Consider the following 115343-nt stretch of genomic DNA (forward strand, 5'->3'; position numbering starts at 1 on the left):
CAACAACTCTCAAGGAATGACGACGTTATTTAATACCTAGCTCATTAGGCGTTAAGTTAAGTGCTACAACTAACACACGCTTTGGCGAGGAACAAACACTTAGATTGCTAAACTTGGACTCTGTACGGGAAATTGCCCCGCACAGAGTTGATGCTTTTTATCTCATCCCTTTAAGAATTTCGACAATTTCTAGGGTGTTTTCAAGTACCCTGATGACCCTGCCTTCAACGCTTATCGTTACTAAATCCCGATCTCTGTCACGATAAATCACTTTGCCATGGTCGTAGATATCTGGATCTAAGCGTTCTCCAACTTGGAGCTTTTTTTGCCAACCTGGTGGAAGTGGCTTGCCCTGCTTCAACTTTTTCTCAAGGCCCGGTGGTAACTTCTCCGGTTTAGCATTCGCCTGATTTAAACCTAAAGTCAGACTAAAGGTAAGTAGGGAAAGTACAATAACTTTATTCATAACAACCTCTCTTTTAGAGCGTGGCATCATGCGCTTTGTGAACACGATGCCATCTATAAAGTATTGTTAATAGTTTGAAATAAAGCTTATTGATATAAACTGAACAACAATCACTAATATTTAGATTGATTTAGCTTTGTTAACGCTTTAACGGAGAAACGTTCAATGGCGAGCCCCAACTGAAGTCCAAACTTCTCAGCAACGCCTTTTTTAGCTTTAAAAGCCACCTTATAAAGCTGGTGACTTTCATTTAGTGACATGAGTAAATCGTCACTGGTTGATATTTCATCAACTAGTTTAAGTTCTAACGCTTGTGTACCAAACCAATGTTCTCCAGTGGCCACTTTCTCAATATCGAGCTCGACACGATTATCAGAGACAAAGTGTTTGAACAGACCATGCGTTTCTTCAATCTCCTCTTTAAACTTTTCTCTGCCTTTATCCGTATTTTCACCAAACAGCGTGAGTGTACGCTTATACTCACCAGCGGTTACCATTTCAAAGTCAACGTTATTCTTTTTCAATAAACGATTGAAGTTGGGGATCTGCGCAATCACACCGATTGAACCAATAATTGCAAACGGCGCTGCAATAATCTTATCTGCAACACAGGCCATCATATATCCGCCACTTGCAGCAACCTTGTCTACACAGACGGTTAGAGGAATACCCGCTTGCTTGATACGCGTAAGCTGCGATGCACCAAGTCCATAACCGTGAACAACCCCACCACCACTTTCTACAGACACAATAACCTGATCCTTTTCTTTATCTGCAATCGTTAAAATAGCGTTGATCTCTTCTCTTAAACCCGAGACTTCGTGAGCGTCCATACTCCCGTTAAATTCAAGATAAAAAACATTTTTCTCTGTTTCTTTATCTTTATTTTTTTGCGCTTTTGATTGCGACTTATTTAGGGCTTTTAGCGCCTTTTTATCAAGCGTTTGCTGCAAAAACTGCTGCTTAGATTGCGCCAAGCTGTCGCTTAAATCGGTAACTTCTATTTCGCCCTTTTTCGATTTTGGTTTTGAGCTTGCTCCCACTATCAAAATAATGACTACTGCAATACCAAAGATAACGGTTACTGTCTTGGCTAGAAATAACCCATATTCAAACAAAAATGCCAAGTCGTTCTCCTCATTTAGCTCATAAAGGGGCCCATTTAACTCAATATTAAATAGACACAAAAAAGGCCGCTAGCTGCGGCCTTTTATAGTCTCGAAAAATGTCTTAGTTTGCAACAACATCCGGGTTAGATACTTGTAAAACCAAACCCTTTGACTTCAAGAAGCTTGCAACTTGTGTTTGCATTTCGAGTGAAGCTGCGGCGTGTCCTGCTGCTGTACCACCGGCTCTTTCATCAAAGCCTGTCGTCAAGATTGAACTATGATGGCCCTGAGAGAACTTCACTACATAACTTCCAGGTGTTCCGTCTTGACTCATTTGCGTTTCGCTTGCAGGCATTAAGCCCATGAAACCAGCAAGTGGTAAGCTACCTGACAAGAAGCTGCGTTCTGTTGTTGGAGGAATAACCAAGTCAGCAGCATTGCCATCAACACCACCCGTAACAACGCTCATATATACTGGCGTTTGTAGCGCTTTCACGGAAGCTGCATAGTTAAGTGGATCGGCACTGCCTAATGCCGTTTGTGCTGCAAAACCAAACTGCGTCACCGTACCATCAATCAGTGCAAGTGTTGCGGTATCTTCAGCCGCCTCTAGCCCTGCTCTAAAGGTTGCATAAGCACACGACACAAACTCACTTTGTACGGCAGCAAACGTACCACAGTCAGCAATTGCGCCTTCTTGCAGATAGGTATTAAACGCTTGCGATGCTAGGTTACCTGCAGAGCTCAACACTGAACCTTGTACAAACGGGCCAAATGATTTTGATTCAATCAAGAAATTAGCAATACCCGAACCACCACTTGCAAGCGCTGCTGACTCAACTTTAAAGAAGCCATCAATTGCTGGATTTAATGGTGTATTGGTTTGTGCAAGGAAGCTTGGGCCTACAATAGAACCAAGTGAGTGACCTAGGTAACTAACTTGTTGAGTATTAAAGTTAACTTGACCGCCAGATGCTAGATTGATGAAGTTTAAGCCTAAACGTAAACCCATTAAATCTGCTGCTGATTGCTTTAAGTTATCACGCGCAACCAACAACGATGTAAGGTTCATGTAGGATAACACGCTACCTGTTGAGGCATTAAAATCATCAGTGCCATCGCCATCGATATCTAAACCACGAGCACCATGCATTGGATGATCAATCGCAACTGTGGCAAATCCTGCTTGTGTTAATGACAACGTCAAACCAAGCATGTCTTCTTTTTTACTCGTGATACCATGTTGCAAGATAACAACAGGCCAGCCGCCTTCTGGGCGCTGAGACTCATCCGCAGGCATTGTGATTTGCACAGGAACATTAGCAAGCCACTGCTCTTTAGGGATTGGATTGTACTTAGTTAAGAACTTAGTACCATCTAAACCTAAATCTCTCAACTTTCCACCCGAAAGTGTATTACAAGCAATATCATTTGGTTCTGTTGGCTCTGGTAAACCACCAGCTTGCGCCGCATATCCAGCGACAGCTACCGCGCTGTCGCAGCGAGCTTGCCAATAGGTATCAGCTAGCGCAGAGATATCTTTATTTTTTGGTTGTGATAAGTACTGAGGTAGTTGTATTTGACCTTGCAATAAACGCACGCTTCTAAAAGCAGGTAAAATAGCATCAGGCACTTTTCCTACAAGGGCATCAGCAACGGTGATCACCGGTTGTGCAGGTACAGCGACAACAGGGTTAGCACCGCCCTGTAGTTTAGCGGCTAACAATTGCTTAGTCGCCGCCAATGCGTGACCAGTCGACTGTGTCGTCATTGCTGCAGTATATATAATCTCTTCTTTACTCACCGAACCCGCTGCAGTTACCGCCCCTTCATAGCTACGAATCACAGCCTGAAGAGACTTCTGAGCATCAGTTACCAATGGCGCGTCTTGGCGCAATAAGGTGTAAGTCGAAGAAGCATCTACACTTTGACCTTTTGAGTCTTTAAGACCTTTGGTCAAAACAGTAATGTACGTAGTTTCAGGTTTGAATGGTTTAACTGGGATAATAACTAAACCGTTACCTGTGCTATTAGCCATGGTAACGAAATCACCATCAGGGCCAAATTGTAATTCAGCAATTGGCTTACAAGCGATACCTGAAGGCACCTGAGCACAGTCTTCGTCGGTTTGTAATGGTCCACCCATTGCAACTTCAAAAATTCGTACAGAGCCCGGGGTCATGACGCTTTGCGCATCGAGTGTCAAACCATTCGGTGTCGTCATGTCGATAACGTAAGGCATTTGCGTCGACCAACCATCTAAGGCGCCAATCACAATACTTGGGTTTGCGTAGCTTGCACGCGTTACCAGAGGGTTACCTTCACCATCTTTCACTCCTAACATTTCGTCAGGTAGGTTTAAGGTACCGTCTTGAGTGCCGGATAAAAGAATATCGTTTGGAACTGAGATCACACCACCTGATGGATCAAATTTAACAGAAATCGTTGGAGAAACGGGTGTAGTATCATTTTTTACATCTTCTAACGTTTCACCGCCTCCACAGCCAGCGAGTGCTGCTGATACTGCGAGTGAGAGTAGCATTTTTTTCATTTTATAGGCTCCGACATAATCTTATTATTATTGTGATAATTCTCGTTAAATCTATGTAATTGCATTTTTAATAAGACATTAGACCAGTTAAACTTAACTCAAACTTTGTTATTTCGCCAGCCATATTTACAATAAATTCGCTAACTTGCTACGGCATTGTGATAAAATAGCCCAAACATCTTAATTGGAGTCCAGAATGCAGACTTATCAAGCTCCTGAAAACGCACTTGCGAATAAAACGATACTAGTAACAGGTGCCGGCGATGGCATCGGCCGTGTTGCGGCGATTAATTACGCCAAATATGGTGCAACGGTTATTCTATTAGGCAAAACCACCAGTAAACTAGAAGCCGTTTATGATGAAATTGTTAACGCCGGTTACCCACAGCCTGCAATTGTACCTTTAGATTTACGTGGTGCAACCAAACAACACTTCCGAGACTTGGCTGCCACCATCGAGCAGCAATTTGGTAAGCTCGATGGCTTGCTAAATAATGCTTCTATTTTAGGCTCTTTAGGTCCAATGGAACACTTTTGCGTTTCAACCTTTGAAAACATAATGAAGGTAAACGTAACAGCCCAAGCGGTGATCACTAAATCGCTATTCCCTGTAATGAGAAAAGCGCCTAATGCTTCTATCGTCTTTACTTCATCGGGTGTAGGACGTAAAGGTCGTGAGTTTTGGGGAGCGTATGCAATTTCTAAATTCGCAACCGAAGGTATGATGCAAACTTGGGCCGAAGAAGTGGGTAAAACCAATATTCGCATCAACTGCATTAATCCTGGTGCAACAAGAACAAGTATGCGTGCATCAGCATTCCCAGGTGAAGATAAAGATAAACTAAAAACACCTGAAGAATTAATGCCAACATACCTGTACTTGATGTCTGATGACTCAATCGGAGTTAATGGCCAATCTTTAGATGCCCAAACCTACTAACTAGCACTTTAAAGGCTGCAGATCCACAATTGCAGCCTTCTATATTAACCTGAGGTTTGGATAAGGAATGTTCCAACTCATTGTTGCTAAAGCACAACTTAGTTTTTTCCTTGCCTAGCCAGAGAGTTTTAGGGAAAACACCGCTTCCGCGTCCTGCTCTCGCTAAGGTACCTACATCCTGTAGGCAAGGCGAATTTACGCACCAATAGCTGGCTATTGGAAGTGAATTCAACGCAGTTAGCGCTAAAACTGGCTGCTAGAAAGGCATTAATTATCCGCAGCTCAGGTTATATTACTTAAGTTAATCTCTCGGCAAGGTTTCAAACGCCAGCACTTGCTCTAATTTTTCATCCCACTTCGCTTTACTCGCGATAAATAGGTGTGCAGTTGGCGTAAGACTCGGCGCATCATCTAAACTACCGGCAGGTACCACTATACCAACAGGCTGCTGGTTTGGTAATGCAGAGCCACAACAAGTACAAAAGGCTTTAACGTGCTTAGTATTCGGTAAAATAAAGCGGGTTATTAACTTTTCGCCCGCAAGCCAAGTTAGCACTGCATTTTGAAAAAATAAATTCGCAGCATGTGCGGAGCCTGTGTCTTTTTGACAATACTCACAATGACATAAATAAAAGCCCTGCGCGTTGCCCTCTACAAGATATTTAACCTGACCACACAGACAACTACCAGCAAACATCTCTTTCATTTGCATCTCCTTATCAAATACAAAAACACCAGCTCACTAGGCTGGTGTTTAATACCAATTAGTCTTAATACTTGATCAATTTGAAGGAGCAAATCTGACGCTAACTACGTTAAAAACTTCTCATTTAGAACAACTAAATAGCAAAATTTTTGCCTTGCCTATATGGATGTAGGTACCTTGGCGATAGCAGGACGCGGTAGCGGTGTTATCGACAAGATTTTCTCGCCTCAAAATAGCTCACTTAAATAAGCTAATTGGTATAAAAAGCTTAAATTACTTTCTTCTTGGGGTTTTGACCCTTTGATTATGCTTTTTCACTGCTTTGCGGATCTTATTAATTTTCGCGCGCTTGTCTTTGCGCTTTTCTGGCATAACCGACAACTTAGTTTGCTGCTCGGCCCTCATGCTTACCGATTTACGTAGGTAGTTAACATCTTCTAATTTTAATTCTTCCCATCCACCTTGTGGTAAACGCTTATTAAGCTCCAATTTACCATAGCGGATACGGATCAAACGCGACACTTCAACATCTTGCGACTGCCAAAGACGTCTAACTTCGCGATTACGCCCTTCGGTCAGTGTTACATTGAACCACTTATTCAGACCTTCACCGCCAAGTGGCTTAATCTTAAGGAATTTTGCAGGACCGTCTTCTAGCTCAACACCTTTGGTTAATGTACGCAACGTTTGGTTTGTTACTTCACCAAATACGCGAGCAGAATATTCACGTTCCACTTCGTATTTTGGGTGCATCAAGCGATTAGCTAGCTCACCATCATTGGTAAAGAGCAACAGGCCTGATGTATTGATATCTAATCGCCCAATAGCTATCCAACGGTCACCATCTAACTTTGGTAGCCTATCGAATACAGTACGACGACCTTGAGGGTCGCGACGAGTACACAGCTCACCTTCAGGTTTATGATACATAAGTACGCGACAGATGCGCTCTTCTTGCTGCTCTATTTTAACAATATGTCCATCTACACGGATCACCGAAGTCTCTTCCACTCGGTCTCCTAGCTTGGCAACTTTTCCATCTACACTTACGCGGTTAGACTCAATATACTTTTCCATTTCGCGTCTTGAGCCAACGCCTGCTCTTGCCAATACTTTTTGTAGTTTTTCACTCATTCAGATGGTTCTCTCACAGAAGGATCGTTTAATAACTGTTCTATTTTCTCATTATGTTGTTCAGGTAATCGAGGTAATTCCCCAAGACCAGATAATGAGAAGTAATCTAAAAATTGTTTTGTCGTTGCATACAATGCAGGCTTACCCGGTACCTCTTTGTAACCCACCACTTTTATCCACTCGCGATCTATCAAGCTTTTGATAATATTAGAACTCACGGTGACCCCGCGCACTTGCTCTATTTCGCCTCGAGTGATTGGTTGTCGGTAAGCAATCAATGCCAAAGTCTCAAGTGTAGCACGTGAGTATTTTGGTGCTTTTTCCTGCCACAGTTTACTTAGCCAAGGGCTCAAGCTCGGGCAAGCTTGAAAACGGTATCCAGTACCAACCTCAACCAGCCTTACACCGCGAGTTTGATAATGATTTACCAGTGTTTCCAGTGCCTGATCAATACGCGGTGATGACACGCTGATATCTTCCAGCACAGTTTCTTTTAAGCGCTTTTTAGATAACGGCTTATCTGAAACGAAAATCGCTGCTTCAACCAATTCAACCAGTTGTTCATCGCTAACGCGTCTTTTCATATTTTATGCTTGAAGATAAAAATGCGGAGTATAGCAGAGGCTGCAGCCATCCCCTAGCCTTTTAAATGCAGGTAAATCGCCGCTGCTGTTGCTGACTGAATATAGTCAACTAATTGCTCCTTAATGAGTTCGAGCATGGCAATAAAAGTAACCACCACACCACTGCGCCCTTCGTCCAAGGTAAAAAATCGCGCAAATTCTACCGGCTTATTCTGTTCTCGTAGCAATTGCAATATAAAGCTCATACGCTCTCGAGTCGAAAGTGCTTCTGCGGATATATGATGGTGCTCAAAGGTCTTGGCTCTAGCCATCACTTCCGACAGCGCCAAAAGTAATTCCCTCAGTTCAATGTCTGGGAATTCTGGCTCAGAGTCGGTACTACTGTCTACCAACGCATGAGCGACAAAGATATCACGCTCAACACGAGGGATATCATCTAAGTTCTCAGCAGCTTGCTTAAATTGCTCGTATTCCTGCAATCGCCTCACTAGCTCCGCTCTGGGATCTTCCTCTTCCTCTAACTCTTCGTGTTTTGGTAGTAGCATTCTTGATTTTATTTGTGCCAGCAAGGCTGCCATCACCAAGTATTCACCCGCAAGTTCGAGCTGCATGTCCTTCATCATTTCAACGTACTGAACATACTGCTGAGTAATACTAAAAATCGGTAATTCTAGAATATCTAATTTATGTCTTTTAATAAGGTAAAGCAGTAAGTCCAACGGGCCTTCAAAGGTCTCTAAGATAACTTCTAGGGCTTCGGGGGGAATATAAAGATCTTCCGGCTTTTCAATTACCGCTTCACCGTGTAAAAAAGCCAGCGGTAATTTCTGTTGGAGTGCTTCTGTCATCTCAACATGCGTTATTCAAAAGGCGACGTATCACCACAGCCACGACGCAAAATTTCAATGGTGTCTTCGGACATATCAATAACGGTGGTTGCTTGCTCGATTAAATAGCCACCATGGATGATTAAGTCTACGTGCTTCTCAAGACGCATGCGGATATCATCAGGGTCAGACTCAGTAAACTGCTCTCCTGGCAAAATCAAAGAGCATGACATCAAAGGTTCCCCCAGCGCTTCCAACAACGCGCAGGTAATTGGGTTATCAGTAACACGGATCCCGATGGTTTTTTTCTTCTCATTGAGCAAACGGCGAGGAACTTCTTTCGTCCCTTTAAAAATAAACGTGTACGGGCCGGGTGTATTATTTTTAATCATCCTAAACATTTGATTATCGACACGGGCATAGGTCGAAAGCTCCGACAGATCACGGCATAAAAGAGTGAAGTTATGGTGCTTTTCGATGCCGCGGATCCGCTCTATCCGCTCCTTAGCTTGCTTATTACCGAGGTTGCAACCAATGGCATAGCCGGAGTCGGTTGGAAACACCACTACGCCACCTTGTTCAATAATATCAGCCGCTTGGCGAATTAAACGCGTTTGCGGGTTATCTGGGTGAATATGAAAAAATTGACTCATAAGCTTATTCCTCTTTGCCTCCCCAATGACGCCAAACTCCCTGACAATCTTTAGGTAAATACAAGTTACGACCAAGGTCGACCCAAGGCATTGGGAAGTGGAAATCTGACCCTTGGCTTGCTAACAATTCAAACTCTTGACTTAGCCGCCCCAAAAATTGGCGCTCAGTAGGCGCTTGCTGCGGCTGTGCAACTTCCATTGCAGCTCCCCCAACCGCTTTAAATTCAGCGATTAACTTTCTTAGCCACTTATTCGACATCTTATATCGAGCAGGATGCGCCAACACACTTACTCCACCCGCAGCATGAATAGCAGCGACAGCCGTTTGTATATCGCACCATTGACTTGGCACATACCCAGTTTTGCCACGTGCTAAAAATTTATTGAAAACGCTTTGCACGTTTTTAGCCACACCTCGCTCAACCAGCACTTGAGCAAAATGCGCTCTGGTGATCTGCGCAGTTTGGGCAAGTGCAAGGGCATCTTCGTAGACATGCTCATAGCCCTTTTTGGCTAATCGCTCGCCGATTTCTTTTGCTCTGGCTTCTCGCTTTTGCTGCTGTTCGTGCAGCAACTTTGTTAATGCTTCATGCTCAGGGTCAAAATTCAATCCAACAATATGGATTTCAAAGCTTTCCCATTTTGTAGAAATTTCAACGCCATTAATAAGTTCTAACGTGAGATTATTTTGGCTAATGTAGTCACGGGCAGGCTGGATCGCATCTATCGTGTCATGATCGGTAATTGCAAGAATATCAACGCCTTTTTCCGTTGCTCGCTCAAGCAATTCAGCAACAGCTAAGCGACCATCGGAAAAAGTAGTATGGCTATGGAGGTCATATTTAATCAAAATGTATTAACTATCTCTATGAATTATCAACGTTTTGATTATATCACAAGTTAACTGATACGACCTTAGGTTATTTTCTGATATTTGCCCTTGACACTTGTAGCAAGAATAGGGTTTACTGTAGCTAATTTAGATTAAACAACGAAATATTCACAAATGAACAAACAAATTCAAAAAAACATTTGGTGGTGGCACTCGAACTAAGCGGGTGTGTTTCGTTATATCTACGATTTATCAACCCGCGCAATGTCGCGGGTTTTTTTATACATTTTAGAGGCTTATATGAACAACAATATCACAGTAAACACAATTTGGTGGTGGTGGATGCCCTAGCGGGACGGTATTGTTGTGTCTGAACAATAACCCCCGCAGAGCTCAGCTTTCGGGGGTTTTTTATTTTCTAAACAGAATATCTAGAAATTAAGAGGAATGAGGTTTGATTTTTAGTCACATAACGACCACACCAGGTGAGGTCACCAGCATAAGACAAAGGCGCGATTATATTGCCAGCCCACTGTCTTTATACGCAGGTTTAAACAAAGCAAACTCGTTACTGCTCGAATCGGCAGAAATAGAGTCTAAAGACAATGTGAAAAGCATCGTGCTTGTGGATAGTGCGATTCGATTCGAATGTAACGGCGCCCAAGTCATTGCCAAAGCCTTGTCTAACAATGGTGCTCAGTTACTACCGTACCTTGCGCAAAAGGTCACAAATTGTAACGTGACCCTCAATGATAATACCTTGACGCTCACGTACAACGCATTGGAAAGTAACATTGATGAGTATACAAAACTAAAAGCGGATAACGCCTTTAGTGCGCTCAGAACCTGTATCAATGAAATTAAACGTAACTCAGATACGCCGTTTTCCGTCTTTTTAGGTGGTGTATTCGCCTATGATATGGTTGCAAACTTTGAGCAACTTTCTGAAGTACCAGATGGGGACAACGACTGTCCCGACTATGTTTTCTATCTCGCTGAAACCCTAGTTGTGATCGATCATCAAGCACGAACTACTGAGCTCATTGGTAATGTTTTCAATGGCCCTGAGGTTCACGCCAATTGTTTTGAAGTAGGCAAACAGCTAGAAGAGCTAAACAGTCAGTGTGACCAAATCACTGAATTTCAGTTTGAGCCACAAAGTGGCGGTGCAGACGTCAAAGTCAATGTGAGTGACGACGAATATTGTCAACACGTTGAAAAGTTGAAAACCAACATTATCAACGGTGACATCTTTCAAGTCGTTCCCTCTCGCACTTTTTCACTTCCTTGCCATAACTCACTCGCCGCCTATAAACAACTCAAACTACAAAACCCTAGTCCCTACATGTTTTATATGAAGGATGAGCGCTTTGTACTATTTGGCGCATCTCCAGAGTCGGCACTCAAATATTGTGAGCAGAGTAACCAAGTTGAAGTCTATCCCATCGCGGGGACGAGACCACGAGGTAAGTTTGCTGATGGCAGTATCAATCCAGATTTAGATAGCCGCATTGAACTTGAGCTGCGCAACGATCAAAAAGAGCGTGCAGAGCACCTTATGCTGGTTGACCTTGCCCGTAACGATGTCGCACGGATCAGTATTGCAGGTACTCGACACGCAAAAGAATTATTGAAAGTGGACCGCTACTCACAAGTCATGCATTTGGTATCACGCGTCGTTGGCCAATTAAAGCCGGATTTAGATGCGCTTCACGCCTATCAGGCTTGTATGAATATGGGCACTCTCGTCGGCGCACCAAAAGTTAAAGCCGCAGAACTGGTTCGCCATACAGAAAAGCAGCGTCGTGGCAGCTACGGCGGAGCGGTAGGTTATTTGATGGGCAATGGCGCCATGGACAGCTGCATCGTAATTCGCTCCGCGTTTGTAAAAGATAACGTTGCTTACGTGCAAGCGGGTGCGGGTGTTGTGTTTGATTCAAATCCACAAAGCGAAGCAAATGAAACTAAAGCTAAAGCCATGGCAGTGATTAAAGCAGTACAGTCCACGTATGAAGGAGCAAACCATGACTAAGGTATACTTTTTAGATAATTTTGATTCTTTCAGTTATAACCTTGTGGATGAGCTGAGTTTGCTAGGACTCGACTTGGTCGTTTATCGTAACAATATCTCTGCCGAAACCATTTTCAATAAAATGTGTGCAGAGGTCGATCCTGTGATCTTAGTTTTATCACCTGGACCTGGCGCGCCATCGGAAGCAGGCTGTTTGCTCGCGTTAATTGAGCTATGCAAAGGTAAATTCCCCATGCTTGGGATTTGCCTCGGTCAACAAGCCCTAACCCAAAGTTATGGTGGTGAAGTTGGCAAAGCGGGTGAGACGGTACATGGTAAATCTTCTATTATAGAAGCGGATGAACATCCGGTATTTGCCGGACTCGGGACGCAATTCCCCGTGGCGCGCTATCACTCTCTAATGGCAACAAGCGTACCACCAGCACTACAAGTGATCGCGAGATATCAGGCCATTCCGATGGCTATCTATCACAGTGAACACAAAGTAATTGGCTATCAATTTCACCCAGAATCAATATTGACCCCCAATGGCGCTCAGCTATTACAACAAAGTATCGCGTACCTTAGCGCTTAGGAGATCAGGATGGAAAAGTTACAACCTCTATTACAGCAACAAGATTTATCGTTCGACGCCGCCAAATCCTTGTTTAGCGATATTATGGCTGGACAACTGAGCGACATCGAACTTACCGCAGCGCTGCTTGCGCTAAAGTTTAAAGGTGAAACAGCGGCGGAAATAGCCGGAGCAGCTCAGGCCATGCGTGATCATGCCACCGCATTTGACAAGCAAAATCTACTCGCAGCAGACAGCTGTGGTACGGGTGGCGATGGCACAAATACCATCAACGTGAGTACCACCGCCGCCATTGTCGCCGCAGCATGTGGTATTAATATGGTCAAACACGGTAATCGCAGCGTGAGCAGTAAATCAGGTTCCGCTGATTTACTAAAAGCACTTGGGATCAACATTGATATGACCCCCGCACTTGCAGAAAAGTGCTTAGCAGAGACCGGCTTTACCTTTTTGTTTGCGCCGCATTACCACGCCGGTGTAAAACATGCCATGCCGGTTCGCACGCAACTAAAAACACGCACGATATTTAATATTCTCGGGCCATTGGCAAACCCTGCTAAGCCTGAGGTGCAATTACTCGGCGTTTACGACCCTGCCCTTGTTTTACCCATGGCTGAAACGTTAAACCGTTTAGGTATGAAACGAGCGATGGTAGTTCACGGTAGTGGCACAGATGAAATTGCCCTACACGGCGAAACGCTAGTCGCAGAAGTAAAGCAGGGTGAAGTGACGCAATACACCGTTACCCCAAGCGATTTTGGACTAGAAAACTATTCACTTGAATCTATTGCTGGTGATACGCCAGAATATAACGCGAAAGCGAGCCTTGCGATTTTAAATGGTGAAGGCGAAGCAGCACACAATGCAGCGATTATTGCAAACGTTGCAGCCTTGTTGGTATTAACCGATAAGGCGTCAGATTTTAAAACCGCAAGCCAACAAGTACGCGAAGTGCTTGCTAGCAAGAAAGCCATGACAACCTTGGCTAACATTGTAGAGGTGAGTAATGGCTAATGTATTAGAAAAAATTGTTGCCGATAAAGTCGAAGAATTAAAAGCGCGTAAGGCGCAGCGTCCGTTAAGTGACTTTATCGACGAAGTAACCCCCACCACGCTTAACTTCACCGCTGCGTTGGCGCAAGCTGGAACACAATTTATTTTAGAGTGCAAAAAGGCGTCACCTTCAAAAGGCCTTATTCGCTCACATTTTGATTTGACTGAAATTACCAGTGTTTATCGTAAGTACGCGACATGTATTAGTGTACTAACCGACGAAAAATACTTTCAAGGCAGTTATGAATACCTTGCCACGGTGAGAAAGCTGGTTGATCAGCCTCTGATCTGTAAAGACTTCTTTATTGATGAATATCAAGTTTATCTCGCCCGCCTACACGGTGGCGATGCCATTCTTTTGATGTTGTCTGTATTAAATGACGAAGAATATTTGGCACTAGCGAGCATGGCCAAATCACTTAATATGTCGATTTTAACGGAAGTAAGCAACGAAGAAGAAGTGACAAGAGCGCTTGCGTTAGATGCTGAACTTATCGGTATTAACAATCGTGATCTCAGAGATTTATCAACGGATTTAGCAACAACAGAGAAGCTAAGAAAGTTAATCCCCGAAGACAAAGTGGTGATTTCAGAGTCTGGCATATACACGCACCGCGATGTGAAACGCTTATCACCGATTTGTGACGGCTTTTTGGTCGGCAGTTCACTGATGGCTGAACAGGACTTAGAACTTGCTTGCAGACGCTTGATTTTGGGCGAAAACAAAGTGTGTGGTCTTACTCGAAGCCAAGATGCGCAAGCAGCTTATAAAGCTGGAGCGGTATACGGCGGTCTTATCTTTTATCCAAAATCGCCTCGTTATGTCGACATTGATTGTGCGAAGGCCGTTGCTGATAGTGCGCCGCTCAAGTACGTTGGTGTGTTCGTTAACGCACCGCTTGAGCAAGTTGCAGAGTATGCGCAAATATTAAAACTGAGTGCAGTGCAATTACATGGCAATGAAGATGAGCTGTACATCGATACCCTGCGAAAACAACTTCCAGTTACCTGTCAAATTTGGAAAGCACAAGGTGTGGACACAGCACTGCCAAGCCCCTTCGCTGGCGTAGACAAGCAATTGTACGATACCAAAACCGACACCGCATTTGGTGGCACGGGACAAGTGTTTGATTGGCAGCTATTAAATCGTAGTTCGAGCAATTATATGTTGGCTGGCGGCCTAAACCCCGAAAACATTCACGGTGCCGTTAATATAGGTGCCGATGGTCTTGACCTAAATTCAGGCGTTGAGCAATCGCCTGGTAAAAAATGCGCTCAAAAAATCGCTAACGCGTTTACACAAATTCGAAAATATTGAGGTGGACATGAGTAATTCAGCTTATTTTGGTGACTTCGGAGGCATGTTTGTGCCCGAGTTACTCGTACCTGCGTTAAAGCAGTTAGAACAGGAGTTTTATAAGTCACAAAAAGACCCAGAATTTCAACAGGAGTTTTATCAACTTTTGAATGAATTTGCGGGTCGCCCGACCCCGCTGACTAAGACACGCAACTTAGTTAAAAACCCTAAGGTCAAACTGTACTTAAAGCGTGAAGATTTACTTCACGGTGGTGCACACAAGACCAACCAAGTGTTGGGTCAAGCGCTCTTAACCAAACGTATGGGTAAAAAAGAAGTCATCGCTGAAACCGGCGCTGGACAACATGGTGTTGCAACCGCCCTAGCCTGCTCATTACTCGGCTTAAAGTGCCGCGTATACATGGGGGCTAAAGATGTTGAGCGTCAGCAACCAAACGTATTTAGAATGCGTTTGATGGGTGCGGAAGTTATCCCTGTTACCGCCGGCTCAGGCACATTAAAAGACGCGGTAAATGAAGCATTACGTGACTGGTCTGCAAACTACAAAACGGCACATTATTTACTCGGCACGGCTGCAGGTCCTCATCCATTCCCGACGATTGTCCGTGAGTTCCAAAAAATGATTGGTGAAGAGGCGAAACAACAAGTACTAAAAGCGGAAGGTCGTTTGCCAGATGCTGTTATCGCTTGTGTGGGCGGCGGCTCAAATGCTATTGGTATGTTCGCAGACTTTATTGATGAAAAAGACGTTAAATTAATCGGGGTGGAACCGGCTGGTAAAGGCTTAGATACCGATGAGCACGGCGCTGCACTATGTAAAGGAAGTAAAGGCATCTTGCACGGCGCCTATACCTATATCATGCAGAACAAAGATGGCCAAATTGAAGAATCTTACTCTGTGTCAGCGGGTCTTGACTACCCAGCGGTTGGTCCACAACACGCCTACCTTCATGAAACAGGCCGCGCGCAGTATGTTGGCATTACTGACACTGAAGCATTAAATGCCTTTCAAGCGCTTGCCAAACACGAAGGTATTATTCCAGCCTTAGAGTCGAGCCATGCTCTGGCATACGCATTAAAATATGCAGAAGCGCAAACCGAAGAAACGGTGATTGTTGTTAACTTAAGTGGTCGCGGAGACAAAGACTTAGCTCACGTCCACCAGGTACTATCTGAGCGAGGTGAACTATGAGACGTTATGACGCGATGTTCGCGCACTTAAATGAAAAAAGCCAAGGTGCATTTGTTCCTTTCGTGACGATTGGTGATCCCGATAAGGCACTCAGTATTGAGATCATCAAAAGCCTGATTGACGGTGGCGCTGATGCATTGGAGCTAGGTATTCCGTTTTCCGATCCCATCGCTGATGGTCCTGTTATCCAAGCGGCTAACATCCGTGCATTAGAGCAAGATGTTAATACGCAAGACTGTCTTGAGATCATCGCTGAAATTCGTCGCTACAACAGTGATATTCCAATTGGTTTGCTGCTTTACTCAAACTTGATTTTTGCTCGTGGTATTGAGCAGTTTTATCAAGACGCCAAAACTGCGGGTGTGGATTCTATCTTAGTTGCTGATGTGCCACTGCACGAAGCCAAACCGTTTAGGCTCACTGCAATGGCAAATGACATCGCGCCCATTTTCATTGCCACACCGAATGCCTGCGATGATACGTTACGAGAATGCGCCACCCGAGGTCGTGGCTATACCTATTTACTTTCGCGTGCAGGCGTGACAGGTACAGAAACGACAGCACAAATGCCGGCAACAGAGATGATCACCAAACTTATTGAATATCATGCTGCGCCGCCACTGCTAGGGTTTGGTATTTCTGAACCGGAGCATGTAAAGCATGCGATTGGCTCAGGTGCAGCAGGTGCGATAAGTGGCTCTGCAGTGGTGAAAATCATCGAAAAACACTTGGATGACCCTAGCACCATGTGCTTTGAGCTAAAAACCTTTGTTGAGCGAATGAAAGCTGCAACGCAGAAGTAATATTACTTTCAAGCCAGTGTTTAACACTGGCTTTTCTTAGAATTAACGCAAGTTATCTTTTAAGGCTTTAGCAGGCTTAAATAATACCTTATTTTGTCCCTCAATGGTGATGGTCTCACCCGTTTGAGGATTACGTCCTTGCTTTGGGGGATGATAACTTAACGCGAATGTCCCAAGTCCATTGATTTGCATCTGATCGCCTTCTGACAAGCGCTTTTTAGTGGCCTGTAAAATGACATTTAACACCGTCTGTGAATCTTTCTTTGTTAATCCACTAATTTCCGCCATTTTTGTAACTAAATCGCTCTTATTCATGCAAATACCTCTGAACCATTGAATGAGCGCAGCAGGCTATGGGTTTCGTCAAAGAAAGTCAATGTTGATGTTCTCGCCGTATCTTGGTAAAACCCCTACAACCAACTTTGTTAGGATAAAAAATGTCATTTTTAATTGAGTACTTACCGCTTATCCTGTTTTTTGCGGTTTATAAGTTTGTCGATATTTTTTGGGCAACGGGTGTGCTAATCATCGCTTCTCTTATACAGGTTGCACACCAATACATCACTAAGCGCGAAGTCGCAAAACGTCATTGGGTATTCTTAGCGATTGCGTTGATCCTCGGTGGAATGACGATTTTCTTCCATGATGAGCAATTTATAAAATGGAAAGCCACTATTATTTATGCAATTTTAGGTGTGGCTTTACTCGTATCGAGGTACTTGTTTAATAAAAACTTGGTAAAAGGCGCACTCGAAGGGGTTTTAAAGTCAGTAGCTGAGAAGGAAAAAAGCGAGATTGATATTGATTTACCAGTAAAAGACTGCGACCAATTAAACCTATTTTGGGCAGTATTACTTTTCTTCATCGCTGGCCTAAACCTTTACGTTGCGTACCACTTCTCTCTTGATTTTTGGGTGAACTTTAAAGTCTTTGGTTTAATTGGGATCACCTTCGTTGCACTCCTCTTTACCATGTTTAAAATTCAAAAATATTTACCTGAAGAGTAACCATTCAAGGTTCATCTACAGCTGCTATAGTTAACGAGTAAGAGCTAACTATAGCGGCTTGTAGCCGCCAAATATTTTGGGGAACCAGCCTTGAACGCAAGCCAATACCGGTGGTGTGAACTCGTATTTGTATTCTTTGTCCTGCCCATTGTCGCTTATCAATTCCGTGATCACCTCAACAATTGGCTTTTTCCAGCACTGATCATTTTAATGGCAGTCTGTACCCATTTACTACTAACCGACCCCCATTTCAAACGATTTAGGTTAACCAGTTTGGGAGAGTTTTCGTCCGTCAAAAAACGTTTATTCACCACGTTTTTCGCAGGTGCGATGTTTTCAGCCATGCTCTATGGTTTAGTTAGTCAAGGAAATTGGTTTTCCCTGCCGCTCAATTCACCTAGCGACTGGTTATTATTATTATTTGCTTACCCTATTCTTTCTGTCTTACCACAAGAGTTAATTTTCAGGAGCTACTTCTTTCATCGCTATAAAAGGATTTTACCAAATAAAAACAACCGAGTTTTGTTAAGTGCATTGGTGTTTGCGCTTGCTCACTGCGTCTATGACAACTGGATAGCCGTGGCGTTATCTTTTGTTGGAGGACTACTATTTTCTTATACTTACGCACACAGCCGTTCCCTTGCCGTGTGTGTGTTAGAGCATAGCCTGTGGGGGCTGTGGATGTTTACAATAGGAGTTGGGCAGTACTTAGATTCGGGCGTAAAATTTTAGTGGCTTAGTGAAGAATAAACATCGGCGCATTAATACGCCGATGTCATCGTGCCCAAACCAAATGTTCCGTTGCTAAAAGCCAAAGATACTAAATGCAAAATATTTAGTTGCAACGGTATTAATGAAAATAGCTAACAGGATCACCGGGATGAATGTAGATAGGGAGAAATTAATATATTTCTCAGTAAAGCTGCCTACGTACCCCTCTGAACCTTGCGCAAGTTCTTCATTCAAACCAGATTTTTTCCAGCGATAAGTAACAAATAGACACAACAGCAGACCATTCAAGGGTAAAATAGTATCGTAAAACACATCGTAGATTAGGTCAAAGAAGCTCTTCTGAGCATCGCCATAACTTACAAAACTTGTAAGCCAATCCACCATTCCAAAAGACATAGTAGATAGCACAGTCAAGATACCTGTGGTCAACGCTAAGATAATCAATGCCTTTTTACGTGAAATACATTTTTCTTCCATCAAAGTCGCTGTAGGCACCTCGACAATTGACACTAGCGATGTTATCGCGGCAAAGAAAACCAGTAAAAAGAAAGTACCTGCAACTATTGAGGCACCGACGTAGCCAATATCATCTTGTAAAGCCAATAACAATTTCGGCAAGTAATCGAAAATCATAGATACAGAAGAGTCAGATAACTTACTTGGATCTGTATTCGGATTGAAACTAAAGATAGCCGGAAGTACCATCAGACCTGCGATAAACGCCACTAATGAATCTGTAATCGCGACCATTTTAGAGCTACCGACGATGTCGTCTTTCTTAGAAATATACGAAGCGTATGTGATCAATATACCCATCCCCAAAGACAGTGAAAAGAACGCTTGTGACAGTGCGCCATTTAGCACACTTGCATTCATCTTTTCGAAGTCAGGAACGATGTAATAGCGTACACCTGCCATCGCGTTATCAAGAGTTAATACGTATGCAACAAGGCCAATTAACATGACAAATAACGCTGGCATGAGTAACTTAGCTGCTTTTTCAATCCCTTCTTTTACACCGCCAACCAAGATAAGATTCACGATCACACCCACTATCAACATATAGATGAAAACATTGGTATCGTTGATAAAAGTGCCAAAGTACTTCGGAGAGGCGAGTACATCTAAGTTACCTAAAGCTGTTTGCGCTAAGAAGCCAAAAATCCAAACGGTAATAACCATATAGAAGACGGCAATCATAAACGGCGTGAGTACAGCCAAGAATCCAGCTATTGACCACTTTTTATCATGATTAGATAGCAGCTTATATGCGCCAAACGGGTCCTTTTGGGCTTTCCTACCCATTGCCATTTCGGCCATCATGACAGGTAAACAGATAAACACTACAAATAGTGCATAGATTAGTAAAAATGCCCCACCACCATTTTTTGCGGCGGAAACAGGAAAGCCGACTAAGTTACCAATACCAACAGCAGAACCTGCAGCGGCAAGGATAAACCCTAATCGGGAGCTAAAATGCTCACGGTTTGCACTCATTGCAATCAACCTTATTATTATTTTCTACAAATATCCGAAGGACTCTACCAGTCAAGCTGAGTGTTTTTCAAGTTTAAATGTCTAATCACTGAAAAACTCTGCGTACATTTACTTTTGCACTGAGGGCGTTTTATCATAGTATTGATAAATGGGCCTGAACAGCCGACAAAATACGTAAAAATAACAATAATAACCTAGAAACCAATCCGGAACTAATACTTATGCTTTACATGATCTATTCAACCGACGCTGAAAACTCATTAGAAAAGCGTCTTGCTGTACGCCCTGCTCATCTAGCTCGTTTAGAAGAATTAAAACAACAAGGTCGATTGTTTGCAGCAGGCCCGTTACCGGCGATTGACTCGGAAGATCCTGGTGAAGCGGGTTTTACGGGTTCTTTGGTTATTGCTGAGTTTGAAAACCTAGAAAGTGCACAGCAATGGGCGAGCGTCGATCCCTATATTGATGCTGGTGTCTATACTGCTAGTATTGTAAAACCGTACAAGCGAGTTCTGCCATAAAAGTTTACTGAACGTTAAGTTCAGCAAAGGTTAATTACAAAAGCACTAAATTTGTTTGAGATTTATGAAGTTTAGACACTTAGTATCTATGAAACTGTGGAGCTTAAAATGCGATTGCAACTCACTCTTTTAGCGTTGATTTTGGCGTTCGCTTCGAGTGTAGCAGACGCCAATAGCCGCAATGATAAGAATGTAAAGACAATTACAAAAAAAGAAGCTGTGTCTCTGGCGCTTGATAAGTACGCTGGGAAGACGCTTAAGATTTCTGAAGAAAATCAGTTTTTTGTGGTAAGAATTCTCCAACCAGATGGTCGAATTGTTGACTTAAAAGTAAACAAGAAGACAGGTGAAGTAAATAAGGACTAAGGATGCGTATTTTAGTTATCGAAGACGATATTCAACTAGCAGAAAACCTGCGAAATGCATTAGAGAAAGAAAAATATAGCGTTGACTTGTGTCATGATGGTGAGTCTGGATTATTTCACCTTGAAGAATATCCGTTAGATATGGCAGTAATCGACCTCGGTTTGCCAAAACTTGACGGTATTGAAATTATCCGTAGAGCACGTGCTAACGGCGTTAAGATCCCTATTTTAATCTTAACGGCACGCGACCGCTGGCAAGACAAGGTGGAAGGCCTTGATGCAGGTGCTGATGACTACCTCACTAAACCGTTTCATGTTGAAGAGCTAATTGCGCGCTGTAATGCACTTATTAGACGTAGCGCTGGACAAGCAAATCCAGAGATTTGCATTGGTCCAATCAAAATCCATACTCGCTCACAGCAAGTCTGGGTTAACGATAACGAGCTATCACTAACAGCCTATGAATATAAAGTTTTAGAATACTTAATGGTTAACCCACAAAAAGTCATTTCTAAATCTGAGCTCACTGAGCACATATACGATCAGGACTTTGACTTAGACTCTAACGTCATTGAAGTGTTTGTCTTAAGGCTGCGTAAGAAACTTGATCCTGATGGCACTCTGAACCCTGTTGAAACCCTTAGAGGACGTGGATATAGGTTCAAAAATCAGTGGTAAACAGCTCTCAAATTTCGCTTAAAATAAGACAAGGATTTATCCTTGTCTTTGTGCTTATTATTGCCCTTCCCGCGCTATTTTTCTCCGTGGGCAGGGCTTATTACTCTTCTTTAGTCGATGCGACTGAAAAAACATTGGAAGCCCACCTCTACTCACTTATCTCTGAAGTCGAATTTGTCTCTAACGGACTCGAAATGCCTCGCAGTATTCTTGCACCTGAGTTAAACAGATTGAATTCTGATACTTATGCTCTGGTCTATCAAGATAACTCCCTCGTTTGGTATTCCGAGTCGGCTGTAAACCTCTCAATTTCACCTGACTTTTCAGAAAACCAGGCTGGAGCATCTGAGTTTAAGCGAGTTGAATATAATGGCGTACTGTTTTGGCAACTTAGCCTGACCGTTATTCTCGGAAATGCAGAGCAATCGCAGCAAGCCCGCTTTGTACTTTTAAAGAAAAATGACGCGCTGATGGAATTAATGTCAGGGTTTAGAAACACCTTGGTCAACTGGATGCTGGTTATGGGTGTAGTGATAGCCGGATTGATGGCATTTGGGTTTGTATGGAACGCAAGGCCGCTGCAACGACTCGATAGAGAAATTAAAGAGATTGAAGCTGGCGAGCGCGATAAGATCACAGGTCTTTACCCCGTCGAACTCCTAACAATCAAATCCGACTTAAACCTACTATTAGAATCTCAAAAGCGTCAAAAAGAGAGATATAGAGCTTCACTTAGCGACCTTGCGCACGCGTTAAAAACTCCCCTTGCGGTGATCAAATCCAGTCCACTGGCAAAAGATGCAGACGCTCAGGAGCAACTAGACAGAATCAATGCAATGATCGAACATCAATTGAAACGTGCTGCAACGGGCGCATCCGATACATGGAAGAAACAAACATCAGTAAAACCCGTACTTGACTCAATACTCAACGCCATGACTAAAGTGTATCACGACAAGCACATTCAATTTTCATCCGAATGTGGTGAGGAGGTTGCATTTTTAGGTGATAAAACGGATTTAATGGAAATTCTTGGTAATATTATAGATAACGCCTGTAAAGCATGTGGTTCCTTGGTCGATATAAAAGTAAGTGCACCTAAAAAGCGCCTACTAATCATAGAAGTAGAAGATGATGGCCCTGGCATTCCAGAGCATCGCCGCTCAGAACTACTAACCAGAGGTGCAAGATTAGACACCTATGAAGCTGGCCACGGCGTAGGAATGGCTATCGTATCTGATTTAGTTAAGTCCTATCATGGCTTGATGCAAATCGGTACTTCCAAACATGGTGGCGCGAAATTTACGATAGAGTTTAACCATGAAAAGAATAATTAGCAGTCTATTGGTATCGGGATTAACCTTTTCTGTGATTGCAGACGACGATGTCACACTACAAGACTGTACGAAGTATGAGTCAACGCATCCGGAAAAGGCAAAAAAATTCCTCATGTGCCTGGATGGCAATATCAACTTACTTGAACGTCATCGTCAAACCTGGATCACTAAGTTATTGCTCGATACTAAAAAGTACCAAGCGGACACTGGTAATACACAGATCTTGCCAATTATGGAACGTGCCCTTCGCAATCAGGAGGAATATATGGAAGATAGCTGCCGGTGGCGATACTTACTAGACATGCCAAACGCGACGCGCTCAGCGACAGCTTATAAAAATTGCAAAATTGCATTTTTAAAAGCGCACATCATCGAGCTAAAGAGCAGTAAAGTATTGAAAGAAGATTTGAATCTCTAGCGACATTTTTGATTGGATTATTAGGTGCTAAGCTTTAATAACCTGAGCTTCAGATAATGACGAGTAAACCTTAGAAAGGAGCTGTTTATAGCTCCTTTTTATTTGCCGGATCTCAGCGTTGTTAAGATGGTCTATTATCGGGTTGTTCTGAACCGAGAAGGATTGCAAGCCATTTACCCTCTTCGCTGGTTTCAAGAGCAATTTTCACAACCATGGTAAGTGGCACAGAAAGCAGCATTCCAACAGTTCCGAGTAACCACCCCCAGAAGATTAACGAGAGAAACACTACCAAGGTCGATAAACCTAATCCTCGACCCATAAACCTTGGCTCAATAATGTTGCCCATCAAGGTATTAATACAAATGTAACCCACAGCAACAATGCCGCTCACCAATGGCCCCTGTGTCACTAAGGCCAGAAAAACAGGCGGCACAGCCGCAATGATTGAACCTATGTTTGGAATATAGTTGAGCAAAAATGCAACTACGCCCCAAAGCACGAAGTAATCAACATCTAACGCCCATAAAAAAACGGCCGCCACGACACCAGTCGCCAGTGAAACAAGCGTTTTAATCGCCAAATAGCTATTGATAGAATCTAAAAATCTATCAATTTGCTGCATTTTCATCTCTGGATCGTCTAGTGCGAGATGCACTTTGTGGCCCAAAGAAGGCGCTTCAAAAAGCATGAAGACGACGATAAGCAGAATTAAAAAACTATTTGCCATCACACCACCAAAGCCAGTCAGCATGTTGGTGGCCACATCGATTAGCTTATTTGGGTCTAGCATGCTAATAAGTTGTTGTTTATCCAATAATATATTGTAGTTCGCTGCAGTATTGACCAACCAAACGAACTTTTCTTGTAAGTCTTCTTTATAAGTTGGCAGCTGCTTAGAGAAATCATTGACTGATTGCCCAACAAGCCCACCAATGCTTGCACCAATTAAAATCACAAGTGCGATAATCACCAGAATGGCCAGACCTTTTGGTATCTTAAAACGGGCCAAAAGCTTGAGCATGGGATTACAGATAATCGCAATGAATGCGGCTAATATAAACGGCACAACAATCTCAGACGCAAGCTTGATCCCACCTAACACTAAAAATAGCGAGGCCAAAACCACCAGCGTTTTGTTAATTCCAGTCAGTGAAGACACAGTTCACTCCTTTTGCTTTTTTACCATTCTAAAACAAACCACCTATAATGAAAATGAGTGATCTAACTCCTTGCTAAAACGTAAGTTTATTTTATTACAATAAAGAGTATTGAGAATGAATATATTCATAACAGGCGCTACAGGATTAATTGGTAAAAAGCTATGCCAATTTTTAGTACACAAACATAATCTGGTTGTACTGACCCGTTCGCCTTCAAAAGCTGTAAGCCTATTACCAGGAGGGGTTAGCTGCGTCACCGATACTGATGATGTCGACTTTAATGAGCTTGATGCGGTCATTAATCTTGCGGGTGAACCAATAGCCAATGGCCGGTGGAGCAAAGAAAAAAAACAAGAGATCTACAATAGCCGGATAAAAATCACTGAGCAAATCGTTACAGCGATAAACACTGCGACGTCACCGCCCAAGGTGTTTATTTCAGGTAGTGCAATAGGTTTTTATGGACGCCAACCGGATAACTTGACCATCACTGAAGATTTCAAGGATTACCATGATGAATTCTCCCATAGGCTGTGCCGAGATTGGGAAGATACCGCCTTTAGAGCCAGCTCCAGCCAAACTAGAATATGTATAATAAGAACAGGCATTGTGCTTTCAAAATCGGGAGGTGCTTTAGATAAAATGTTACCGCCTTTTCGATTTGGCGTTGGCGGCCCGATTGGTTCTGGAAGACAGGTGATGTCTTGGATCCATATCGACGATATGATTCAGGCGATAATGTATCTACTTAAACATGACGAGATCTGCGGTGTTATTAATGCAACAGCCCCAAACCCGGTATCAAATAAGCAATTTTCTCAAGCCTTAGCACGCGCTATCTCACGCCCTTGCCTATTTACCGTACCACCGTTTGTCCTCAAATTGGCATATGGTGAAATGTCAGAATTGCTATTGTACGGCCAATACGTCGTACCAAAAAAACTTCTCGATGCAGGTTATCGATTCCGCCACGATCATATTGAAGATGCCTTGAACGCACTTAACTTATAACTTTGTGCAATACTTTATTCAGATGGTATATAGAGCTTTTCCCGCGTTAAGACTTTGTCCAGGTAATGTTTGGTTTCATCATACGGTAAACTTTTGTCTAGCGCTGCTAGTACGTTTTCTGGCGAGAGTGAATTAATTATCTTTGCTGCTTTTGTAATTGATCTCGAATCATCAGCATTAAAAACGCGAGCAACATTTCCAGCACCGGTGTTATAAGCCGCAATCGTGCAATACTTACGACTAAGTGGGTTATGTATTTTACTCAGGTAGCGCTTATCTAGAATATTCAGGTAAGCCGTCCCCGCTTCAATATTATTATCCGTCACATATAGATAAGGTGCCGACATCGGTTCATCGCGATTGTACAACATACGATTCACATCAACACCCGCACTCGTCGGTACTATCTGCATCAAACCAAACGCAGGAATGTGTGACTTTGCCATTGGGTTAAAGTGGCTTTCGGTGTGCATAACCGCAAAAATTAAACTAGGTTCAATGTCAAAGCGCTTCGCTTGTGCATTCACTTGGCTAACATAACGTTCTGCTCGATGCTTGGAAAGTTCAGTCTGCTTGGGTAGCTTAAGCACGATTTCAGATACGACAGTTGCTTCACTTTTACCAGTATTACTAGCTGTTTCTAATAGCTTTTTAAGGCGTTTTTGCTTTAACAACTCCAGCTTTTTCTGTTGCGCTTGTTGTTGAGCCTCTGCTAATTTTGAATCTTCACCGTCAATGATGGCCTCATCCGTCTGACGTTCTATGTAGCGTTGCTGTTGTTCGAATTGGCTATCTATTTGCTTTTTCGCTGCGATCAACGCTTTTGCACGAGCAGCGTTATCCACTTCACGTTTCGTTGTTTCACTTTGGTTTATCGCGAGCGTATCAACATTAAATACATCAATTACTGCACGGTCTTTCGCGGTAAATTCCTTGTATAGGGCTTGAAGTTGCGCCTGAGATACCTTTTCATCTTCTGCATGCCTAATGCTTACTACCAACTCATTGGCTTCAAAGTCGACAACCATTCTGGATGATAAATCGTCACTGTAGGTGACAAATGCAGCTTGATCAGCAACAGTTATATCTCCCCACTGTTGGATCACATTATCACGAAAGGCATCGTACTCTTCAAAATGCTCTTCGACATAATCAGCAAACTCACTTAATTGTTGGCGTTTATATTGCTCAAACTCGCTCAGCTCTTCATCATTAGTAGGCTCGGAGGTTTGCCAACGTGACATTTTCTCTGATAGCTCTTCAAAAAGCTGGGCTTGACTCGCCACCGCACTTGGAATGGCACTTAACGCCATGACTAAAAATGAGTATATCGATTTGCGCATAGAGCGTTCCTTTCAAAAAATTAAAGCGTGAAACTCACGCTTTAATTAGTTAGCCTTGCAATTTCCTTCTCCAGATCTTTTTCTGCTTTGTAAGCTTTAAATTCTTGATATAAAAACTTTTCATCTTGAGGGTTTACACTGCGCTTACTTTCTTTGATCAAATCTTTGAAAAGTTCTTTAGTCTGATCAGGTGATAACGTCGTCAATGCACAGAAATAATCTTTACCAGAAATATCGATAACATCGGCCTTAACGATACGAGAGCCATTTAATGTTTGTTTAGTCAATTGTTTGGATACAGAGCTAAAGGTTGCGCCTACCGTTGTGTCATCGTTTGCATCTGTACGGTTCGCGAATGTCTTATCAAGGCCTTCAACACGGGTTTCAATTTGCTGAGCTAACGCAAGACGTGCATTTGCAACCGCCATTTTTTGATCGATTGAAATGTTGCCCGAGTATTTCACACAATCTGCTGCAGCTATACCATCTTCGATTGTTGGATTGAGAACCCATTCTGGAATATTAACTCTTGGGCTTGAAGCCGCATCATCTTTACTTGAACTACAAGCCGATAGCATCCCTATAACGGCCACTGATATAAGTAGTTGTCTTGCTTTCATGTTGGGTTCCTTAATTGCCCTGATTACGGAATAAAATTTATCAAAAAAATTATTGATTAACAGTAATAAATTGTAAAAACGATTTTTAACAATTTAGCACTTTCAATTCAATTTTTTACTATTTAATTTATTGTTATATGATTGAACACCACAACACTGCCATTATAAGAACAAGTATGCAAGGAATGCGATTCCAAATTGATTTATATAACTTCATGATAAAGCTCTTTATCTTTACAGGTTGCTTGATGCTGAGCGGCTGTAACTTGACCCCTAAAGCCAACAAGCAGGCCATAGAATACGCGGAGCAAGGAGATTTTATCTCAGCCCAACAGCGTATTGACGATGCCTATAAAAATTCATCTAGTGACGAATTATTGTATTACCTAGAATCAGGCATGTTAGCTCACTTACAACATCATTATGAGTTAAGTAATCAACATCTTTCTCACGCAAAAGAAATTATTGAAGCCGCTTACACTGTCAGCATCAGCGACCAGCTTTTTTCTGCTTTTACTGGTGCGAGTTACAAAAAATATACTGGCCGTGCTTTTCATAAACCTATGATCCATACATTAATGGCGCTTAATTATGTATCGTTAGCAAACGCATCAAAAGTGAATCGTGTTGCTATGTATGACTCTGCACTGACAGAAATGCGTCAACTGGATTTATATCTCTCTCAATTACAGCAAAAAACCGGAGGCTACGTAAATCAGCAAAAGGCAGGAAATGATATTGAGCAAATTTTTAAAGCGATTTTTAATCAACCATTTATCAGCGGTGAACTTGAGTATAAAGACGATGCATTTGCACAGTATTTAAGCGGCGTTCTATATGAGCAACAAGGCGAGCTAGATAGTGCTCGGATCCAATATGAGCGAGCGGTGAGCGCATACAAAAATGGCTTTAGTAAACAATACAAACTAGGTCAATATGCAGGCCAACAAGCACAGCAAGACCTCAACAGAATGGTTGCAGACAAGGAAGAAAACTACTTCACATTAGTTCAAAGCTTAGGTGTATCACCGCAACGCAAAGAGTTTAACCTTTACCTTAGACCTGATGAAGAGGCACAAGCATTAGTGATTACGCCAATTTATTGGGGAACAAAAGAAGAACGCCAAGCCCAGTTCGCATGGTTTAATTTAATGTTTGCTGATACCAGTCTGTTTGATCTCATTCAAAACTATGCAACAGGCGACTTTAGCGATGTTGTATTAGGCACTGTCACAAAACGCTTACCTCTCGGTGATAAATTATGGCAAAAAGCGGTAGACGAAGGGGTGATTGATGCACTCAAGTATGGCAGTAGAATCTCGGTTACTTACTTACAACCTCATAAAAATGATATTCAACATGTTGCGCTTTTCGCCAACGGACAAAAACTTACAGAATTACACCCCTTTTATTCGGTAAACTTACTCACACTGTACGACGCGCTAGGTAATGCCAATATGGAAATTTACACCGCTATTTCACGAGAAGTGTTAAAAGCAGTCACAGCAAGTAAAGCGATAAAGCAAGTTGGCATCCAACAGAACTCGCTGTTGGCAGGGCTTGCTCAGCTAACATCATCTGTAACCAACGCCATTACAGCAGCGGCAGACACAAGGCAATGGCAATCTTTACCGGGTGAGATTAGAGTGGCTCGAGTGAAATTACCCGAAAATACCACTCACCTGCAATTGCAAACCCAATTAAGGACTGGCAGAGTAATTAAACAGGATATACCGCTGACTCAAACAGCACCATTGCTCAGCCACATTCGCACCTTCACCGGTGTAGCTGAACCAGAAAAACAAAATTATTTATCATCTCTAACTAACATGGACTGAATACATGAAGCCTAAATTTGCAGTTAAATTAGTTGTCCCAATGCTCATCGCGTCTTGCGCAGCGATGACGGGTTGTTCTTCAACAACCAAAGTGAGTCGCGTGGACGCCAATGAAGAAATAGCGCTTTCAGATAAATGGAATGCCAAAGACTCTCAGTTAGTTGCTGAAGCAATGATAAGCGATATGCTCGGCTTCCCTTGGGTACGTGAACACCGTGCCAAAGAAGGCACTCGACCCGCAATCATTATTCAATCTGTTCGTAACAAGTCGCATCAGCATATTGCAGTTGACACTTTTTTGAATGACCTCAAGCGCGCCATATTGCGAAGCGGGCAAGCTGACTTCGTCGCAAACCGCTATGTACGAGATGAAATTCGTGAGGAAAGGCGAGACCAAGAGCTTAATTCAAGCCTCGAAACTCGTAATGAGATCGGCCAAGAGCAAGGTGCTGATTATGCACTATCCGGCACGATTAACTCATTTGTTGATGAACAAGGTGGTAGTCGAGTCACTTTCTACCAAGTAGATCTTCGATTAATAGACATGACGACTAACCGAGAGGTGTGGAATGGACAGAAGAAAATTCAAAAACTTCAAGAGCGCAGCGGGTATGGTTTCTAAACGTCTAGCGTTACCTCTGTGTATTCTACTTAGTTTATCTGCCTGTCAGTCTACCAAGCAGGCTGTTGCAAAGGAAGAAAGCTTACCCACTTGGGCTACACAGCAACCGAGCTCCGATTATCTAGTGTATGGCGTTGGTTCAGCGAGTCATATTGTAGATAGGACGGAAGCCAAACTTGCCGCCCAAGAAGCAGCTAGATTGGCGATTGCCAAACAGTTAAATGTGGAAATTGAAGGAACAACACAAGTTGCTCAAAGTCAAGCTAATGGCGATTTTTCGTATCGAGTGGATGAGATTTTATATTCTCGAGTCCCAAGTATACAATTACAGGGGATCAATATTGAGCAGGAGTTTTACTCCACAGAGCAAAAAACGGCCTATGCCCTTGCCTCATTTAACAAGATTGAGTCAAGAATGCACGCTGAGCTTGATATTAGACAACTTGACGAAGAGATCAGTAACGCGACTATTTCGGCACTAACCAATTCAGAAAAATTAAAAGAAGCGATGGCAATTAAGCGACTAATTGCTAAAAGACGCAAAGCAAACGAATATCACAAGCAATTAGGTGGAGGCAGCATTGCCATACCAGCCTCAGTGAGCAACAAAAACAAAATGCTGAATGATTTTATTCAGTCATTAACTTTTAGTATTTCATCAAAGTTTTGGGGACAGGAGTCTATCCGTAACCAGTTAGCCGAAAGCTTGACTAAGCAAGGTCTTACTGTTGTGGGTGAAAAACAAAGTGCAGACTTTCAAATTGATTTTAGCGTTGATTTCGAAGACGTGAAGAAAAACAGCACTTATTATGTTTTTGCCAACTCAAGTTTAAAACTCATGGAAAACGATAAAGAAAAGGCGCATGTTTCTGCACAAATAAAAGCAGCGTCTAGTTTTGAGAACATGGCTAAGTCTAATGCTGAAGAAAAGTCAGCAAAAATGCTAAGCAAAAAGCTGACGATGTTAATCATTGATAGCAAAATCTAAAGTAAGGCCCTTTTATAGGGCCTTACTTATCCCTTCCTAGAATGACTTCACCACTTTAACGCTGCTATCTGCAGCTCCCGAAGATACAAACCCAATTAGGTTAGGGTTACTCGCAACGAGTTTAAGTACCTCAGCATCATCGGCGGCTTCTTTTGGTGGCGTCCCTTTTCCAGTAAATACTAATTTTGACCAATAAGCTTTAAGTTGACTTGATGACTTATTAAGTACCTTTTCATTAAACTCATCGGTTACCGTCGAACCATCAGCCTGTGTTATCGGAAGTGCTTTAGAGCCATCGGAGAATGACTTTGATTTACCAATAAAAATTTGCTTAATTTCGTTTTCATCAAGTGTAGAGGTATTGGCAGGATTGACAATGACATCCACGGCTAGGCAACTAAAAGCGCTGCAAAGTAGAGTAAGTAAAAATAATTTTTTCATGCTTCTCTCCTTAAAATACCATGTCGATGCCAATTGTAATGGCTTTACTATCACCTGCGACCGCTAAACCAACGGAGTTATCCTCTACCTCATCGTACTGAATCTTGAAAGCGGCGGAGGAATGAAAATCCCAACGTACTCCAAACGAAGTGGTTTCATGGCTTTCGGCATCGTCGCCCTCGCCTTCAAAATCTGCGTAAGATACGAATGGCGTGATATTGTCAAAGCGATAGCCCAGTGTCAGCATCTTAGTGTCTAGATTGCCGTCTAAGTCCAACCGATTTAGCTCAGATAAAATAAAGAAATTTCCCCAGTCTGCATTTACTGCTAAACCATAAAACTTACCATCTCGCTCATCACTCCCCTCCCATAAAACAGGCTCTCCAGAGCGATACCGCTGGTTGGTGTAACGCATATGGGTTAAACGCACTTCAAGCCAATCATTACTGGTTTGAATTACGCCGCCTAGGATGTCTTTCCAGATTTCTCTAGTTGGCTCTTGAAAGAAAAACTCGCTCAACAGCTTATTGTCATCATCGTCTTCTTTACCGGCGTAAATATTCCCGCTTAATGACCAGTCGCCTATACTGCCGCTGTAGAGCATATTGATGCCATTATAATTAAAGATTTGCCAGGTGTAGTTGTCCGCGGGTGCCCGCATCCAAATATAGGCGTAACCCACATCATAAAAGTCGGAGTAATAGAATAGTGGTAAGCGCTTTTTACCTGCTTGGAACGTCCAATTCTCATTAATCTCATAAGACAAGTAAGCCCATTCGAACTTTGCATCAAAATCGTCTGCGCCGCGCGCAACAATTTGACCAGTAACACTTAAACCTTCTGTTAGATCAGCACTAAATTGAAGGCCCATCAGTGTTTCAGGTTCAAATGAGATATCCTCGTCGTAAACACTGACGATAGGATAATCGGCGAGAAATATTGGATCGTTTATTCCGAATTGTGGAACACCACTTCCGCTCAGCACCTTACCAGCATTGATACTTGCGAATCCGGAAAAGTTAACCTCTGCATGCCCTGAAAAACAGGCAAGGCAAAGGGTACAACCTAAAGCTAGTTTCATCTTCATTGTGATTCATCCCAATTGCTTGTTCTACAAGTACTACATTGCAAGTATAGTTAAATTTAAGAAAATGCTAGCAAAAGCAGAAAATTGATATAAATATTTGCAGAAAAAGGGATGAAATAGGAACAAAAAGCAGCATACGCTGCTTTTTAACAATTAAGATTCGTCGTTATAATAACGTTCTATTTGGTCCTTTAAGTTAGGCGGCACACCTTTAATCGTAAGTGTATCAGTCGCAGCATCATAAATAACCCGCTCACCCAAATGCTTACGTTCAAAGCCAACGCTTACTCCACCGCCGAGCCCAGAAAATTTCACCATACTCGTTACTGTCTTTTTATCGACAGGAAAGCTTTCTTCCAGCTCATAGCCCTGCTCTTTATAAAAGTCTTCAAACTTTACGTCTGAAGACTTAGAAAGCGTCTCGGACAGTGTATTAACATCTGCGTCCTCGCCGCTTGAAACACAGTCGTTACAGTAATCAAAAATTTCCTTGCGGATGTCGTCTTTTTCTGACTTTTCAAATTGCTGTGTAGACAAATAATCCTCAACCGCGTGTAACATAGTTTGTGATTGCTGCTTTGGATCGATCCCCTCTTCACAACCAAGAAAATCTAAAAAGAAATCAGCAACTTTTCGACCAGCACGCCCCTTAATGAAGGAAATATAACGGTTTTCTTCTGCGGCTGTATCCCAAGCATCTAAATCGATTCTAGCAGCCAATTGCATACGTGAAATATCTAAGTGTTTTGCTGCGGATAAGTCTAAGTCTGAGGTAATCGTGTAATGCTCTTTAATATTAATCAGTGCAATCATAATAAAATTGCTGGCAACATACTGATAATGACAAAACACTAAATACCCAGTTTCATGAAATGCATATTTATTAAGCTCTTCTTTAAGCACATTGGTTGCTTCTTGGGTTAAATTCCAAAAGTTAAGCTCATTATTTCTATAACTCTGCATCGCAGACGCGACCACACTGCTTTTTTCGCCGCTAAAAGCACAGAACCCTTTACCCGGTTTGCCATTGTAGGCATGGTGCAATTGTTCAATGAAAACATTAACTTTGTCATTGATTTGCATTTCATCGTCACGTAGATGTATTTCGGTATCTTCGTCTTGTTTGTCTACATAGTGAACAACTAGTTTTTTTACCTCAACGCTCATCTTTGTTTTTCACGCCTCTAATGTTAAAATGTAAAAATTATTGCTTTTATAAATTGAACCAACTGATGCCTATCCAATCAAAGTATTCCAATAAACAAGTAGAAGAAATTGTTGACCAATTAGTTAATGTATTAAGCTCGCAAAACGCACCAGTTGATCTCAGCTTAATGTGTTTGGGTAATTCTATCACGCACATTCTAAAAGAACATGTTCCAGAGAGTAAGAGACTATCTGTTGCCGAAAATTTTGCCAAAGCACTTACACAATCAGTAAAGTAACGGAATGAATCTTACACCGCACAGCCCTTTTTCATCAAAAGCAAGTCAATTACTCAGCTGGGGACACTGGTTTACCTTTGCTAACATTGGCTTGGTTTTATTGATTAGCTCAGTTTATTTGTTCGCCGACAAAGCGCCAAGTACCTTTGTCGGTTGGTTTTATATGCTGATCACGTGGATAAGCCATACCAGTTTTATCACTTTTTGTGCGTTTGTATTAACTATCTTTCCGCTTAGTTTAATATTCCCTTACCCGCGACATATTCGCGGGATGGCTGCAATTATTGCCTCGGTTGGTATTGTTGTACTAACAGTGGATGCCTTTGTTTACCTACAACTTGGCTACCATATAAACCCAGCTTCGCTTTCCGATATTTTTGTTTTATTGTGGGAAACCTTAGTCGGATCATCCCTCATTAATCTCATTATTACCATTGCAATGCTTGGACTGGTGCTCACTTTTGAACTACTCGCAGGTAATTATGCTTGGCGTCATTTGGCCGAGCTTAAATCCTATAAATTCCCTCGCTATGCAACGGGGACCATTGTTACCTGCTTTGCGCTCAGTCACAGCCTGCATATTTGGGCCGATGCGAATGCCTTTTTCGATATCACTAAGCAAGATAATGTATTACCTCTCTCATATCCTACAACCGCAAAGAGCTTACTCGCCAGACACGATTTACTTGATATCGAGCAGTATGAAGAAGCGCACTCATTGAGCATTGGTGATACGCATTCAAAATACAAAGCCCCTGTAATTTCGGCGGTATGCAAAGAAAAGAAAGATACCACAGAGCAACCTATCAACGTTTATGCTTACACAGATGAGGCGCTGTTCCAAAAAACAGCAACAGCACTTCAGAGCAACGGTAAAAATAACGTGTTCCGAATGGATTCTGTTTTACGCGCAGGAAATAGCAGCGATGCGCTATTCAGCCTGATATACGGTCTACCGAGTTATTATAAAGAGTCTGTCCTGCTACAGCAGCAAGTTCCGGTATGGTCAATTAATAATGACTTAATGAGTGTTAATGCTAATGGCGAGTTCTCTTTTGTTCCTTCTCATCAAGCAAGTAAATTAACAATCATTGAAGTAAGTGACGAAATTGACATTGATAGTTCAAAGCCGTTCGTGGCAATTGATATTAGTGCACAGCAAGCGACGGTGTTAACCAGTTCTGCAGTAACGAACATTGAGCTGTTTGCTCAGGCTTCCGGTCTTGTGCAGCCCAATGACATCACCTACACCCTGTTAAGCTCTTATCTAGGCTGCGACCCCCTTGCTCAACAAAGTATGCTGGCATCGAACATTAAAACTCGCTCTCATGCAGAAGGCGTTAACTTTACGCAAGGTGTCTTAGTTGCCTTCAAAAAAGACAAAATCACCTTAGTCAATCAAGATGGTAGCTTCAAGCAGATGTCAGCAAAGGAAGGCTTTGTGTTAAACGGTAATTTAGATATTCCATTTTTAATACAAAGTATTAAGACATTAAAAAAATTCACGGCCCCTGAAGCGCAATAACCTTGAACAAAGTGGGATGTCATCTATGGTTAAGTAGATATTAACTGTTACAGCAAGGATGCCATATGCAATTATATCTAAAACTACTTGTACTGATTTTTGTTTCTACTCATTGTTTCGCCACAACAACGGTAAAATACTTTAAATGCACGACCGACAGAGGCATCGTTTTTAGCCAATTTCCCTGTTCGGCCAATGCGACCCAGCATACGATAACCACATCCGATCCTAAAGCCTCGGCTCCCTCAGAGCAGCACTATAAAACGTTAAACAATTTGGAACGTAACCAAATTGCGAAAAGGACAAAGCGTGCACTCAGAGCCAAACACCATGAAAAAGCCGTGCTCAATCGCAAAAGAGATACCGCAGTTAGAGAGCAACAAGATCAATTAACTAAACTGATGAATGAAGACAGGCGCAAAAAGGTCGTCAGACAAGTTAAAAAGGAAATAAAGGCCATTAATAAGGCACATGCTAAAGCGATTAAAAGCCTAGAGAAAGAGATTTCAAAATTAGAAAAGCAACTCAAAGAATATGAGTGATATAACCGCTCAATTACATTGGTTGTTTTTTGAGAATCACACTTGGTCTATGCGCATTCGCTATAGTTATGCAAATACCTTAACTGGTATTACCAGATGACTTTTCGCACATTACCTTGTAAAGTGAAACCACTCCGCGTGGATAATTTATGAGGGATGTAGATGCAAGCACAGCAGTTAGCAGAGCGAATTTTATCAGGTTTTCAAAACCACTATCACGCATTTGTAAAAATTACCAAACTGGCACCCATCGCTTTTGCTGCTCAAAATTGGGGAGAGATAGAGCGGATAAGTAAAGCGAGGATCAGCCAATACGATAGTAAAGTTGATGAAACCGCACAGAAGTTAATACAACTCTATGGCTCTACGCAACTGGATGAATCGCTATGGTATCAAGTAAAACAGGCTTACCTTGAGCGTCTTACCTTTCACCCTCAACCAGAGCTTGCTGAAACTTTCTATAATTCAGTTTTTTGTCGCCTCTTTCACCGCCGATATTACAATAGCGATTTCATTTTTGTTGAAACCCAGCTTGCTAACGCCACATCACTCCCTGTAGAAGCAGAGTATCGAAGCTATTTTCCAGTCGTCAGTGGCCTCAAACCCACCATCAAAAGAATCATTGAACACATTGACTTTCATTGTGAATTTGAAGATTTAGATAGAGATATTCGACTACTCGTTAAGGCGTTTCTTAAACAAGCACCTAACACCCATCATCAGGCGCACTTAATGCGCTTCGACATCCTCAGCGCACCTTTCTATCGTAATAAAGGCGCCTATATTGTCGGCCGAGTGGTATCTAAATCTGGTGTACAGCCGTTTATCATTTCGGTATTACACGCACAAACTGGGGGCTTACTGATCGATGCGCTGCTTACCAACAGCTCACAAATGCGGGTGATTTTTGGTTTTGCGCGGGCTTACTTTTTAGTAGAGACCCACGCCCCATCTGCGCTAGTTAAGTTTTTAAATCAACTCATGCCAAATAAAACAAAGGCTGAGCTTTATAACGCCATCGGCTTTCATAAACAGGGGAAAACCGAATTTTATCGTGAGTTTTTACACCACTTAGCTAATTCCGAAGAACAATTTGAAGTCGCTCCAGGTACACCGGGTATGGTGATGATGGTATTCACTCTGCCAAGCTTTCCCTATGTTTTTAAAGTGATCCGTGACCAATTTCCAGAAAGTAAGCCATTTACAAAAACAACCGTTTTAGAGCGCTATCAACTTGTAAAACGCCACGATCGCGTAGGTAGAATGGCAGATACAATTGAATATTCCGATGTGGTGATCCCACTTGCACGTATTTCACCAGCCCTTTATCAGCTATTGCTGGACTCTATCTCTCAAAGTATACGTATTGAGGGGGATAATATGGTGATAAAGCACTTGTATATTGAACGCCGTATGACACCGCTCAACCTCTTTGTACAGCAAGCCGATGAAGAAACGTGTGAGCAAGTCATTAGAGATTACGGCTATGCGCTCAAAGAAATGCTCGCTGTAAACATTTTTCCAGGTGACATGCTGTTAAAAAACTTTGGCGTGAGTAAACACCATAGAGTTATCTTCTACGACTATGATGAGGTGCAATATCTCACGGAAATGAACTTTAGAGCGCTGCCAAAACAAGGGCTAGATAATATGTACGACTCTGGCGATATTTCCAGTGCACCACAAGACGTCTTTCCTGAACAGTTGTGTACATTTGTTCTGACAAATCCTACACTAAAGGAAATGTTTCTGCGCCATCATGCTGATTTGGCTGAGGTGTTGTTTTGGCAGCAAGCACAACGAGATATTCGTGAGAAAGTCGTAAGACATATTTACCCTTATCCACATGACAATCGCTTTCTCCAAAATGCCAAAAAAGAAGAATAATACAAAGGAAAACTGAGTGAACATTAGTAAAATTGACCTTAACCTGCTGGTTTACCTCGATACCTTACTTCGAGAATGCAATGTAACACGTGCCGCAAATCAATTAAGTATTACCCAACCGGCAATGAGTAACGGTCTTAAGCGTCTCAGAAACCTCTTTAATGACCCTATTTTAGTACGTACCAGCGAAGGCATGGTGCCAACAGAGCGCGCGCTTGAGCTGCAGCCTGTGATCCGTGGCATACTCATGACTTTGGAAGAAACCTTAGCCCCTAACAGGGAGTTTGAAGCAGCGAGTAGTAATCGAGTGTTTAGGATTATGGCCAGCGACTATGCTGCAAGTACGCTTGCGCCGAAACTTCTAACTAAACTTCATGAGGAAGCCCCAGATACGACCCTTGATATTCTCACGCCGAGTGATGTTACTTTTCATGATGTAGAAAATGGCAAGGTAGACATGGCAATTAACCGCTTCGAAAATCTACCGCAATCGTTTCACCACAAACGAATTTGGAAGGATAGTTTTTGCTGTCTGGTGAAGTCCGATAACCCCGTTATTACCAACTTTACGCTTGATGCCTATTTAAAATCTCGCCATATTTGGGTAAGTAAAACCGGATTTGGTGTTGGGGTCGGAATGGATCCCGCCGATGTACAGAAACTTGGCTGGGTTGACGAGGCACTCGCACACTTTGGAAAACACAGAAACATCGCAACTTTTACACGTAATTACCACGTTGCAATTCACTTAGCAAAAGAGCAGAACTTAATCGCAACATTACCGTCAAAAGCCGCGAATATCTATCGTGATGATCCGACCTTAACAGTTTTGGAGCCGCCATTCCCTATTCCGCCGTTTGAGTTAGATATGATTTGGAGCCCGCTATTACACCGTGATGCAAGCCACATTTGGCTGAGACAAAAAATCGCTGAGGTAGCTGAAGAGCTAGCATAGCGATATAACTAAGCTTTGCTTTGGTGCGCTTTTTGAAATTGGTATCGCCAGCTAATTGAACTATCCTTTTATCTATATGCATAAAAGGTGCAATAGAGCATGGCGAAATTCTCTTATAGAGCAACGGTTGATAGTAAAGAGAAACTTATCCACGCAGCCGCATACGGGGAATGCGTGGAAGCCAATATCATCGAGATGTACAAAAATTTAGGGCTTGCACTTAAATCGAATCAGCTAAAAAGTTTAGTTATCGACGTCTCTCAATTACATATCACCTACGACTATCCAAGCGTGCTAACCGTTTTACAAAAACTCAATCAATTTGTCGATGGGGTTACTCTTGCCCGAGTTATCTCCCCCTCAGACACCAAAAGTGGATTAATTGAAGCATTTGCTGACAAGCACGGCTTAGCGATTAAAAACTTCGAGAACTACAACGACGCAGTAGCTTGGGTACATGCTGTGAATACATAAAATAATTAAGGAAATTCAGAATAAAGTCATGAAATTAGTGATATTATTTACCGTTGGTCAATAGCAGATGGCCAACCATAAGCAATTTTTGAACAACCTTTATTTCATAATAGGGAACTATGGAACATTATATCTCAACGTTCATTTTTTTCTTTGCGGTCATCGACCCCATTGGCACCATCCCAGTATTTATCGCAACCACTACTGGCTTTGATATTGCGACGAAACGAAAAATAGCGGTAAAAGCTACACTGGTTGCAGCCATTGTGTTGCTGTTTTTTATTATTGCGGGCGAAATCATTTTAAACGCGATTGGTATTCCCCTACCTGCATTCGCGATTGCCGGAGGCATCGTACTGTTCATCTTTGCCATGACAATGATTTTTGGCGAGGGTAAGCCAAGTGAAGAGATTAAGTTAGACAGTAAAGCATCCGATACCGCTATTTTCCCTTTAGCAATGCCTTCTATCGCAAGCCCAGGGGCAATGCTAGCAGCCGTTTTGCTTACTAAAAACAGCGAAAACAATGTATTTGAACAACTCCAAACGTCGATTATTATGCTCAGCGTATTGGCTATCGTGTTGATATTTCTACTAGTTGCGACAAAAATTCACCAATGGATTGGTGATAGTGGCGCAAGTATCGTCAGCCGAGTAATGGGACTTATTTTAGCTTCAGTTGCAGTATCTAGTGTATTGGCGGGTATTAAAGAATATTTTATGTTGTAATAGAGAGTAACGAGAGGGTTAGCCCTCTCTTTCGATGTCATTGTTTCAAAATAAATTTCTTCACCGCTTTATTGTGTTCAGTCAGTGTTTTCGAAAAGTGATGCCCACCATCTCCTGACGCAACAAAGTAAAAGTATTCGGTTGTTGCTGGATTAAGTGCCGCATGGATAGCAGCACGAGACGGCATTGCAATGGGTGTCGGTGGCAAACCATCAATTCGATAAGTGTTATATGGCGTCTTTTCACGGATATCTTCACGTTTAATGTCACCATCAAAGTGCTCACCAATACCATAAATAATGGTTGGATCTGTCTGTAAACGCATACCTTTACGTAAGCGATTGATAAAAACGGAGGCTACTTTATTTCTTTCTGCAACTACGCCCGTTTCTTTCTCAATAATCGAAGCCAAGATCAAGGCTTCATAAGGCGTGTTTAAAGGAAGATCTGGCATTCTATTTTGCCATTCCTTTTCAAGCACACTCTGCATTTTGGTATGAGCACGTTTAAGTAAGCGCAGCGCTGAGTCATTTCCATGATAGTGATATGTGTCGGGGTACAACCACCCTTCCGCTGAACTTTGCGATATATTCAGTTGTGCTGTCAGCTTATCAATGTCTTGCGTTAAGTGGGGGGCGCTGAGTAGCTTGTTTTTGACTTCCCAAATGGGCATCCCTTCAATGATTGTAAAGCTAAAGTTGTGTTGATCTCCGCGACTAATTTTGCTGATGGCATCTAGCACAGTTAGCCCTTTAAGATCGTAAAAGCCCGCTTGTAACGCGAATAACTTAGGCTCTAACTTACTATAAAGTTGATAAGGAAAGCAGTTAGATAATGCCCCGCTACGCTGCCATAGATGACATAGCTGATTAAATGTTTGCCCAGCCTTTATCTCAACTAATGGCTCAGAGATATTAAGTGGTTCAAATTTAACCTTATTTATTTGCTGAGATAACCACCATGACGCTGCTGCTATCAAAAATGCGACGATGATAAACAGTTTTTTCATTTATATTACTTCCCTAAAAATCGCCTTTTCAATTCATGTAAGTCGGCGATATCGAAATGTTTATTCTCAATTCTTACTACAGGTACTAACTGCATTAAACTATTACAAATAAATACACCATCAGCTGCTTTTAACTCGTCAAAAGCAATATTTTTGACTCTAATATCGTGTTTACTTTCAAGTGCGCTTAAAAACACCCCTTTAATGCCTGAGCCACTAAGATCTGGTGTATACAGCGTGTTGTCTTTAATCATGATGATATTTGCCGCTGACGCTTCAATCACTCTATCATTGATGTCCGTCACAATGACATCGTCGCAAACCAATGTCAGTGCATCTTGTTTAATAAGTACTTGTTCTAATCGATTCAGTGTCTTTAATCCAGCGAGTAACGGCTGAATACCCAGTTTAACTCGGCTTAATGCGACCTCAATCCCATTCTGCTGCCAAGTTGTATAGTGTGAAGGAAAAGGTAAGACCTGAATACTCACACTCGGCTGAGGTGTCTCAGGAGCTTGGTAACCACGGCCTCCTTCCCCTCGGGTGATAAGGATCTTTAGCACCGCTTCCGCTTTATCTTTAACTTGCTCTTGAACCAAAAACTCGATTTTGCTTAGTCGTAGCTCAGGAAAGCCCAAGCGCTGCTGACATTCCACCAGTCGATTTCTATGAAGTGGCCACAAATCAACATTTCCATCACGGACTAACGCGGTGGTAAAGAAGCCATCGCCATAGGCCAATCCTCTGTCAGTGTTAGAAAAAAGCTGTTGATTATCCACATCACTTTCCTTTTTAAGGGTATCCAAAACATAAAAAAACCCGGCAATGCCGAGCTTTTTTATCATAACCTACTTTGCTATCAAATTACTAAGGCTGATCTACACCTTTTTAAATAGCAACGAACCGTTTGTTCCACCGAAACCAAACGAGTTACACAAAGTGTAGTCTAGTTTCGCATCACGGGCAGTATGAGGCACATAATCTAAATCACAGCCTTCATCTGGGTTATCCAAGTTAATGGTCGGTGTTACTTTTTGGTCTTGCAGCGCAAGAATCGAAATAATTGATTCAACTGAGCCCGCAGCACCAAGTAAGTGACCCATCATTGATTTAGACGAGCTCACCATCACATTTTTTGCCGCAGAACCAAATACCGACTTAACAGCATGCGTCTCTGCAACGTCACCCGCTGGAGTAGAAGTGCCGTGTGCGTTGATATAGCCAACCTGCTCTGCATTGATCCCTGCATCATTCAATGCATTAACCATGGCCTGTGCAGCACCTGCACCGTCTTCAGGTGGTGATGTCATGTGATATGCATCGCCACTCATACCAAAGCCAACCAGTTCAGCATAGATCTTCGCACCACGAGCTTTCGCATGCTCATATTCTTCCAGTACGATCACACCGGCTCCATCAGCTAGCACAAAACCATCACGGTCTTTATCCCAAGGGCGAGAAGCCGCTTGCGGATCATCGTTACGCGTAGAAAGCGCACGAGCCGCGCTAAAACCACCCATACCAATTGGGGTTGACGCTTTTTCAGCACCGCCTGCTACCATCGCATCCGCATCGCCGTACGCAATCATACGTGCCGCATGACCAATATTATGAAGGCCAGTTGTACATGCAGTCACAATCGAAATATTTGGACCTCTCAAGCCATGCATGATGGACAAGTGGCCAGAGATCATATTGATAATGGTAGACGGAACGTAAAACGGAGAAAGCTTGCGTGGACCGCTATTTAATAGCTTAACGTGGTTTTCTTCAATTAGCGTCAAGCCACCGATACCAGAGCCGATGGCCACACCAACTCTAGCGGCATTCTCTTCGTTAACTTCAAGACCTGAGTCTTTTAAAGCCTGTACACCTGCAGCGATACCATACTGGATGAAGACATCCATTTTTTTAGCATCTTTAGGGGAAATGTACTCAGTGACATCAAAGTCGTTCACTAAACCAGCAAACTTAGTCCCGAAACCTTCTGTGTCAAAATGCGTGATATTGCGAATGCCACTACGGCCTTCTAATAAGCCCTGCCAGGTAGATGCAACATCATTACCCAGCGGCGTCAACATACCTAAGCCAGTTACTACGACTCGACGTTTAGCCACGGTGTCCTCCAAAAAGGGATTATTATAATAATTGGGGGGTCTAGAAAGAGTTAGGGCAGCGAGTGCTGCCCTAATAGAAAAGCTAGTTACTCAGCGTGAGCAGTAACGTAGTCGATAGCTGCCTGAACAGTAGTGATTTTCTCAGCTTCTTCATCAGGGATCTCTGTATCGAACTCTTCTTCTAGCGCCATTACAAGCTCAACAGTGTCTAGAGAGTCAGCACCTAAATCATCAACGAAAGACGCTTCTGATTTAACTTCTTCTTCTTTAACACCTAGTTGTTCAACAATAATTTTCTTTACGCGTTCTTGGATGTCGCTCATTCTTCTTTCCTTTATTTAAACGCTACTGCGTTAATTTTCAGATTGCGGCGCAGTTTACGACGCATCATTCTGGGATTCAAGGATTGACCCGTACTTTTTTTTCTGGTCAAACCTGTTACAAAGCTTTGGATCTTTTTATCGCCTATTTTCGTGACGATTTCAAGTACGTTGTCGACAAGATCACAAAAATTTCAATTGATTTGTGATCTTAGCGGGTTAAACCATGTACATCGCACCATTTACGTGCAAAGTTTCACCAGAAACATACGCTGCCGCATCTGATGCTAAATAAACCACAGCTGCTGCGATTTCTTCTGGCTGACCTAAACGACCTGCTGGTACATTAGCCAAAGTTGCAGCTTTTTGCTCATCAGTTAGCTCATCCGTCATATCTGTCTGAATGAAGCCCGGTGCTACAGTATTTACCGTAATACCACGAGATGCAACCTCACGTGCCAATGATTTTGTAAAACCAATTACACCTGCTTTTGCAGCAGCATAGTTAGCTTGACCCGCATTACCCATAGTGCCCACTACTGAACCAATGTTAATGATACGGCCATTTTTCTTCTTCATCATTGGGCGAAGTACCGCTTTTGATAAGCGGAAGATAGATGACAAGTTAGTATCGATGATATCATCCCACTCTTGATCTTTCATGCGCATCAGCAAGTTATCACGAGTGATACCAGCATTGTTTACCAACACATCAATATCACCTAAGTCTGCTTTGATTGCATCCAAAGTTGCTGCGATTGAGTCGGCATCTGTCACGTTTAGCGCATAACCTTTACCATTGTCGCCTAGATACTCAGAGATACGCTCTGCTCCAGACTCACTCGTTGCAGTACCCGCAACTTTTGCACCTTGTGCCACTAAGGCGTTAGCGATTGCTTTACCAATACCTCGGCTAGCACCCGTTACTAGTACTACTTTTCCTTCTAAAGAAAATAAATTACTCATAATACTCTCGTTATTATTCTGCTGCTGCAATGGCAGCTAAATCATTTACCGACACACACGACACTGAGCGGTCGATGCGTTTGACAAGACCCGAAATCACTTTACCAGGGCCGAACTCAAAAGTTGTTGTAACACCCTCTTTCGCAACCGCTTGTACAGTTTCAGTCCATCTTACAGGACTATAGAGCTGGCGAATAAGCGCATCTTTTATTGCTGCAGCATCTTTTGCAACAGCAACGTCAACATTGTTAATCACGTCAAACTTTGGCTCTGAAAAAGCGAGTATCTCAAGATCTTTAGCTAATTTATCAGCTGCTGGTTTCATTAATGCGCAATGAGATGGAACGCTAACTGCAAGTGGTAATGCGCGTTTAGCTCCTGCTTCTTTACACGCTTCAGAGGCTCGATTTACTGCTTCAACATGACCCGCAATCACCACTTGACCTGGTGAGTTGTAGTTTACCGGCGAAACAACATCCCCCTGTGCAGATTCGGCACACACCTTAGCAATCACGTCATCATCTAAACCAATAATTGCCGCCATTGACCCGGTGCCAGCAGGAACTGCTTCTTGCATGTATAAACCACGTTTTTCAACTAACTTAACGGCATCTGCAAGGGTTAATACTTCTGCACATACTAATGCAGAGTATTCGCCTAGACTATGGCCTGCTAACGTCAGTTCAGCTTCAACACCTTTCTCTTGCCATGCTCTAAAGATAGCGACACTTGCGGTCAATAATGCTGGTTGAGTACGGTGCGTTTGGTTTAATTCTTCTTCAGGACCATTTAGCACAAGTTCGGCTAAATCGTAGCCTAGTGCTTCTGACGCTTCAGCAAACGTCGCTTTAACGATGTCAGAAGATGCTAATAATTCAGATAACATGCCCACGCTTTGTGAGCCCTGCCCTGGGAAAAATAATGCGATTTTTTGTGACATATTGTGCTCTTATTTTCTCTGTTGTCGCCACGTCCTCATGTCACTTAGAAGTGTTAGGGATGCGGACCTGACGGTTGTTTTTCTGTGTCGACCTGAGCAAACACCGTTTGGATCTTTTCAGGGATCTTACGTTGTACTTCTTGCGCAGCTTCTTCAATCGCGGCTAAAAATGCCTTAGTTGTGGCATTTCCGTGACTTTTCACAACAATACCGCGCAATCCTACCAGACTTGCACCGTTATACTGGTCGGGGTTCACCCTTCTATACAATTTTTTTATAACGGGTCGAAGTAAAAAGGCCAACGCTTTATAAAAAAAGTGCTTTTTTAACGCTTTGCTAAACTTATGCATGATGAGTTTGGCAATCCCTTCACAGGTTTTCAAGGCAACGTTGCCGACAAATCCCTCACACACAATAACATCGGCTTTGCCAGAGAACATATCGCTCCCCTCACAATAGCCTTGATAATTAATAACAGATGAGGATTTCATTAATTTTGCAGCTTGCTTGATACCATCATGACCTTTGATTTCTTCAGAGCCAATGTTTAGCAAGCACACTTTAGGTGAAGGAATATTTAATGCCTCTCCAGCCACGATTGAGCCCATAATACCAAACTGATAGAGGGTCTCAGGGTCACAATGCACATTCGCACCAAGATCAAGCAGATAAACGGGCTGTTTTTTCTCTGTTGGAACGGCTGAAATTAACGCGGGACGCTTGATGCCAGGCAACATTTTTAGCACATAGTGGGCCATAAAAAAGAGCGCACCTGTATTGCCTGAACTTACACAAGCCTGCGCTTCGCCAGATTTCACCAAATCAAGCGCAATACGCATTGAAGACTGCTTTTTATTTCTAAGTGCAGAGGCAGGTTCACAACCGTTAGTGACGACTTCTTTACAGTGTTTAATTTTGAGTCTTGGATGATCCAGCATATTTGCTTTAGTCAAAGCACTTTCAATAACTTGCTGATTACCACAGAGGATTAGATTTAAATTTGGGTGCTTAAGCACAGCAGCGATGGCTGCGGGGATAGATGAACGGGGGCCGTAATCGCCCCCCATCATATCTAACGCAATGGTTAGATCAGTCAGCATAAAGTAATCTCTTACTTAGAAATTACTTTAACGCCTTTGTAGTAACCGTCAGCAGTCACGTGGTGACGACGATGAGTCTCGCCAGAAACCTGATCTACAGTTAGAGCTGGTCCACTGATCGCATCGTGTGAACGACGCATACCACGACGTGCGCGTGACTTCTTGCTTTTTTGTACCGCCATTAGCCTTCTCCTAAGAATCTTTCTTAAGTTGTTTCAAAATTTCAAATGGATTTGGTTTGCTATCTTCTGCTTCAATTTCACCAAAGCTCTTTGGCTTATCAGAATAAGAGCATAGTGCTTCATCATGCGTCGGGACTATCGGAATCGCGAGTAGCAGTTCATCTTCGACGATTTGTCTTAGATTAACTTCACCCTCTTCATCCAGTTCCAACACATCATAACGCTCGGGAAGATCATCCGACTCTGCACCTAATCCGACTGGCGAATACGCAAAGTCTTGTTCCAAATCCAACCCTAATTCATCATTACAACGCTGACATACAACAGTTAGATGGGCTCGGACTTTGCCTTGCACAACAACCAAACCTTGTTCGTCGATGTTGAAATGAATGTCTACCGCTATTTCACTATTTTGATCACGCACAACTTGCTGCAATCGAGAAAGTTCTTCAAGCATTACAACACCGTCATAAGATGCTCGACGTTGCGCTGCTCTGCATGGATCAATAGTGATGGGAATTTTCACCTTTTGCATAGGGGCTGCATCATATAGATAGTTACTGTGTTAGTCAAAGTAAAAATACACTTTCCCTTTGTTTTTCGCGTTATTGCGCATTATCCTGTTGGCAATGTTGTCACAAAGATAAAAATCTCATGAAAACGCCCCTTATTCTAGCCTCAAGTTCGCCATTTAGGCAGTCAATTTTGAAAAAATTAATGCTTCCTTTTGCATCTTTTTCACCGGATGTAGATGAGCAAACACTCGAAGGTGAATCAGCGCAGCAACTTGTTGCACGGTTGAGCGAATCAAAAGCCAAAGCAGCAATAGCAAAATATCAACAAGGTGTGGTGATTGGTTCAGACCAAGTCGCGCTGTTCAACGGTGAGATCCTAGGAAAGCCGCATAATAAAGAGAACGCGATTAAGCAACTAAGCCTATTTAGTAATAATCGCGTGACTTTTTTGACTGGTTTAACCGTTTTCGACATTGAAAGCGGCAAAACGGTCACTGAAGTAGTACCGTTCTACGTTTACTTTCGCCAACTTACCCAAGTACAGATCAGTAACTATTGTGATGCGGAAACACCTTACAACTGTGCTGGAAGCTTTAAAAGCGAAGGATTAGGGATCTGTCTGTTTGATAAACTTGAAGGAGAAGACCCCAATACCCTGATTGGCCTTCCCCTTATTCAACTCACTAAAACACTGCTCACATTTGGTATTGATGTGCTCGCTGAGCAATCAGGCCAACAATAGGTTAGACAAGTCATGATAGTTATCGCAAATATGGGCAGCCGATGTTTGCGATAACAGCTCTCTTGTTGCAACACCCATAGTGACGCCGATCGCGTCAATGCCTGCATTCTTCGCTAAATTCATATCAATTATCGTATCGCCTATCATGACAGCCTCTGTAGCTTCCACATTTAGTTCAGCCAAAATCTGAAGCAACATATCGGGATGCGGTTTAGACTCCGCCTCACATGCTGTCCGTGTCGTAACGAAAACATCACTCAACCCGCTTTCTGTCATCAGACGGTCAAGCCCGACTCGGCTTTTTCCTGTTGCAACCGCAACTTTGACTCCATTGCCATGTAATTGCTTTAAAAGTGTTTCAGCGCCTTCAAATAGAGGCGCTGGAGTTTTATCTTGATGTTTATAGATATACTTATAAGCCGCTATTAAAGACGCTAATTTGTCTTCATGATTTGGAAAAAGTGTCAGTATCGCTTTATCGAGAGACAGGCCGATAATACTTTTCGCCGCTTCGTTACTGACGGGTGCAATTCCACAAGATTCAGCAGCTTGATGAATGGTATTTATGATTTTTGGCACAGAGTCCATGACGGTGCCATCCCAGTCGAAAATTACACACTTATAACGCATGTTACTTCCTTAATTTAACTAAGCATGCTTCCAAAGCCCCATCCAATGGCGCCTCTACATGGTGTGTCGTTTCTGTTTTTGGGTGCATAAATCTGAGTTCTTTGGCATGCAAAAACAGCCTATTTAATCCCACTTCACGCATTTTGGCATCAAACACCTGATCGCCATACTTATCATCACACGCAATTGGATGTCCTTTGCATTGAGTATGCACTCGGATCTGGTGCGTTCTGCCTGTTACTGGTGACGCTTGCACTAAAGTTGCAGACTCAAAACGCTCGACGACTCTAAAACGAGTATGAGAAGGCTTGCCTTGCTCATGATCCACTCGCACCACTCGCTCACCTGACTTTAAGGTATTTTTACGTAGCGGTTCGGTGACATTTTTATGTTTGGCATCCCATTGCCCTGAAACCAGCGCAAGGTAATTCTTCTCCATGGTCTTTTCTCTTAACTGTTCATGAAGTCCTTTAAGCACAGCGCGGCGCTTTGAAATCAACAAACAACCCGATGTGTCGCGGTCCAAACGGTGCACCAACTCCAAACTTTGCTCTTGTGGGCGTAATGCTCTTAATGCTTCAATTAAGCCATAGCTTAAGCCGCTGCCACCATGTACCGCCATACCGGCTGGTTTATTTATAACTATCAGATACTTATCTTCATAAAGAATGGCATCTTCTAAGTTTGCGACTTTATCTAGATTTTTAGGCACAAACTCTGTTTTCTCCGCAACACGCACAGGTGGAATACGGATTTCATCATTGATTTGTAGTTTATATACAGGCTTCACCCGCTTTTTGTTTACGCGCACTTCCCCTTTACGAAGAATTTTATATACGGCGCTTTTTGGCACCCCTTTCAAATGCGTAACTAAAAAGTTATCGATCCTTTGACCTTCTTGGTCTTCCGTCACGGTAACGAAGCTAACTTGTAATGCGGGTTTCTCTGACATTGCCTAATCACTGATTTGAGTAATAATTTAGTTGCTATCTCGACATTATTAGTGGGATAATCAGGCCGCAAATTTTTGCGAGGTGCTTTTTATCGCAAAAACAATATCGTGATGCACATCTTGGATGGCAGATCATACAGATTAGAGCTAATATTTCCAAAGCTTTTATCATGCATCTAAGATAAACACGTGCGAACAGTCAGTGCGAAGCGCGTAATATTTCGTTTAATGACTGGACACGATGAACAAACCAAAAAGCAAGAAATTAAAATTTGTCTGATACGTTTACCACAGTTGCAGTAATACCCGTGCATAGCAGGCCGCAACTCGTGAATAATCACAAAGCAATCAAGTCAAAAGATGGTGATAGCCAAGCTTGGCAAACCAAGCTCAACTTACCCCGTGCATGACTACTTTGTGAAACGAATAAACGTGCAAAAAGCGAACGATGGATCAGTGATTTTACCCTGATTTAAAGTGGAAACTGTGAATATGTTCCCTTTCCCCCAGTCGTGAGACTGCATCATTTAATAGGAACATCCAAGGCATAGCACGCTGTCGCTGGCAAGACGTATCAGGCGCTGTAAATAATTAAGTAGAGAATTACAATATGAAACGTATGCTGATCAATGCAACGCAGCAAGAAGAAATGCGCGTGGCACTGGTTGACGGCCAGCGTCTATACGATCTAGATATAGAAAGCCCTGGTCACGAACAGAAAAAAGCCAATATCTATAAGGGTAAAATTACCCGTATCGAACCATCCCTAGAAGCCGCATTTGTTGATTATGGCGCTGAGCGTCACGGATTCCTTCCTTTAAAAGAAATCGCTAAAACGTATTTCCCAGATGGCTACACATTCAATGGTCGTCCTAACATCAAAGACGTGATCAAAGAAGGTCAAGAAGTCATCGTTCAGGTTGATAAAGAAGAACGTGGTCAAAAAGGTGCGGCACTTACAACGTTTATCAGCGTCGCTGGTAGCTACTTGGTATTAATGCCAAATAACCCAAGAGCTGGCGGTATTTCACGTCGTATCGAAGGTGATGAGCGCATTGAGCTTAAAGAAGCATTGAGTCGCTTAAACGTACCTAAAGGTATGGGTCTTATCGTACGCACCGCGGGCGTAGGTAAATCTTTCGAAGAACTAGAGTACGACCTTAAGGCGCTACTTGTTCATTGGGACGCAATCCAAAACGCAGCAAATAGCGGTAAAGCACCTTTCTTAATACACCAAGAAAGTAACGTGATCTTCCGTGCTATTCGCGATTATTTACGTCGTGATATCGGTGAGATCCTAATTGATAAACCGCGTGTTTTTGAAGAAGCGAAAGCGCATATCGAGCGTTTCCGTCCAGATTTCATCAATCGTGTTAAGCTTTATCAAAACGATGTGCCGTTATTCACGCATTATCAAATTGAGAGTCAGATTGAGTCAGCTTTCCAGCGTGAAGTGCGTTTGCCTTCAGGTGGTTCTATCGTTATTGATCCAACAGAAGCACTCACTTCTATCGATATCAACTCGTCAAAAGCGACGAAAGGTGGCGATATCGAAGAGACTGCGCTGAATACTAACCTAGAAGCGGCTGACGAGATTGCACGCCAGTTACGTTTACGTGATTTAGGTGGATTAATCGTTATCGACTTTATCGATATGACTCCGCCTCGCCATCAACGTGAAGTAGAAAACCGCTTGAAAGAAGCCGTTCGTACTGACCGTGCTCGCGTGCAAATCGGTAAGATTTCTCGTTTCGGCTTATTAGAAATGTCGCGTCAACGTTTGCGTCCGTCTTTAGGTGAAGCGAGCCAACATACGTGTCCACGCTGTGACGGCCAAGGCACCATTCGCTCAAACGAATCCATTGCTTTGTCTATCTTGCGTCTAATCGAAGAAGAAGCGATCAAAGATAATACCGCTCAGGTCAACGCCCAAGTGCCTGTCGCTGTTGGTGCTTATCTATTAAATGAAAAGCGTCGTTCTGTGCAACGCATCGAAAAGCGCCACGAGTGCCACGTTGTTATCATCCCTAATCAACACCTAGAAACACCTCACTATGAAGTGGTTAGGTTGCGTAAAGATGAAACAACAGAAGCTGCAAGCTATGAGCAGATCACCGCGCCAGAGCCTGAAGTCGTTGAAATTGCTCGAGCTCAAGCGATTGTGAAAGAGGAGCCTGTGTTAAAAGGTGTCGTTATGCCTGATGCACCGGCGCCTGCGCCAGCCCCTACTCCAGCTCAAACAGCAAAACCACAAACGCGTAAGCCACAAGCACAACCTGCTCAAAACGGCACCAGCCTGTTTGCAAAGATTGGTCAATGGTTCAAGAGCCTATTTGCTAGTGACAGCGATAACCAAGAAGAAAACAAGCCTTCTGAAGAAAAATCATCACGCGATAACAACCGTGATAATCGCCGTCGCAATAATAACAATCGTCGTCGTAACAATAACCGCCGTCGTAACGATCAACAAAAAGACACAACGGTTGAATCGAAAGACGAAAACAACAGTAACGAGCAACGTGGTGATAACCGCAAACGCCGTCGTCCAAATAACAGAAAGCGCCAAGATCAGGACAAAGCAAACCGTCCAGCTAAGGAGCCTGTAAACGATAACGTTGAAACGGTTGAGGCTAAAGACGCGCCAGTTAAAGAAGCGACAGTAAAACCACGCAGACAAAGACGTAATCTTCGCAAGAAGGTACGTGTGGAAGAAACCAATGCGCAGGATACTAACACGTCAGAGCAAGTTAGCACTGAAGAAGTGAAAGTAGAAGCAAAGCCGCTTGAACAACCAGCGAAAACGGCAGCTGAGTCTAAAGCTGAACAAAAGCCAAGGCAAAGAAAAGCGAAACCCGTCGCTGACAAATCAGAACAAGAGTCTGCAACTAACGAACATGTAGCAGCACCTTCTGAACAAGCTGACGTACACGCTCAAGCAAAGCAGCAAGAAACTGCTAACACTGAGCGCCACGAACAAAACGATGTTACCGAGGTGGTATCTACCGAACTTTCAGAATCGCAAAATGATGACGAAAATAAAGAAGGCCGCACTCGCTCTAGACGTTCTCCGCGTCATCTGAGAGCGGCAGGTCAACGTCGCCGTCGTCAGGATACGCCTGAAAAAGGTCAAGCTGCTGCATTTGTGCCCGTTGCAGATCAAGCAGCTGCAGAATACGAAGCAGAGCTAAAAGCAAAATCTTCTTCTGACATTGACGTTCAAGAAGGTGTACAGCAAGAAGCAAATACAGTTGAGACTCAATTGTCACCTGAAGCGGTAACTGAAGATAATGCGCCAGCGGCAGAAGTGACAGTTTCTGAGACACACACTGATGCAGAGCAGCATGTCGAAACTAAGCCAGCCGAAGCACAGGTTGACGAAAATGCAGCGCAAGAAGCGGAGCCTGTAAAAGAAGTTGAGGCAAGTACTGCTGAAGCACCATTGCAACAAGCTGCACAGCCCGAAACATCCGCAAGCGCTGACGAAGTAGTCGCAGAAGCAGTAGAAGCTATGCCGCCAGAAGCAGCAAAAGAGGTGAAAGCTGAGCCAATCGCTGACACAGTAGAGGCTGAACAAGTTGAATCGACAGAGGAAAAAGTTGAGGCTGAAACTGCAGTTGTAGAAGAAACTCAGGCTTCTGACACTGAGGCAACACCTGAAGTTCAGGAGCCAGCAGCCGAGGCACCGGCAACAGAAGCGGTTGTGGAAACAACAGCTGCTGAAACAGTTACTGAATCTTCAACTGAAGATACACCAGTCGCTGAAACAGTTGAAGCACCTACTCAACAAGTAGTAAACGGCAATTCAGTACAAAGCCGTATACGCTTCAATCAAACGGCTGCCGCGCCAATGACAAAGGCACAAAGTGTGATTGAGGATGTCGTGGTAGAAACACCATCTGCGATGCCACATGAACAGCGTCAGACTGTGGCGAATAGCGGATTAGGTGTTGGCTCTAAGTCACCAACAGGCAGAGCAAGCGCCGACATGGCCTCTCCTGCTCAGGTTGACTAAGCAGTAATTGAAAAGCCAGTCTTTTTAGACTGGCTTTTTTGTGTCCGAATTTTACTGAGCAGACAAATGGTAATACCAGTCCTTCGTAGCACTCCGTGTTATTTATCAGTAGAATGCCGTCAATTCTTTGATCGTTAAAGTCAAAAGTATGATCACACTTAAGAGATTTAAAAACGCCTCTTTAAAAGGTGACCTATTCGGTGGTGTAACCACTGCAATTATTTCTTTACCACTCGCACTCGCTTTTGGTGTTGCTTCTGGTGCTGGCGCAGAAGCTGGGATGTGGGGCGCAATTTTAGTTGGCTTATTTGCCGCGCTGTTCGGTGGTTCAACCTCCCTCATTTCTGAACCAACCGGCCCAATGACTGTTATCATGACAGCAGTACTCACCGCCATGATGAGCAAGTACCCCGAAAATGGTCTTGCGATGGGCTTTACTGTTGTCATGATGGCAGGTGCTTTTCAGGTTTTACTCGGTACGCTCAAGTTAGGTAAATACGTTACCTTGATGCCTTACAGCGTCATCTCCGGATTTATGTCTGGTATTGGTGTTATCCTCATTATTTTGCAGCTTGCTCCTTTACTTGGACACCAAGCGCCTGCAGGTGGTGTTGTTGGCACTTTGTCTAATTTGCCCAGCCTGCTAATGGATTTACACTTTTCTGAGTTGTTCCTCGGGGTGATCACACTTGCAATCTTATTCAAAATGCCAAGTAAGTGGCGCCAGTACGTCCCCGCTCAACTGGTCGCACTCGTCGCCGTTACACTGCTTTCAATTATTATTTTTGATACCGATAGTATTCGCCGCATCGGAGAAATTCCAAGTGGCTTGCCAAGTATTGTGTTGCCAGTATTATCACCAGAGCTATTCGTTGAAATGCTTATCGACGCATTGGTACTGGGCACTTTGGGCTGTATAGATACGTTACTAACAGCAGTAATAGCCGACAGTTTAACGCGAACCGAACATGATTCTGATAAGGAGCTCAGAGGCCAAGGTATTGCCAATATGATAGCTGGCCTTTTTGGTGCATTGCCAGGTGCTGGTGCAACGATGGGAACTGTGGTCAATATTCAAGTGGGCGCTCGCTCGCCCATTGCTGGCATATTCAGGGCACTAATTTTGATGGCCGTAGTCTTTATCGCGGGCAGCCTGACCGAGCCAATCCCAATGGCGGTGCTTGCTGGTATTGCAGTGTATGTTGGTTTTAATATTCTGGATTGGAGTTTTATCCAGCGTGCTCATAAGCTTAGTGTCAGTCAAATGGCGATTATGTATGGCGTAATGCTACTTACCGTTTTTGTTGACCTGATTGTTGCCGTGGGCCTTGGCGTATTTATCTCTAATGTGATGATCATAGAGAGATTAAGCCGAGTGCAAGCTAATCATGTTAAAGCAATTAGCGACAGTGATAGCGACGAAGATGTGCCACTAACAAAAAAGGAAAGCGAGCTGTTAGATAAAGCCAACGGTAAACTATTATTCTTTTATCTTTCCGGGCCAATGATTTTTAGCGTCTCAAAAGCAATCGCAAGACAACACCGCAAGATTAGTGAATACAAAGCCATGGTATTAGATTTAAGCGACGTAGCTATGATTGATGTCACCGTGGGCTTAGCCATTGAAAATGCGATTACAGATGCGCTTGATGCTGACTGTAGCGTGTTTATCTATTCACCGAATTTGGAGACCACCGATAAGCTCAAGCGCTTAAACATTCATGACCGTCTAGGCGACCGTGCATTTTGTGATAGTCGCGAGATAGCGCTCAGTCAAGCCATTGATACTATGGCTAAAACTTATTAAAGTGCGCACTTAAGTGATCCAGTAATAACCGTAAGCTGGTCGCGACAAATTGTCTGGGTGGATACAGCGCCCAGACCCCCTCTTCTTCAGGTCTAAAGTTGGTTAGTACCTCTGTTAACTCACCACTCTCTAGCGACTCTTGCACGTAATAATGTGGTAACTGTACCAAACCTAAGCCTTGCTTTGCTGCTTCCAAGAGCCCCCAACCACTGTTGCAACGCAGTGGCCCCGCCACTTTAATTTGTCGCGTTTTACCGTGCTCAACAAAGCGCCATTCGCTGCTATTGCCAATCAAACATTTATGATTGCCAAGCTCAGCGAGCGTATGCGGTTGGCCAAATTGATTTAAATAGATATTCGCGCCACACACCATGGTTTTACGTGTGGTTAGCCGTTTGGCGCGCAGTGATGAATCCTGTAACTTACCGAGTCGAATTGCCAAGTCAAAGCCCTTATCGAGCAAGTCGACTTGATTGTTCGTCAAATGCATTTCAACCTCAACTTTTGGATACAAACGCATAAAGTCAACCACGGCAGGCATGACATAAGATTCGCCGTACATTACCGGTGCGGTAAGCTTAAGTTTGCCTGTTGGCTGTCTATCACGTTGACGGATTGCAGCAGTGGCGTCATCTAATCCATGCTGCAAATGCTTTGCGTGAGATAAAAACACTTCACCTTCCTGAGTCAGCGCTAATTTTCGGGTAGTGCGCGTCAAAAGTTGTATGTTGAGCCGCTCCTCTAACATTTTCACACGGCGACTAATTTGCGCAACCGAAGTATTTAACTGAGTTGCAGCCCCACTAAATGAGCCATTACTCGCGACCGCTACAAACTCATCAATGCCAATCCATCTATCCATTATTACATATACGTAAAAGTCTTTATGATTTTTATAGATTATCAAAAATCATAATGTAGTTATACTGATATCAACTTTTAAGAAAGGAACAAACCATGTCTGAATTTATTAAATCTAAAGCAGCAATCGCTTGGGGCCCAGGTCAACCGCTTAGTATTGAAGAAGTTGATGTTATGCCACCGAAAAAAGGCGAAGTCTTAGTTAAAATCACCGCAACAGGCGTATGTCATACCGATGCTTTCACTTTGTCTGGCGACGATCCTGAAGGCGTATTCCCAGCAATCTTAGGTCATGAAGGTGCAGGTATTGTTGAAGCGATTGGTGAAGGCGTTACTAGCGTTGCCGTTGGCGACCATGTGATCCCATTGTACACACCGGAATGTGGCGAATGTAAGTTCTGTAAGTCTGGTAAAACGAACCTTTGTCAGCAGATCCGTGAAACCCAAGGTAAAGGCTTGATGCCTGATGGCACAACCCGCTTTTATAAAGACGGCCAACCAATTTATCACTACATGGGCACGTCAACGTTCTCTGAGTACACTGTGCTGCCAGAAATCTCTTTGGCTAAAGTAAACAAAGCAGCGCCTCTTGAGGAGATCTGTTTGCTTGGCTGTGGTGTCACCACAGGAATGGGCGCAGTAATGAATACCGCTAAAGTGCAAAAAGGCGATACCGTCGCCATTTTCGGCCTAGGTGGTATCGGCTTGTCCGCTATCATTGGCGCGGCAATGGCTGGCGCGAGTCGGATCATCGGTATCGACATCAATGAAGATAAGTTTGAGCTGGCGACAAAGCTTGGGGCAACCGATCTTATCAACCCGAAAAACTTCGACAAACCTATCCAAGAAGTGATCGTTGAAATGACCGATGGCGGTGTGGATTTCTCGTTCGAATGTATCGGTAACGTAGATGTTATGAGAAGTGCCCTTGAGTGCTGTCACAAAGGTTGGGGTGAGTCTGTCATCATCGGTGTTGCAGGCGCTGGACAAGAGATTTCAACACGCCCATTCCAATTGGTTACCGGTCGCGTATGGCGCGGCAGTGCTTTTGGTGGCGTAAAAGGTCGCTCAGAGCTTCCTGAGATTGTTGAACGCTATATGGCTGGTGAATTCAAACTCAATGACTTTATCACTCATACCATGAAGCTCGAAGATATTAATGAAGCCTTTGATTTAATGCATGAAGGCAAGAGTATCCGCTCAGTGATCCATTACTAGTACCCGCTCAAGGACGCACAGGTTGCGTCCTATTTCGCTTAATTAAGGAGCACTTGATGGAACTGATTTCCAGCAACAAAGTATCCGGCGGTTGGCATAAGCGCTACACACATACCAGCCAGTCGACACAGTGTGAAATGACCTTCGCCATTTTTTTACCTGAAATTGTCAACGAGGGACAACAAGCCCCGGTTTTATATTGGCTCTCAGGGTTAACCTGCAGCGATGAAAACTTCATGCAAAAAGCAGGCGCGTTTAAAAAAGCCAACGAGCTTGGTATCGCTATTGTCGCGCCAGATACAAGCCCGCGTGGAGAAGGCGTTGCAGATGATGAAAATGGCGCTTATGACTTTGGTCTAGGTGCGGGGTTTTACGTCAATGCGACACAGGCACCGTATAGTCAACATTATCAAATGTATGACTACGTGACCGAAGAGCTGCCCCAGTTAATCGAAGCGCACTTCCCTGTTAGTCCGCAAAAAGCCATTAGTGGTCACTCCATGGGGGGGCATGGTGCGTTAATTATTGGGCTTAGAAACCCTGATGCCTATACGAGTATCTCAGCATTTAGCCCAATCGTGAACCCAAGTAACTGCCCCTGGGGTCAAAAAGCGCTAACAGGATATTTAGGGGACGACAAACAGCGCTGGCTACAATATGACGCGACCGAATTATTGTCGCACTATGTTAGTCCAACGAAACGTCCGATACTCATTGAGCAAGGTTCAAGTGACCAGTTTTTAGACGAGCAGTTAAAGCCTTGGTTATTCGAACAAGCTGCAGAAAAAGCAGGCTACCCTATCACGCTAAACATGCATGAAGGTTACGATCATAGCTATTTCTTTATCTCGAGCTTTATTGAAAATCATCTTGAGTTTCATGCTAACTATATGAGATGAGCCTGACTGCCGCTTGCGCTTTGAGCACTAAGCTAAAAATAAAAAAGGCGTACTCCCTGTACGCCTTGCTTGCTTAACATTATTCTTTATATCAAATCATCAGATTAAATCGCCGTATGGATTCGTTGGACAAAGCTGTATACTTTGCTCGAACCCAGGAATGGCTAACTCTTGCTGGCTTAAATTTAATTCAGACTCATCAATCATGCCATTGCCAAAACGGTAAATGAGTTCGTACTGACCATAATCGGCCCCTTGCTGATATGCAATTTGCCTTTGTGTTGTAATGGCAAGTTGTTGCTCATAATTTGCAAACTCAGCTTGGCTATAGCGCTTGCTTAGTAGCTGCTTCGTGAGCTTTGGAGAAAGTACAGTTGCCGTTGCATTGTTGCCGCCAAAGCCCTTGGAGTTTATAAAGGCGATATCCATTGGCTCGCACTCATAGTGCTCGGTACGAATATCTAAATGCTCGGCGTGAACATCTTCTGCTACTGCATTGATTGTGGTGATCCCGGGCATAATATTGTATTCGAACACCCCAAGTGCCATCGCAAGCTGGTCGCCAGACGCCGGCGCGATGGTATGACCAACATAGGCTTTTGGCGCCGCCACTTTCCAACCATTAATCGCAAAGGTTTCTGCGATTTTGTGGTAGATAAGCGACTCAGTGACCCGGTTTTGTGGTGTGCTTGAGCCATGTGCCAAAATAAAGCTGCGTTTTATTAAAGCCTCTGTGCCTGCGATTTGCTGAGCCAGCGCGACCGATTTTGCCATGGTAATATAGTTACCAGGTCCAGGTGCCGTAATCGACTTTTTCACGCCGTCTGCATTGACATATACGTCAGCAACCGAGCCCATGATCTGCGCGCCTAGTTCAATTGCTAAGGCGTCATCCATCAAAATCGCCACTTGTGCCCCTTCACCAATTGTAAAGCCACAGTTTTCACCAAAAGGACGACTTGTTTTGCGATAATCTACATGCTCAGTACCATCAAGTTTACGCAAACCTTCTTCATTTGCGAGTGCGCCCATATTACCGAAGCCTTCGATGATCTCTGGTGTAATGGCACACTCAACACTGGCTACAATCGCCACCCGAGTACGGCCAGCCTGAATATCATTCACTGCAGCGCGGAGGTTATATAGAAACGTCGCACAGGCACCTGATGTCGTAAATGTTGTGCCAACGCTACCAGTAACATAAGCATTGATAAAGTCAGTGGACATGGTGTTGAGTCCTAGCGCTAACTGCTTAGTGCTTACTCGGTCGCCACGCAAACGACTACGTACTAATCCACCTAAGCCCTCATCATTCATTTGCCCTGCCACAGAGGCGGAGTAAGTGCCGATTTGGTCCGGTCGCACGCTGTTCATTACCTTGTCCCACTCAAGACCCGTTGAGCGGATAGCGTCGGTTGCAGCAAAAATCGTCGCCTGAAGACCGCGTGGTTGGTAACGGCTGTTATACATGAGTGACGGCTCAAAGCCTGTTGGTAATTGACCTGCGGCTTTAATTGGATTGTCTCTATAGCTATCGTGCTTAACTTCAATCTGGTCCGCAATGGTTACTTCAACCGTTTTTGGATCGAGCTCAATCACTTGCCAAGCTGCAGGAACAGGCTCTGGTAAGTCACGTTTACGACAACTGAATACTATCTTGCTATCATCATTTGCTTTCATTGTGAGCTTTTGCTGCCAAGGGGTCGCATCTACATCAAAATGGTTTTTTTCGATTTTACGGATCAACGTTCCCGCTAAGATCTGCTCACCAAAACGCGACTCAATCTCCATCTCTTGAACGACTTGGTCGTTTTGGTCAATCAGCTGGCCATCTTCATAACGCACTAAGTTCATTAAACTCGCAAGCCCCAAATAGGTCTCTTGTCGGTCTTTAGCATTTAGCTTATCAAGTACAATACGTTTGTAGCCTTGATGGAAAGAGGTGCGCCCCGCGGCGTTAATTCCCCCCATTCCTATAATAATTGGCAATGCTGTCATGTCGTTCCTACTTCTGAACTAAGATAATGACTTGATTTTAATTGCATTCGAATTTAAGTTTTTACAAAATACGCCACATATAAATCATTTTTCGCCAAAATTAAGAGGTCGGAGCAGATGAAATCCTATACTAAGGTCGCCATTGTGCTTTACAAGCATATGCTCGTTACCAGTGTCACCTTACCGCTGGAAATGCTCAAAGCCGGACAAGCCTTTGCTAAAGTACATCTAAAAGAGGCTTATGTTCCTTTAGAAGTTCTCCTTTGCAGCAGCCAAGGCGAGGCGGTCAACGCCGATAATTACCTGACACTTGAGGCACAAAGTGACTTTAGCTCATTGCCTTTATATGACTACATTATTGTGCCAAGTATATGGCGAAATCCAAGACCTATTGTAAGACAAAACCAAGCGCTGAGTGAGTCACTTGCGGATGCATGGGGAGCAGGAAGCACACTGATAGGTGTTGGTACAGGTGTTTGCTTTTTAGCAAGTTCAGGCCTGCTTGACGGGCATTCAGCAACGACCCACTGGCATTTTGCCAAACAATTTTCTCAGCTATACCCCAATGTTGAATTAAAACCGGATTACTTTATCACTCAATCAGAGCGGATCTACACTGTAGCCAGCTTAAATGCGCTGGCTGATGTTATTGTACATATTATTGAACTACTGTACGGGATAGATGCCGCACACCATGTGCAGCAAAACTTTTCTCATGAAATTCGTAAACCATACGAAGAACAGCGCTATTTAGAAGGGGCTGTGGACCGTCATGCTGACGAGCAAATTGCCGCAATTCTATTTTGGCTGAAAAATAACGCCGCATCGGAAATCTCTTTACCCGCTGTCGCGGCGCAATTTGATTTGAGTTATCGCACCTTTAACCGCCGCTTTAAACAAGCAACAGGACAAACCGCCGTTGCCTACTTGCAACAGGTGCGTATAGAAATGTGTAAAGAGCTACTCGCGAGCAGTAACCTCTCCATTCAAGATATTGCCCTTGCTTCTGGATTTAATTCACAAGGGCAATTAAGTAGAGTATTTAGGCAATTAATGGGAAAGTCACCAAGCACATACCGGGCAATAGTAAGAAAGAAATTGTTCTCGTAGCAACTCGTAGCAAAACGAGAGTAAACTACTCTACAGTATTTGCATCACGGTTAACGTTTGCTGTTGGCCGTTGAAGAAAAACGAAATATCTTCGTCTACCGTTAACCCCTTTAGTCGCTTGCCAAGAGGCGCATCAAACGTTAACACCAACACTGGTGTTTCTTTATATTGGATTTTTAGCCCGCCTTCGCAAGGCGCAAAATAGAACCAATGACAGTTGCCCTGCTCGTCTTCAATTTCAACTAGTGCGTTATGTGCAATTGTATTGCTTACAGCTAGAGCCAACTGATTCAATATTGTTTGTTTTGCCAAATGCATGGCATCAACGCGCTCACTTTGTCCTTCTGCCAAATACCCATATTCGATACTCAACGAGTCATATTGTGTTTCAGCAGCACTTTGTTCATGGGTAGCATCAGCACGTGCACTGTTTGCCGCTTCAGTGGCTTCAATCAGCTTTTGTTCAAGTGCAAACTTGAGATATTCGATAAAAACAGATTTATTCATTGGTAGTTTACAGCTATTGGATGACTGGTAGTAACAGACTGGCCGTTAACGGTTAGCGCCAAACGTAAAATCCAACGCATAGATTTATCCGTGCAAACACCGACCATGGTTTTTGCTATCAGTGTGTTTTTGTCAAAGAACACGGGAATTCTCCCCATGTTCATATTTTCTCCCTCAAGCCATGCCGAAACGACCTCTACTTTAGTCGCACTTTTTAGCCCAATGGTAAATTCTGTTTCCGGTTGAACCTGCTCTGAGCCCAGATAAATCTGCACTTGTGGAGTCAAATCACAGGGCGTTGAAAAATTACAGACATTTCTTGTTACTGAACTTTCACTTTTTTCTGAACTTTCATGTATAATAATAGTCGGGTCTGAACAGGCCACGAGGAAAACACCTAGCAACCCGATTGTTAATTGCTTTGCAATCATGAGGGATTTACCGTCACTTCTGAATCCTGCGCAGTGTACGCAAGTTTCAGGGCAAATGCTAGGTTGCTTAAGAAGCGAACAAAAAGCGCCTGAAAACTTGATTGATGTCATAATTTTAGGCGTTTTAGGTATCTTTTCATAAGCAAAAAAATTATCATTTCCTCGCAAAAATAAAGGTTTCTCGGGCTGGTTAGGTTTTCACTCATCTTTTGAGTTAAAACATGACGGGCTTGAAGAAATATAACTAGGGCCTGTAATTCAGGTAATTCATTTCTAATCGCAATAAATTGCAGCGGAATCCAGAAAATGAGCCAAACAGTAGCATCACAAACTGAGTACAATTATAAAGTTGTACGCCAATTCGCTATCATGACAGTGATTTGGGGCATTGTTGGCATGGGTGTAGGTGTATTTATCGCAGCGCAACTTGCGTGGCCTGCGTTAAACTTCGACATTCCATGGTTAACTTACTCTAGACTTCGTCCGTTACACACGAACGCAGTAATCTTTGCATTTGGTACAAGTGCACTATTTGCAACCTCTTACTATGTTGTTCAGCGCACGTGTCAAACGCGCCTGTTCTCTGACAAACTTGCCGCATTTACCTTCTGGGGTTGGCAAGCCATTATCGTATCTGCGGCTATCACGCTTCCTCTGGGCATTACTTCTTCAAAAGAATACGCTGAACTAGAGTGGCCGATTGATATCGCAATCGCGGTAGTATGGGTTACTTATGCTGTAGTATTCTTTGGTACTCTTATCAAGCGTAAAGTGTCACACATCTATGTAGCAAACTGGTTCTACGCTGGTTTCATTATCACTGTTGCAGTGCTTCACATTGTAAACAGTATGGCTATCCCTGTATCACTTACTAAATCTTATTCAATCTACGCAGGTGCAGTAGATGCGATGGTTCAGTGGTGGTATGGTCACAACGCAGTAGGCTTCCTACTTACCGCTGGTTTCTTAGGTATGATGTACTACTTCGTACCAAAACAAGCAGGTCGTCCAGTGTACTCTTACCGTCTATCGGTTGTTCACTTCTGGGCTCTTGTTTCTCTATATATTTGGGCAGGTCCTCACCACCTTCACTACACCGCACTACCTGACTGGACACAGTCTCTAGGTATGGTGATGTCAGTTATCCTATTCGTTCCTTCTTGGGGCGGTATGATCAACGGTATCATGACGCTGTCTGGCGCTTGGCACAAACTACGTACTGACCCAGTACTGCGTTTCTTAGTTGTGTCTCTATCGTTTTACGGTATGTCTACGTTCGAAGGCCCAATGATGGCTATTAAGTCTGTAAATGCGCTTTCACATTACACAGACTGGACAGTAGGTCACGTACACTCTGGTGCACTAGGTTGGGTTGCGATGATTTCTATCGGTGCAATTTACCACCTAATCCCTGCCCTATTTGGTCACGGTAACATGTACAGCATCAAGCTAGTTAACACGCATTTCTGGCTACACACTGTTGGTGTTGTGCTTTATATCGTTGCAATGTGGATCTCTGGTGTTATGCAAGGCCTAATGTGGCGCGCAGTAAATGCTGACGGTACATTAATGTACAGCTTTGTTCAGTCACTAGAAGCTTCTAAGCCTTTCTATATCATGCGATTCCTAGGCGGTGTATTCATCGTAGTTGGTATGCTGGTAATGGCTTACAACGTATTCCGTACGGTTACTGCAAAAAGTGGTCAACTTGCCACTGATGCAAACCCGCAAGTGGCTTAAGGGGTATTGAGTATGAGCAACAATAACTCAACAAACAAACACGAAATCGTTGAAAAGAACGTTGGCCTGATGGCTATCCTAACGGTATTCGCGATTAGCTTCGGTGCACTAGTTGAAATTACTCCACTAATGTTCCAAAAAGATACCACTCAGCCAGTAGAAGGCTTACGCCCGCTTACCGCGCTTGAAATGGAAGGTCGTGACATCTTCGTACGTGAAGGTTGTTACAACTGTCACTCACAGATGGTTCGTCCATTCCGTGATGAAGTTGAGCGCTACGGTCACTACTCTGTAGCCGGTGAGTCAGTATGGGATCACCCATTCCAGTGGGGCTCTAAACGTACAGGTCCAGATTTGGCACGTGTTGGTCAGCGTTATTCTGACGACTGGCACTATGCGCACTTAATGGATCCTCGCTCGGTGGTACCTGAGTCAAACATGCCAGGCTACCCTTGGCTTGATAGCACTAAAGTAGATACCACTTATACTCTGAAAAAATTACAAGTGTTCCGTGATGCATTTGGTATTGATAAGTCGTCAGACCGCTACAATGGCAAAGGCTACGGTGATGATGCTGAACTACAAGCGCAAGTGGATGAAATCCACGCGATGAACGGTGGTGAAGGTGCGACAGAAATGCAAGCACTTATCGCTTACTTACAACAACTTGGCACACATTTGAAGTAATTGTTATGGATTACGGCACATACAGAGGCATTTTGACTCTGGTAATTTTGGTACTGTTTATAGTGATTGTTGTGTGGGCATATAGCAAGCGCTCTAAGCGCCGTTTCGACGACGCTGCTAATGCCATTTTTGAAGATGAGAAAAAACATAACAACACTATCTCTAACGAGGAAAAGGAGTCTGAAAAATGACTAGCTTTTGGAGTATTTGGGTTATTGTACTAACCCTAGCGTGTCTAGCTCTGATTTTCGGCCTGCTAATTTGGAACCTGAAAAACTACACAGGTGTCAAAGAAGGCGAAAGCTGTGGTCACGAGTTCGACGGAATTGAGGAATTAAATAATCCACTACCAAAGTGGTGGACTTACATGTTCTTCGCGACTTTTGTTTGGTCAGTATATTATCTTGCTGCTTACCCAGGTCTTGGTAACTTTAAAGGTTTCTTAAACTGGACGAGCTCTAACCAAGGTATTACTACCTTGGCAGAGTCTAAGAAAGCAGTCGCTGAAGCAAATGAAAATGGCCAGTGGGTACAACTTGATAAAGAAGTTGAAGCAGCACAAGACCGTTTTGGCCCTATCTTCCAAGAATTTGCAAAGCAAGACGTACTTGCGCTTGCAAAGAATGAAGAAGCACTTGAAATCGGTCAACGTTTATTCTCGCAAAACTGTGCTCAGTGTCATGGCTCTGATGCTCGTGGTGGCGCAGGCTTCCCTAACCTAACTGATAAAGACTGGTTATATGGTGGCACGCCTGACAAGATCAAAGAAACACTGCTTAACGGTCGTGTTGCAGCGATGCCAGCTTGGCAAGATGCACTTGGTGATCAAGGCGTAAAAGAAATGACTGCTTATGTACTAAGCCTTTCTGGACGTACTGTTAACCAAAAAGATGCTGAAGCAGGTAAAGCTAAGTTTGCAATGTGTGCAGCTTGTCATGGTATGGATGGTAAAGGTTCTGTTGCACATAACCTGCCGTTCGGTGCACCAAACTTAACCGATAATATCTGGCTATACGGTGGTTCTCAACGCGCAGTTGAAGACACACTTCGCCACGGTCGTGCGGGTGTTATGCCAGCATGGAAAGATATCTTAGGTGAAGATAAAGTACACCTTCTAACAGCGTATGTTTATAGCTTGTCACAAGACCAATAAGCTTAGCTTTTAGAACATTATTTGAGATCAAAAAAGCCTCCATTTGGAGGCTTTTTTTTAGGTATTTACCGCAACTTACGATAGAATACGAGCAAGTTTTATAGCCATGTGAGCAACTATGAACCCTACCCCTTGGTATAAGAATTTTTGGCCTTGGTTTTTAATTTTTTTCCCACTCGTTACTGTCGTTGCCTGTGTTTTTCTCATCACGTTTGCAGTCGGTAATGGTCCTGATATGGTCGTTGATGACTACTACAAAAAAGGTAAAGCAATCAATCTAGAGCTGAGTAAGTTTGATAAAGCAAAAGCGCTCTATTTACATGGTGACCTGCAAGTAGCAGAGCAAAAAGTCACCTTTAAATTTACCAAGGGCGACGCTTCTAAAGTTCATGCATTAAAGCTTTCGTTTTACCACCGCACTATTGAGAAATACGATTTTGCAGTCACGCTGACTAAAAACGCCAGCGGCGAGTTTACTGGCTTATTTGATGAACCACATAGCGGTGTATTCACGGTATTTATAGAGCCTATGGACAACAGTTGGAAAATGAAAGAAAAAATCCAACTGCCACATGATGGTATTATCGCGGTCACTCCACAGTATAAGTAAGCTGCCATGGCAAATTCGTGTTTTCATTGTTTGGAGCCTATTCCTAAAGGGTTTGTAGGCTCGGTTACCTTTGAGGGTAGCGCACAACCGGTTTGCTGTATTGGCTGCCAGGCCGTTGCCGAAACCATTATTTCTCAAGGTATGAGTGACTACTATACTTACCGCACAGAAAGTGCAGGTAAAGTTGAAGAGCTTGTACCTGAACAACTCAAAATGCTACTCAGCTATGATAACGACGAGATCCAAGAGGACTTCGTCGAAATTAGCGGAGAACATAAAGAGGTACTGCTCAGTGTTGAAGGAATAAGCTGCGCCGCTTGTGCTTGGCTTATCGAAAAGCAACTGCTGGCGCTCGGTGGTATCGTTCGTGTTGATGTTAACACCTCCACTCACCGCGCCATGATTGTATGGCAAGATAAACACGTTAAGCTTAGCGATATCATTAAATCTTTGATGGAAATCGGCTATAAGGCCTACCCATTTCAAGCCGATGAAGAAGCTGCACAGAAACAAGCCGTAGCGAAAGCATACATCCGTCGTTTAGGCGTTGCTGGCCTCATGACTATGCAAGTGATGATGTTTGCATTTGCCATGTACTTTGGCATGTTTTCAGGCATGGAAGAGAACTTTGAACAGTACTTTCGTTGGATAAGTCTCGTGCTTGCCTCTCCTGTTATTCTGTATTCAGCGATGCCATTTTTAACGAATGCGGTTAAAGGGCTGAAAGCTAAACAACTGAATATGGATCTCCCTGTTTCACTTGCTATATTCGGAGCTTACGGCGCCAGTACTTACGCGACTTTTATGGAAGTCGGCGAAGTCTATTTTGAATCCATCTGTATGTTTACCTTCTTGCTGTTGTTAGGTAAATACCTTGAGTTCAGGGCCAGATTAAAAGCCAGTGAGTTTACTGCAAACCTGCAAAAGCTGCTGCCATTGACCGCCAGAAAGGTTGATGAGAATAACAATGAGCAACATATTGCCGCCAAAAAGCTAAAACTGAACGATCTGATATTAGTTAAGGCTGGAGAAACTATCCCTGCGGATGGCTTAGTGATCAAAGGCCATACCACAGTTGATGAGTCGATGATGACAGGCGAACATTTGCCAGTTAAGAAATATCAAGGCCATCAAGTGTATGCTGGAACCGTGAATCACGACGGTATAATTACGTTAGAGATCAATAAAATTGGGCAAAATACCTTGCTCAACCAAATTATTCGACTGCAACATAACGCACTTACCAAACGCCCTAAGTTGGTGGAAATCACCGATAAAGTCGCGCAGTGGTTTGTTGCCTGTCTATTAGTTTTTGCCTCAATTACCGCCATCGGCTGGTATCCCATTTCACCAGATAAGGCTTTTTGGATCACGATTTCGGTGCTAGTAGCAACCTGTCCTTGTGCATTGAGCCTAGCTATACCCACCGCGCTGACTTGCGCCGTGGCGTCACTTACAAAGAAAGGGATCTTGATTAAAGAGGCCCATGTATTAGAAACGGCAACCAAATTAACGCGTGTTGCCTTTGACAAAACAGGCACACTGACCGAAGGCCGTTTCTCAATCAAACATATCGAATTGCTACAAACTGACTATAACGAGCAACAAGTCTTGGATTTTGCAGCAGCGTTAGAGCGGTTTTCTGAACACCCTATCGCTCGCGCATTTGCACATATCACCCCAACCGAAAACCTAGTCCAAGATGTTGAAGTTGTGGCTGGTTCAGGTATCCGTGGTCACTGGCAAGGAATCACTATTGCCCTTGGGAAAAGCCATTGGTTTGATAACCACGCGTCATTTGCTCAAGCAACCTTGTTCATTGATAACAACGCAGTCGCTGACTTTTACTTCAATGACAAAGTAAAAAGCAATGCAGAAACAGTTGTTGAACAGTTACAACAAGCGGGCCTTACATGCCATATGCTAACTGGGGATAGCTCCAATGCGGGTAAAGAGTTATCGCAGCAGTTAGCATTAGATAGCTACCAAAGCGCTTGCACACCAGAGATTAAGCAACAAGCCGTTGAGGCTTGGTCCAAACAAGGCGAGATTGTCGCTATGGTAGGTGATGGCATCAACGATAGCCCAGTATTCAATAGCGCTCACTTGTCAGTTGCGATGGATACCGGCGCTGATATCTCAAAAAATACCGCTGATGTGGTGTTGTTAAATAGCGATTTGAATGCCATTCTAGCCCTTCAGCAAGTAGCGAAACAAACGCGCAGAATAGTAAAGCAAAACTTAACCATATCACTTTTGTATAACGGCTCCATTTTGCCACTCGCTGCACTTGGCCTTATTCCACCTTGGATAGCAGTTATTGGCATGTCAGCCAGCTCGATCATCGTGATCGGTAATTCATTAAGGTTATTAAAGCTATGAGTATCATCTACGTATTAATACCTATCGCCATTTTATTCGTCATTATTGCTATTGGTATTTTCTTTTGGGCAGTAAAAAGCGAACAATTTTCAGATTTGAATAAACAGGGCCACAGCATCTTATTCGATGATGATAAAGCGCAAACGGGTGATAAGTCCGTAAAACCATCAAATGACAAAAGTAATAACGACAACTAGCATGAATGAGATAAGCTTGCTGAGTGCATTTGTGATGGGGCTTGCGGGAAGTGGCCACTGCTTGGTGATGTGTGGCGGTATTGCCAGCTCGCTACAACTGGCGAGCAAGCAACTTTCTGCGGTGGTTGTTACCCTGTTGTATAATATCGGACGTATCTCCAGCTATGCGCTTGCTGGCAGCCTTGTTGCCCTACTCGGGGCAAGTCTCGCCAAGCAAAACACATCTCTCGCCATTATATTACAATTGATGAGTGGTATTTTTATGGTGCTTGTCGCTATCTACGTAATGCGCTTAGCCAGTACCTTAAAATGGCTAGAGTCGTTTGCTAAAAGCTTAATTTGGCAACATATTGTTAAGCTCAATCGCTACTTAGTCCCGGTCAACACAAAAACCAAAGCATTTTGCTACGGCGCCTTATGGGGCTGGCTACCCTGTGGCCTAGTTTATTCGGCTTTAACATGGACATTACAAGCGAGATCAGCAACTGAAGGCGCACTCATTATGCTCGCCTTTGGTGTCGGCACAATGCCTGCAATGATTGTAATAGGACAATCGGCTCAGCTGCTACAAAAGTTTATAAATCATTTAGTTACACGTATTATTATGGGTAATTTATTGATTTGGTATGGTGTTTATTTAATTATTATTGCAACTGATAAGTTAGTACATTAACCTATCCTTATCTAAGCAAACTCATCATTTAAGATTATTGGTTAGCGCTTTGAGATTAGGAGCTCCAATTGATAACCAAATTTTCTTTTGCGTGTCATATGAGTTTGTGGCGATCTGTAGTACCAAAGCCGTTATGCTTTGTACTAGGTTGCCTTCACGTGCGTCATAGACTTATGGAAATTTTATGGACTTAAGTAATCAAAACCGCTCAAAGAGCCAATGCACAATCAGCTGCAATAATTGCAGTATCAGTCAACTTTGTCTCCCATTTTCGCTCAATGGCAGTGAAATGGACAAGCTAGATGAGATCATTGAACGTAAAAAGCCGCTTCATAAAGGAGATTTTCTTTTCGAGTCAGGTGCGCCATTAAATGCTATCTTTGCCGTTCGTTCCGGCTCATTTAAAAGCTACACACTGTCTGAACAAGGTGATGAGCAGATCACAGGATTTCACCTTGCGGGCGATCTTGTGGGTTTTGATGCCATTAATAAAATGCAGCACCAAAGCTTCGCACAAGCTTTAGAAACCTCTATGGTATGCGAAATCCCTTTTGACACCCTTGATGAGTTAGCTGGTAAGCTGCCAAAACTGCGCCAACAGATCATGCGATTAATGAGCAGTGAAATCAATTACGACCAAGAAATGTTGTTATTACTGAATAAAAAGACTGCTGAAGAACGCTTAGCAACTTTTATCTATAACCTTTCAAATCGCTTTGGCGAGCGTGGTTTTTCTCGTAAAGAATTCCGCTTTACGATGACGCGCGGTGAAATTGGTAACTACTTGGGTCTTACTGTAGAAACCATTAGTCGTTTACTCAGCCGCTTCCAAAAAGCTGGAACAATAAAGGTCGAAGGCAAGTTCATCACCATTATTGATGCTGCAGCCCTAGCTGAAACAGCCGCGATTGCATCTTGATTTAGAACAAACTATTTATCGTTAAGACTTTATCCTTAGATAGGATCGGTTACACTCAATAAGGTCAGAGGTGAAAAGCTTCTGACCTTATTTGTATACCGTTTTAAGGAGATAGTCGTGGATAAAATCAAAAGTATACTCACCGTAATTGATCCAACTAAAGAGCGCCAAAATAGCTTAGAACGCTCTATCAATCTTGCCAAACGTACCGGTGCAGCCATCACTGCATTTATGTCTATTTATGACTTCTCCTATGAAATGACCACGATGTTGTCTAAAGACGAGCGTGAAGCAATGCGTGAAGCGGTGATCAAAGACAGAGAAGCATGGCTTGCCGATATGGTTAAGGACTTTTCTGATGTGAGTATCCAAACTAAAGTGTTGTGGCACAATCGCCCCTACGAAGCGATCATCAAAACCGTGCTTGCGCATGATTATGATTTGGTCATTAAATCTACGCATCAACACGACACCCTGAAATCAGTGATCTTCACCCCAACCGATTGGCATTTAATTCGCAAATGCCCTGCACCTCTATTACTGGTTAAAGATCACGCTTGGCCAGATCAAGGCAACATTATTGCAGCGGTAAACTCTGTCAGCGATAACGAGCAACATCAAGAACTCAATAAACGTATCATTACGGATGCTCAGTTTTTATGTGAATTAGCCAATGCCAAATTGAGCCTGGTAAACACCTATCCAGCAACGCCTGTTAATATTGCCATTGAAATTCCCGAGTTTAACCCATCGCAATACAATGAAGCCGTAAAAAAACACCATGAAGACGAAACATTTGCACTCGCAGAAACTTATTCAATAGATAAAAGCGATTGCATCATCAAAGAAGGGCTACCAGAGGACGTTATTCCCTACGTTGCTAAAGAAAAAGACGCTGAGTTAGTGGTCATTGGAACTGTCGGTCGCACTGGACTGAGTGCAGCGCTGGTTGGCAATACTGCTGAACATGTGATTGATAGCTTAGATTGTGATGTCTTAGCACTAAAGCCTGATGGCTATAAATCCCCATTAGAAGACTAATGCGTAGACTCGGGATAACAGCTGCTAGAAAAAGAGGTGATCCCAAGTTTAGATTGGAATGTGCGGCAAATACACAGCCACACATTCCGTTTACTTGAGCTGTGCAAGCCAAAAAGTAAAATAGTTAAGAAGTATAAGACTATTTAGGCTAGTCTGGGTAAATCACTATTGAGAATTAAATATTGGTTACATCAATGAACAATGATTCATCAATGTTTGTCGAGGAAACCACCGCTTCGTTAAAATCATAAGCTTCTCGCTCACCGTCTCTATCTAGAGGCAAACTTTCGAAATCAAAGAGTTCAGTGTCAGCCAGTTGGCTTGGACTAACATTCTGAATTGATTTGAAAATATTCTCTACTCGACCAGGCGTCTTCTTGTCCCACTCAACCAACATAGATTTAATATTTTGACGTTGCAGGTTTTCTTGCGAACCACATAGGTTGCACGGAATAATAGGAAAATCCTTGTGTTCAGCGTATTGAATAAGATCTTTTTCACGTGCATAAGTGAGTGGGCGGATCACCACATTACGACCATCATCAGAACGTAGTTTGGGTGGCATCGCTTTCATTCTCGCGCCGTAGAACATGTTTAAAAACAGCGTTTCAACAATATCATCTAAGTGATGACCCAGTGCGATTTTTGTCGCGCCAATCTTTTCAGCAAATGAATACAAAGTACCACGGCGCAAGCGTGAACAAAGGCCACAAGTCGTTTTGCCCTCTGGTACTTTTTCTTTTACGACTGAGTAGGTATCTTTATCAATGATATAATAAGGAATGTCTAACGTTTCGAAGTACTCAGGCAAAATATGCTCTGGGAACCCAGGCTGCTTTTGATCCAGATTGACCGCGACCACATCAAAGTGAATTGGTGCCGCTTTTTTTAGGCTAAGTAAAATATCCAGCATGGCGAATGAATCCTTACCACCGCTGATACAAGCCATCACCACATCGCCTTCTTCGATCATATTGTAATCTTTGATGGCGTTGCCGACATTACGGCGCAGACGCTTTTGCAGCTTATTAAACTCTAAAACTTCTTTGCGATTATCTTGCTCTGTCATGGTGTTAGGTGCCGTATTCATACTTACTCAACTGCGTACTGTGCGCGTTATCGCGCTAGTACATTACTACATCAATTATGGGGCGCCGATTATACGTGAAATTAAGATGAGGTAAAATACAAAAATGGCGCCGCTTTGGGCGCCATAGTTGGGAACAAATAAATTAAAGGCCGAACACTACCTTTTCACTTTTTAGCATACGACTGCTTAGGTAGGTGAAAATAGCAAACAACCCCAGTGTGACCGCGCTCGACAATAATAGTTGTGGTACCGGTATCGCGTTGCCTTTAATGATTTCAATCATTGCATTTTGCTGCGCTGCGATCGGCATCCACTGCATAATGTCAGTGGCAATATCATAGGTCGTTGCCATACTCATCATTACCGGAATGAACAGCGCCATCGCCACATAAGATTGCGCTTCTTTAAATGATTTAGCTAAGAAAGAGATAAATATCAATAAACTGGCAGACATTAATGCAATAGGCAGGCCAATTATAATTGCTGAAATAATAAATTTAGGACCAATGACCACTGTAAAGCCCATCATTTCCCATGGCACCATATTATAAGCAAACTTAGATACTATGGTGGTTAACACTAAAGCAATGATAGAAAAACCTGCGATTGCCCCCACTTTAGCTAACACAATATGCATGGTGCTGATCGGATGGCTAAGTAATAGCTGTAATGAGTTACGTTCACGCTCCCCTGCACTACTGTCAATCGCCATACCCATCGCCGCATAAAATAGCGAAATAATAATAGATAATGTTGCAATACCTAATACGAAGCCTCCTTTAGAGGTCGGTGTCGCTTGGTCATGAGTTTGGACATCAATCGCACGTGCAATAGTCGGATCGATACCACGCGCGACTAATCGCAAGGAAGCAACTTCGCTGTTGTATAACATGAGGTTACGCTCTAGTCGGTTAATTGATGAACGTAACTTTTGCTCCGATTTATCAGCAATGATAAATACCGTCGCACTCTTACCTTGCATCATATTTTCTTGGTAATCTTCGCTGATCTCCAAGGTAATAGCTTTAACTTCTTCGCCTTCACCATGTTCAATTTCTTTACTCGCTAAAAATTGCACTAAGTTTGGCGCATTTTCTGCGTTATTAATGGTGATTTTGAGTGCTTCAGGCGAAGCCATTTGCTTAAACATGACGGTAAACAATACACACATTAGAATAGGTGCACCGATACAATAGTAAAGGCCAGCCATCACTGAACGTTTGTCGCGGCTTGCGTCTAACACTTCTTTTTTAAATAAAACTGAGATTAATTTCATCATGCTGCAATTCCTTCATCTGTACCTATCAGGGTAATGAAAGCTTCCTCAAGCGACGCTTTACCTGTTTGTTCACATAGGGCCTCTGGAGAACCTTCCGCGACCACTTTGCCTTTCGCCATGACCACCACATGATCACAAAGTGCTGCAACTTCTTGCATCACGTGGCTAGAAAATAAGACACAGTGACCTTGCGCCTTAAGCATCATCAACAAATCCCGTAACACTCTGGTACTCATTACATCTAAACCACGTGTTGGCTCATCAAGTACAATATTCGTTGGTTTATGCACGATTGCCTGTGCCAACGCCGTTTTCATTCTTTGGCCTTGTGAAAAGCCTTTACAGCGTCTATCCGCGATATCCAACATTTGTAGCTTTTCTAATACTTCTTGCGTCGCTGTAGCGGCCGATTTTGCGTCCATGCCACTTAGTTCAGCGTAAAATTGGGTATATTCACGCGGCGTCATGCGCTCGTAGAGCCCACATGGGTCTGGGAACAATCCTAATTGTTGTTTTGCCCTGGTTGGCTCTTTGGCAACATCAATACTATCGATAGACGCCATACCTTGATCAGCTTGAAGCAGGCCAAATACGGTCCGTAAGCAAGTCGTTTTACCAGCTCCGTTGGGTCCCAATAGTCCCGTAATTTGACCATCACGAGCGGTAAATGACAGCCCGTCTAGCGCGTTCACTTCACCAATCTTTTTATGTAAGTTATCTACTTGGATCATGAGTTACTCCTTATCAGCTGTTGCAGGGCCATTGATGTTCATAAAGAATTGTTTGCGTGTGTCTTCTTCAAGACAACTGGTATCAAAGTCTCCCACTGTCTTTTCATCGTAAAACTTAGCAATAAGCTTATTAGCACAGCTTTGCCCTGCGACAATATGCGTTGCCGTTGGTGCAACTAAGTGTGTGGCATTTTTTAGTTTTTCCATCGCAACTTCGGCCCACTGAGCAGGCGTTGCTGGGTCTAATCCGCCAGAAAGTAGTAAGGTTGGAATATCGGACGCAACGGGTTCATAGTAACTACTCGACACCGGACTCACATTCCAAATTGGGCACGTCGCATCCAATCCTGTAATCATCATCTTACCCATATAGTTTTCACTATATTTCGCTTTGTCCGCAGCCGTTAATCGTGGCCAATCTTCCCCACATACAATTGCCTGATGCATCCCCATGGCCAATCCAAGGCCGTCTTCACTTGGTGCCATCATGCCAACTAGAGGAGCAAGGTTGCCTTTAGTCGCTTCACTAATCGCAAGCGGCACCAATGCTCGGGAGGTATGAGAGTAAAGCGCCATCCTAATCGCGCTAAATAGCTTCATTTTGGTCATCGTCATTGCGAGCGGTTTACTGGTTCTGGGGTGAAGCACAGAAACCTCTATCGGCGTTTGCCCAACTTGCTCCAGCAAGCTTTGCCATTGCTGCTTTAGATTAGGATAATTATTTGCACACTTTTTATCGGCTTCACATTGTGCAAATAGGGCGTTCAATGACTCTTCTATCGCACCACCAATCGCCATTAAACTTTGGTTATTGGGTGCAAGACCATCTAACACGGCCGATGCAACACTATCAGGGAACTGTCTCATATACTCAAGTGCGATGCGTGTTCCATATGAGCCACCGTATAAGTGTAACTTGCTATAACCGAGTGCGGTTCTTACCGCGTCAAAATCTTTTGCTGCCGCAACAGTTGTGTAATCGGAAAGATCTGTGTCTAATTTTTCTTTGCACTTTAGGGCGTCTTCTTTGTAAAAATCGAGACCCAGCAAAGTATCATTTAGCGCAAATTGTTGTTCAAGGTTATCCATATCACATTGCAATAGATTGGATTTTCCAGTTCCCCGTTGATCAACAAGTATAATGTCTCTATTTTCTCTCGCGTATTTCAGAATTCTTTCAAAGTTTGCTGCGATTTCGGTGGCTGATTGTCCAGGTCCCCCTGCAAACGCAATAATTGCTTCTTGTGGGTAAAGTTGTTTTATTGCAGGAATAACCATAAAGTGAATATCAATTTTTTGTTCTGTTTTGGTTTCACTTAATGGTTGTGAGATTTTTCCGCATTGTGCTCTATCATCGAGTCCCTTTGCATAGCAAGCGGATAATTCTGCTGTTGATGCTGCTGCTTGTAATGGCAGCACAGCTCCTAAAACGAGAGGAAGCAGCGCTAGCTTTACTAAGCTTTTCTTAAACTTAAATGGCTTTTTCATAGTTATTTCCTTGTTGACTCACGGTCAGTATGCTAACTTTAAGTGAGTGTATCAGTGTATTATTGTATTAATACAGTAGAATTAGAGTAATGCTAGATCTTATTCATGTCAACCCCAACAGCGCAGAGCCGATTTATAAGCAGCTATTTGATCAGGTAGTGCGTTTAATTGTGTCAGGTAAAGCACAAGCCGGAGAAGAGCTACCTTCTGTAAGAAAGCTAGCTGAACATTTCTCGGTAAATCCGATGACTGTCTCTCGAGCAATCGGGCAACTTGTCGATCAAGGTTGGCTTGAACGAAGACGCGGTCAGCCGACACGAGTAGCACAACAGCCAACCACACAACAGACCGATAGTCTGCTCAACAAAAACCTAGATATTTTAATTAATGATGCGAAACAACTTGGGATCACCAAGGTTGAGTTGATATCATTGATAGATAAAAACTGGGGACAAGAATAATGACAAGCCCACTACTACAATTCACCAAAATCCATAAACAATTTTCCGACAAGTCTGTTCTTGAAAACATAAACCTTACTATTGAACCTGGTATGGTTATGGGTCTACTGGGACGAAACGGTGCAGGTAAAACTACGCTACTGCGAATTGCACTTGGACTAATCGAACAAAATAGTGGTGAAGTTAGCTGCCTCAACAGCAGCAATCTAGAGCTGAGTCCTACATGCAAGAGCCAAATTGGCTATGTGCCACAGCAACCCTGTGGTTATCAAGGTTTTAAAGTCAAAGACGCCCTCGCACTGCACCGCAGCTTTTATCAAAATTGGGATAACACGCTAGAACAAGAGTGGCTTTCTCGCTTCGAGTTAGATGAAAACAAGCTAGTAAGTAACCTTTCAGTTGGTCAGCAACAAAGCTTAGCGCTGATAATGGCGATGTCGTATCGACCTAAGTTACTGATCCTTGACGAGCCTGTTTCAAATCTCGACCCCATCGCACGCCGAGAATTTATGTCGGACTTATTTGAGCTAGCGCTTGAGTCCGGCTCTGGTGTACTTTTCTCCTCGCATATTACATCTGACGTTGAGCGCGTCGCGAGTCATATTGCTATAATTAAAGATGGTAAGGTATTGGTTACTGGCGAACTAGATACACTGAAGGAACAGATTAGACTTGTTCCGCATCACCTTACAAACAACCTTCCATCAGCAGAGCTGCTTCACCAATCTGAACGTTTTAGTATTTACCAAGCTCAAGACGGCTCAAATTGGCCAACGGGCCTACAGCAAAGCCATAGCAACCTTGAACAACTTTTTGTGGAGCTACACACATGAGCACGTTAACTCGGCGCAATTGGTGGACAGGGTTTTCCGGCTTTTGGTTACGAGAGTGTGGCTCTGCAAATTTTTTCATTCCGGGGATCTTAGCTTCTATTGCTACACCATTATTAACCTTAATAGAAGAGCAAAACATACAAACATTTAGCTTGGTCTTTGCTATCAGCGCCTTATGGATGGCTTTTTGCTGGCAGTTAGTGAAATTACAAGCACAGGAAAGCGCATTACTATTCTCTGCAATTAAACGGCACGTATACTTACAAGGACTTGTAATACTAGTCGTTGGCTACATGTTCAATGCACTCGCTCTTTTCAACCGCCCCGCGCCAGAAGTTGCCTATGCCATGTTGTTTACAACGAGTTTTGGTGGTAGTTTCTTTTTATTATGTATTCGAAATAGCTTTTATTTCAAACATAATAGCTACGTTTTCATGCTCGTACTCATGCTCGCTATGTTTTTTGGCGATACTCCACAAGTTTTAGCACTACTCGCCATTCCCTTCATATTAGTGGCAGTTTATCTGCTGATTACACGAAATAATAACTGTCAATGGCATCATTTGGCATATCAAACCTACATAAATAATATACAGACTGGCTGGCTCCCGAGTAATACCTTTACCCCTGATTTCCTCACTCAGCGGTTTAGGCAATTTTTTATGCCGATGAGCTATTTTTCAGGCAACCTGTTGATACAAACTTGTCAAATATTTTTTCTCTCAGGGCTTTTAGCCATTGTGGCAGTCGGCTTTTTTGGAGTCACAATTCAATTTATCACTGGCTTTACCGATATGCTTGTTTTGATGGTCGCTATTTTTGTCTGTTGGTCCAAACTACAAACAAAAATGACATGGGACCAGCTCTATCTATTACCTGTCTATTCAAGCCTAAAATCAATTAAACAGGCCTATCACGTTGCAGCAGTTAAGCTTGGCTTTTGCTTATCTTTGTTTCAACTTACAGTACTGCTGGTTTGCAGCTTCCTTACCACATTTGAGACTGTGGTTTTCTACCTTATGATATTTATCGGCTCGGTTGCAGGATTTATTCTTTGCGTTGCACTAGGGAGCATCATAACGAGCGCCCTTACGTTGTCACTTTCGTGCATGTTCGTAATCATTTTACATAGTGCGTTTAAATCTTACCTGTTAAATCACGAACACTCAGTTGCCACTCTATATCTGTTATTGGGCTATGTTGTGGTAGCCACTTCATTGCTCCTTTACAGTAATAGAAAGTTTGACTAAGACGTGCTCGGATCCAAGATGTTGCTCATATAGGCGTAGCACGAACCAAAGACTGTGCTAATAAGAATAAAAGAGTGATAGTGAGCATAAGTCGATTATCACTCTTTTTATCCGCTATATTTAATGGGAGTGGGTTCGACTATTAATAAAGTCGGTAACCGAAAACAACACCCCAGAGATCACGAAAGTAATATGTATGCCTACTTTCCAAGCAAGCTGCTCACTGGTTAAGTCTTGAGAATGGATAAAGACTTTGAGTAGTTCTACCGCAGATATTGCTACGATGGCACTGATCAATTTGATTTTAAGGCCCGAGAAGCCAACCTTTCCCATCCAAGTCGGCTTATCTTCTTGGGGCTCAACATTGAGCTTAGAAACGAAATTCTCGTAGCCACTAAAAATAATAATGATCAACAACCCGGCCAGTAAAGCCGTATCAACCAATGTTAAGATACCAATGAGTAACTCTTGGTTTGTCGCCGTAAGCGCACTGATGGTCATCACATAAAGCTGTTTAAAGAACTTAAGTAACAACAACACAATCGCGAGCAGTAGGCCAACAAAGAAAGGCGCTAACAGCCATCTTCCTTTAAATAAGGTTCTTTCTAAGAGATATTCATAACGATTAAATTGCTCATTCGCCGACTTAGTTTCTTGCTCCATGTTTTTGATTTTCACCATGTTTAGTTAGTTTTACTTAACCTTTGAATGTAGCATCAACGCTTGTATTTCTCACCATTTATTAATGTAAATTTGAATCAATTTTCTGCTCTTAAGGAGAAAATTAATTCGTTTTCCTTATTTTAAATTTTGCTTTAAAACATGCTTGTTCTTTCAACTAACAGGTAACACGAATGAAAACCTTAGTTTCATCATTAATCATCGCTCTATCTCTTTTTGCTTGTGTACAAGTACAAGCGGATGAAGAGCTACCAGTCGCGCCTGCAGATTTGGTTCAAGAGTTAACTCAAATGTGCCTTGATTGGGCAAAAGATGATGATGTACAAGCATCTGAGATGAAAAAATATGTTTTGAATTGCGTTAACGACGAGCTAGAGGCAACTGGCTATCAAAAAGTCAAAGACGTAAACATTAAATAACACCATTTGTTTTAAGTAAATGAGTTATTTCACCCTTCAAATTGCTTGGAGAATTAGTGTAATTGGTATAATACCAGTTCGCTTAATTAAGTGATGGCATTCATGATGAAAAGGCCGCTCAATACGTTGAACGGCCTTTTGTTTTTAATAACATTTTGGACAAAATATCCATAGCATCCGAAGACGCTTATCGATGTTTGGCTAGCTGTTAAGCTTTCTTTTTCTTGGTAGTTTTCTCTTCTTCTACCCATTTACCATTACTATACGTCGCTTTCCAACCCGTCGCTTTACCATCCACTTCTGTCATCACATATTGTGTCTTGGTTTTTCTAGAGTAACGAACAATCGCAGGATTACCATCCGAGTCTTGCTCAGGCGCATCAGCCAGATAATAGAATTTAGGTGAAATTCTATCTCTAAAGCGTTTTAGCTCAGATACCTTAGGAGCACGTGTTTCACGTGACTTCGGGAATGTGTGCGCCGCTAAGAAAATACCTGAAGCGCCATCTCGAAGCACAAAATGCGCGTCCGATTTTTCGCATTCTAGTTCCGGTAGCGGAACTGGATCTTCTTTCGGTGGCGCAGCTTCACCGTTTTTCAATAGTTTACGTGTATTTTTACAATCTTCATTCGTACAACCAAAATACTTACCAAAACGGCCGGATTTAAGCTGCATATCCGAGCCACACTTGTCACACTCAATCAGTGGTCCATCGTAGCCCTTGATCTTAAATGCACCTGTCTCAATGACATAGCCCTTACATGCAGGATTATTACCGCATACATGGAGTTTTTTCGTTTCATCAATAAGATATGAATCCATTGCTGTTTCGCAAATTGGGCAACGTTTCATATGACGAAGTGATTCAGCTTCCGCCTCTTCATCCGCATCCGCGGCAACTGCTTCATCACCTGACACGAGATTAATTGTCGTAGTACAGCGCTCTTTTGGCGGTAAGTTATAGCCTGTACAGCCAAGGAATACCCCAGTAGAAGCAGTACGAATACCCATCTTACGTGAACATGTAGGACAATCTATGTCTGTTTCGACCATCACATTTTGTCGCATGCCGCCTTCACTTTCATCACCAGCTGCAATTTCTAGCTGGTTAGAAAAGTCGGCGTAAAACTTATCAAGTACCTGCGTCCATAAGCGTTCACCTTCTGCGATATCATCAAGGCGACCTTCCATTTTGGCGGTAAAGTCAAAGTCCATTAAATCGTTAAAATTCTCAACGAGTCTGTCAGTAACGATCTCGCCCATTTTTTCAGCGTAAAAACGGCGGTTTTCAACTCGGACATAACCACGGTCCTGAATCGTCGAAATGATAGCAGCATAGGTAGATGGACGACCAATACCACGCTTTTCTAATTCCTTAACTAAGCTTGCTTCGCTGAAACGTGCTGGTGGTTTAGTAAAGTGCTGTTTAGGATCAATCGCAATAAGATCAAGCTTATCGCCAACTGAAACACTTGGAAGCGCCTGCTCTTCTTCATTCTTCTTACGGACTGCCGGTTGTACACGTGTCCAACCATCAAAACGTAGCACACGCCCTTTCGCTTTTAATGTGTAATCTTCCGCGGCGACGGTCAGCGTCGTTAGGTCGTACTCTGCTGGCATCATTTGACACGCCACAAACTGACGCCAAATAAGCTCATAGAGCTTCTTAGCATCTGCCTCTACGCCGTCTAAATGACCGGATAAGATTGTCACATCAGAAGGACGAATTGCCTCGTGCGCTTCTTGTGCGTTGCCTTTTGCGGAATAACGCAGCGGTGCTTCTGGTAAATACTTACTACCAAATTCACTATCGATATAGCCACGACACATTTCTAACGCGTCATTTGATAAATTCGTCGAGTCTGTACGCATATAGGTGATGTAACCCGCCTCGTATAGACGCTGCGCTAACATCATGGTTTTCTTTACGCCATAGCCTAAACGAGTACTTGCCGCTTGCTGCATTGTCGAGGTAATAAATGGTGCACTTGGCTTACTCTTACTTGGCTTTTCTTCAACCTTGACTACTTCGTAAGCACTGTTTTCAAGCACTTGTACGGCTGTATCAGCTTGCGCTTTATTTACTGGCTTAAATGCTTCGCCTTTAAACTTAGTAACCGCTAGGCGAATATCATCTTTTGTTGCTTTAACATCAGCGTGAATATCCCAAAACTCTTCTGGAATAAACGCTTTAATCTCACGCTCTCGTTCAACAAGTAATCTCACAGCAACAGATTGTACACGACCTGCCGATAACCCTCTTGCTACTTTTTGCCAAAGCAGCGGGGACACCATAAAGCCAACAACACGGTCAAGGAATCGTCTTGCCTGCTGCGCATATACCATGTCGGTGTTAAGGTCGCCAGGTGCCTCAAACGCTTGAGTTATCGCGTTTTTGGTGATCTCGTTAAAGACCACACGCTTATACTTGCTCTCATCGCCACCGATAATCTGCTCAAGGTGCCAAGCAATGGCCTCCCCTTCTCTATCCAAATCGGTTGCGAGATAGATATGGTCAGCATCTTCAGCAAGCTTTTGTAGTTCTTGAACTACTTTTTCTTTACCCGGCAAAATTTCGTAATGCGGTTCCCAACCCTTCTCAGGATCAATCCCCATCCTCGCAACTAAATTTGCATAATCTTTTTGCTTTTTATATTGCGCTTTTTCTTCAGGTGACATTTTACGTACTTCAGCTGGCGACTTAGTTGCCAAGCCTTTCGTTTTACCTGCCCCTGAGGTAGGAAGATCTCGAACATGACCTACACTGGATTTAACAATGTAATCCTTGCCGAGGTATTTATTGATTGTTTTTGCCTTCGCGGGAGACTCTACAATTACTAGCGATTTGCCCATAGCTGCCTATTTTTGACCGATTCTGTCTGATGTTTTGCCCTTACTTGGGCGTTAAATTACTTATAGGTATATCTACAAACACCTATTGTTACAAGCTAAAAATACTAACTTTTCCCTGATCACCGAATTATTATCCAATTTGTGTACAATATTCAGCCAATTTAGGGACGCATTCATATATATAAGGTTAAGGCACGGGAATATAAAGGAATAGAAACAAAAATGCCAACCCGAAAGTTGGCATTTATCATTTTATCCAGCGTCAATGACGGTTAATGGTACACTTTGAACCAAACCATCATCGTCATCACCTAATCCTTTAAAAGTAAACTTAATCGTCAACTCACCCAAAGTTTTATTATTAGGCTCGGTTTCACGAGTCAGAAATGCAGAATAGACCAATGGTTTATCGGTTCCTGTATTTCCTAATACTTCGGTTTGAGTTCCAGATGCAAGTTCACCATTGGTGGTTGCTATTTCTACTTCTGTTTTCGCAGGTAAGGGATTACCGTTAATATCCGTGACGAAGATAGAAACTCTAACGTTACTTATTTGATCGTCAATTGTATCGTCATCTATCTCAGGAGCAGATAAATTGATTGTTTGAACATCACAATATTGAGCGTCATCGGATTCTTCAAGGTCTAAGATAACTACAGTATTTCCATTGTCAACGCGAGTAACGTCTTGGCATTGATCAAGTTGATTTGCTGCCAGTCCCATACTTTGTGCATCCGATTTTCTAACTGCGAATCGTACATAAGCAGTGTCGTCAGACATAATTAGTTCAAAATTTCTAAAGACGTTAACCAACTCACGGTTACACTGATTTTGCGCTAAAGCAGCCTCAGAGCAAAGTAAGCCGTTATATTTACCATCTCCTGGAACACCATCACCATTAGCGTCATAATCAAAGATGCCATTGTTATTTGCGTCTATCCACCAATCATCATGGCCACCATTTTTCGTATTCACCGGTGTGCAAGGACCGGTAGTTGGTGACGCGTCACAATCTTCTTTGTCAAACCGTCCGTTTTCATTGGTATCCAAAATAGCTTCTGTGAGATCAAACTCCTGGCGATATTCACCAACATCAAACAAACCATTTCTACGCTGAACACCATCACTGGACTCTTCGTCTCTATAGCTTTCTTGACCTTTAACAAATGCAAGTACGCCTACCCTGCCACCCATTACGACTCGCTCATCAGCATAGGGATCAGTTCCTGTGCTAGGCGCATTTTTTTGACGCTTTAATCCATTGATACAAGGTGCTGGTCTATTAAAATAAGGATCACAATTCCAGTTTTCAGGAATGTTCGCAACCGTACCTTTTTTTCTTGGCGCAATATCATTGATCCTATTGCCCCATTTAGGGTCAGAAAATGGACGCTCACCTTGGCTACGCCACACCACCGAACAGGTTGCCTTATTTGTTCTGCAATCATAGGTATCAGGTGATTCTAAACTACCGATAGCTCCAGCTTCTGCGATGACGGTTGCCGCTACACCATCGGCATTGAAGTGATTGAATTGATCACCAAAGAACAACGTGATATTTGTTGTGACTCCGCTGTAACTGTATGAATTTGAATTAATTATATCTGGAGCCGCGTCAAAGGTATCTTGATCAGTAACGCCAGAACTCAAAATAAGCTGTGATGAGACGCTAAAAATTTGCTCACTTAATGGGATTGTGTGCATAACTCCCGTAGGACAGCGAGCGTCGTCGTTTGATGCATCTGCATCATTACATGCTTTGGCGATATCCGTCCAACAAGTAATCGCATCACCCTCAGGTAAATTCACGTAAGATTCTTCTGGGATATAACATGCACTAACAACAAGCGGGCCAGGTACAATGCCAGACTTAACCGTTGTTCTTACAATACCATTTGCATTGGTGTTTCCCGTAATTTGCGTAATTGAGGCAAGGCCTTGCTCATCAGACAATCTAAAGTCGACTCGTGCTCGTGGAATTGCAAGGTTGTCTTCATCTACCAGTTTAAAGCTCACAACAGATTGGGTTGGTAAACCGCCTTCGCCAGGGGGTAAAGCAATAAACTGATTAAACCCATCTTCCTCAGGTAAAAATTGTACCGCTTGTGCAAGTGCACTATCCACTTCAATAATCGTTTCTTGATTTATTGGAGAGCTGCCGTTTTGGATAGTAACAGAAATCCTATCTTCACCTTGACAACCTTTAGCACGGTATGTCGAGCGGGCAATACCATTGGAGGTATTTACCGTTTCATCTAATTCCGCCAACGCGGGAGTTGCCGAGGCACATGCCGAGCTAAATGCAACAGCAACTGCACTGTTGATTAATACCCCATTCTGATCTCTTAGTGTCACGGTGATAACCGTACTGCCACCAGCTGAAAGTTTTTGCTGTACACCACTGCTATCAACTAAACCATTATCAACCGTGACATTTAGCTGAGCAACACCAACACTAAAGTTGATTGACTTAGTTACATCCACATAATTAGGCGAATTTACTGTGACAGTACCTGCACCACCTTGGTTTCCAGGTTTAAGATTCAAAATTGCGATACCAAAAGTATCCGTCAATGCTGTGTCTGGAGAGATTGTCCCTAGCGTTGTTTCTGCACCAATAAGCACATTTGCAATGCCATCACCAGTCTGGCTGGATGTCATTTTAATGAAGATCTCAGCTGTCTCGTTTGACGACACTCGATTAACACGACTACATCCAGCAGCTATAGGATCTATCATAGCCTGATCGCGGTTATCATCCCAGCCCGCTGGGCACTTACTTAACAACATAACCTCAAGTTTCGCTGACGCGGTTACATTACCGTCATCACCACCACCTTGAGAGGTAAAATCAAACGTTTGTGAGACTGTATTGCTGCCATTTGTATAAGTAGCGGTAAGACGACCCGCACCAACAACGTTGGTCGCTTGTAACGTAATTGTTGCTTCACCCGCGTCATTAGTTAAAACTGAACCAGAACTCGGCTCCATGGTTGCAAAATCATCGCTTTCAAAAACCACTCGACTGTTTGCTAACGCACTACCATTTTTCGTCAACGTAGCGGTTACTTTCAAAGGAGTATCGGATGACACGCTATTAGCGCCACCTTCTCCAGCGAGCGTAATCGCATAGGTACCATCGCTACCATCACCATTATCTGTATCTTTTTGAATACTGCCGCCGCCACCGCACGCGGTCAGTAAGAATGCTAGCATCAGTATGCTAAAATAGCGCATCAAGGGCATTTACCTATCTCCCTAGCTAAGTTAATTTTATTATTGTTCAATAGTAACCCAATTTTATCGATAAAATCACAATTTTTTATTAGATTAGGTAGATTTTCTGTCGTGAAATGCTGTTCATCTGCGCCAAGCCTGTTAAGCTTTAGCAGTTTTAAGATACATAGTGTTAGGGCAATGTCAGAAAATAAAAAAATGGGCCTAACGGCGCGCATTATGATAGGCATGGTGTTGGGGGTTGTACTAGGCCTCACCCTTCAAGCCATCCTAGGTAAGAATAAAGAAATACTTATTCCTTTAGGTCTCTTTGACCTCCCCATTAAGGGTTTCTTCGTTGACGGTTTATTCCACATCGGTGGGCAGATCTTCATTGCAAGCTTAAAAATGCTTGTTGTTCCTTTAGTGTTTATTTCCCTTGTATGTGGCACATGTAGCCTTAGTGACCCAAAAAAATTGGGCCGCTTGGGTGGTAAGTCCATTGGTTTGTATCTCATTACAACAGCAATCGCAATCACGGTAGCGATTACGCTCGCACTACTTATTGCACCGGGTGGTGGCGTTGAAATTCCAAACAGCGCGTCATTTGACGCAAAGCAAGCGCCGACACTTGTGCAAGTCATAATCAACATGTTCCCGACCAATCCAATTGACGCGATGGCCAACGGTAACATGCTTCAAATCATCGTCTTTGCGCTACTATTTGGCATCGCTATGGCGCTCAGCGGCGATGCTGGTGCTCGCCTAGCAACTGTATTTGAAGACCTAAATACAGTGGTGCTTAAGCTAGTCACTTTATTGATGAATGTCGCTCCATATGGCGTATTTTGTTTAATGGCTAAGTTGTTTACAACGATCGACATGGGGTTAATCGCCGAGCTCGGCAAATACTTTATGGTAGTGTTGGCAGCTCTGCTAATTCATGCATTCATTAACTATTCAATTTTATTCAAGCTGTTAACAGGCTTGAGCCCTATTATCTTCCTAAAGAAGATGAAAGACGCATGTATGTTTGCCTTTAGTACGTCAAGCTCAAGTGCAACTATGCCCGTAACACTAGAGACCGCTACTAAGAAACTAGGTGCGCATAACTCAGTTGCCTCTTTTACGATCCCTCTGGGTGCAACCATTAATATGGATGGCACGGCTATCATGCAAGGTGTTGCAACGGTCTTCATCGCTCAGGTATTTGGCGTAGACCTCACCATCAATGACTATCTCATGGTTATCTTGACTGCGACTCTTGCCTCAGTTGGTACGGCAGGCGTGCCTGGTGTTGGCTTGATCATGCTTGCAATGGTGCTTAACCAAGTTGGATTGCCTGTTGAAGGTATCGCGCTTATCATTGGTGTAGACAGACTATTAGATATGACAAGAACAGCAGTTAACGTAACAGGTGACTGTATGGTAACTTGTGCTGTGGCCAAATCTGAAAACGAATTTGATATCGATGTTTTCAACGACCCTGATGCAGCAAAAGAACTAGAAGAAACCACTTCTAAAGCAAAAGCGTAAATATCAATAACGCAGCTAACTATAAATAGCTGCGTTATTCTCCTCAACTAGTCAACTCAATACTCCTCTCTGCGACATATCAGCTATCCATACCCTTTTCTTCATTGTCACTTTTCCTAGGTACAGAATAAGATTAAGCAGAAGGTTCTCCATGCCTATGCATGTGAGTGCTTTAGTTATAGCAGGATTTGGACGTGAAGTTATCGGTAATCCTCTCTCATCTCAAAGATAGAACACTTATCTAGACATTTGCTCAGGCTAAGTCCTGTGCAACAAATACACTGTTGTGGATAATACCAATTAGTCTTAATACTTGCTCAATTTGAAGGAGCAAATCTGACGCTAACGGCGTTAAAAATTTCTCATTTAGAACAACTAAATAGCAAAATTTTCGCCTTGCCTACACGGATGTAGGTACCTTGGCGATAGCAGGACGCGGTAGCGGGGTTATTGACAAAATTTCCTCACCTCAAAATAGACCACTTAATTAAGCGAATTGGTATAAGAAAAAACCGCGCTATAAAGCGCGGCTGTCATCTTAATAAACGTTAACGTATTAGAATTGGTATGCAAACTTCACATATGCTTGACGACCAAGGATACTGTGCGTTTTATTGTCAATCCCCATTGACTCTGAAGGCGCTAGAGGCGCTTCTTCATTGAACAAGTTAGATGCACCTAGTGTTACTGTCAGCTTTTCTACGCCAATATAACTGACACTTGTATCTACAGTAGTCCATGAATCAATCTCATATTTATTGCCATCACTGTCAGCAAGATCTTTATAAGAATCAACATAGTTTACGCTGATATTTGCAAGCCAATCGTTTTTAGCCCAGTCCATACCCGCTGTCCAGCGGAACTGTGGATGCTGATACTCTCCATTGAGATCTTCAGCAACATTGAATGTGTTACCTTGTTCATCACTTTCAAACGACTGTTCTTCAAAGTTAAGCGCGTAAGTTAAGTTGTAATTGAACTTAAACTCACCCATTTCACGAGTAGTTAATGCATAGGCTAAGTTAACATCGAAACCGTCTGTTTCACGACCACCAATGTTAACAAAGGTGTCGTTAATGGTGAGAATACGACCAAGTGTGCTACCTTGATTAGGCGCACGAACTACCAGATTAGGATCGGTACCACAACAATCAACTAGCTTCTGTGCTCCAATTTTCTTGATGAGATCTTCCTGATCATAATTCCAGTAATCTACACCGATACTAAAGTCATCAGTTGCTTGCCACACTACACCTAAATTGTAGTTTTCTGACTCTTCTGGTTGTAGGTTTTTGTTACCGGACACAATCGCAGTGTATTCATACGGGCTACAATCATCATCAGCACCTGTTTGGCGACAACGTTCACGGTCTATCACGCTTGGTGATTCGTCTGTTCTACCAAGATGTAGCTGAACAAGAGAAGGCGCTCTGAATGCTGTCCCCCAAGAACCACGAACCACTAAACTATCAAGCGGTGACCAACGGAATGCTACTTTTGGATCTGTTGTAGTTCCAAAGTCGCTATAGTCTTCATAACGCAAAGCTAATTGTAGCTCTAGTGTATCTAGCACTGGTACGCTAAATTCTGCGAATATCGCAGTATTATCGCGATCTCCGTTAGCTTGCGTTGCTTCTGTACCAAAGATTTCGCCTCTGATGTATTGACTATCCGGGTTATCTTCAATTTTCTCGTAGCGATGTTCAAAACCAAACGCTGCGGCAACGTAGCCGGCTTCCAATTCAAATAATTCGCCCGAGATAGTACCATCTAGTGACTGCATGGTTGATGCACCATAACGCGTAGTGGTAGTTTCAAAAAACGCCAAACCGGCTTCTGTATTAGTGCTTGGTTCAAATGGGTTCCATAAACCTTCATCAATCGCTTGCTGCGCTCTTAGCTTGTTAGGGAAACCATCAAAGCCTTTTTCAACTGCACTTGAACGAATAGCAGAGTACGCAACTTCCCAAGACCACGCGTTCCACTCACCACGTGCTCCAAGGACAGCACGATAGTATTCTGAATCGACATCTTTTTTACGGTTGCCGATATCAACCGTTCGACGACGCATTGAAATATCTACACCATGTAAGAAGTGGTCTGGATCGTTAAATAATGGGTGGTTTGGGTTATCACCATCCATAAATAGTTCTGTAAAGCTCGGGCTACCTGCACCTTGAATGAAGGTTGAAGAGTGCTGCGCCGAGATTTCGGCAAAACCTTCAATACCATCGATGATTTCTTGTACGCCATTGTAGTTAAAGCTAATACGTTCCGTCGACGGAATAGCAGTCATGTACGGTGCATAATCGTAGCGACAGATATCACCAATATCTAAAGCAGGGTCGCATTTGTCATTCCCCCATACGTCCGTAAAGATAGTCTGCCTTACCTGAGTGCCATCATCTTCAACACGAACGACTGGTAATCCTGCCCACTGTTCGTCTGTTAGCATGCTTCTCATCACCTCAACGCTGCCGGGAATACCTGCAGAGCTTAATGAATTGTTACCACCGCGAAAACGTTGATCAGCAGAAGCTGTGTAGTCACGATCGGCATAAGTTAGGTGACCGCGTTTGAAATAATCGAGTGAGAAATTATGATGGCCATTTTGCGTTGACGATCCCCAAAGAAGAGTAAAGTTCTGTTCTTCAGCCCCACCATCGGCGGTGTTAGATAATTTACCGGCGACCTCGAAACCGTCTATATCGTCACGTAAAATAATATTAATAACCCCTGCGACCGCATCAGAACCATAAGTTGCAGAAGCACCGTCTTTTAAAATATCAATACGTTTAACTGATGAAACAGGAATGGTATTTAAGTCCACAAATGATGTTTCTATATCTTTTGCAAACGGGCTCACGGCAACACGACGACCATTAATAAGAACAAGCGTAGATGATGCTCCTAATCCCCTTAATGCAACACTTGAACCGCCATTTGCGGTGTCATCGCTGGAGTTACCTTGTGTACTAAAAGTACCAGTACCCGACACAGGCAGCTTTTGTAACGCCCCAATAAGGTCGGTAGATCCCGTTGAAGCTAGGTCAGCAGCTGACAAGCTTTGAATTGGTGACGGACCTTCTAAGTCTGTTCTTTTAATGTGAGAGCCTGTCACTTCAATACGTTCAACTTGCGTCGTCTCTTCCGCCTTAACTTGTTGATTCATGCCGATTAATACGGCAATTGAGAGCGCACTGAGTGGTAATTTATAGGTCATCCTGTTTCCCCTTAAGTTAATAATTACACTGTAGTTTTTTTAATAATCCAGCCATTATTAGCATACCAAAGCAACTTTAACAATGCATTTATTTAACATTAAGTTTCCATTTTGGGGGTCTAATAGCAGAAATTCGCGACGAAAGAATATCGTTATTTATCAGTATGAATTATTGTTTAAATTGGGATTAGAGGGAGGAGAAGCGTTTTACAAACAGCTTCAAAAAGTTGATAAGACGCCTAAAATCTTTACTGAATAAGAGCGGTTTCTTAGCCTAAAGTTTAAAGACGTCAATGATCATGTTGTAACTACTTAACTATAATGCCAACCAAGGTTGCACTGACTTCACATTTGCAGAGTCGGCAAAGTGAGTATTGTCGTTTGACCACGCCTTCGGGACACTGATTCGACAGACTTGCGACTCACACTTCACTGTAGCATCTGTGACGTTTTGACTTCTGCCAAAGGTCACGATGACTCCCTGTTGCTCAGGCAGCAAAAATGACAACAAGTTTTTAATAAAGAAACCTGATAGATCAGCCAGCAACTCTTCAAACTCCTGTTGCATTTTATAAAGGTCAGACTTGCTTAGAGATCTCGTATTAAATAACTCGGCCTCAATCTGCATTTTTAGCTGGCAGTCCGAGCTTTCGCCCTTCGTTTCAATTACCACTTTAGCTTTGTCTTTGTCCAATTCTTTGTCAAATGGTAGCAATAATTGCGCTTCATCGGTGTACGACAATGGAAAGCTCGCTTCCTCGGTCACAATATTACCCGCCGTGATTTTACACGCCTGCATGCTAAGTGTATCGACAAGGTAAAATCCCACACGTGCAAACTCAAACTCGCCTTTATTTACCACTTTCAGTCTGTCGTAAAAGCTGTCGTATGCAAAGGTGACCGTTTTAGCGGACGCTATCGCACTCCAAAGTGTCATTATCAGGACAAGTACAATCTTATTCTTCATCAAAATACGCTCGGTTATGCCTTATCATATCGTTAAGTTCATTTACGTAGTCTTCACCACGCTCTGAATAACTCAAAAGGCCACTTGTTAATACTGTAGCGTCAATCGGTGCTTTTTGAGCTCGCAGCTCTGCTCGTACCGCGCGCAAGTCTTTGTATGCATCATTAGTATTGATATTCCTAAAGTACGATTTGACCGCGCCTCTTACCGACTGAAAGGCTCTAACTTCGTGATCGGCCGCATCTTCTCGCCGTTTCGGCACCATACCGCAGCCTTTGGTGTAACACCATTGACCAAAAAAGTTTAACCCAATTCGCGCAAATCGTGACGTACCCCAAGCAGATTCATTAGCGGCCTGCATCAACGCCAGCTCTTTAGGAATAATATCCACGCGGCGTAATGCACGTTTAAGCGAAGATTCATTGATGGCTTCACCTTTTAAATCATACTTTGTGAAAATCAATGCAACCTTTTCTATTTGTTTGCGTGTCAGGGTTTCATCAAATTGCAGCATCATTAGGGCGATTTCAAGTGTTGCCCGCTGCTCTAAGATCTGTTTATTTTCGGCTTCTACGTGCGGTTTAATAAAGTCGAAAAATGCCGTTTTCTTCTCCTTGATATCACGAATGGCTGCAAAATTAGGTAGTTTTACGCTATGGAGTGGCTTTTCGGGCACCTTAGGTACAACCTCTGCACCCGTACCCTCTTGATCTAAAGTAGAATCTTGAGAACTTTCATCTTGGATAAAAGGATAAATTAACGCCCAAATGGTCACTAGGGCAACAATGAGTTTAATCAGTTTAGCTTGCATACTTCTCCTCGCAGTGGCGTTGTTCTGGAAACGGAGTCTCTTTCCCTAAGTCTCTAAGAACTTTTCTCAAGCCCGCTCAATAACAGTTTTATTCTGTTACTATAGTTTGATAGAGCGTTGATAAATTGCGCCAAAATAACAGTATTCAAAAATAGCGGCTGATAATATCAAAAGCCGCAATTAAACGCGAATTTTCGTTCAGTTATCGTACATAGTTTAGACGAATTTAAGGTATAAAGAAAAAGGAACAGAAGTATGACGTCTAACGCTTGGCAGCAGCGTCTGCTATCGCAGCAAAAAAACCGCCCTAACGACAATCGCTCAGCATGGCAAATAGATCGTTCTAGGATCATACATGCCGCGGCTTTTAGGCGCTTGCAAGCCAAAACCCAAATTATGGCAATCGGCGTCAACGACTTTTATCGGACTCGCCTAACACACTCTTTGGAAGTATCGCAAATAGGCAGCGGTCTACTACGCCATTTAAGAAAACAACACCCTGAATTTGAACACTTTCCTTCGACAAGTCTTATTGAAACTTTGTGCCTAGCGCATGATATCGGTCACCCGCCTTTTGGCCATGGCGGAGAAATCGCGCTTAATTACCTTATGCGTGATCACGGAGGGTTTGAAGGAAACGCCCAAACCTTGCGCATTGTCACCAAATTGGAACCGTACACTAAAGGTTATGGCATGAATTTAACACGCCGTACCTTACTAGGTTTTATTAAATATCCTGCATTAATCGACACACTTTGGTATCACCAACCAACGCAAACACAAAGTCGAAAATACATATTGTCCAGTGATTGGCTGCCTGCAAAAGGCATTTATCAATGCGACCAATCGGTATTTGATTGGATCCTCTCGCCATTTTCTCAAAACGACCAAATAAAGCTGCAAGAAACCGAGGTAAAAGACACCTTCCGTCGCAAGACAAAGTTTAAATCGTTAGATTGCGCCATTATGGAATATGCCGATGATATCGCCTATGCAGTTCATGATTTAGAAGATGCGATAGCTACCGAGACCCTTAACGAGGCAGCATGGCATGATTTTGCTCTGCCTGAATTGCAAAAGTTAGACTCACCTTGGTTAAAGCAAAACTTACCGCGCGTAAGCGAGAGTTTATTTTCAGAAGATGAATCTAATCGAAAAGATACCATAGGTGAACTCGTCAACCTGTTTATTGTGCATTGTAAACTCAGCGTTCAAGACTCAGATTTTGACTCCGCCCTACTTCATTTTACCGTTGAGATGGCACCCGAATTTCAGGAAATCCTGCAAGTATTAAAAGTGTTCGTATATCAAAGATTAATTCGTGAACCTAAAATGCAGCAAATTGAGTTTAGTGGTCAAAACCTGCTTATTGATTTATTTGAAGTTTTTGCCAGTGACCCGATGCGATTGTTGCCGTATACAACCCAAACATTGTACCAGCAAGCAACCGATGAAACGCAGCAAATGCGCGTGTTAGCGGACTATCTTGGTGGCATGTCTGATGAGTATGCACGAAAAACGCATCGACGCTTATTTACCGGGGAACTGTAAACTCTGCTCGAAGAGGTAAAAATTAATCATGAAAAATTCGCATACATTGGCGATTAACTCATTCTTTAATTTTTCTTAAGCCTTTCTTAAGTATTGGCATATATGTTTTCAACGTAGCTTGATATTTTTCAGTTGGAGCATATATGCCAGCCAAAACCGTTGCGGTATTCGTGTTAGTCACTTCAATCACTCCTGCGTTTGCTGGTGACCCATTTAGCATCGACTCCCTTTGCAATAATAACGCTGAACATAGTAACAAAATGGCGCGACAGACGGATAAAGCAAGTCAAGAGAAAAACATCAAGATTGAGTCTATCGAAATAAACTCAAACCCTATTTTTAATCCGGACGACCCAGAAACGACCTCTTTCCATGACTTCGTAAACTGGCTGCATATAGAAACCCGAGATGCGACTATCGCTTCTCAACTCCCTTTTCAGGCTGGTGACCTAGTCAGCGAGGCCGATATTTTAGAGGCTGAGCGGATCTTGCGTGCTAAAAAATACATCAGAGAGGCGAAAATTAACTATGCCAACCCATGCAGCAGTGCCGAGCCACAGAAAATATCAGTGCAAACGTGGGACACCTGGAGTTTGCTGCCCAGTGTAAACTTTGGCCGAAGTAGTGGAAACAATAAGTTAAGTTTGGGGTTTAAAGAGGAAAACTTGTTAGGGTATGGCGTTAGGGCATCCGTAAAATACAAATCTGACCATGAACGTTCCGGTTACCATACCGTGTTGCAAATGCCTGCGCCATGGCAACCACATGCCATGATAACGGTGCAAGCAGATGATTATGATGACGGTCAAATATTTATGACTGACATTTATCAACCTTTCTATCAGCGCTCCAGCTCTTTGTTATATAGAGCTTATATTAATGCACAAGACCAAACGACTTCTATCTATCATAACGGTCAAACAGAAAGTCAGTTTCGATATAATGGTACATCTGCGCAGTTTGCTTATGGCCGTTTAGGGCAGCAAACCAACACCACCACACTTAGGTGGATAGCTGGTTTCGATTACCAAGATGTCAGCTATGACGAGCCAAACTTAGCCATAAGGGATAACCTTTATGACTTCAAATTGTTAGCGCCTTGGATAAGTCTTCAATATATCGAAGATAATTATATCGTGCTGCAGGACGTAGACTTAATCAATCACAGTGAAGATTTCAACCTCGGATGGTCACTTGCGGCCAAAACAGGTATTGATACCGAAGCGGATGGAGTTGGCTCAATTTGGGAGTTTTCAGCCAATAAAGCATGGCTATTTAATGATGATGTCTTATACCGATTTAAAGCATCAACCAATGCCCAAATCGGCACGCAGCAAGGTGATAGAGTATGGTCTACTCTCGCTGCAAAGGTAAATTATCGCTGGAGCGATAGTTTTGCTTTTTATGCTGATGCCATTGCTGCGTGGCAAAACAAGGAATTTGCCGAGCGTCCTCTTGCACTCGGTGGAGAAGAAGGGATCCGTGGCTTCCCACAAAGCTATCAACAAGGTACGCAAACGGTCAAATCTTCATTCGAGCTCCGTATGTACCCTAACATTAATATTTATCAGCTTGTTGATTTAGGATTCGTTGGCTTTGTTGATCTGGGAAAAGCATCCGGGAATATACAACATCCTAATATAAGCAATAAAATGCTAGGTAGTGTAGGGCTCGGAGTTCGTTTATATTCCGCCCGTTCAAGTAATGAAAACGTAGTGCATATAGACTTTACTAAACCATTAAGTAACTACCCTGAAGTTGACAGCTGGGAACTTGGTTTATCAGTGGAAACTCGCTTTTAAATAGCGCTTCAAAGGGTAAATGTAAAGGTGATGGTGCTCGCTTCCAACGCAACAGTGAGTTCCGCGTCAATGGCTTCAGCAAAGGCCCTAGCAATAGGCAAGCCCAAGCCAAAGCAATCATTCGCGCTTCTCGATTGGTCGCTTTGCCATAGTGGTTCAAATAATTGTGCTAAATTCACGTTTTCGAGCTCGCCGGAAACCTGATTGCTCACTCGAACATTTATCCCATTTGTCGCCCCCTTTTCAACAACGATAAGTGCTTCAGAACCCAGTACTCGGTGGCGCTTGGCATTTTTCAGTAAGTTACCAATGATGCTCTCGACTGCCATTAAGTTGGTCTGAATTGGACATTCGGAGCAAGTTGTCTGAATCTCAACATTATCAAATGCTATCTCACCAATCGAACGGTTGATGACTTGCAATACATCAACAACATCGTCTTTAGGTAGCTTTATCTGCTCGTATTTATGTAACAACATGACGTTGGTGACGATGTTTTTCATCCGCTGACTTATTCTTAATACTTCTGGCACAAAGTCATCCGCCAGTTCATTGTCTTCCGGGAAGCGTGAAATAACTTCCGCCAAATTAATAAGCTCCGTAATGGGCGTTTTTAATTCATGCGAAATATCTGAGGTTAGGCGCTTTTCTCGCAAGTACAATTGTCTGTTTTCAACAATAAAACGGTTTAGGCTTTGCTCAACGGGTAATAGCTCAGAGACAGGCTTTTCTAATATTATGGTGTCTGAATCTTTAGAGAAATTTAGTTTGGCTATCTGAGCGTTCATGCTATTCAACGGCGCGAGACCAACATCGACCGTTTTGCGCACAAATACACGAATAAACACCACAACACATACAATAGTCACGATAAAAACGATATCAATGAGCCAAAGAATAAAGTCCAATCCCTCCGACGAGGCCGCATAGGCAATAACAAGTTCGTCGTCAAAAGATTTTTTTTCCCCTTTTAGGGTATGGATCTGCGGAATAAAACGGGTATATATGATCCGTCCCGCACGACCATCTGGCAGGGTTTCATTTACCACTTTGCTCTCGCCAAGTGATAACGACAAATAAGGTAACTCGTGTTGCGAAAAAAGATCTAAGCTGTCAGAGCGTGCAAAAACTCGGTCGTTCAACCAGATTTGATAATATTCGGGCTCGATATTGCCAGTAAATTCAGGTAAAAACTCACCGGAAAAGTGCAGTTCAAGATGATCTTCATCTTCAGAGACTAACGTCATCAGCATGCCAACTTTTGTATGCATCGCTTTGTCGAATTGTGAGTCAATCCAAGAGTCCACAGCCAAATCTGTAGCGAGTAAAATGGCGACTACAACACCTGTGATGGTAATTGATAATGTGCTAACTAAGTTCCCTCGGATCGACTTCATGGTAGTTGCTCAACATAATATCCAAACCCGCGTTTAGTTTTAACTGGCAAGCATTGACCCAGCGCTTTGACCTTTTTACGTAGCGAAGAAAGGTGAGCTTCGATGGCATTTTTCGACACGCTATCGAAATTGCCGGTAATATAAGTGCTTAATTTTTCTGGTGTAATAATCTTATTTTGATTAGTAAACAAACATTCCAAAATTTTATACTCATTGGGTGTTAAGTCTATTTGCTGCCCTGCAATTAACGCCGACTTTAGCTGCAAGTCAATGGTCAAAAAGCCATGCACGATTTCATCACCATCTTGTTTAAATGCCCCTCTTCTCATTAGCGTTAATAGCCGTGCATGCAGCTCATCAAACGAAAAGGGCTTGGCGAGATAGTCGTCTGCACCACTTAATAAACCCAGCACTCGGTCTTCAGGTTGTGACTTTGCTGACAACACCAACACTCGAGTGTCATTCTTCTGCTGTCTTAGCGCTTTAAGCACACTTATGCCATCCAAACTGGGCAACATAATATCTAAAATAATTACATCATAGTGATCCATCAGCGCCATACTCAAACCGCTAGAACCATCCGCCGAATCATCTACCGTAAAACCCAGTTTAGAGAGCCCTAAGGTTAAGCTGCGACGCAAGGACTCAGAATCTTCAATCAGTAACACATTCATAAATAAACCTTTGGCTAGTGCTTAATATCACATAGCTTAGTTGCTCAAACTTAAGATTCGCTAAAGAGAACTTCAACTTTCATCAATTCCGAAGGATTTCCTAAGCTTTTCTTAAGTTTCGTCGGATAGTCTTGTGATAAATGCAACTATTCTTAACATTCTATGAACAAAGTACACTTTTCAACTCCTTATGCACAACCTTTCATGGTGTTTTTCCTTTCCTTGTTGATGATTTTGACGCTTAGCCGTTTAGGGCTATCGACTTGGATGTTAGAGAGAATGGCAGGCTCTGATCCTTTAACCTTTGTGATATCAGGCCTACGAGTTGATTTGAGTACTATCGCATATCTCGCGATACCACTCTTATTGTTAATGGTCACGCACTATTTTATGCCCAAGCCACTGAAGCCTTTACTTACTGCGCTAGTAACGGGGTATATTGCGTTGGGTATTGTATTTGTCCTACTACTCGAAGCTGCAACTCCTGCATTTATTTTGCAATACGACATCAGACCAAACCGTTTATTTATTGAATATCTGATTTACCCCAAAGAAGTCATTTCAATGTTGTTGAGTGGTCACTTGGGCACAGTGATATTGACCCTACTTTTATGTACGTTGGCTTTAATAACCACCTTGAGATATTTTCCTCGCATTAGCAACGATGCGCCATCAAAGCGGAATATGGCTATCTCTACTTTTTGTAGTCTTATCTGTTTAGCGCTATTAGCAAGAGGCACTCTGGGTCATAGACCACTTAACCCTGCTACCGTCTATTTCTCACAAGATGCATTGGTTAATTCGCTGACCATCAACTCAGCTTATAGTGTTGCGTTCGCAGCAAAAAATATGGGCAGCGAAAGAAGTGCCAGTGCGCTTTATGGTTCGCTATCCAAAGAAAAGGTTTTTGATACAGTAAGAAAAGCAAGTTACAAACAAGGTTTTATCTCAAATACACTTCCTACCCTAGCCACTAATCCGGCATATCATCAGGGCAAAAAGAAAAACTTAGTGATTATCTTAGAGGAAAGCTTAGGCGCACGTTTTGTAAGCTCGCTAGGGGGAGCAAACCTAACCCCAGAGTTAGATAAACTGTATCAAGAAGGCTGGGGGCTGGAGAACCTCTACGCAACGGGCACCCGTTCGGTTCGCGGAATTGAAGCCGTGATCACCGGCTTTATACCCTCACCATCACGCTCCGTCGTTAAGCTTTCAAAGTCTCAGCAACAGTTTTGTACGTTGGCGGATATTTTAGCCAAAGAAAACTATACCACACAGTTTATTTACGGTGGCGAAAGCCACTTCGATAACATGAAAAGCTTCTTCTTAGGAAATGGCTTTCAACGTATCGTTGACTTTGATGATATTGAAAACCCAGAATTTGTTGCGTCTTGGGGCGCCAGCGACGAAGATCTGTTTAATCAAGCGGATAAAGAACTAACTCAGCTGAGTGAAGAAGAAAAGCCATTTTTTAGTTTGATCTTTACATCTAGCAATCACGACCCGTTTGAAATTCCTGACGGAAAAGTAATGTTACCAACAAATCATAAAAGTGATAAACCTGCGCGAGATCTCGCTATCAAGTACGCCGACTATGCACTCGGAAAGTTTATTGATAAGGCCAAGCAAAGTCGTTATTGGCAAGATACTATCTTTTTAGTCGTTGCAGATCATGATGTCAGGGTGTATGGATCCGAGCCCGTCCCTATTAAGTCTTTTCATATTCCAGCCGTTATTTTGAATTCAGACTTTAATCAGAAACAAGATAAAAGATTGGTCAGTCAAATTGATTTACCTGTCACTTTGCTTTCTTTAATAGGGGTTGAACGCCCAACGCCTATGCTTGGTTTTGACTTAACCAAACAATATCCAGTGCAAAGAGCGATGATGCAATATTACGATAATTTTGCCTACATTGAAGATGACAAAGCCGCCATTTTGATGCCAGGCAACAAAGTGAGTTATTGGCAATATGACACGGCGACTAAGATGCAAAAACCATTGCTGAATACAGTGCACACCATTGATTTTAAAGAAAAAGCACTATCTCATGTATTATTTAGTAATTTGGCCTATCAGGAGCAAATTTATCGATTAAAAGAGTAAAGCATAAGGTTCTCTTAAGTATTTCTATAGAAAATAAAGATAACTTAGTTTTTATTTTCTCGTCAGGAGTTGGATATGTTTAAATTTTTAAAACATATCTCCCCATCAGGCTATACCAGCCTGATGGTTCTCGCCACACTTTATTGTACCATTGCTTTTAATAGCCTATTTATTATCAAAGTCTTTAATGTTTCTACAATACAGGAGTGGTCCGATTGGCTATTTTTAGCGTCTGTCCCTATTCTTTTGTTTTTCCTGACACTGTTACTATTTAGTTGGTTTTCTTTAATCACCTTTGTACGGCCTTTTTTATTTATCACCATTGTGCTATCCAGTGTGTTGCTATACGCATCAATAAACTACGGCGTCATATTTGATAAAAGCATGATGCAAAACGTTATTGAAACAGACACGGGGGAAGCATTTTCATATTTAAATATAAACCTAGTTATTTTCGTACTAACCCTGGGTTTAACCCCTGCTTATTTAATGACAAAAAACAAAATAAAACAGCCACTAAAGCAAAGGCTAAAATCCTTTATACTCATTAATTTTGTTTCAATTACCTTCATCTCTTTGATAGCCTTTAGCTTTTATCAAAACTATGCCTCCGTTGGTAGAAACAATAAAGAAGTCGCAAGCTATATCACGCCATTTTCATTTTATATTGCAGGATATAAATACCTGAGAGATAACTATTTTTATCCTCCATTACCATTTCGATTACTAGATAAAACACCTGCTTTAGCTTCCAAGTCAGGTGCTAATATTACCGTTGTCGTTGTTGGTGAAACTGCACGTGCAAGCAACTTTTCACATGGAGGCTATAAAATAGATACTAACGAATACACTAAACAGGACGGCATCAAATATTTCAGTAACATGTCATCTTGTGGCACAGCGACAGCAATTTCAGTACCCTGTATGTTTTCACGGCTAGATAGAGCACATTACAATAGCCGTCTTGCTCAGAGCCAAGATAACGTGCTTGATGTGATCCACAGGGCTGGCGCCGAAGTGTTTTGGATAGACAATAATAGTAGTTGTAAAGGTGTATGTAATCGGGTTGAGAATTATCGGATTGATACTAACAAGGATAACCCGCTGTGCGACGGTAAGTATTGCTTTGATGAGGTACTAATCCCATCACTTATGACTACCATAAACAACGCGCAAACAAGCAATATTGTTGTTGTCTTACATATGATTGGCTCGCATGGCCCAACTTATTACCGCCGCTACCCTAAAACGCAGCAAAAATTCCTCCCAGATTGCCAGCGTAGCGATATCCAAAATTGTACGCCTCAAGAATTAGTGAACACCTATGACAATACCATCGCTTACACAGATTTAGTGTTGCACAAAATCATTACACAACTGTCTTCGTTAGACGCAGAAACAGTCAACATGCTCTATGTTTCCGATCATGGCGAATCACTTGGTGAAACCGGATTATATTTACATGGCTTTCCATATCGTCTAGCACCTAAAGAGCAAACCCAGATCCCGATGATTTATTGGAGTAATCGCCTAACAAATAAAAGCTACAGTGGTTGCATTGACGCTGTAAAACAGCAACCCCTTTCTCATGACAATATCTACGATACGTTAATTGGCTTAACCCAAGTTAATTCGAAAACCTATCAGTCCAAAAATGACATATTCGCAACCTGTCGAACTCAATTACTCGCAACTAATGGAGAAACTAATGCATTTTGATAACACCAATAAGCCAACTGGAGCAAAACGACTATTGCTGGCGCTTGGACACTCATTTAGAGCGTTTAATTGGCTCACAAAAAATGAATCCGCCTTTCGGCAAGAGCTTATTCTACTGCTGGTTACTATCATTTTGCTGTTTACACTTGAACTTTCACTCTATGAGCGCGTTATGTTGTTTTGTGCAACGCTGTTTGTGATGTTTGCTGAGATAGTGAATACCGCTATTGAAGCAACAATTGATAGAGTCGGTTTAGAAATCCATCCACTGTCGGGGCTTGCCAAGGACTTGGGCTCTGCAGGCGTATTGATCGCACTTATCGTTTTTATCTGCATCTGGGGCAGCTGTTTATATCAAAACCTCTACTAGCAATTAATGGCCAATGATGCTTATGTTTGGATGAGAGAAGCCAAACATAAGCTTTAGCGCTAAGCCATTACTTCCTTTTACGCTTGGTTCTTGTTCCTAGAATACGCTTTTTGTCTCTTTGCTTCTTAGATTTACCAGAATTACGGCGAGTGTCTTTAGGCTCTTTGGTTAAATCAGGTTCATAGCCTGGCAGCCATTGCGGCGCAAATCGCTCATCTAAGAAAATTTCTATTTCTTCTAGTAGCCACTGTTCATCAATACTCACAAGCGAAATGGCTTGGCCGTTTTGTCCAGCACGACCACTACGGCCGATACGGTGCACATAGTCTTCAGCAACATAGGGTAACTCAGCATTGAAGACATAGTTTAGCGAGTCAATGTCAATGCCACGAGCTGCTACATCCGTTGCGACCAAGACGCGAATTTCACCTGATTTGAATTGAGATAGCGCTTTGTCACGCGCGCCTTGAGACTTATCACCGTGGATCGCTGCGGTTTTAAGGCCATCCTTATTCAATTCTTTTGCGTAGCTATCAGCACTATTTTTTGTGCGAGTAAACACCAGTACCTGATGCCAATTATTTTTGCCAATCAAGTGGGCGATCAATTCACGTTTGCGATCTTCGTCTACCGAATAGAACGTTTGCGTAACTGTACTTGCGGTGCTGTTCTGGGATTCAACACCTACTCGCTTAGGGTCGTTCAACCAAGGCTTTACTTGGGATAACACAGCATCGTCAACCGTAGCTGAAAATAGCAACGTTTGACGCTTAAGCGGCATAGTGCGCATGATCCGCTTAATTTCCCCCATAAACCCCATATCTAACATGCGATCTGCTTCATCGAAGACCAAGTGTTGAATATTTTTGAGTGTTAATGTGCCTTTGATTAGGTGGTCAAGTAAACGCCCAGGTGTCGCAACCACTACGTCTACACCCGCTCTTAAGCGCTTTTCTTGCGGGCCAATATTTGCACCGCCATATAAGCACACGACATTTAAACTGGTGTTCACCACTAACTTTTCAGTGTGCTCTGCAACCTGCTGTGCCAGCTCACGAGTCGGCGTTAATATCAATGCCTTAACCGATTTCTCACCTTGCGTGGCGCCTATCAGCATGGAGTGCAAAATCGGCAGCATGAAGGCGGCAGTCTTACCGGTTCCAGTTTGGGCACTTGCAATTAAATCACAACCACTGAGCAGAAGTGGAATACTCTTTTCTTGAATTGGTGTGGGTGACTCAAACCCAAGCTCAGTAATTGCGCTTAGTAGTTCAGGGTGAAGTTGTAACTCGCTAAATGTCATTGGAGATCAGTGTCTATTACCAAAATTGTGCAGATTATAGCAAAGGATTGTAAGGAAAAAACTGGGAGATAGTTTTATTAAGCTAAATAAGTAAAGGTAATTAACTGATACTATTTTAAGAATCTAATTAAAGCAAACAACTCATTATTAGATAAAAAAGAACAAAACTATTTATAGCTCAGACTTGACAAACACCCAAATTGAAACAAAATTGTAAACCAGGTTAACCAAAGGTTCTCCTGCTTAAATATTACGATTATTAATTTAAAAAAGGATTTAATATGAAATATCTGTTTTCAACTGTCATTATGGCAGCATTTTTGTTCTCTAGTTTTACCTTTGCTATGAATGATAATACTACAATTTATCTCACTGAAAACGGGATTAAAGGAGTTATCCAGGCTCAACATAGCGTTAAAACAGAGTCGTTTGATCAGAAAGGCATGCATTCTCCAATCGAGTTTTCAGTATCCAATGACTTGCTTGATACTATTTCCGCATCTATCAAATATCAGGGCAATCACTATGCTTTGTTACTCAATCAAGTTAAAAAACAAGTTAAGATAACTGGTACTGATATCAATAATAAACCTCTTATTAATACCCCAGCACTTCGTGCCGACATAAAGAATATGCTACACGACGTAGAGCTTAATAGTGGTTTGATTATGAAAAGCCAATCAACTCTAGATAAGGAGTCGAAACTTGCACTCTTAAAATTCTTCGAATTTTTATCTACCTATCCATTAGGTGAAGCAATTGATCAGCAAATAGAGAGCAAAATCAGTGCACAAGATTGGACTGATCTCTGTGCGTATATGGGTAAATCAAAGACTGCTGTTTGGGATATTACCAACTCGTCTGTAAAGACAAGAAATTATATCGTCGGTGGTCATGGCTTTTGTGCAGCTAGATGTGGTGCGGGTTGTCCAATGTTTGGTGATGGTCAATATACCCAAGATTGCTTGAATCACGATGCCTGTGCCGATGTTGAAGGTGAGCAACTAGGTGTATGTGGTGACGAATGGACTTCAGCCTCAGACGACTTTTGGTTTTCTCCTGACTGTACAACTCCACCACCATCATTACGTTAAAATAATAATTTTTGGCTGGTATGCTGTTTTGCAAGCGAGATCACTACATCCATATAGGCATTGAGCATGACTAAGTGAAATCGGTATTATCAGCCTAGGTTAATCTATCGGGGGCACAATCACCTGAAATGACTAATAAGGAAATGTTCATGTCACGACAAAGATTGAAGCTATTAACGATAGGTCTTTGCTTAATAGCCTTTACACCTTTGCTTGGTTTACTTCTTGCGGAGCTTATCGCTGAAATTCTTCACTGCCATGTTGCAGAAAGTGCTAGCTCAGATTGTATTGTCGCCGGCTATGATTTTGGTATGCCACTAGCAATTTTATACACAGGTGGTTGGGTAAGTATGATTACGGTCCCTGTTGCGGGCTTGGCAGCTTTAGTTTGTTACATCAAATACCGTGATGCAAAACTAAATAACAACCAATAAAAAAGGGGCTTAACGCCCCTTCTATTCACATCAACTTGATTAAATTGCTGCGTTTCTGAATTCTCTAACAAATTGCTTAACAGGCATATCGTTACAACGTAAGTTGCGAACCTGTTGGTTATTCAAACGTAGGTGATTAACGCCGTGACGTACTGCATCTAAGCATAACTCAGTTGCTGTATCTGACTTTTCAGCAATTAGCTCCACTTTCTTTTCTTGCTTTTGCGAGCGCTTCGCTGCTTTTGCAAACTCACGAATATCTTCACCATTACAGTGGATGCTTGGTGAGAAGCGAGAAATAAATAGGCCTAGTGATGCAGCTTCTTTACGTGCTGCACTGAAACCTTGCTCTGCTGCAACAGCACATACTTTTGTCGCTGGTGATGCGTCAGCTTGAGTGAACTCAACCTGTGAAGCGAAAGCTGTTGTAGAAACCAAAGAAACAAGACCAAAGAAAGAGAGAGATTTAAGCATAATATACCCCAATTGAACGATTCGGCGCGGATTATAATTACAACGACGAATAAGTAAACAGCTAAATCATGCAATTTTGGTTATTTAATGATCTATTTACACTAAGCTAAAATCCTCGTTATCCTCTCGCTAAACTTGTGCAAAATTTAACAACTGCCAACATGCTTGTCAGCTGACTAAATAAGTAATTTCACCCAAGCGCTGACCCTCTCGTTTTTAAGTGATAAACTTTGCCAAATAACAGCAAGAATCTAAAGAGAGCGCTATGAAAATTGTTTCGTTTAATATAAACGGCCTCAGAGCTAGACTACATCAATTACAGGCATTGATTGAAAAACACCAACCTGATGTCATTGGACTGCAAGAAATTAAAGTCCATGACGAAGCTTTTCCTATCGACGATGTAGAAGCACTTGGCTACCATGTTTACTTCCATGGTCAAAAGGCGCATTACGGTGTGGCACTACTCTCCAAGAAACCTGCAAAAGCTATCCAAAAAGGCTTCGCTACGGATACTGATGAATCACAACGTCGCATGATCAGCGGTACGTTTGAAAGTGATTCAGGTAACGAAGTTACCGTTATGAATGGTTACTTCCCTCAAGGTGATAACATCAGCCATGAAACAAAATTTCCGTATAAAAGACAATTTTATGCAGATCTCATGACCCACTTAAATGATTTTGCCGATCCTCAATCTAACCTTGTAGTCATGGGCGATATTAATATTTCTCCATTGGATGCGGATATTGGTATTGGTGAGCAAAACCGCAAGCGTTGGTTAAAGACGGGTAAGTGCTCGTTCCAACCAGAAGAGCGCGAGTGGTTAAAAACACTGCTAGATTGGGGCTTTAAAGATACATTTAGAGTGCTGACACCTGATGCAACCGAAAAGTATTCGTGGTTTGACTACCGCTCAAAAGGGTTTGATGATAACCGAGGTCTGCGCATAGATGTGGTTTTAGCAACCGCTCCATTAACTGCGAAATGTATTGAAAGTGACATAGATTACGAATTGAGAGGAATTGATAAGCCCTCTGATCACGCACCAATTTGGGCAACTTTCGACATTTAATCATCTGCTTTTTCCGCCGAGACTGTAAATACAGTGCTCGGCATAGAGCAAAATCACCAATTTTAAAAACTGGATAGAAACGTGACGTTTATCGCTGCCCTTGGGTTATTTTTACTCAGTTTTCATCGCAAAGAATACCTGCAATTACTACAAGTACCAGCCAGACAAACCGGCGTATTAAGTTGTGCGGTTATCCTCACGTTACTGTGGCAAATAAAAGCAGGCATTTTACCTGAGCTGAACATTCATATTCTTGGAATAACAGCAGTAACGTTAATTTTAGGTTGGCGACTGGGTGCGTTGAGTGCAACTTTGGCCTGCCTCGTCCATAGTTACTTTAGTGCTTTTACCTTGGTGGAGTTTGGTAATTTTTGGCTGTTTACTGCACTGATACCTGTCTACTTAAGCTATGGACTTTTTGCCCTTTGCTATCATCATTTACCGCGGCACTTTTTCGTTTATATTTTTGTTTGTGCATTTATTTTCGCAGGTACGGTGGGCTGTTTAAAGATACTTCTAAGCGCATTCTATTATTATGCAATCGATGCCTATACTTGGTATCAGTTGGCAGACAATTATCTCCATTTTGCCGTCATAATGTGGTTCCCTGAAGCCATGTTAAACGGCATGGCCATCACCTTACTCATTACATATCGCCCACATTGGGTAAAAACTTTTTTTGATAGGGAATACTTAGACAAATGATCTCCCACTACCGCTGTCCACTGTGTAAACTGCCTTTATATCAAGGTGGTGCGAGCTACAGCTGCAATAATAATCATCAATTTGATATTGCCAAAGAAGGCTATGTCAACTTACTACCCGTGCAAAATAAAAAATCAAAACAGCCGGGCGACAACCAAGAAATGGTTGCGGCGCGTCGGGCATTCTTCGAAACCGATCATTATCATTTTCTACGTGATAGGCTTGCACAAATCATCTCTGAAAAAGCGCCGGCTACCCTGCTGGACTTAGGGTGTGGTGAAGGCTTTTACACCCATGAAATCGCAAATCGCTGCGAGAATGCCAAAGTATACGGGGTCGATATCGCAAAACCTGCTGTCCGCTATGCCGCTAAACGCTATCCTCAAGTTGAATTTAGCGTAGCCTCCATCAAAGAGGCTCCTTTTGAAAATGAATTTGCAGATGTGATTGTGAGCATTTTTGCGCCAGTGTTCGCCGAAGAACTCGCCCGTCTATGCAAACCATCAGGCAGTTTGTATGTCGTCTCACCCGGCGAGCACCATCTATTCGAACTCAAGTCTCTGATTTATGACAATGTAAAGCTACACAAGGCACCAGAAACACCACAAGGGTTTGAGTTGGTTGAACGGACTAAATTACAACAAACACACAGAATGGAATTTGAGTGTGTTGAACACTTAATCATGATGACGCCATTTGCATGGAAATTTAAGCAACAACACATGGACAGATTACAAAAGATGGACCATATCGAAATCACGCTCTCGTTTTTGATAAACCAATATCAGCGCATGTAACCCTACATCAGCTCACCCATTATGAGCAAATCGCTGCCTACTTGCTTGGTAGGCAGGCAAACAGAAACTACAGATTTTCTTGCGTAAACGCTTTGTCCATTTTATCGAACATATCTTTTAGCAATCGCGCTAAGTCTCTATATCTAGGCTTTCTTGAGGACAGGGGTGCATCGTAGCCATTGGCAACCATCTTTTGATGCAGTTCTGTATACCAAGAATACAAAGCCGGATTTAACGGCGTTTCAGCTCTTTTACCAAGCCATAATAACCCTTGGACAGGAAGCGATAAAAAGAATAAAGCAATCGCAATGGCTTGCGGCAGATATTGAAAACCCAATTGGCTGGTCTGCAAAAACAGAGTAAACACCGCCAGCATAGGCATTGTATTTAAAGCAAGTTCTGTCGCCTTGATCACCCTAAATTCGGGGAACAACGGTGCTAACTCCTTGCGCATAGGCCACTCTTTCGAGTATTGACGTCCAAGTTGCACTTGCGAAATAAGACTTTTTTGCATCATAACTCCTAGGTGCTAACTTTTATATAAAAAATGAGGTAAAATCGACGTCTTTACTGTCAACTATACCTTAGTCTAAATGCGTAGCTTATATGCGCTATAGCTTTAAGCTTAATACGCAATAACTGTTATTGTCAAAACGGAAAGTCATTATGTCATCTCAGCATGTTTTGGTTCTTAATTGTGGAAGCTCCAGTCTTAAGTTTGCAATCATCGATAACGCAACGGGAGAGGAGATATTATCAGGTCTGGCTGAACGCCTAGCTGAACAATCACCACAAATTAAATATAAGTTCCAAGGCAACAAGGAAATCGTGCCCCTCAATAGTGGTGATGCGCACCAAGTTGCGATCACAACGCTTGTAAAACTCATCAAAGATCTCACGTTAGACGCAAATCTTGTCGCTGTCGGCCACCGCGTGGTACACGGCGGTGAGCGCTTTACACAATCTGTCATTATCGATGACTCCGTTATAAATGCTATCCAAGAAACGGCTAGTCTGGCACCTTTACATAATCCAGCTAACCTACTAGGTATCCGCGCAGCTCAAGCCGCATTTGCGCATCTACCGCAAATTGCTGTCTTTGATACGGCTTTCCATCAAAGTATGGATCAAACAGCGTACCTTTATGCTCTACCCTATTCACTATATCGTGAGCATGGTGTTAGACGTTACGGTTTCCACGGCACCAGCCATGCTTATGTATCGGCGCAGGCCATCGAGATTTTAGGCTTAAAAGATAAGCCATCTCGTATTATTACCGCACACTTAGGCAATGGTTGTTCCGTTACCGCAATTAAAGACGGTAAATCGGTGGACACCAGCATGGGCTTAACTCCATTAGAAGGTCTAGTGATGGGCACCCGAAGTGGTGATATTGATCCGGGCTTATTCTCGTTTTTAGTTAATCACCTTAACTATTCAACACAGCAAATTGACACCTTGTTGAATAAACAAAGTGGCCTTTTAGGTATTAGTGAGCTTTCTAACGATTGCCGAACGATTGAAGAAGCAGCGCAGGAAAGCCACCCTCAAGCAACACTGGCGCTTGATATTTTCTGTTATCGTTTAGCCAAACAAATTGCTAGCTTCTTGGTACCACTAAACGGTTTAGATGCACTTGTATTTACCGGTGGAATTGGCGAAAACTCTGATGTTATCCGTGAAAAAGTAGTAAACCAGCTTAACTTCCTTGGCATGCATATCAATAAAGAGTGTAACCTCAACGCACGCTTTGGTAATCAAGGTGTGATCACTGATGAGTCTCACTCTCCTGTCGCTATGGTCATCCCAACCAATGAAGAGTGGGTGATTGCCAACGATGCAGCCACGCTTGCTAAAGGAGTGTAATGATGGGTCGTCGTATTATGCTTATTCCCATTTCTACGGGCGTTGGTTTGACGTCGGTGTCTGTAGGAATCGTCCGAGCACTGGAACAAAAAGCGGTAAAAGTAAATTTCTTTAAGCCAATTGCACAACCTCGCAAAGATGAAGTCGGCCCTGAAAAGTCAACACTCATCGTTCAGCAAGGTTCTACTATTGCCCCACCCACGCCGTTTGGGCTGAGCTACGCTGAGCAAATGATAGGTGATGGTAAAGGCGATGATTTGTTGGAAGAAATTGTGGAGCGCTTTGAAGGCACAGTACAAGACGATGAAGTTGCCATCATTGAAGGAATGGTTCCTACCCGTCGTCAACCTTACGCTGGCCGTGTAAACCGCGAGATTGCGCAAACACTAGGTGCAGATATCGTGTTTGTCTTAACGCCGGGTAATGACTCTATCGACGAGCTTGAAGACCGCTTAGAGATTGCTGCTGGCAATTATGGCGGTGTAAACCACCCTCGCGTATTGGGGTGTATTTTCAATAAAGTGAATGCACCGCTGGATGAAGATGGCAGAGCGCGCGCCGATCTGGTTGATCAATACAAACCAGAAGAACTTGAAAACGAGATGAATCGTTTGGCATCGCTACCTATTTTCAGAAAACACCCATTTCAACTTTTAGGTGCCATACCATGGGACTTTGACTTAGTAGCGCCGCGAGTTATCGACTTAAGCAATTATTTAAAAGCCGAAATCATCAATGCGGGTGATATGGAGCACCGTCGTCTGCGCCGTGTTACTTTTTGTGCAAGAACGGTATCGAACATTCTTAACCACTTTACGCCAGGTGCCCTGTTAGTTACTCCTGGCGATCGTTCAGATATCTTAGTCGCTGCGTGTTTATCGGCCATGAATGGCACCAAGATTGGCGCTATCTTGTTAACTGGTGGATTCAAACCAGAAGAGAAGATCATGACCTTATGCGAGCAAGCGATGGATACAGGTCTACCTATCCTTGCTACTGAGGCTGATACTTGGCGCACTTCTTTGCTATTACACAATTTCAATATGGAAGTACCCAGCGATGACGAGCAGCGCATCGAGCGCGTAAAGCAGCACAACGCCCGTCACATCGATAGCGAGTGGCTGGAAAGTTTGGCCAAAGGGGTCGCAAAAACCCGCAAACTCTCCCCTCCTGCGTTTCGTTACCTGCTGACTGATTTAGCTAGGCGTGCGAGCAAAACCATTGTGCTGCCTGAAGGTAATGAGCCGAGAACAATTAAAGCGGCTGCTATCTGTGGTGCGCGAAATATCGCTAAAACCGTACTGCTTGGAGATAGAGAAGAGATTGAACGTATCGCACAGCAACAAGGTGTTGAGCTTAATGAAAACGTGACTATCTTATCTCCTGAAGAAGAGCTGCAAAAGTACATTGCGCCTATGGTTGAGCTACGTAAAAACAAAGGCCTAACCGAGGTCGTTGCGGCAGAGCAACTGCAAGATAACGTCGTGCTCGGCACCATGATGTTAGCCGAAGGCCAAGTTGATGGCTTAGTATCTGGTGCGGTAAATACCACCGCCAATACTATTCGCCCACCCCTGCAGTTAATCAAAACGGCACCAGGCGCGTCGTTGGTAAGCTCAGTATTTTTCATGCTGCTACCGGACCAAGTGCTAGTATACGGTGACTGTGCAATTAACCCTGATCCAACGGCAGAACAGTTAGCCGATATTGCAATTCAATCTGCAGATTCCGCTGCAGCATTCGGCATTGAACCTCGCGTTGCCATGATCAGCTACAGCACAGGAACATCTGGACAAGGTGCAGATGTAGAAAAAGTGCGTGAAGCCACCGAGATCGCACAAAAGAAACGCCCTGATCTCGATATTGACGGGCCGCTGCAATATGATGCCGCCATTATGGAAAATGTCGCACGTAAAAAAGCGCCAAACAGCAAAGTCGCTGGTAAAGCAACGGTATTTGTCTTCCCAGATTTAAATACAGGTAACACCACATACAAGGCGGTGCAGCGAAGTGCTGAACTTGTTAGCATCGGACCTATGTTACAAGGTATGCGTAAGCCTGTTAACGACCTAAGCCGCGGGGCTTTGGTTGATGACATAGTATACACCATTGCCTTGACTGCTATTCAGGCAACACAAATCGAAGAATAATCTTTATACCAAGGGCTCAATGCATGAGCCCTTTTCTTTTTCATCTCACTAATCCTTTCTTTTGCCTAGAATTCAGGCGAACGCTCTGGTCTTTAAATTGACTTCGCTATACTATGAATTATACCAATTGGTATTTTTCCAAAAACAAGGGTTGGTAATGTCAAAGCAAACGCTGCAATTGCTCAAACAAGAATTTACGATACATAGCTTGGATTGCGATGACGCTGTTCCACAAGCAGTGTTAAACAGTGAAATCTTTTTTATTGCCAAAACTGAGGATGAACTCTCTATAGTTTGCGCGTCAGATATCGCAGTCAGTAGCCTCGCGGCTGAAAGTCATTGGAGAGCATTGGAAGTCGTGGGCCCGCTGGGGTTTTCGCTTACGGGAATTATGGCCAATATTTCTGGTGTGCTAGCAAAGTCCAACGTCTCTATTTTTACGTTATCAACGTACGATACCGATTACATTCTGGTAAAAGAAAGCCAAATCCAGCAAGCGATGCAAGCACTTAAAAAAGATGGATATTTATTACTTTGATTGAACTCTCACCACCAATCCAATATCGGCCAATATCCCAAATCGCAAACCCTATTGCCCATATTCCAAGTCCCTTTTCTGGCAAAGTCTTACCGCTAAGTACATATCCAAACGCGGCGATTGCGTCAGGTATGTTAGGGATTGGTGTTTGTGTACAAATGCGCGTGCCTTTGCTGCTATCTCCTTGTAACGGAAAACTAATCCAGATCAGAAAAAATAACTGCGAATACATTTTACACGCCAATAACGGCTTAAAAATGTTACTGAGCTTAGAAATCGGCAATGAATTTGCCAAACCCGAATATCTCAAAGCAAACAGCTTTGGCAAAACCACGGTAAAGCTTGGAGAGCCGCTATGCTTTTTTGATATTCCACTCAGTGAAGCAAAAACCATGGCCGCCATTGTGCTACTCAATGCACAAAAGCTTGGTGCGTGTTATTATCCTTTAAAACAAGTATCTGCGGCCAAAGAGCCGATAATCACAATTGCAAGGGCGTGTGCTTTATGACAATCACAATGTATGGGATCAGCAACTGCGATACCATTAAAAAAGCCAAAAAATATCTTCAAGACAACAATATCGAATTCACCTTTCACGACTACCGCAAAGATGGATTAGACGAAGCTCTACTCACCGCTTTTATTGACCAACTTGGCTGGGAAAACGTGTTAAACAAACGCGGGACCACATACCGAGCTCTTAGTGAAGAACAAAAACAAAATCTCGATGCGCAGTCAGCGAAACAACACCTTTTGGCGACACCAGCCATGATAAAACGTCCTATTTTGCAGTACCAAGGTCAATATCACTTGGGTTTTAAAGCTGCACAGTATGATGAGATTTTTGCCTAATGAGCGAAGTAGTTAAGCTCGCTCAAGCTCTGATCCAAAGGGCTTCTGTTACACCTGATGATGCTGGTTGCCAACAATTAATAAATGAACGCTTGGCAAAGCTTGGCTTTACCATCGAAGAACACTTCTTTGTTGATACGCTCAACACGTGGGCACGAAAAGGCGACAGCGGACCACATTTTTGCTTTGCTGGACACACAGATGTAGTACCGGTTGGTGACGAGAGCCAATGGCAGCACCCGCCATTTGCTGCAGTGATTGAAAATGACATGTTACATGGCCGCGGAGCTGCTGACATGAAAGGCTCACTTGCAGCTATGGTCGTGGCAACGGAAAGGTTTATCGAAAAACACCCCAACCACAAAGGGTCATTGTCTTTTTTGATAACCTCTGATGAAGAAGGTCCTTTCGTGAACGGCACAACTCGAGTTGTAGATTTATTAGAAGCCCGAAACGAAAAAATTGATATGTGCTTGGTTGGTGAACCTTCATCACGTCATGAGCTTGGCGACGTAGTAAAAAATGGTCGTCGCGGTTCACTCACCGGACACCTAAAAGTGATTGGAAAACAAGGTCACGTAGCCTACCCTCATCTCGCTAAAAACCCCATTCACTTGTCTGCGGCGGCGATTGCTGAACTCAGTCAAACCGAGTGGGATCAAGGGAATGCATTTTTCCCCGCAACAAGCTTCCAAGTTTCCAATATCAATGGCGGAACTGGAGCTGGCAATGTGATACCGGGCTCTTTGCAAGTACAGTTTAACTTTCGCTTTAGCACTGAAGTTACAGCCGATGAGCTCAAACAACGTGTTATTGCAATTTTAGACAAGCATCAACTTGATTATGAGCTTAATTGGATACTGAATGGGCTACCGTTTTTAACAGAGCCAGGCCCATTGCTCGATGTGACGATTGCAGCCATCAAAGAAGTGACGGGAATGCAAACCACACCGGAAACTTCAGGTGGCACATCTGATGGCCGATTTATTGCCCAAACGGGATGTAAAGTAATTGAGCTTGGTCCAATTAATGCCACAATCCATCAAGTCGATGAATGCGTGAGTTGCAAAGACTTAGATCAATTGGCCTTAGTCTATGAAAAGATCTTGGAGAAGTTACTTGCCTAGCCGCTATATGCTTACAAGCGCTGAATGCAGCGCTTGTGGCGTTAATGAATCACATCTGGTTTTTTACCATGGCCGCCATGTGCATAGCGCAATCGTTTCCGATCTCAACGCCCTCTCACAAGCTGCAAAAAAGGCAGGTTTTGAATTCTACATGGCGTCCGCATATCGAGGGTTTGAAAGGCAAAAAGCGATTTGGAATAGCAAGTTTGCGATGCGCCGTCCTGTTTTTGATATCTCTAACCAAGAGGTAGAACTGAGCAACCTCTCAGACATCGACAAAGTAAAAGCAATTATGTTGTTCTCCGCCCTACCTAGTGCTAGCCGCCACCATTTGGGTACTGATCTGGATGTGTTCGCCAAAAACCTTGTACCGACAGGACAATCACTACAACTAGAACCATGGGAATACCAGCAAGATGGACATCAGCACGAATTTTCGCTGTGGCTTGATGCGCATTTAGCAACTTTTGGTTTCTACCGGCCTTATGATTGCTATCGAGGGGGAGTTGCCGCGGAGCCTTGGCATATTAGCCACCAGCTAACGGCATCAAAACTTGCCACGTTGCAGTCCGTTGATGCGATTGATGCCGTGCTGAAACGCAGCGATATCAAAGGTAAAGGCGCAATATTGGCGAATCTCAGCGCACTACATCAGCAATTTATCACCAATGTAGCGCAGCCATAACGACTGATCCGAGCTTAAGTTACTTAGACTAGAAACGAAAGGTTATTTGTTTTTGTCGTGGATAGCGTCAA

At 42.9% G+C, this 115343-nt stretch carries 112 protein-coding genes (2 of these 112 cut by a window edge); 64 read left to right on the top strand and 48 right to left on the bottom strand.

Features of this window, described 5'->3' with window-relative positions; all coding sequences use genetic code 11:
* Positions 1–20, top strand: the final stretch of a protein-coding gene (locus ABMY45_RS00270) for an NAD-dependent epimerase/dehydratase family protein (protein ID WP_206470949.1). 901 nt of this gene lie to the left of the window's left edge; the window shows 20 of its 921 coding nt (coding positions 902–921); its start codon lies off the left edge, out of view; the stop codon is at positions 18–20.
* Between the two features lie 137 nt (positions 21–157).
* On the opposite strand, the gene ABMY45_RS00275 is transcribed toward ABMY45_RS00270, so the two are convergent.
* From ABMY45_RS00275 to ABMY45_RS00285, 3 genes are all read right to left on the bottom strand, one after another.
* Positions 158–466: a hypothetical protein gene (locus ABMY45_RS00275; RefSeq protein ID WP_045988126.1), complete on the bottom strand. Its 309-nt coding sequence runs from the start codon at positions 464–466 to the stop codon at positions 158–160.
* Positions 467–579: 113 nt separating this feature from the next.
* Positions 580–1593 (bottom strand): protease SohB, encoded by a 1014-nt coding sequence (sohB, locus tag ABMY45_RS00280; protein ID WP_349288264.1) that lies wholly within the window; start codon positions 1591–1593, stop codon positions 580–582.
* Between the two features lie 103 nt (positions 1594–1696).
* Positions 1697–4126 carry a VolA/Pla-1 family phospholipase gene (locus ABMY45_RS00285; protein ID WP_211866219.1) on the bottom strand — a complete coding sequence of 810 codons (2430 nt, stop codon included), beginning with the start codon at positions 4124–4126 and terminating at the stop codon, positions 1697–1699.
* Positions 4127–4322: 196 nt separating this feature from the next.
* Here ABMY45_RS00285 and ABMY45_RS00290 point away from each other — a divergent pair, with 196 nt between their 5' ends.
* Entirely contained in the window at positions 4323–5066 is a 744-nt protein-coding gene (locus ABMY45_RS00290; RefSeq protein WP_010604961.1) for a YciK family oxidoreductase, read from the top strand.
* Positions 5067–5367: 301 nt separating this feature from the next.
* Here ABMY45_RS00290 and ABMY45_RS00295 read toward each other — a convergent pair whose 3' ends face one another.
* The 6 genes from ABMY45_RS00295 to ABMY45_RS00320 all read right to left on the bottom strand — a co-directional run bounded on the left by ABMY45_RS00295 (position 5368) and on the right by ABMY45_RS00320 (position 9820).
* A complete protein-coding gene (locus ABMY45_RS00295) occupies positions 5368–5772 on the bottom strand; it encodes a GFA family protein (protein WP_206470951.1) in 405 nt (134 codons plus the stop codon).
* A 273-nt stretch (positions 5773–6045) separates the two neighbouring features.
* Positions 6046–6906 (bottom strand): 23S rRNA pseudouridine(2605) synthase RluB, encoded by an 861-nt coding sequence (rluB, locus tag ABMY45_RS00300; protein WP_010604963.1) that lies wholly within the window; start codon positions 6904–6906, stop codon positions 6046–6048.
* Positions 6903–7490, bottom strand: a complete 588-nt coding sequence (gene scpB, locus ABMY45_RS00305) for an SMC-Scp complex subunit ScpB (protein WP_010378581.1) — start codon at positions 7488–7490, stop codon at positions 6903–6905. Before scpB ends, rluB begins: the two co-directional genes overlap by 4 nt.
* A 53-nt stretch (positions 7491–7543) precedes the next feature.
* Complete coding sequence (locus tag ABMY45_RS00310) at positions 7544–8338, bottom strand: segregation/condensation protein A (RefSeq protein ID WP_349288265.1); 795 nt, start codon at positions 8336–8338, stop codon at positions 7544–7546.
* 11 nt (positions 8339–8349) lie between these two features.
* On the bottom strand, positions 8350–8970 hold the full coding sequence (locus ABMY45_RS00315; protein ID WP_010378577.1) for an L-threonylcarbamoyladenylate synthase: 621 nt from the start codon (positions 8968–8970) through the stop codon (positions 8350–8352).
* 4 nt (positions 8971–8974) lie between these two features.
* Positions 8975–9820: a PHP domain-containing protein gene (locus ABMY45_RS00320; protein ID WP_349288266.1), complete on the bottom strand. Its 846-nt coding sequence runs from the start codon at positions 9818–9820 to the stop codon at positions 8975–8977.
* Between the two features lie 436 nt (positions 9821–10256).
* On the opposite strand from ABMY45_RS00320, the gene ABMY45_RS00325 reads away from it, so the two are divergent.
* Genes ABMY45_RS00325 through trpA form a run of 6 tightly spaced genes read left to right on the top strand, consistent with a single transcriptional unit; the run spans position 10257 to position 16774 of the window.
* Positions 10257–11834, top strand: coding sequence for an anthranilate synthase component 1 (locus ABMY45_RS00325; RefSeq protein WP_349288267.1), 1578 nt, complete (start codon positions 10257–10259; stop codon positions 11832–11834).
* Positions 11827–12408: an aminodeoxychorismate/anthranilate synthase component II gene (locus ABMY45_RS00330; RefSeq protein WP_010378569.1), complete on the top strand. Its 582-nt coding sequence runs from the start codon at positions 11827–11829 to the stop codon at positions 12406–12408. Before ABMY45_RS00325 ends, ABMY45_RS00330 begins: the two co-directional genes overlap by 8 nt.
* A gap of 9 nt (positions 12409–12417) precedes the next feature.
* Positions 12418–13422, top strand: a complete 1005-nt coding sequence (gene trpD, locus ABMY45_RS00335; RefSeq protein ID WP_349288268.1) for an anthranilate phosphoribosyltransferase — start codon at positions 12418–12420, stop codon at positions 13420–13422.
* Positions 13415–14779, top strand: coding sequence for a bifunctional indole-3-glycerol-phosphate synthase TrpC/phosphoribosylanthranilate isomerase TrpF (gene trpCF, locus ABMY45_RS00340; protein ID WP_349288269.1), 1365 nt, complete (start codon positions 13415–13417; stop codon positions 14777–14779). The genes trpD and trpCF overlap by 8 nt, the downstream gene beginning before the upstream one ends.
* Before the next feature lie 7 nt (positions 14780–14786).
* Complete coding sequence (gene trpB / locus ABMY45_RS00345; RefSeq protein ID WP_017219145.1) at positions 14787–15971, top strand: tryptophan synthase subunit beta; 1185 nt, start codon at positions 14787–14789, stop codon at positions 15969–15971.
* A complete protein-coding gene (trpA, locus tag ABMY45_RS00350; protein WP_349288270.1) occupies positions 15968–16774 on the top strand; it encodes a tryptophan synthase subunit alpha in 807 nt (268 codons plus the stop codon). Before trpB ends, trpA begins: the two co-directional genes overlap by 4 nt.
* A 42-nt stretch (positions 16775–16816) precedes the next feature.
* On the opposite strand, the gene ABMY45_RS00355 is transcribed toward trpA, so the two are convergent.
* Positions 16817–17089, bottom strand: a complete 273-nt coding sequence (locus tag ABMY45_RS00355; protein ID WP_010604971.1) for an HU family DNA-binding protein — start codon at positions 17087–17089, stop codon at positions 16817–16819.
* 122 nt (positions 17090–17211) lie between these two features.
* On the opposite strand from ABMY45_RS00355, the gene ABMY45_RS00360 reads away from it, so the two are divergent.
* Both ABMY45_RS00360 and ABMY45_RS00365 read left to right on the top strand, forming a co-directional pair.
* Complete coding sequence (locus ABMY45_RS00360; RefSeq protein ID WP_010604972.1) at positions 17212–17781, top strand: inner membrane-spanning protein YciB; 570 nt, start codon at positions 17212–17214, stop codon at positions 17779–17781.
* Between the two features lie 90 nt (positions 17782–17871).
* Positions 17872–18513 (top strand): CPBP family intramembrane glutamic endopeptidase, encoded by a 642-nt coding sequence (locus ABMY45_RS00365; protein WP_102056944.1) that lies wholly within the window; start codon positions 17872–17874, stop codon positions 18511–18513.
* Between the two features lie 72 nt (positions 18514–18585).
* On the opposite strand, the gene ABMY45_RS00370 is transcribed toward ABMY45_RS00365, so the two are convergent.
* Positions 18586–20010, bottom strand: a complete 1425-nt coding sequence (locus ABMY45_RS00370; protein WP_010374065.1) for a sodium-dependent transporter — start codon at positions 20008–20010, stop codon at positions 18586–18588.
* A gap of 221 nt (positions 20011–20231) precedes the next feature.
* Between ABMY45_RS00370 and ABMY45_RS00375 the strand changes: the two genes are divergently transcribed.
* The 5 genes from ABMY45_RS00375 (at position 20232) to ABMY45_RS00395 (ending at position 23329) form a co-directional block, all read left to right on the top strand.
* The gene (locus ABMY45_RS00375; protein WP_138583523.1) at positions 20232–20531 is read left to right on the top strand and encodes a YciI family protein; all 300 of its coding nucleotides are present in this window, start codon (positions 20232–20234) and stop codon (positions 20529–20531) included.
* A gap of 108 nt (positions 20532–20639) precedes the next feature.
* The gene (locus tag ABMY45_RS00380) at positions 20640–20897 is read left to right on the top strand and encodes a PepSY domain-containing protein (protein WP_010374059.1); all 258 of its coding nucleotides are present in this window, start codon (positions 20640–20642) and stop codon (positions 20895–20897) included.
* A gap of 2 nt (positions 20898–20899) precedes the next feature.
* On the top strand, positions 20900–21574 hold the full coding sequence (locus ABMY45_RS00385) for a response regulator transcription factor (RefSeq protein ID WP_010374057.1): 675 nt from the start codon (positions 20900–20902) through the stop codon (positions 21572–21574).
* A complete protein-coding gene (locus tag ABMY45_RS00390; protein WP_102056947.1) occupies positions 21568–22911 on the top strand; it encodes an ATP-binding protein in 1344 nt (447 codons plus the stop codon). The genes ABMY45_RS00385 and ABMY45_RS00390 overlap by 7 nt, the downstream gene beginning before the upstream one ends.
* A complete protein-coding gene (locus ABMY45_RS00395) occupies positions 22895–23329 on the top strand; it encodes a hypothetical protein (RefSeq protein WP_010604978.1) in 435 nt (144 codons plus the stop codon). Before ABMY45_RS00390 ends, ABMY45_RS00395 begins: the two co-directional genes overlap by 17 nt.
* A 121-nt stretch (positions 23330–23450) precedes the next feature.
* On the opposite strand, the gene ABMY45_RS00400 is transcribed toward ABMY45_RS00395, so the two are convergent.
* Positions 23451–24488, bottom strand: coding sequence for an AI-2E family transporter (locus tag ABMY45_RS00400; protein WP_010604979.1), 1038 nt, complete (start codon positions 24486–24488; stop codon positions 23451–23453).
* Between the two features lie 115 nt (positions 24489–24603).
* Between ABMY45_RS00400 and ABMY45_RS00405 the strand changes: the two genes are divergently transcribed.
* Positions 24604–25500 (top strand): TIGR01777 family oxidoreductase, encoded by an 897-nt coding sequence (locus tag ABMY45_RS00405; RefSeq protein ID WP_349288271.1) that lies wholly within the window; start codon positions 24604–24606, stop codon positions 25498–25500.
* A gap of 14 nt (positions 25501–25514) precedes the next feature.
* Here ABMY45_RS00405 and ABMY45_RS00410 read toward each other — a convergent pair whose 3' ends face one another.
* Positions 25515–26843 (bottom strand): murein transglycosylase domain-containing protein, encoded by a 1329-nt coding sequence (locus ABMY45_RS00410; RefSeq protein WP_349288272.1) that lies wholly within the window; start codon positions 26841–26843, stop codon positions 25515–25517.
* Between the two features lie 41 nt (positions 26844–26884).
* Entirely contained in the window at positions 26885–27463 is a 579-nt protein-coding gene (locus tag ABMY45_RS00415) for a hypothetical protein (RefSeq protein WP_349288273.1), read from the bottom strand.
* 176 nt (positions 27464–27639) lie between these two features.
* Between ABMY45_RS00415 and ABMY45_RS00420 the strand changes: the two genes are divergently transcribed.
* From ABMY45_RS00420 to ABMY45_RS00430, 3 genes are read left to right on the top strand one after another with little or no spacing between them, the layout of a single operon-like run.
* On the top strand, positions 27640–29301 hold the full coding sequence (locus ABMY45_RS00420) for a hypothetical protein (RefSeq protein ID WP_349288274.1): 1662 nt from the start codon (positions 27640–27642) through the stop codon (positions 29299–29301).
* A 4-nt stretch (positions 29302–29305) separates the two neighbouring features.
* Complete coding sequence (locus ABMY45_RS00425; protein WP_174168739.1) at positions 29306–29923, top strand: penicillin-binding protein activator LpoB; 618 nt, start codon at positions 29306–29308, stop codon at positions 29921–29923.
* Positions 29871–30911, top strand: coding sequence for a hypothetical protein (locus tag ABMY45_RS00430; protein WP_349288275.1), 1041 nt, complete (start codon positions 29871–29873; stop codon positions 30909–30911). Before ABMY45_RS00425 ends, ABMY45_RS00430 begins: the two co-directional genes overlap by 53 nt.
* Before the next feature lie 36 nt (positions 30912–30947).
* On the opposite strand, the gene ABMY45_RS00435 is transcribed toward ABMY45_RS00430, so the two are convergent.
* From ABMY45_RS00435 to yejK, 3 genes are all read right to left on the bottom strand, one after another.
* On the bottom strand, positions 30948–31352 hold the full coding sequence (locus ABMY45_RS00435) for a phosphate ABC transporter substrate-binding protein (protein WP_010374038.1): 405 nt from the start codon (positions 31350–31352) through the stop codon (positions 30948–30950).
* Between the two features lie 10 nt (positions 31353–31362).
* The gene (locus ABMY45_RS00440) at positions 31363–32439 is read right to left on the bottom strand and encodes a porin (protein ID WP_010604987.1); all 1077 of its coding nucleotides are present in this window, start codon (positions 32437–32439) and stop codon (positions 31363–31365) included.
* A 153-nt stretch (positions 32440–32592) separates the two neighbouring features.
* Positions 32593–33606: a nucleoid-associated protein YejK gene (gene yejK / locus ABMY45_RS00445; protein ID WP_039497545.1), complete on the bottom strand. Its 1014-nt coding sequence runs from the start codon at positions 33604–33606 to the stop codon at positions 32593–32595.
* A gap of 65 nt (positions 33607–33671) precedes the next feature.
* On the opposite strand from yejK, the gene ABMY45_RS00450 reads away from it, so the two are divergent.
* From ABMY45_RS00450 to ABMY45_RS00480, 7 genes are all read left to right on the top strand, one after another.
* A complete protein-coding gene (locus ABMY45_RS00450) occupies positions 33672–33884 on the top strand; it encodes a DUF1414 domain-containing protein (protein WP_174168738.1) in 213 nt (70 codons plus the stop codon).
* Positions 33885–33888: 4 nt separating this feature from the next.
* Complete coding sequence (locus tag ABMY45_RS00455) at positions 33889–35409, top strand: DUF3413 domain-containing protein (RefSeq protein ID WP_174168737.1); 1521 nt, start codon at positions 33889–33891, stop codon at positions 35407–35409.
* 65 nt (positions 35410–35474) lie between these two features.
* On the top strand, positions 35475–35951 hold the full coding sequence (locus ABMY45_RS00460; protein ID WP_010604990.1) for a DUF4094 domain-containing protein: 477 nt from the start codon (positions 35475–35477) through the stop codon (positions 35949–35951).
* Positions 35952–36113: 162 nt separating this feature from the next.
* Positions 36114–37838: a bifunctional isocitrate dehydrogenase kinase/phosphatase gene (aceK, locus tag ABMY45_RS00465; protein WP_349288276.1), complete on the top strand. Its 1725-nt coding sequence runs from the start codon at positions 36114–36116 to the stop codon at positions 37836–37838.
* A gap of 16 nt (positions 37839–37854) precedes the next feature.
* Positions 37855–38793, top strand: coding sequence for a LysR family transcriptional regulator (locus tag ABMY45_RS00470; protein ID WP_010604992.1), 939 nt, complete (start codon positions 37855–37857; stop codon positions 38791–38793).
* 99 nt (positions 38794–38892) lie between these two features.
* Positions 38893–39267 carry a hypothetical protein gene (locus ABMY45_RS00475; protein WP_235367743.1) on the top strand — a complete coding sequence of 125 codons (375 nt, stop codon included), beginning with the start codon at positions 38893–38895 and terminating at the stop codon, positions 39265–39267.
* A 119-nt stretch (positions 39268–39386) separates the two neighbouring features.
* Positions 39387–39995: a MarC family protein gene (locus tag ABMY45_RS00480; RefSeq protein WP_017219127.1), complete on the top strand. Its 609-nt coding sequence runs from the start codon at positions 39387–39389 to the stop codon at positions 39993–39995.
* A gap of 37 nt (positions 39996–40032) precedes the next feature.
* On the opposite strand, the gene mltG is transcribed toward ABMY45_RS00480, so the two are convergent.
* The 9 genes from mltG to yceD form a co-directional block, all read right to left on the bottom strand.
* The gene (mltG, locus tag ABMY45_RS00485; RefSeq protein ID WP_349288277.1) at positions 40033–41004 is read right to left on the bottom strand and encodes an endolytic transglycosylase MltG; all 972 of its coding nucleotides are present in this window, start codon (positions 41002–41004) and stop codon (positions 40033–40035) included.
* A gap of 5 nt (positions 41005–41009) precedes the next feature.
* A complete protein-coding gene (pabC, locus tag ABMY45_RS00490) occupies positions 41010–41849 on the bottom strand; it encodes an aminodeoxychorismate lyase (RefSeq protein WP_349288278.1) in 840 nt (279 codons plus the stop codon).
* A gap of 33 nt (positions 41850–41882) precedes the next feature.
* Entirely contained in the window at positions 41883–43121 is a 1239-nt protein-coding gene (gene fabF / locus ABMY45_RS00495) for a beta-ketoacyl-ACP synthase II (RefSeq protein WP_349288279.1), read from the bottom strand.
* Between the two features lie 86 nt (positions 43122–43207).
* Positions 43208–43444, bottom strand: coding sequence for an acyl carrier protein (acpP, locus tag ABMY45_RS00500; protein ID WP_010374019.1), 237 nt, complete (start codon positions 43442–43444; stop codon positions 43208–43210).
* Between the two features lie 216 nt (positions 43445–43660).
* On the bottom strand, positions 43661–44407 hold the full coding sequence (gene fabG / locus ABMY45_RS00505; protein WP_349288280.1) for a 3-oxoacyl-ACP reductase FabG: 747 nt from the start codon (positions 44405–44407) through the stop codon (positions 43661–43663).
* Between the two features lie 13 nt (positions 44408–44420).
* Positions 44421–45347, bottom strand: coding sequence for an ACP S-malonyltransferase (gene fabD, locus ABMY45_RS00510; RefSeq protein ID WP_010604999.1), 927 nt, complete (start codon positions 45345–45347; stop codon positions 44421–44423).
* Positions 45348–45400: 53 nt separating this feature from the next.
* Complete coding sequence (plsX, locus tag ABMY45_RS00515; protein ID WP_010605000.1) at positions 45401–46447, bottom strand: phosphate acyltransferase PlsX; 1047 nt, start codon at positions 46445–46447, stop codon at positions 45401–45403.
* 11 nt (positions 46448–46458) lie between these two features.
* A complete protein-coding gene (rpmF, locus tag ABMY45_RS00520; RefSeq protein WP_010374010.1) occupies positions 46459–46629 on the bottom strand; it encodes a 50S ribosomal protein L32 in 171 nt (56 codons plus the stop codon).
* Between the two features lie 10 nt (positions 46630–46639).
* A complete protein-coding gene (yceD, locus tag ABMY45_RS00525; protein ID WP_010374009.1) occupies positions 46640–47164 on the bottom strand; it encodes a 23S rRNA accumulation protein YceD in 525 nt (174 codons plus the stop codon).
* Between the two features lie 119 nt (positions 47165–47283).
* Between yceD and ABMY45_RS00530 the strand changes: the two genes are divergently transcribed.
* On the top strand, positions 47284–47886 hold the full coding sequence (locus ABMY45_RS00530) for a nucleoside triphosphate pyrophosphatase (RefSeq protein ID WP_174168733.1): 603 nt from the start codon (positions 47284–47286) through the stop codon (positions 47884–47886).
* On the opposite strand, the gene ABMY45_RS00535 is transcribed toward ABMY45_RS00530, so the two are convergent.
* A complete protein-coding gene (locus ABMY45_RS00535; RefSeq protein ID WP_174168732.1) occupies positions 47872–48516 on the bottom strand; it encodes an HAD-IIIA family hydrolase in 645 nt (214 codons plus the stop codon). The two genes, ABMY45_RS00530 and ABMY45_RS00535, sit on opposite strands and share 15 nt — an antisense overlap.
* A gap of 1 nt (position 48517) precedes the next feature.
* Positions 48518–49468, bottom strand: a complete 951-nt coding sequence (gene rluC, locus ABMY45_RS00540) for a 23S rRNA pseudouridine(955/2504/2580) synthase RluC (protein WP_010374006.1) — start codon at positions 49466–49468, stop codon at positions 48518–48520.
* A gap of 610 nt (positions 49469–50078) precedes the next feature.
* Between rluC and rne the strand changes: the two genes are divergently transcribed.
* Both rne and ABMY45_RS00550 read left to right on the top strand, forming a co-directional pair.
* Positions 50079–53480: a ribonuclease E gene (rne, locus tag ABMY45_RS00545; protein ID WP_349288281.1), complete on the top strand. Its 3402-nt coding sequence runs from the start codon at positions 50079–50081 to the stop codon at positions 53478–53480.
* A gap of 148 nt (positions 53481–53628) precedes the next feature.
* Positions 53629–55287, top strand: coding sequence for a SulP family inorganic anion transporter (locus ABMY45_RS00550; protein WP_010605005.1), 1659 nt, complete (start codon positions 53629–53631; stop codon positions 55285–55287).
* On the opposite strand, the gene ABMY45_RS00555 is transcribed toward ABMY45_RS00550, so the two are convergent.
* Entirely contained in the window at positions 55274–56149 is an 876-nt protein-coding gene (locus ABMY45_RS00555; protein WP_102056963.1) for a LysR substrate-binding domain-containing protein, read from the bottom strand. The genes ABMY45_RS00550 and ABMY45_RS00555 overlap by 14 nt on opposite strands.
* Before the next feature lie 95 nt (positions 56150–56244).
* On the opposite strand from ABMY45_RS00555, the gene ABMY45_RS00560 reads away from it, so the two are divergent.
* Positions 56245–57366 (top strand): S-(hydroxymethyl)glutathione dehydrogenase/class III alcohol dehydrogenase, encoded by a 1122-nt coding sequence (locus ABMY45_RS00560; RefSeq protein ID WP_069022378.1) that lies wholly within the window; start codon positions 56245–56247, stop codon positions 57364–57366.
* Positions 57367–57422: 56 nt separating this feature from the next.
* The gene (gene fghA, locus ABMY45_RS00565) at positions 57423–58265 is read left to right on the top strand and encodes an S-formylglutathione hydrolase (RefSeq protein ID WP_174168730.1); all 843 of its coding nucleotides are present in this window, start codon (positions 57423–57425) and stop codon (positions 58263–58265) included.
* A 99-nt stretch (positions 58266–58364) separates the two neighbouring features.
* Here the strand turns inward: fghA and ABMY45_RS00570 are convergent, their stop codons facing one another.
* Positions 58365–60263: a beta-ketoacyl synthase gene (locus ABMY45_RS00570; protein ID WP_349288282.1), complete on the bottom strand. Its 1899-nt coding sequence runs from the start codon at positions 60261–60263 to the stop codon at positions 58365–58367.
* A 117-nt stretch (positions 60264–60380) separates the two neighbouring features.
* On the opposite strand from ABMY45_RS00570, the gene ABMY45_RS00575 reads away from it, so the two are divergent.
* Positions 60381–61373: a helix-turn-helix domain-containing protein gene (locus ABMY45_RS00575; RefSeq protein ID WP_010605009.1), complete on the top strand. Its 993-nt coding sequence runs from the start codon at positions 60381–60383 to the stop codon at positions 61371–61373.
* Between the two features lie 30 nt (positions 61374–61403).
* Here ABMY45_RS00575 and ABMY45_RS00580 read toward each other — a convergent pair whose 3' ends face one another.
* Both ABMY45_RS00580 and ABMY45_RS00585 read right to left on the bottom strand, forming a co-directional pair.
* Positions 61404–61880 carry a hypothetical protein gene (locus tag ABMY45_RS00580; RefSeq protein ID WP_010605010.1) on the bottom strand — a complete coding sequence of 159 codons (477 nt, stop codon included), beginning with the start codon at positions 61878–61880 and terminating at the stop codon, positions 61404–61406.
* On the bottom strand, positions 61877–62311 hold the full coding sequence (locus ABMY45_RS00585; protein WP_010605011.1) for a hypothetical protein: 435 nt from the start codon (positions 62309–62311) through the stop codon (positions 61877–61879). The genes ABMY45_RS00580 and ABMY45_RS00585 overlap by 4 nt, the downstream gene beginning before the upstream one ends.
* A 306-nt stretch (positions 62312–62617) precedes the next feature.
* Here ABMY45_RS00585 and ccoN point away from each other — a divergent pair, with 306 nt between their 5' ends.
* The 10 genes from ccoN to uspE all read left to right on the top strand — a co-directional run bounded on the left by ccoN (position 62618) and on the right by uspE (position 71713).
* On the top strand, positions 62618–64051 hold the full coding sequence (gene ccoN, locus ABMY45_RS00590) for a cytochrome-c oxidase, cbb3-type subunit I (protein WP_010373997.1): 1434 nt from the start codon (positions 62618–62620) through the stop codon (positions 64049–64051).
* Positions 64052–64063: 12 nt separating this feature from the next.
* On the top strand, positions 64064–64738 hold the full coding sequence (ccoO, locus tag ABMY45_RS00595; RefSeq protein ID WP_010373994.1) for a cytochrome-c oxidase, cbb3-type subunit II: 675 nt from the start codon (positions 64064–64066) through the stop codon (positions 64736–64738).
* Positions 64739–64743: 5 nt separating this feature from the next.
* On the top strand, positions 64744–64929 hold the full coding sequence (locus ABMY45_RS00600; RefSeq protein ID WP_010373992.1) for a cbb3-type cytochrome c oxidase subunit 3: 186 nt from the start codon (positions 64744–64746) through the stop codon (positions 64927–64929).
* A complete protein-coding gene (gene ccoP / locus ABMY45_RS00605) occupies positions 64926–65891 on the top strand; it encodes a cytochrome-c oxidase, cbb3-type subunit III (protein ID WP_206470960.1) in 966 nt (321 codons plus the stop codon). Before ABMY45_RS00600 ends, ccoP begins: the two co-directional genes overlap by 4 nt.
* Positions 65892–66009: 118 nt before the next feature.
* A complete protein-coding gene (locus ABMY45_RS00610; protein ID WP_010605013.1) occupies positions 66010–66501 on the top strand; it encodes a FixH family protein in 492 nt (163 codons plus the stop codon).
* A gap of 6 nt (positions 66502–66507) precedes the next feature.
* The gene (locus tag ABMY45_RS00615; RefSeq protein WP_174168728.1) at positions 66508–68883 is read left to right on the top strand and encodes a heavy metal translocating P-type ATPase; all 2376 of its coding nucleotides are present in this window, start codon (positions 66508–66510) and stop codon (positions 68881–68883) included.
* Positions 68880–69080 (top strand): cbb3-type cytochrome oxidase assembly protein CcoS, encoded by a 201-nt coding sequence (gene ccoS, locus ABMY45_RS00620; protein WP_102056971.1) that lies wholly within the window; start codon positions 68880–68882, stop codon positions 69078–69080. The genes ABMY45_RS00615 and ccoS overlap by 4 nt, the downstream gene beginning before the upstream one ends.
* A gap of 1 nt (position 69081) precedes the next feature.
* Positions 69082–69753 carry a sulfite exporter TauE/SafE family protein gene (locus tag ABMY45_RS00625; protein WP_174168727.1) on the top strand — a complete coding sequence of 224 codons (672 nt, stop codon included), beginning with the start codon at positions 69082–69084 and terminating at the stop codon, positions 69751–69753.
* Positions 69754–69937: 184 nt separating this feature from the next.
* Positions 69938–70672: an FNR family transcription factor gene (locus ABMY45_RS00630; RefSeq protein WP_010373979.1), complete on the top strand. Its 735-nt coding sequence runs from the start codon at positions 69938–69940 to the stop codon at positions 70670–70672.
* A 117-nt stretch (positions 70673–70789) separates the two neighbouring features.
* Positions 70790–71713, top strand: coding sequence for a universal stress protein UspE (gene uspE / locus ABMY45_RS00635; RefSeq protein ID WP_010605017.1), 924 nt, complete (start codon positions 70790–70792; stop codon positions 71711–71713).
* A 175-nt stretch (positions 71714–71888) separates the two neighbouring features.
* Here the strand turns inward: uspE and ttcA are convergent, their stop codons facing one another.
* From ttcA to ABMY45_RS00655, 4 genes are all read right to left on the bottom strand, one after another.
* Complete coding sequence (gene ttcA, locus ABMY45_RS00640; protein ID WP_010373971.1) at positions 71889–72782, bottom strand: tRNA 2-thiocytidine(32) synthetase TtcA; 894 nt, start codon at positions 72780–72782, stop codon at positions 71889–71891.
* 163 nt (positions 72783–72945) lie between these two features.
* Positions 72946–74082, bottom strand: a complete 1137-nt coding sequence (locus ABMY45_RS00645; RefSeq protein WP_010605018.1) for an ABC transporter permease — start codon at positions 74080–74082, stop codon at positions 72946–72948.
* Complete coding sequence (locus tag ABMY45_RS00650) at positions 74079–74813, bottom strand: ATP-binding cassette domain-containing protein (protein WP_095729531.1); 735 nt, start codon at positions 74811–74813, stop codon at positions 74079–74081. The genes ABMY45_RS00645 and ABMY45_RS00650 overlap by 4 nt, the downstream gene beginning before the upstream one ends.
* 3 nt (positions 74814–74816) lie before the next feature.
* Positions 74817–76301: an alpha/beta fold hydrolase gene (locus ABMY45_RS00655; RefSeq protein WP_206470961.1), complete on the bottom strand. Its 1485-nt coding sequence runs from the start codon at positions 76299–76301 to the stop codon at positions 74817–74819.
* An 89-nt stretch (positions 76302–76390) separates the two neighbouring features.
* On the opposite strand from ABMY45_RS00655, the gene ABMY45_RS00660 reads away from it, so the two are divergent.
* From ABMY45_RS00660 to ABMY45_RS00670, 3 genes are all read left to right on the top strand, one after another.
* Positions 76391–76762, top strand: coding sequence for a GntR family transcriptional regulator (locus ABMY45_RS00660; protein WP_010605021.1), 372 nt, complete (start codon positions 76391–76393; stop codon positions 76760–76762).
* Complete coding sequence (locus ABMY45_RS00665) at positions 76762–77595, top strand: ABC transporter ATP-binding protein (RefSeq protein ID WP_010605022.1); 834 nt, start codon at positions 76762–76764, stop codon at positions 77593–77595. The genes ABMY45_RS00660 and ABMY45_RS00665 overlap by 1 nt, the downstream gene beginning before the upstream one ends.
* A 200-nt stretch (positions 77596–77795) precedes the next feature.
* Positions 77796–78845: a hypothetical protein gene (locus tag ABMY45_RS00670; protein ID WP_349288283.1), complete on the top strand. Its 1050-nt coding sequence runs from the start codon at positions 77796–77798 to the stop codon at positions 78843–78845.
* 120 nt (positions 78846–78965) lie between these two features.
* Here the strand turns inward: ABMY45_RS00670 and ABMY45_RS00675 are convergent, their stop codons facing one another.
* Complete coding sequence (locus tag ABMY45_RS00675) at positions 78966–79526, bottom strand: TIGR00645 family protein (protein ID WP_010605024.1); 561 nt, start codon at positions 79524–79526, stop codon at positions 78966–78968.
* Between the two features lie 173 nt (positions 79527–79699).
* Between ABMY45_RS00675 and ABMY45_RS00680 the strand changes: the two genes are divergently transcribed.
* Positions 79700–79945: a hypothetical protein gene (locus ABMY45_RS00680; protein ID WP_010605025.1), complete on the top strand. Its 246-nt coding sequence runs from the start codon at positions 79700–79702 to the stop codon at positions 79943–79945.
* Between the two features lie 208 nt (positions 79946–80153).
* On the opposite strand, the gene topA is transcribed toward ABMY45_RS00680, so the two are convergent.
* Positions 80154–82799 (bottom strand): type I DNA topoisomerase, encoded by a 2646-nt coding sequence (gene topA, locus ABMY45_RS00685; RefSeq protein ID WP_010373951.1) that lies wholly within the window; start codon positions 82797–82799, stop codon positions 80154–80156.
* Between the two features lie 252 nt (positions 82800–83051).
* Positions 83052–86045 (bottom strand): hypothetical protein, encoded by a 2994-nt coding sequence (locus ABMY45_RS00690; protein ID WP_206470962.1) that lies wholly within the window; start codon positions 86043–86045, stop codon positions 83052–83054.
* Between the two features lie 171 nt (positions 86046–86216).
* Between ABMY45_RS00690 and ABMY45_RS00695 the strand changes: the two genes are divergently transcribed.
* The gene (locus tag ABMY45_RS00695; protein ID WP_174168722.1) at positions 86217–87551 is read left to right on the top strand and encodes a dicarboxylate/amino acid:cation symporter; all 1335 of its coding nucleotides are present in this window, start codon (positions 86217–86219) and stop codon (positions 87549–87551) included.
* 556 nt (positions 87552–88107) lie between these two features.
* Here ABMY45_RS00695 and ABMY45_RS00700 read toward each other — a convergent pair.
* The 3 genes from ABMY45_RS00700 to ABMY45_RS00710 all read right to left on the bottom strand — a co-directional run bounded on the left by ABMY45_RS00700 (position 88108) and on the right by ABMY45_RS00710 (position 92552).
* On the bottom strand, positions 88108–90774 hold the full coding sequence (locus tag ABMY45_RS00700; RefSeq protein ID WP_174168721.1) for a TonB-dependent receptor: 2667 nt from the start codon (positions 90772–90774) through the stop codon (positions 88108–88110).
* Positions 90775–91090: 316 nt separating this feature from the next.
* Positions 91091–91741: a DUF2987 domain-containing protein gene (locus ABMY45_RS00705; RefSeq protein ID WP_010605029.1), complete on the bottom strand. Its 651-nt coding sequence runs from the start codon at positions 91739–91741 to the stop codon at positions 91091–91093.
* Positions 91731–92552, bottom strand: a complete 822-nt coding sequence (locus tag ABMY45_RS00710) for a glucosaminidase domain-containing protein (protein WP_174168720.1) — start codon at positions 92550–92552, stop codon at positions 91731–91733. The genes ABMY45_RS00705 and ABMY45_RS00710 overlap by 11 nt, the downstream gene beginning before the upstream one ends.
* 255 nt (positions 92553–92807) lie before the next feature.
* On the opposite strand from ABMY45_RS00710, the gene ABMY45_RS00715 reads away from it, so the two are divergent.
* Positions 92808–94103: an anti-phage deoxyguanosine triphosphatase gene (locus tag ABMY45_RS00715; RefSeq protein ID WP_174168719.1), complete on the top strand. Its 1296-nt coding sequence runs from the start codon at positions 92808–92810 to the stop codon at positions 94101–94103.
* Positions 94104–94246: 143 nt separating this feature from the next.
* Positions 94247–95905 carry a hypothetical protein gene (locus ABMY45_RS00720; protein ID WP_349288284.1) on the top strand — a complete coding sequence of 553 codons (1659 nt, stop codon included), beginning with the start codon at positions 94247–94249 and terminating at the stop codon, positions 95903–95905.
* 8 nt (positions 95906–95913) lie between these two features.
* Here the strand turns inward: ABMY45_RS00720 and ABMY45_RS00725 are convergent, their stop codons facing one another.
* The gene (locus ABMY45_RS00725) at positions 95914–97302 is read right to left on the bottom strand and encodes a HAMP domain-containing sensor histidine kinase (RefSeq protein WP_010605033.1); all 1389 of its coding nucleotides are present in this window, start codon (positions 97300–97302) and stop codon (positions 95914–95916) included.
* Positions 97299–97976 (bottom strand): response regulator transcription factor, encoded by a 678-nt coding sequence (locus tag ABMY45_RS00730; protein ID WP_174168717.1) that lies wholly within the window; start codon positions 97974–97976, stop codon positions 97299–97301. Before ABMY45_RS00730 ends, ABMY45_RS00725 begins: the two co-directional genes overlap by 4 nt.
* Before the next feature lie 162 nt (positions 97977–98138).
* Here ABMY45_RS00730 and ABMY45_RS00735 point away from each other — a divergent pair, with 162 nt between their 5' ends.
* From ABMY45_RS00735 to ABMY45_RS00745, 3 genes are all read left to right on the top strand, one after another.
* Complete coding sequence (locus ABMY45_RS00735; protein WP_227387051.1) at positions 98139–100082, top strand: LTA synthase family protein; 1944 nt, start codon at positions 98139–98141, stop codon at positions 100080–100082.
* 75 nt (positions 100083–100157) lie between these two features.
* Positions 100158–101801, top strand: coding sequence for a phosphoethanolamine--lipid A transferase (locus ABMY45_RS00740; RefSeq protein WP_211866293.1), 1644 nt, complete (start codon positions 100158–100160; stop codon positions 101799–101801).
* Complete coding sequence (locus tag ABMY45_RS00745) at positions 101791–102171, top strand: diacylglycerol kinase (protein WP_010605037.1); 381 nt, start codon at positions 101791–101793, stop codon at positions 102169–102171. Before ABMY45_RS00740 ends, ABMY45_RS00745 begins: the two co-directional genes overlap by 11 nt.
* A 67-nt stretch (positions 102172–102238) precedes the next feature.
* Here ABMY45_RS00745 and ABMY45_RS00750 read toward each other — a convergent pair whose 3' ends face one another.
* Positions 102239–103474 (bottom strand): DEAD/DEAH box helicase, encoded by a 1236-nt coding sequence (locus ABMY45_RS00750; RefSeq protein ID WP_174168715.1) that lies wholly within the window; start codon positions 103472–103474, stop codon positions 102239–102241.
* Between the two features lie 281 nt (positions 103475–103755).
* Here ABMY45_RS00750 and ABMY45_RS00755 point away from each other — a divergent pair, with 281 nt between their 5' ends.
* Both ABMY45_RS00755 and ABMY45_RS00760 read left to right on the top strand, forming a co-directional pair.
* A complete protein-coding gene (locus ABMY45_RS00755; protein WP_211866297.1) occupies positions 103756–104568 on the top strand; it encodes a hypothetical protein in 813 nt (270 codons plus the stop codon).
* A 149-nt stretch (positions 104569–104717) separates the two neighbouring features.
* A complete protein-coding gene (locus ABMY45_RS00760; protein WP_010605040.1) occupies positions 104718–105002 on the top strand; it encodes a hypothetical protein in 285 nt (94 codons plus the stop codon).
* 39 nt (positions 105003–105041) lie between these two features.
* Here ABMY45_RS00760 and ABMY45_RS00765 read toward each other — a convergent pair whose 3' ends face one another.
* On the bottom strand, positions 105042–105476 hold the full coding sequence (locus ABMY45_RS00765; protein WP_010605041.1) for a hypothetical protein: 435 nt from the start codon (positions 105474–105476) through the stop codon (positions 105042–105044).
* Positions 105477–105741: 265 nt separating this feature from the next.
* On the opposite strand from ABMY45_RS00765, the gene xthA reads away from it, so the two are divergent.
* The 3 genes from xthA (at position 105742) to rlmA (ending at position 108053) form a co-directional block, all read left to right on the top strand.
* Positions 105742–106551 carry an exodeoxyribonuclease III gene (gene xthA / locus ABMY45_RS00770; protein WP_010605042.1) on the top strand — a complete coding sequence of 270 codons (810 nt, stop codon included), beginning with the start codon at positions 105742–105744 and terminating at the stop codon, positions 106549–106551.
* An 81-nt stretch (positions 106552–106632) separates the two neighbouring features.
* A complete protein-coding gene (locus ABMY45_RS00775; protein WP_010605043.1) occupies positions 106633–107256 on the top strand; it encodes an energy-coupling factor ABC transporter permease in 624 nt (207 codons plus the stop codon).
* Positions 107253–108053 (top strand): 23S rRNA (guanine(745)-N(1))-methyltransferase, encoded by an 801-nt coding sequence (gene rlmA, locus ABMY45_RS00780; RefSeq protein ID WP_174168713.1) that lies wholly within the window; start codon positions 107253–107255, stop codon positions 108051–108053. Before ABMY45_RS00775 ends, rlmA begins: the two co-directional genes overlap by 4 nt.
* A 67-nt stretch (positions 108054–108120) precedes the next feature.
* Here rlmA and yfbV read toward each other — a convergent pair whose 3' ends face one another.
* Positions 108121–108567 (bottom strand): terminus macrodomain insulation protein YfbV, encoded by a 447-nt coding sequence (gene yfbV / locus ABMY45_RS00785; protein ID WP_010605045.1) that lies wholly within the window; start codon positions 108565–108567, stop codon positions 108121–108123.
* 152 nt (positions 108568–108719) lie between these two features.
* Here yfbV and ABMY45_RS00790 point away from each other — a divergent pair, with 152 nt between their 5' ends.
* The 7 genes from ABMY45_RS00790 to ABMY45_RS00820 all read left to right on the top strand — a co-directional run bounded on the left by ABMY45_RS00790 (position 108720) and on the right by ABMY45_RS00820 (position 115272).
* Complete coding sequence (locus ABMY45_RS00790) at positions 108720–109919, top strand: acetate kinase (RefSeq protein WP_349288285.1); 1200 nt, start codon at positions 108720–108722, stop codon at positions 109917–109919.
* A gap of 2 nt (positions 109920–109921) precedes the next feature.
* Positions 109922–112069 (top strand): phosphate acetyltransferase, encoded by a 2148-nt coding sequence (gene pta / locus ABMY45_RS00795; RefSeq protein ID WP_174169075.1) that lies wholly within the window; start codon positions 109922–109924, stop codon positions 112067–112069.
* A 157-nt stretch (positions 112070–112226) separates the two neighbouring features.
* Complete coding sequence (locus ABMY45_RS00800) at positions 112227–112607, top strand: ACT domain-containing protein (protein WP_010605048.1); 381 nt, start codon at positions 112227–112229, stop codon at positions 112605–112607.
* Positions 112604–113116: a PTS glucose transporter subunit IIA gene (locus ABMY45_RS00805; RefSeq protein WP_174168711.1), complete on the top strand. Its 513-nt coding sequence runs from the start codon at positions 112604–112606 to the stop codon at positions 113114–113116. The genes ABMY45_RS00800 and ABMY45_RS00805 overlap by 4 nt, the downstream gene beginning before the upstream one ends.
* The gene (locus ABMY45_RS00810) at positions 113113–113460 is read left to right on the top strand and encodes an ArsC family reductase (protein WP_010605050.1); all 348 of its coding nucleotides are present in this window, start codon (positions 113113–113115) and stop codon (positions 113458–113460) included. The genes ABMY45_RS00805 and ABMY45_RS00810 overlap by 4 nt, the downstream gene beginning before the upstream one ends.
* On the top strand, positions 113460–114587 hold the full coding sequence (gene dapE / locus ABMY45_RS00815; protein WP_206470967.1) for a succinyl-diaminopimelate desuccinylase: 1128 nt from the start codon (positions 113460–113462) through the stop codon (positions 114585–114587). Before ABMY45_RS00810 ends, dapE begins: the two co-directional genes overlap by 1 nt.
* The gene (locus tag ABMY45_RS00820) at positions 114580–115272 is read left to right on the top strand and encodes a M15 family metallopeptidase (protein WP_102056990.1); all 693 of its coding nucleotides are present in this window, start codon (positions 114580–114582) and stop codon (positions 115270–115272) included. Before dapE ends, ABMY45_RS00820 begins: the two co-directional genes overlap by 8 nt.
* Before the next feature lie 42 nt (positions 115273–115314).
* Here the strand turns inward: ABMY45_RS00820 and ABMY45_RS00825 are convergent, their stop codons facing one another.
* Positions 115315–115343, bottom strand: the 3' end of a protein-coding gene (locus ABMY45_RS00825) for an NAD(P)-dependent oxidoreductase (protein WP_029215781.1). It continues 859 nt past the right edge of the window; 29 of the gene's 888 nt are visible here — the last part of the coding sequence; its start codon lies off the right edge, out of view — the gene reads right to left on this strand; it ends in the stop codon at positions 115315–115317.

Origin of the sequence: Pseudoalteromonas sp. XMcav11-Q, from assembly GCF_040104525.1 — a bacterium.
In the GTDB taxonomy this organism is placed as follows: domain Bacteria; phylum Pseudomonadota; class Gammaproteobacteria; order Enterobacterales; family Alteromonadaceae; genus Pseudoalteromonas.

Excerpts from the sequence above, each read along its gene's own strand:
- ABMY45_RS00275 (WP_045988126.1), bottom strand. The coding sequence starts at position 466 with ATGAATAAAGTTATTGTACTTTCCCTACTTACCTTTAGTCTGACTTTA.
- ABMY45_RS00285 (WP_211866219.1), bottom strand. The coding sequence starts at position 4,126 with ATGAAAAAAATGCTACTCTCACTCGCAGTATCAGCAGCACTCGCTGGC.
- ABMY45_RS00290 (WP_010604961.1), top strand. The coding sequence starts at position 4,323 with ATGCAGACTTATCAAGCTCCTGAAAACGCACTTGCGAATAAAACGATA.
- ABMY45_RS00295 (WP_206470951.1), bottom strand. The coding sequence starts at position 5,772 with ATGAAAGAGATGTTTGCTGGTAGTTGTCTGTGTGGTCAGGTTAAATAT.
- rluB (WP_010604963.1), bottom strand. The coding sequence starts at position 6,906 with ATGAGTGAAAAACTACAAAAAGTATTGGCAAGAGCAGGCGTTGGCTCA.
- scpB (WP_010378581.1), bottom strand. The coding sequence starts at position 7,490 with ATGAAAAGACGCGTTAGCGATGAACAACTGGTTGAATTGGTTGAAGCA.
- ABMY45_RS00310 (WP_349288265.1), bottom strand. The coding sequence starts at position 8,338 with ATGACAGAAGCACTCCAACAGAAATTACCGCTGGCTTTTTTACACGGT.
- ABMY45_RS00315 (WP_010378577.1), bottom strand. The coding sequence starts at position 8,970 with ATGAGTCAATTTTTTCATATTCACCCAGATAACCCGCAAACGCGTTTA.
- ABMY45_RS00330 (WP_010378569.1), top strand. The coding sequence starts at position 11,827 with ATGACTAAGGTATACTTTTTAGATAATTTTGATTCTTTCAGTTATAAC.
- trpD (WP_349288268.1), top strand. The coding sequence starts at position 12,418 with ATGGAAAAGTTACAACCTCTATTACAGCAACAAGATTTATCGTTCGAC.
- trpCF (WP_349288269.1), top strand. The coding sequence starts at position 13,415 with ATGGCTAATGTATTAGAAAAAATTGTTGCCGATAAAGTCGAAGAATTA.
- trpB (WP_017219145.1), top strand. The coding sequence starts at position 14,787 with ATGAGTAATTCAGCTTATTTTGGTGACTTCGGAGGCATGTTTGTGCCC.
- trpA (WP_349288270.1), top strand. The coding sequence starts at position 15,968 with ATGAGACGTTATGACGCGATGTTCGCGCACTTAAATGAAAAAAGCCAA.
- ABMY45_RS00355 (WP_010604971.1), bottom strand. The coding sequence starts at position 17,089 with ATGAATAAGAGCGATTTAGTTACAAAAATGGCGGAAATTAGTGGATTA.
- ABMY45_RS00360 (WP_010604972.1), top strand. The coding sequence starts at position 17,212 with ATGTCATTTTTAATTGAGTACTTACCGCTTATCCTGTTTTTTGCGGTT.
- ABMY45_RS00370 (WP_010374065.1), bottom strand. The coding sequence starts at position 20,010 with ATGAGTGCAAACCGTGAGCATTTTAGCTCCCGATTAGGGTTTATCCTT.
- ABMY45_RS00375 (WP_138583523.1), top strand. The coding sequence starts at position 20,232 with ATGCTTTACATGATCTATTCAACCGACGCTGAAAACTCATTAGAAAAG.
- ABMY45_RS00380 (WP_010374059.1), top strand. The coding sequence starts at position 20,640 with ATGCGATTGCAACTCACTCTTTTAGCGTTGATTTTGGCGTTCGCTTCG.
- ABMY45_RS00385 (WP_010374057.1), top strand. The coding sequence starts at position 20,900 with ATGCGTATTTTAGTTATCGAAGACGATATTCAACTAGCAGAAAACCTG.
- ABMY45_RS00395 (WP_010604978.1), top strand. The coding sequence starts at position 22,895 with ATGAAAAGAATAATTAGCAGTCTATTGGTATCGGGATTAACCTTTTCT.
- ABMY45_RS00405 (WP_349288271.1), top strand. The coding sequence starts at position 24,604 with ATGAATATATTCATAACAGGCGCTACAGGATTAATTGGTAAAAAGCTA.
- ABMY45_RS00410 (WP_349288272.1), bottom strand. The coding sequence starts at position 26,843 with ATGCGCAAATCGATATACTCATTTTTAGTCATGGCGTTAAGTGCCATT.
- ABMY45_RS00415 (WP_349288273.1), bottom strand. The coding sequence starts at position 27,463 with ATGAAAGCAAGACAACTACTTATATCAGTGGCCGTTATAGGGATGCTA.
- ABMY45_RS00420 (WP_349288274.1), top strand. The coding sequence starts at position 27,640 with ATGCAAGGAATGCGATTCCAAATTGATTTATATAACTTCATGATAAAG.
- ABMY45_RS00425 (WP_174168739.1), top strand. The coding sequence starts at position 29,306 with ATGAAGCCTAAATTTGCAGTTAAATTAGTTGTCCCAATGCTCATCGCG.
- ABMY45_RS00430 (WP_349288275.1), top strand. The coding sequence starts at position 29,871 with ATGGACAGAAGAAAATTCAAAAACTTCAAGAGCGCAGCGGGTATGGTT.
- ABMY45_RS00435 (WP_010374038.1), bottom strand. The coding sequence starts at position 31,352 with ATGAAAAAATTATTTTTACTTACTCTACTTTGCAGCGCTTTTAGTTGC.
- ABMY45_RS00440 (WP_010604987.1), bottom strand. The coding sequence starts at position 32,439 with ATGAAGATGAAACTAGCTTTAGGTTGTACCCTTTGCCTTGCCTGTTTT.
- yejK (WP_039497545.1), bottom strand. The coding sequence starts at position 33,606 with ATGAGCGTTGAGGTAAAAAAACTAGTTGTTCACTATGTAGACAAACAA.
- ABMY45_RS00450 (WP_174168738.1), top strand. The coding sequence starts at position 33,672 with ATGCCTATCCAATCAAAGTATTCCAATAAACAAGTAGAAGAAATTGTT.
- ABMY45_RS00455 (WP_174168737.1), top strand. The coding sequence starts at position 33,889 with ATGAATCTTACACCGCACAGCCCTTTTTCATCAAAAGCAAGTCAATTA.
- ABMY45_RS00460 (WP_010604990.1), top strand. The coding sequence starts at position 35,475 with ATGCAATTATATCTAAAACTACTTGTACTGATTTTTGTTTCTACTCAT.
- aceK (WP_349288276.1), top strand. The coding sequence starts at position 36,114 with ATGCAAGCACAGCAGTTAGCAGAGCGAATTTTATCAGGTTTTCAAAAC.
- ABMY45_RS00475 (WP_235367743.1), top strand. The coding sequence starts at position 38,893 with ATGGCGAAATTCTCTTATAGAGCAACGGTTGATAGTAAAGAGAAACTT.
- ABMY45_RS00480 (WP_017219127.1), top strand. The coding sequence starts at position 39,387 with ATGGAACATTATATCTCAACGTTCATTTTTTTCTTTGCGGTCATCGAC.
- mltG (WP_349288277.1), bottom strand. The coding sequence starts at position 41,004 with ATGAAAAAACTGTTTATCATCGTCGCATTTTTGATAGCAGCAGCGTCA.
- pabC (WP_349288278.1), bottom strand. The coding sequence starts at position 41,849 with ATGATAAAAAAGCTCGGCATTGCCGGGTTTTTTTATGTTTTGGATACC.
- acpP (WP_010374019.1), bottom strand. The coding sequence starts at position 43,444 with ATGAGCGACATCCAAGAACGCGTAAAGAAAATTATTGTTGAACAACTA.
- fabG (WP_349288280.1), bottom strand. The coding sequence starts at position 44,407 with ATGAGTAATTTATTTTCTTTAGAAGGAAAAGTAGTACTAGTAACGGGT.
- fabD (WP_010604999.1), bottom strand. The coding sequence starts at position 45,347 with ATGTCACAAAAAATCGCATTATTTTTCCCAGGGCAGGGCTCACAAAGC.
- plsX (WP_010605000.1), bottom strand. The coding sequence starts at position 46,447 with ATGCTGACTGATCTAACCATTGCGTTAGATATGATGGGGGGCGATTAC.
- rpmF (WP_010374010.1), bottom strand. The coding sequence starts at position 46,629 with ATGGCGGTACAAAAAAGCAAGAAGTCACGCGCACGTCGTGGTATGCGT.
- yceD (WP_010374009.1), bottom strand. The coding sequence starts at position 47,164 with ATGCAAAAGGTGAAAATTCCCATCACTATTGATCCATGCAGAGCAGCG.
- ABMY45_RS00530 (WP_174168733.1), top strand. The coding sequence starts at position 47,284 with ATGAAAACGCCCCTTATTCTAGCCTCAAGTTCGCCATTTAGGCAGTCA.
- ABMY45_RS00535 (WP_174168732.1), bottom strand. The coding sequence starts at position 48,516 with ATGCGTTATAAGTGTGTAATTTTCGACTGGGATGGCACCGTCATGGAC.
- rluC (WP_010374006.1), bottom strand. The coding sequence starts at position 49,468 with ATGTCAGAGAAACCCGCATTACAAGTTAGCTTCGTTACCGTGACGGAA.
- rne (WP_349288281.1), top strand. The coding sequence starts at position 50,079 with ATGAAACGTATGCTGATCAATGCAACGCAGCAAGAAGAAATGCGCGTG.
- ABMY45_RS00550 (WP_010605005.1), top strand. The coding sequence starts at position 53,629 with ATGATCACACTTAAGAGATTTAAAAACGCCTCTTTAAAAGGTGACCTA.
- ABMY45_RS00555 (WP_102056963.1), bottom strand. The coding sequence starts at position 56,149 with ATGGATAGATGGATTGGCATTGATGAGTTTGTAGCGGTCGCGAGTAAT.
- ABMY45_RS00560 (WP_069022378.1), top strand. The coding sequence starts at position 56,245 with ATGTCTGAATTTATTAAATCTAAAGCAGCAATCGCTTGGGGCCCAGGT.
- fghA (WP_174168730.1), top strand. The coding sequence starts at position 57,423 with ATGGAACTGATTTCCAGCAACAAAGTATCCGGCGGTTGGCATAAGCGC.
- ABMY45_RS00570 (WP_349288282.1), bottom strand. The coding sequence starts at position 60,263 with ATGACAGCATTGCCAATTATTATAGGAATGGGGGGAATTAACGCCGCG.
- ABMY45_RS00575 (WP_010605009.1), top strand. The coding sequence starts at position 60,381 with ATGAAATCCTATACTAAGGTCGCCATTGTGCTTTACAAGCATATGCTC.
- ABMY45_RS00580 (WP_010605010.1), bottom strand. The coding sequence starts at position 61,880 with ATGAATAAATCTGTTTTTATCGAATATCTCAAGTTTGCACTTGAACAA.
- ABMY45_RS00585 (WP_010605011.1), bottom strand. The coding sequence starts at position 62,311 with ATGATTGCAAAGCAATTAACAATCGGGTTGCTAGGTGTTTTCCTCGTG.
- ccoN (WP_010373997.1), top strand. The coding sequence starts at position 62,618 with ATGAGCCAAACAGTAGCATCACAAACTGAGTACAATTATAAAGTTGTA.
- ccoO (WP_010373994.1), top strand. The coding sequence starts at position 64,064 with ATGAGCAACAATAACTCAACAAACAAACACGAAATCGTTGAAAAGAAC.
- ABMY45_RS00600 (WP_010373992.1), top strand. The coding sequence starts at position 64,744 with ATGGATTACGGCACATACAGAGGCATTTTGACTCTGGTAATTTTGGTA.
- ccoP (WP_206470960.1), top strand. The coding sequence starts at position 64,926 with ATGACTAGCTTTTGGAGTATTTGGGTTATTGTACTAACCCTAGCGTGT.
- ABMY45_RS00610 (WP_010605013.1), top strand. The coding sequence starts at position 66,010 with ATGAACCCTACCCCTTGGTATAAGAATTTTTGGCCTTGGTTTTTAATT.
- ABMY45_RS00615 (WP_174168728.1), top strand. The coding sequence starts at position 66,508 with ATGGCAAATTCGTGTTTTCATTGTTTGGAGCCTATTCCTAAAGGGTTT.
- ccoS (WP_102056971.1), top strand. The coding sequence starts at position 68,880 with ATGAGTATCATCTACGTATTAATACCTATCGCCATTTTATTCGTCATT.
- ABMY45_RS00625 (WP_174168727.1), top strand. The coding sequence starts at position 69,082 with ATGAATGAGATAAGCTTGCTGAGTGCATTTGTGATGGGGCTTGCGGGA.
- ABMY45_RS00630 (WP_010373979.1), top strand. The coding sequence starts at position 69,938 with ATGGACTTAAGTAATCAAAACCGCTCAAAGAGCCAATGCACAATCAGC.
- ttcA (WP_010373971.1), bottom strand. The coding sequence starts at position 72,782 with ATGACAGAGCAAGATAATCGCAAAGAAGTTTTAGAGTTTAATAAGCTG.
- ABMY45_RS00645 (WP_010605018.1), bottom strand. The coding sequence starts at position 74,082 with ATGATGAAATTAATCTCAGTTTTATTTAAAAAAGAAGTGTTAGACGCA.
- ABMY45_RS00650 (WP_095729531.1), bottom strand. The coding sequence starts at position 74,813 with ATGATCCAAGTAGATAACTTACATAAAAAGATTGGTGAAGTGAACGCG.
- ABMY45_RS00655 (WP_206470961.1), bottom strand. The coding sequence starts at position 76,301 with ATGAAAAAGCCATTTAAGTTTAAGAAAAGCTTAGTAAAGCTAGCGCTG.
- ABMY45_RS00660 (WP_010605021.1), top strand. The coding sequence starts at position 76,391 with ATGCTAGATCTTATTCATGTCAACCCCAACAGCGCAGAGCCGATTTAT.
- ABMY45_RS00665 (WP_010605022.1), top strand. The coding sequence starts at position 76,762 with ATGACAAGCCCACTACTACAATTCACCAAAATCCATAAACAATTTTCC.
- ABMY45_RS00675 (WP_010605024.1), bottom strand. The coding sequence starts at position 79,526 with ATGGTGAAAATCAAAAACATGGAGCAAGAAACTAAGTCGGCGAATGAG.
- ABMY45_RS00680 (WP_010605025.1), top strand. The coding sequence starts at position 79,700 with ATGAAAACCTTAGTTTCATCATTAATCATCGCTCTATCTCTTTTTGCT.
- topA (WP_010373951.1), bottom strand. The coding sequence starts at position 82,799 with ATGGGCAAATCGCTAGTAATTGTAGAGTCTCCCGCGAAGGCAAAAACA.
- ABMY45_RS00690 (WP_206470962.1), bottom strand. The coding sequence starts at position 86,045 with ATGCCCTTGATGCGCTATTTTAGCATACTGATGCTAGCATTCTTACTG.
- ABMY45_RS00695 (WP_174168722.1), top strand. The coding sequence starts at position 86,217 with ATGTCAGAAAATAAAAAAATGGGCCTAACGGCGCGCATTATGATAGGC.
- ABMY45_RS00700 (WP_174168721.1), bottom strand. The coding sequence starts at position 90,774 with ATGACCTATAAATTACCACTCAGTGCGCTCTCAATTGCCGTATTAATC.
- ABMY45_RS00705 (WP_010605029.1), bottom strand. The coding sequence starts at position 91,741 with ATGAAGAATAAGATTGTACTTGTCCTGATAATGACACTTTGGAGTGCG.
- ABMY45_RS00710 (WP_174168720.1), bottom strand. The coding sequence starts at position 92,552 with ATGCAAGCTAAACTGATTAAACTCATTGTTGCCCTAGTGACCATTTGG.
- ABMY45_RS00715 (WP_174168719.1), top strand. The coding sequence starts at position 92,808 with ATGACGTCTAACGCTTGGCAGCAGCGTCTGCTATCGCAGCAAAAAAAC.
- ABMY45_RS00720 (WP_349288284.1), top strand. The coding sequence starts at position 94,247 with ATGCCAGCCAAAACCGTTGCGGTATTCGTGTTAGTCACTTCAATCACT.
- ABMY45_RS00725 (WP_010605033.1), bottom strand. The coding sequence starts at position 97,302 with ATGAAGTCGATCCGAGGGAACTTAGTTAGCACATTATCAATTACCATC.
- ABMY45_RS00730 (WP_174168717.1), bottom strand. The coding sequence starts at position 97,976 with ATGAATGTGTTACTGATTGAAGATTCTGAGTCCTTGCGTCGCAGCTTA.
- ABMY45_RS00735 (WP_227387051.1), top strand. The coding sequence starts at position 98,139 with ATGAACAAAGTACACTTTTCAACTCCTTATGCACAACCTTTCATGGTG.
- ABMY45_RS00740 (WP_211866293.1), top strand. The coding sequence starts at position 100,158 with ATGTTTAAATTTTTAAAACATATCTCCCCATCAGGCTATACCAGCCTG.
- ABMY45_RS00745 (WP_010605037.1), top strand. The coding sequence starts at position 101,791 with ATGCATTTTGATAACACCAATAAGCCAACTGGAGCAAAACGACTATTG.
- ABMY45_RS00750 (WP_174168715.1), bottom strand. The coding sequence starts at position 103,474 with ATGACATTTAGCGAGTTACAACTTCACCCTGAACTACTAAGCGCAATT.
- ABMY45_RS00755 (WP_211866297.1), top strand. The coding sequence starts at position 103,756 with ATGAAATATCTGTTTTCAACTGTCATTATGGCAGCATTTTTGTTCTCT.
- ABMY45_RS00760 (WP_010605040.1), top strand. The coding sequence starts at position 104,718 with ATGTCACGACAAAGATTGAAGCTATTAACGATAGGTCTTTGCTTAATA.
- ABMY45_RS00765 (WP_010605041.1), bottom strand. The coding sequence starts at position 105,476 with ATGCTTAAATCTCTCTCTTTCTTTGGTCTTGTTTCTTTGGTTTCTACA.
- xthA (WP_010605042.1), top strand. The coding sequence starts at position 105,742 with ATGAAAATTGTTTCGTTTAATATAAACGGCCTCAGAGCTAGACTACAT.
- rlmA (WP_174168713.1), top strand. The coding sequence starts at position 107,253 with ATGATCTCCCACTACCGCTGTCCACTGTGTAAACTGCCTTTATATCAA.
- yfbV (WP_010605045.1), bottom strand. The coding sequence starts at position 108,567 with ATGCAAAAAAGTCTTATTTCGCAAGTGCAACTTGGACGTCAATACTCG.
- ABMY45_RS00790 (WP_349288285.1), top strand. The coding sequence starts at position 108,720 with ATGTCATCTCAGCATGTTTTGGTTCTTAATTGTGGAAGCTCCAGTCTT.
- pta (WP_174169075.1), top strand. The coding sequence starts at position 109,922 with ATGGGTCGTCGTATTATGCTTATTCCCATTTCTACGGGCGTTGGTTTG.
- ABMY45_RS00800 (WP_010605048.1), top strand. The coding sequence starts at position 112,227 with ATGTCAAAGCAAACGCTGCAATTGCTCAAACAAGAATTTACGATACAT.
- ABMY45_RS00810 (WP_010605050.1), top strand. The coding sequence starts at position 113,113 with ATGACAATCACAATGTATGGGATCAGCAACTGCGATACCATTAAAAAA.
- dapE (WP_206470967.1), top strand. The coding sequence starts at position 113,460 with ATGAGCGAAGTAGTTAAGCTCGCTCAAGCTCTGATCCAAAGGGCTTCT.